The sequence below is a fragment of the Acidobacteriota bacterium genome (assembly GCA_016716715.1).
Taxonomy (GTDB): domain Bacteria; phylum Acidobacteriota; class Thermoanaerobaculia; order UBA5066; family UBA5066; genus Fen-183.
In genome coordinates this window covers 458,027-573,369 of sequence record JADJVE010000001.1, presented here as the reverse complement: position 1 = coordinate 573,369, position 115,343 = coordinate 458,027, and the positions used below count along the sequence as shown (strand labels likewise).

92 protein-coding genes, 4 tRNA genes, 1 other RNA gene and 1 pseudogene (2 of these 98 running past the window's edge) are annotated in these 115,343 nt (G+C 70.9%); 41 read left to right on the top strand and 57 right to left on the bottom strand.

Annotation, left to right across the window (positions count from 1 at the left end):
• The 3 genes in view from IPL89_02535 to IPL89_02525 are tightly spaced (at most 44 nt apart) and all read left to right on the top strand, a layout consistent with a single transcriptional unit that may run on beyond the window.
• Window positions 1–298, top strand: partial view of a L,D-transpeptidase family protein gene (locus IPL89_02535; protein ID MBK9062064.1) — the 3' end only. 416 nt of this gene lie to the left of the window's left edge; the window shows 298 of its 714 coding nt (coding positions 417–714); its start codon lies off the left edge, out of view; it ends in the stop codon at window positions 296–298.
• Window positions 299–342: 44 nt separating this feature from the next.
• Window positions 343–645 carry a type II toxin-antitoxin system prevent-host-death family antitoxin gene (locus IPL89_02530; protein MBK9062063.1) on the top strand — a complete coding sequence of 101 codons (303 nt, stop codon included), beginning with the start codon at window positions 343–345 and terminating at the stop codon, window positions 643–645.
• Complete coding sequence (locus IPL89_02525) at window positions 642–911, top strand: Txe/YoeB family addiction module toxin (protein MBK9062062.1); 270 nt, start codon at window positions 642–644, stop codon at window positions 909–911. The genes IPL89_02530 and IPL89_02525 overlap by 4 nt, the downstream gene beginning before the upstream one ends.
• On the opposite strand, the gene IPL89_02520 is transcribed toward IPL89_02525, so the two are convergent.
• From IPL89_02520 to ffs, 6 genes are all read right to left on the bottom strand, one after another.
• Entirely contained in the window at window positions 905–2,812 is a 1,908-nt protein-coding gene (locus IPL89_02520; protein MBK9062061.1) for a hypothetical protein, read from the bottom strand. The genes IPL89_02525 and IPL89_02520 overlap by 7 nt on opposite strands.
• Before the next feature lie 101 nt (window positions 2,813–2,913).
• On the bottom strand, window positions 2,914–3,498 hold the full coding sequence (locus IPL89_02515; GenBank protein MBK9062060.1) for a GTPase domain-containing protein: 585 nt from the start codon (window positions 3,496–3,498) through the stop codon (window positions 2,914–2,916).
• Between the two features lie 9 nt (window positions 3,499–3,507).
• A complete protein-coding gene (locus IPL89_02510; GenBank protein MBK9062059.1) occupies window positions 3,508–4,002 on the bottom strand; it encodes a roadblock/LC7 domain-containing protein in 495 nt (164 codons plus the stop codon).
• Between the two features lie 23 nt (window positions 4,003–4,025).
• Window positions 4,026–4,634 (bottom strand): recombination protein RecR, encoded by a 609-nt coding sequence (recR, locus tag IPL89_02505; protein MBK9062058.1) that lies wholly within the window; start codon window positions 4,632–4,634, stop codon window positions 4,026–4,028.
• On the bottom strand, window positions 4,635–6,512 hold the full coding sequence (gene dnaX, locus IPL89_02500) for a DNA polymerase III subunit gamma/tau (GenBank protein MBK9062057.1): 1,878 nt from the start codon (window positions 6,510–6,512) through the stop codon (window positions 4,635–4,637).
• A 43-nt stretch (window positions 6,513–6,555) separates the two neighbouring features.
• An RNA gene (gene ffs, locus IPL89_02495) (signal recognition particle sRNA small type) lies at window positions 6,556–6,654 on the bottom strand.
• An 85-nt stretch (window positions 6,655–6,739) separates the two neighbouring features.
• Between ffs and IPL89_02490 the strand changes: the two genes are divergently transcribed.
• The 5 genes from IPL89_02490 to IPL89_02470 all read left to right on the top strand — a co-directional run bounded on the left by IPL89_02490 (window position 6,740) and on the right by IPL89_02470 (window position 12,305).
• Window positions 6,740–7,192 carry a hypothetical protein gene (locus IPL89_02490; GenBank protein ID MBK9062056.1) on the top strand — a complete coding sequence of 151 codons (453 nt, stop codon included), beginning with the start codon at window positions 6,740–6,742 and terminating at the stop codon, window positions 7,190–7,192.
• A 98-nt stretch (window positions 7,193–7,290) separates the two neighbouring features.
• Window positions 7,291–8,910, top strand: coding sequence for a hypothetical protein (locus tag IPL89_02485; GenBank protein MBK9062055.1), 1,620 nt, complete (start codon window positions 7,291–7,293; stop codon window positions 8,908–8,910).
• Between the two features lie 25 nt (window positions 8,911–8,935).
• Window positions 8,936–9,817 (top strand): class II glutamine amidotransferase, encoded by an 882-nt coding sequence (locus IPL89_02480; GenBank protein MBK9062054.1) that lies wholly within the window; start codon window positions 8,936–8,938, stop codon window positions 9,815–9,817.
• A 43-nt stretch (window positions 9,818–9,860) separates the two neighbouring features.
• A complete protein-coding gene (locus tag IPL89_02475) occupies window positions 9,861–11,456 on the top strand; it encodes a DUF1957 domain-containing protein (protein ID MBK9062053.1) in 1,596 nt (531 codons plus the stop codon).
• A gap of 15 nt (window positions 11,457–11,471) precedes the next feature.
• A complete protein-coding gene (locus IPL89_02470) occupies window positions 11,472–12,305 on the top strand; it encodes a lysophospholipid acyltransferase family protein (GenBank protein ID MBK9062052.1) in 834 nt (277 codons plus the stop codon).
• A 5-nt stretch (window positions 12,306–12,310) separates the two neighbouring features.
• Here IPL89_02470 and IPL89_02465 read toward each other — a convergent pair.
• The 5 genes from IPL89_02465 to IPL89_02445 form a co-directional block, all read right to left on the bottom strand.
• Window positions 12,311–12,400, bottom strand: a tRNA-Ser gene (locus tag IPL89_02465).
• Window positions 12,401–12,453: 53 nt separating this feature from the next.
• The gene (locus IPL89_02460; protein MBK9062051.1) at window positions 12,454–12,912 is read right to left on the bottom strand and encodes a hypothetical protein; all 459 of its coding nucleotides are present in this window, start codon (window positions 12,910–12,912) and stop codon (window positions 12,454–12,456) included.
• Between the two features lie 94 nt (window positions 12,913–13,006).
• Window positions 13,007–13,096 (bottom strand) — tRNA-Ser (locus IPL89_02455).
• Between the two features lie 40 nt (window positions 13,097–13,136).
• The gene (locus IPL89_02450) at window positions 13,137–13,898 is read right to left on the bottom strand and encodes a zinc ribbon domain-containing protein (protein ID MBK9062050.1); all 762 of its coding nucleotides are present in this window, start codon (window positions 13,896–13,898) and stop codon (window positions 13,137–13,139) included.
• The gene (locus IPL89_02445; GenBank protein ID MBK9062049.1) at window positions 13,864–14,313 is read right to left on the bottom strand and encodes a nucleoside deaminase; all 450 of its coding nucleotides are present in this window, start codon (window positions 14,311–14,313) and stop codon (window positions 13,864–13,866) included. The genes IPL89_02450 and IPL89_02445 overlap by 35 nt, the downstream gene beginning before the upstream one ends.
• Window positions 14,314–14,411: 98 nt before the next feature.
• Here IPL89_02445 and IPL89_02440 point away from each other — a divergent pair, with 98 nt between their 5' ends.
• Window positions 14,412–14,879, top strand: coding sequence for a hypothetical protein (locus IPL89_02440; GenBank protein ID MBK9062048.1), 468 nt, complete (start codon window positions 14,412–14,414; stop codon window positions 14,877–14,879).
• 26 nt (window positions 14,880–14,905) lie between these two features.
• On the opposite strand, the gene IPL89_02435 is transcribed toward IPL89_02440, so the two are convergent.
• Both IPL89_02435 and IPL89_02430 read right to left on the bottom strand, forming a co-directional pair.
• Window positions 14,906–15,475 (bottom strand): hypothetical protein, encoded by a 570-nt coding sequence (locus tag IPL89_02435; GenBank protein MBK9062047.1) that lies wholly within the window; start codon window positions 15,473–15,475, stop codon window positions 14,906–14,908.
• Between the two features lie 35 nt (window positions 15,476–15,510).
• A tRNA-Arg gene (locus IPL89_02430) sits at window positions 15,511–15,588 on the bottom strand.
• A gap of 157 nt (window positions 15,589–15,745) precedes the next feature.
• On the opposite strand from IPL89_02430, the gene IPL89_02425 reads away from it, so the two are divergent.
• The gene (locus tag IPL89_02425) at window positions 15,746–16,531 is read left to right on the top strand and encodes an ATP-binding cassette domain-containing protein (protein MBK9062046.1); all 786 of its coding nucleotides are present in this window, start codon (window positions 15,746–15,748) and stop codon (window positions 16,529–16,531) included.
• Window positions 16,532–16,533: 2 nt separating this feature from the next.
• On the top strand, window positions 16,534–17,910 hold the full coding sequence (locus IPL89_02420) for an ABC transporter permease (GenBank protein ID MBK9062045.1): 1,377 nt from the start codon (window positions 16,534–16,536) through the stop codon (window positions 17,908–17,910).
• A 9-nt stretch (window positions 17,911–17,919) separates the two neighbouring features.
• Here the strand turns inward: IPL89_02420 and IPL89_02415 are convergent, their stop codons facing one another.
• Window positions 17,920–19,251 carry an amidohydrolase gene (locus tag IPL89_02415; GenBank protein MBK9062044.1) on the bottom strand — a complete coding sequence of 444 codons (1,332 nt, stop codon included), beginning with the start codon at window positions 19,249–19,251 and terminating at the stop codon, window positions 17,920–17,922.
• 45 nt (window positions 19,252–19,296) lie between these two features.
• The gene (gene ychF / locus IPL89_02410) at window positions 19,297–20,373 is read right to left on the bottom strand and encodes a redox-regulated ATPase YchF (GenBank protein ID MBK9062043.1); all 1,077 of its coding nucleotides are present in this window, start codon (window positions 20,371–20,373) and stop codon (window positions 19,297–19,299) included.
• A gap of 105 nt (window positions 20,374–20,478) precedes the next feature.
• Between ychF and IPL89_02405 the strand changes: the two genes are divergently transcribed.
• From IPL89_02405 to IPL89_02380, 6 genes are all read left to right on the top strand, one after another.
• Window positions 20,479–20,554 (top strand) — tRNA-Glu (locus IPL89_02405).
• Window positions 20,555–20,597: 43 nt separating this feature from the next.
• Entirely contained in the window at window positions 20,598–21,341 is a 744-nt protein-coding gene (locus IPL89_02400; protein ID MBK9062042.1) for a metallophosphoesterase family protein, read from the top strand.
• 82 nt (window positions 21,342–21,423) lie between these two features.
• Complete coding sequence (locus tag IPL89_02395; GenBank protein ID MBK9062041.1) at window positions 21,424–22,782, top strand: universal stress protein; 1,359 nt, start codon at window positions 21,424–21,426, stop codon at window positions 22,780–22,782.
• A 26-nt stretch (window positions 22,783–22,808) separates the two neighbouring features.
• The gene (locus tag IPL89_02390; GenBank protein MBK9062040.1) at window positions 22,809–24,470 is read left to right on the top strand and encodes a mechanosensitive ion channel family protein; all 1,662 of its coding nucleotides are present in this window, start codon (window positions 22,809–22,811) and stop codon (window positions 24,468–24,470) included.
• A complete protein-coding gene (locus IPL89_02385; protein MBK9062039.1) occupies window positions 24,467–26,383 on the top strand; it encodes a SpoIIE family protein phosphatase in 1,917 nt (638 codons plus the stop codon). The genes IPL89_02390 and IPL89_02385 overlap by 4 nt, the downstream gene beginning before the upstream one ends.
• Window positions 26,384–26,431: 48 nt before the next feature.
• Window positions 26,432–27,784: an amidohydrolase family protein gene (locus tag IPL89_02380; GenBank protein MBK9062038.1), complete on the top strand. Its 1,353-nt coding sequence runs from the start codon at window positions 26,432–26,434 to the stop codon at window positions 27,782–27,784.
• 15 nt (window positions 27,785–27,799) lie between these two features.
• Here the strand turns inward: IPL89_02380 and IPL89_02375 are convergent, their stop codons facing one another.
• Both IPL89_02375 and IPL89_02370 read right to left on the bottom strand, forming a co-directional pair.
• On the bottom strand, window positions 27,800–28,435 hold the full coding sequence (locus IPL89_02375) for a hypothetical protein (GenBank protein ID MBK9062037.1): 636 nt from the start codon (window positions 28,433–28,435) through the stop codon (window positions 27,800–27,802).
• An 80-nt stretch (window positions 28,436–28,515) separates the two neighbouring features.
• Window positions 28,516–30,000 (bottom strand): Hsp70 family protein, encoded by a 1,485-nt coding sequence (locus tag IPL89_02370; protein MBK9062036.1) that lies wholly within the window; start codon window positions 29,998–30,000, stop codon window positions 28,516–28,518.
• A gap of 26 nt (window positions 30,001–30,026) precedes the next feature.
• Here IPL89_02370 and IPL89_02365 point away from each other — a divergent pair, with 26 nt between their 5' ends.
• Window positions 30,027–32,135, top strand: a complete 2,109-nt coding sequence (locus tag IPL89_02365; protein MBK9062035.1) for a TonB-dependent receptor — start codon at window positions 30,027–30,029, stop codon at window positions 32,133–32,135.
• A gap of 12 nt (window positions 32,136–32,147) precedes the next feature.
• Here the strand turns inward: IPL89_02365 and IPL89_02360 are convergent, their stop codons facing one another.
• The 3 genes from IPL89_02360 to IPL89_02350 are packed head-to-tail and all read right to left on the bottom strand — an operon-like array spanning window position 32,148 to window position 35,677.
• Entirely contained in the window at window positions 32,148–34,370 is a 2,223-nt protein-coding gene (locus tag IPL89_02360; GenBank protein ID MBK9062034.1) for a protein kinase, read from the bottom strand.
• A 53-nt stretch (window positions 34,371–34,423) separates the two neighbouring features.
• Window positions 34,424–35,215, bottom strand: coding sequence for a DUF1206 domain-containing protein (locus IPL89_02355; GenBank protein ID MBK9062033.1), 792 nt, complete (start codon window positions 35,213–35,215; stop codon window positions 34,424–34,426).
• A gap of 6 nt (window positions 35,216–35,221) precedes the next feature.
• Window positions 35,222–35,677, bottom strand: a complete 456-nt coding sequence (locus tag IPL89_02350; protein MBK9062032.1) for a DUF4920 domain-containing protein — start codon at window positions 35,675–35,677, stop codon at window positions 35,222–35,224.
• Window positions 35,678–35,734: 57 nt separating this feature from the next.
• Between IPL89_02350 and IPL89_02345 the strand changes: the two genes are divergently transcribed.
• Genes IPL89_02345 through IPL89_02325 form a run of 5 tightly spaced genes read left to right on the top strand, consistent with a single transcriptional unit; the run spans window position 35,735 to window position 38,596 of the window.
• Window positions 35,735–36,457 (top strand): Bax inhibitor-1/YccA family protein, encoded by a 723-nt coding sequence (locus IPL89_02345; protein ID MBK9062031.1) that lies wholly within the window; start codon window positions 35,735–35,737, stop codon window positions 36,455–36,457.
• Window positions 36,458–36,503: 46 nt separating this feature from the next.
• Window positions 36,504–36,740 (top strand): hypothetical protein, encoded by a 237-nt coding sequence (locus IPL89_02340; GenBank protein ID MBK9062030.1) that lies wholly within the window; start codon window positions 36,504–36,506, stop codon window positions 36,738–36,740.
• Window positions 36,737–37,468 (top strand): RNA pseudouridine synthase, encoded by a 732-nt coding sequence (locus IPL89_02335; GenBank protein MBK9062029.1) that lies wholly within the window; start codon window positions 36,737–36,739, stop codon window positions 37,466–37,468. Before IPL89_02340 ends, IPL89_02335 begins: the two co-directional genes overlap by 4 nt.
• 7 nt (window positions 37,469–37,475) lie before the next feature.
• Window positions 37,476–38,294, top strand: coding sequence for a 3'-5' exonuclease (locus IPL89_02330; protein MBK9062028.1), 819 nt, complete (start codon window positions 37,476–37,478; stop codon window positions 38,292–38,294).
• On the top strand, window positions 38,291–38,596 hold the full coding sequence (locus IPL89_02325; protein ID MBK9062027.1) for a hypothetical protein: 306 nt from the start codon (window positions 38,291–38,293) through the stop codon (window positions 38,594–38,596). Before IPL89_02330 ends, IPL89_02325 begins: the two co-directional genes overlap by 4 nt.
• On the opposite strand, the gene IPL89_02320 is transcribed toward IPL89_02325, so the two are convergent.
• Genes IPL89_02320 through IPL89_02255 form a run of 14 tightly spaced genes read right to left on the bottom strand, consistent with a single transcriptional unit; the run spans window position 38,532 to window position 55,336 of the window.
• Window positions 38,532–40,478 carry a sulfatase-like hydrolase/transferase gene (locus IPL89_02320; protein MBK9062026.1) on the bottom strand — a complete coding sequence of 649 codons (1,947 nt, stop codon included), beginning with the start codon at window positions 40,476–40,478 and terminating at the stop codon, window positions 38,532–38,534. The two genes, IPL89_02325 and IPL89_02320, sit on opposite strands and share 65 nt — an antisense overlap.
• Window positions 40,479–40,494: 16 nt before the next feature.
• On the bottom strand, window positions 40,495–41,709 hold the full coding sequence (gene ftsZ, locus IPL89_02315; protein MBK9062025.1) for a cell division protein FtsZ: 1,215 nt from the start codon (window positions 41,707–41,709) through the stop codon (window positions 40,495–40,497).
• Between the two features lie 19 nt (window positions 41,710–41,728).
• Entirely contained in the window at window positions 41,729–42,976 is a 1,248-nt protein-coding gene (gene ftsA, locus IPL89_02310; GenBank protein ID MBK9062024.1) for a cell division protein FtsA, read from the bottom strand.
• Window positions 42,977–42,986: 10 nt separating this feature from the next.
• On the bottom strand, window positions 42,987–43,760 hold the full coding sequence (locus tag IPL89_02305; GenBank protein ID MBK9062023.1) for a hypothetical protein: 774 nt from the start codon (window positions 43,758–43,760) through the stop codon (window positions 42,987–42,989).
• 32 nt (window positions 43,761–43,792) lie between these two features.
• Window positions 43,793–45,172 (bottom strand): UDP-N-acetylmuramate--L-alanine ligase, encoded by a 1,380-nt coding sequence (locus IPL89_02300; protein MBK9062022.1) that lies wholly within the window; start codon window positions 45,170–45,172, stop codon window positions 43,793–43,795.
• Window positions 45,169–46,287: an undecaprenyldiphospho-muramoylpentapeptide beta-N-acetylglucosaminyltransferase gene (gene murG / locus IPL89_02295; protein MBK9062021.1), complete on the bottom strand. Its 1,119-nt coding sequence runs from the start codon at window positions 46,285–46,287 to the stop codon at window positions 45,169–45,171. Before murG ends, IPL89_02300 begins: the two co-directional genes overlap by 4 nt.
• On the bottom strand, window positions 46,284–47,387 hold the full coding sequence (gene ftsW / locus IPL89_02290; protein MBK9062020.1) for a putative lipid II flippase FtsW: 1,104 nt from the start codon (window positions 47,385–47,387) through the stop codon (window positions 46,284–46,286). Before ftsW ends, murG begins: the two co-directional genes overlap by 4 nt.
• Entirely contained in the window at window positions 47,388–48,794 is a 1,407-nt protein-coding gene (gene murD, locus IPL89_02285; protein MBK9062019.1) for a UDP-N-acetylmuramoyl-L-alanine--D-glutamate ligase, read from the bottom strand. It abuts the gene before it with no gap.
• Complete coding sequence (locus IPL89_02280; GenBank protein MBK9062018.1) at window positions 48,791–49,876, bottom strand: phospho-N-acetylmuramoyl-pentapeptide-transferase; 1,086 nt, start codon at window positions 49,874–49,876, stop codon at window positions 48,791–48,793. Before IPL89_02280 ends, murD begins: the two co-directional genes overlap by 4 nt.
• A complete protein-coding gene (locus IPL89_02275) occupies window positions 49,873–51,453 on the bottom strand; it encodes a UDP-N-acetylmuramoyl-L-alanyl-D-glutamate--2,6-diaminopimelate ligase (protein MBK9062017.1) in 1,581 nt (526 codons plus the stop codon). The genes IPL89_02280 and IPL89_02275 overlap by 4 nt, the downstream gene beginning before the upstream one ends.
• The gene (locus IPL89_02270; GenBank protein ID MBK9062016.1) at window positions 51,450–53,456 is read right to left on the bottom strand and encodes a transpeptidase family protein; all 2,007 of its coding nucleotides are present in this window, start codon (window positions 53,454–53,456) and stop codon (window positions 51,450–51,452) included. The genes IPL89_02275 and IPL89_02270 overlap by 4 nt, the downstream gene beginning before the upstream one ends.
• A 53-nt stretch (window positions 53,457–53,509) precedes the next feature.
• Window positions 53,510–53,902 carry a cell division protein FtsL gene (locus IPL89_02265; GenBank protein MBK9062015.1) on the bottom strand — a complete coding sequence of 131 codons (393 nt, stop codon included), beginning with the start codon at window positions 53,900–53,902 and terminating at the stop codon, window positions 53,510–53,512.
• A 9-nt stretch (window positions 53,903–53,911) separates the two neighbouring features.
• Window positions 53,912–54,880, bottom strand: coding sequence for a 16S rRNA (cytosine(1402)-N(4))-methyltransferase RsmH (rsmH, locus tag IPL89_02260; GenBank protein MBK9062014.1), 969 nt, complete (start codon window positions 54,878–54,880; stop codon window positions 53,912–53,914).
• 9 nt (window positions 54,881–54,889) lie between these two features.
• Window positions 54,890–55,336: a division/cell wall cluster transcriptional repressor MraZ gene (locus IPL89_02255; protein MBK9062013.1), complete on the bottom strand. Its 447-nt coding sequence runs from the start codon at window positions 55,334–55,336 to the stop codon at window positions 54,890–54,892.
• 189 nt (window positions 55,337–55,525) lie between these two features.
• Between IPL89_02255 and IPL89_02250 the strand changes: the two genes are divergently transcribed.
• Entirely contained in the window at window positions 55,526–56,683 is a 1,158-nt protein-coding gene (locus IPL89_02250) for an HRDC domain-containing protein (protein MBK9062012.1), read from the top strand.
• Window positions 56,684–56,707: 24 nt separating this feature from the next.
• Here the strand turns inward: IPL89_02250 and IPL89_02245 are convergent, their stop codons facing one another.
• The 4 genes from IPL89_02245 to mfd all read right to left on the bottom strand — a co-directional run bounded on the left by IPL89_02245 (window position 56,708) and on the right by mfd (window position 64,183).
• On the bottom strand, window positions 56,708–58,378 hold the full coding sequence (locus IPL89_02245) for a peptidylprolyl isomerase (protein ID MBK9062011.1): 1,671 nt from the start codon (window positions 58,376–58,378) through the stop codon (window positions 56,708–56,710).
• Window positions 58,379–58,408: 30 nt separating this feature from the next.
• A complete protein-coding gene (locus IPL89_02240; protein ID MBK9062010.1) occupies window positions 58,409–59,143 on the bottom strand; it encodes a peptidyl-prolyl cis-trans isomerase in 735 nt (244 codons plus the stop codon).
• A 121-nt stretch (window positions 59,144–59,264) separates the two neighbouring features.
• Window positions 59,265–60,665, bottom strand: a complete 1,401-nt coding sequence (locus IPL89_02235; GenBank protein ID MBK9062009.1) for a CHRD domain-containing protein — start codon at window positions 60,663–60,665, stop codon at window positions 59,265–59,267.
• A 20-nt stretch (window positions 60,666–60,685) separates the two neighbouring features.
• Window positions 60,686–64,183, bottom strand: a complete 3,498-nt coding sequence (gene mfd / locus IPL89_02230; GenBank protein MBK9062008.1) for a transcription-repair coupling factor — start codon at window positions 64,181–64,183, stop codon at window positions 60,686–60,688.
• A gap of 91 nt (window positions 64,184–64,274) precedes the next feature.
• Between mfd and IPL89_02225 the strand changes: the two genes are divergently transcribed.
• The 5 genes and pseudogenes from IPL89_02225 (at window position 64,275) to IPL89_02205 (ending at window position 69,273) form a co-directional block, all read left to right on the top strand.
• Entirely contained in the window at window positions 64,275–65,324 is a 1,050-nt protein-coding gene (locus IPL89_02225; protein ID MBK9062007.1) for a cytochrome c3 family protein, read from the top strand.
• Entirely contained in the window at window positions 65,321–66,061 is a 741-nt protein-coding gene (locus tag IPL89_02220) for a cytochrome b/b6 domain-containing protein (GenBank protein MBK9062006.1), read from the top strand. The genes IPL89_02225 and IPL89_02220 overlap by 4 nt, the downstream gene beginning before the upstream one ends.
• Complete coding sequence (locus IPL89_02215) at window positions 66,054–67,529, top strand: HAMP domain-containing protein (protein MBK9062005.1); 1,476 nt, start codon at window positions 66,054–66,056, stop codon at window positions 67,527–67,529. Before IPL89_02220 ends, IPL89_02215 begins: the two co-directional genes overlap by 8 nt.
• Window positions 67,516–68,167, top strand: a pseudogene (locus IPL89_02210) (response regulator transcription factor). The gene IPL89_02215 and the pseudogene IPL89_02210 overlap by 14 nt, the downstream one beginning before the upstream one ends.
• Window positions 68,168–68,322: 155 nt before the next feature.
• Window positions 68,323–69,273, top strand: coding sequence for a hypothetical protein (locus tag IPL89_02205; protein MBK9062004.1), 951 nt, complete (start codon window positions 68,323–68,325; stop codon window positions 69,271–69,273).
• Window positions 69,274–69,313: 40 nt separating this feature from the next.
• Here the strand turns inward: IPL89_02205 and IPL89_02200 are convergent, their stop codons facing one another.
• Window positions 69,314–70,651 (bottom strand): hypothetical protein, encoded by a 1,338-nt coding sequence (locus IPL89_02200; protein ID MBK9062003.1) that lies wholly within the window; start codon window positions 70,649–70,651, stop codon window positions 69,314–69,316.
• A gap of 42 nt (window positions 70,652–70,693) precedes the next feature.
• Entirely contained in the window at window positions 70,694–75,004 is a 4,311-nt protein-coding gene (locus tag IPL89_02195; GenBank protein MBK9062002.1) for a carboxypeptidase regulatory-like domain-containing protein, read from the bottom strand.
• 178 nt (window positions 75,005–75,182) lie between these two features.
• Between IPL89_02195 and IPL89_02190 the strand changes: the two genes are divergently transcribed.
• Together IPL89_02190 and IPL89_02185 are read left to right on the top strand one after the other, a co-directional pair.
• Window positions 75,183–78,494, top strand: coding sequence for a hypothetical protein (locus IPL89_02190; GenBank protein ID MBK9062001.1), 3,312 nt, complete (start codon window positions 75,183–75,185; stop codon window positions 78,492–78,494).
• Window positions 78,495–78,571: 77 nt separating this feature from the next.
• Window positions 78,572–81,385: a hypothetical protein gene (locus IPL89_02185; GenBank protein ID MBK9062000.1), complete on the top strand. Its 2,814-nt coding sequence runs from the start codon at window positions 78,572–78,574 to the stop codon at window positions 81,383–81,385.
• A gap of 15 nt (window positions 81,386–81,400) precedes the next feature.
• Here IPL89_02185 and IPL89_02180 read toward each other — a convergent pair whose 3' ends face one another.
• Genes IPL89_02180 through IPL89_02165 form a run of 4 tightly spaced genes read right to left on the bottom strand, consistent with a single transcriptional unit; the run spans window position 81,401 to window position 85,797 of the window.
• On the bottom strand, window positions 81,401–83,953 hold the full coding sequence (locus IPL89_02180; protein ID MBK9061999.1) for a DUF2339 domain-containing protein: 2,553 nt from the start codon (window positions 83,951–83,953) through the stop codon (window positions 81,401–81,403).
• Between the two features lie 16 nt (window positions 83,954–83,969).
• Window positions 83,970–85,223, bottom strand: a complete 1,254-nt coding sequence (locus IPL89_02175; GenBank protein MBK9061998.1) for an MFS transporter — start codon at window positions 85,221–85,223, stop codon at window positions 83,970–83,972.
• A gap of 10 nt (window positions 85,224–85,233) precedes the next feature.
• Entirely contained in the window at window positions 85,234–85,488 is a 255-nt protein-coding gene (locus IPL89_02170) for a 4Fe-4S binding protein (GenBank protein MBK9061997.1), read from the bottom strand.
• Between the two features lie 45 nt (window positions 85,489–85,533).
• A complete protein-coding gene (locus tag IPL89_02165; GenBank protein ID MBK9061996.1) occupies window positions 85,534–85,797 on the bottom strand; it encodes a hypothetical protein in 264 nt (87 codons plus the stop codon).
• Between the two features lie 65 nt (window positions 85,798–85,862).
• Between IPL89_02165 and IPL89_02160 the strand changes: the two genes are divergently transcribed.
• The 3 genes from IPL89_02160 to IPL89_02150 are packed head-to-tail and all read left to right on the top strand — an operon-like array spanning window position 85,863 to window position 88,805.
• A complete protein-coding gene (locus IPL89_02160) occupies window positions 85,863–87,215 on the top strand; it encodes a DUF4147 domain-containing protein (GenBank protein ID MBK9061995.1) in 1,353 nt (450 codons plus the stop codon).
• Window positions 87,216–87,243: 28 nt separating this feature from the next.
• Window positions 87,244–87,720, top strand: a complete 477-nt coding sequence (locus IPL89_02155; protein MBK9061994.1) for an FHA domain-containing protein — start codon at window positions 87,244–87,246, stop codon at window positions 87,718–87,720.
• Complete coding sequence (locus IPL89_02150; GenBank protein MBK9061993.1) at window positions 87,717–88,805, top strand: aldo/keto reductase; 1,089 nt, start codon at window positions 87,717–87,719, stop codon at window positions 88,803–88,805. The genes IPL89_02155 and IPL89_02150 overlap by 4 nt, the downstream gene beginning before the upstream one ends.
• On the opposite strand, the gene IPL89_02145 is transcribed toward IPL89_02150, so the two are convergent.
• The gene (locus IPL89_02145) at window positions 88,802–90,241 is read right to left on the bottom strand and encodes a peptidase M14 (GenBank protein ID MBK9061992.1); all 1,440 of its coding nucleotides are present in this window, start codon (window positions 90,239–90,241) and stop codon (window positions 88,802–88,804) included. The two genes, IPL89_02150 and IPL89_02145, sit on opposite strands and share 4 nt — an antisense overlap.
• 33 nt (window positions 90,242–90,274) lie before the next feature.
• On the opposite strand from IPL89_02145, the gene IPL89_02140 reads away from it, so the two are divergent.
• Entirely contained in the window at window positions 90,275–92,905 is a 2,631-nt protein-coding gene (locus tag IPL89_02140; protein ID MBK9061991.1) for a protein kinase, read from the top strand.
• Window positions 92,906–93,374: 469 nt separating this feature from the next.
• On the opposite strand, the gene IPL89_02135 is transcribed toward IPL89_02140, so the two are convergent.
• From IPL89_02135 to IPL89_02125, 3 genes are all read right to left on the bottom strand, one after another.
• On the bottom strand, window positions 93,375–94,898 hold the full coding sequence (locus tag IPL89_02135; protein ID MBK9061990.1) for a serine/threonine protein kinase: 1,524 nt from the start codon (window positions 94,896–94,898) through the stop codon (window positions 93,375–93,377).
• Window positions 94,895–95,770 (bottom strand): DUF3365 domain-containing protein, encoded by an 876-nt coding sequence (locus IPL89_02130; protein MBK9061989.1) that lies wholly within the window; start codon window positions 95,768–95,770, stop codon window positions 94,895–94,897. Before IPL89_02130 ends, IPL89_02135 begins: the two co-directional genes overlap by 4 nt.
• A 99-nt stretch (window positions 95,771–95,869) precedes the next feature.
• Window positions 95,870–96,289 carry a hemerythrin family protein gene (locus IPL89_02125; GenBank protein MBK9061988.1) on the bottom strand — a complete coding sequence of 140 codons (420 nt, stop codon included), beginning with the start codon at window positions 96,287–96,289 and terminating at the stop codon, window positions 95,870–95,872.
• Between the two features lie 71 nt (window positions 96,290–96,360).
• Here IPL89_02125 and cax point away from each other — a divergent pair, with 71 nt between their 5' ends.
• Window positions 96,361–97,449 carry a calcium/proton exchanger gene (cax, locus tag IPL89_02120; GenBank protein ID MBK9061987.1) on the top strand — a complete coding sequence of 363 codons (1,089 nt, stop codon included), beginning with the start codon at window positions 96,361–96,363 and terminating at the stop codon, window positions 97,447–97,449.
• Window positions 97,440–98,150, top strand: a complete 711-nt coding sequence (locus tag IPL89_02115) for a class D sortase (protein ID MBK9061986.1) — start codon at window positions 97,440–97,442, stop codon at window positions 98,148–98,150. The genes cax and IPL89_02115 overlap by 10 nt, the downstream gene beginning before the upstream one ends.
• On the opposite strand, the gene IPL89_02110 is transcribed toward IPL89_02115, so the two are convergent.
• Complete coding sequence (locus IPL89_02110; protein ID MBK9061985.1) at window positions 98,110–98,790, bottom strand: hypothetical protein; 681 nt, start codon at window positions 98,788–98,790, stop codon at window positions 98,110–98,112. The genes IPL89_02115 and IPL89_02110 overlap by 41 nt on opposite strands.
• A gap of 212 nt (window positions 98,791–99,002) precedes the next feature.
• On the opposite strand from IPL89_02110, the gene IPL89_02105 reads away from it, so the two are divergent.
• The 3 genes from IPL89_02105 (at window position 99,003) to IPL89_02095 (ending at window position 103,949) form a co-directional block, all read left to right on the top strand.
• Window positions 99,003–101,756, top strand: a complete 2,754-nt coding sequence (locus IPL89_02105; GenBank protein MBK9061984.1) for a TonB-dependent receptor — start codon at window positions 99,003–99,005, stop codon at window positions 101,754–101,756.
• 64 nt (window positions 101,757–101,820) lie between these two features.
• Entirely contained in the window at window positions 101,821–102,702 is an 882-nt protein-coding gene (locus IPL89_02100; GenBank protein ID MBK9061983.1) for a cyanophycinase, read from the top strand.
• Window positions 102,699–103,949 carry a CapA family protein gene (locus IPL89_02095; GenBank protein MBK9061982.1) on the top strand — a complete coding sequence of 417 codons (1,251 nt, stop codon included), beginning with the start codon at window positions 102,699–102,701 and terminating at the stop codon, window positions 103,947–103,949. The genes IPL89_02100 and IPL89_02095 overlap by 4 nt, the downstream gene beginning before the upstream one ends.
• A 3-nt stretch (window positions 103,950–103,952) precedes the next feature.
• Here the strand turns inward: IPL89_02095 and IPL89_02090 are convergent, their stop codons facing one another.
• The 7 genes from IPL89_02090 to IPL89_02060 form a co-directional block, all read right to left on the bottom strand.
• Complete coding sequence (locus IPL89_02090; protein MBK9061981.1) at window positions 103,953–105,611, bottom strand: M20/M25/M40 family metallo-hydrolase; 1,659 nt, start codon at window positions 105,609–105,611, stop codon at window positions 103,953–103,955.
• A 41-nt stretch (window positions 105,612–105,652) separates the two neighbouring features.
• Complete coding sequence (gene menC / locus IPL89_02085; protein MBK9061980.1) at window positions 105,653–106,747, bottom strand: o-succinylbenzoate synthase; 1,095 nt, start codon at window positions 106,745–106,747, stop codon at window positions 105,653–105,655.
• A 50-nt stretch (window positions 106,748–106,797) separates the two neighbouring features.
• The gene (locus IPL89_02080; GenBank protein ID MBK9061979.1) at window positions 106,798–108,291 is read right to left on the bottom strand and encodes a succinylglutamate desuccinylase/aspartoacylase family protein; all 1,494 of its coding nucleotides are present in this window, start codon (window positions 108,289–108,291) and stop codon (window positions 106,798–106,800) included.
• Window positions 108,292–109,710, bottom strand: a complete 1,419-nt coding sequence (gene yfcC, locus IPL89_02075; protein MBK9061978.1) for a putative basic amino acid antiporter YfcC — start codon at window positions 109,708–109,710, stop codon at window positions 108,292–108,294.
• A gap of 64 nt (window positions 109,711–109,774) precedes the next feature.
• Window positions 109,775–110,602 carry an OmpA family protein gene (locus IPL89_02070; protein ID MBK9061977.1) on the bottom strand — a complete coding sequence of 276 codons (828 nt, stop codon included), beginning with the start codon at window positions 110,600–110,602 and terminating at the stop codon, window positions 109,775–109,777.
• A 34-nt stretch (window positions 110,603–110,636) separates the two neighbouring features.
• Window positions 110,637–111,836: a CoA transferase gene (locus IPL89_02065; GenBank protein MBK9061976.1), complete on the bottom strand. Its 1,200-nt coding sequence runs from the start codon at window positions 111,834–111,836 to the stop codon at window positions 110,637–110,639.
• Complete coding sequence (locus IPL89_02060) at window positions 111,833–112,765, bottom strand: hydroxymethylglutaryl-CoA lyase (protein MBK9061975.1); 933 nt, start codon at window positions 112,763–112,765, stop codon at window positions 111,833–111,835. The genes IPL89_02065 and IPL89_02060 overlap by 4 nt, the downstream gene beginning before the upstream one ends.
• Window positions 112,766–113,022: 257 nt before the next feature.
• Between IPL89_02060 and IPL89_02055 the strand changes: the two genes are divergently transcribed.
• Window positions 113,023–114,606, top strand: coding sequence for a hypothetical protein (locus IPL89_02055; GenBank protein ID MBK9061974.1), 1,584 nt, complete (start codon window positions 113,023–113,025; stop codon window positions 114,604–114,606).
• Here the strand turns inward: IPL89_02055 and IPL89_02050 are convergent.
• Window positions 114,570–115,343: the 3' portion of a hypothetical protein gene (locus IPL89_02050; GenBank protein ID MBK9061973.1), read on the bottom strand. The gene runs 714 nt beyond the window's last position; the window shows 774 of its 1,488 coding nt (coding positions 715–1,488); its start codon lies off the right edge, out of view — the gene reads right to left on this strand; it ends in the stop codon at window positions 114,570–114,572. The genes IPL89_02055 and IPL89_02050 overlap by 37 nt on opposite strands.

Here is a 115,343-nt window from a genome sequence, read left to right as displayed (position 1 = left end):
GAAGTCGCTCTTTTCACGCGACCGGCGCGACTTCTCGCACGGCTGCGTGCGCGTCTCGGACCCGCCGGCCCTCGCGGAGTTCCTGCTGAGGGGCACGCCCGGCTGGGGCACCCCCGCGATCGCCGCGGCGATGGAGGCGGAGCGACCGAAGGTCGTCCTGCTGAAGCCGCGCGTCCCCGTCTGGCTCATCTACACGACGGCCCTCGCGAGCACGGACGGAACGCTCGCGTTCTGGGAGGACGTCTACAGGAAGGGCTCGCCCGCGGGCGGGCCCGCGGCACCGCCCGCGTTGCGTTGAATTCGTGCCCGCGATCCTGTACCGTACTCCTGTACAGGTGACCCATGACGATCGAAGCGACATACACCCATGCGCGCGCTCACTTCGCCTCTCTTTGTGAGGCCGTCGTCCAAGACCGCTACTCGGTGATCATCCGCCGCCGCGGAGCCGAGGACGTTGCACTCGTTTCGGCCGCCGAGCTCCGAAGCCTCGAGGAGACCGCGCACCTTCTCCGGTCGCCCAGGAACGCCTCCCGGCTTCTCGCGGCCCTCAACCGCGCGACCACGAGGAAGCTGAAGGGGTCGTCGCCGGACGCTCTTCGGAAGAAGCTCGGGCTCGTCCCGGCGCGCCCGAAGCGCGCTCGGTGAACACCCGACCAAGGGTCGCCATCTTTCACAAGGAGTTCCTGGAGGATCTCCGTTTCTGGGTGGATACCAACAGGAAGACCGCACTGCGGGCGCTCGATCTGGTCGAGGCGGTCCTCCGCGACCCCTTCAAAGGAATCGGAAAGCCCGAGCCGCTCCGCCATCTTCACAAAGGCGCCTGGTCGCGACGGCTGACCGAAGAACATCGCCTCGTCTATCTCGTCCGCGACGACAGCGTCGACTTCCTGCAGGCGCGCTACCACTACTGACCCGGAGGAGCCTCCTTCGGAGACGCCTCGTCCGGCGCCGCCTTCGGCGGCAGGACGAACGAGAGCGGGTTCTTCCGGAAGTGCGTGAAGACGTGCTTGAGGACGCCCCAGAGGTCCTGGTTCGTCATCTCGAAGGCGCGGGCCGCGTTGACGAGGGAGAGCGTGAAGGCGACCGTCAGGTTCAGGACGAACATGACGGCGATGCCGCCGAGCGCGCGGTAGAACCACCCGCCGAGGAGCCACCTCTCCCCGAGGCCCGCGGCCGAGAGCGCGAGCGTGCCCGTCGAGAGCGTCACGTGCCGGACGTCGAACGGGATGCCGAAGAACCGACCGACGGCCGGCGCGAAGCCGAGCAGGAACCCGAGCGCGACGTTCGTGCCCCAGCCCGACGCGTTTCGACTCAGCGAGGCGCCGATGCGCTGGAGGCGCTCCCTCGAGAAGAGTCCGCCCGGCTTCTTCTCCGCGAGCGCCTCGGGCAGGCGGTGCACGGTGACCCAGTTCTCGAACCAGCCGCCCGCGACGCTTCCCATCCAGAGGAGGACTCCCGTGAGGGCGGCGAAGAAGACCGTCCCGCTGTCGAGCGGGCTGAGCGTCTCGAACGTGTGCGCCGCGACCTCCGGATCGAGGTACGCGTGGCCCGACGCGAGGCGCCAGAGCCCGTCGAACAGCGTCGCGCCGGCGGCGACGGCGAGGACGTTCGCGGCCGCCGCCGCGATCTGCGAGCTCGTGAGACGCGAGAAGAACGTCGCGACGCGCTCGAGCCGGTCCTCGCCCTCGCTCGACTGGATGATCTTCGCGAGCGTCGCGGCCGTCATCGCGGGCTGCTTCGTCGCGAGGATGAGGCCGAACGCCTGGAGGGCGAGGAAGCTCACGGCGTAGTTGAGGCCGTAGAGAAAGCTCTCCGGAAACGGCGCCAGGTGGAGCTCGTGCACGACCATCTTGATCGCGGCGGTCAGGACCGTCAGCGCGCCGCCGCCCGCAGCCGCCGTCCAGATGTGCCGGTAGTCCTTCTTGTCCGTCGCGACGTAGTGCTCGCCCGTCTCGCCGGAGCGCTCGACGATCTTGCGGTCGAGGAGGTGAAGGTTCCACTTCACGAGGTGCCGGACGGAGCGGTCCTGCTGCGCGAGCGTCGCGAGGCGCACGAGGAGGCGGTGGGCCGCGCGCGAGGTCTCGCCCCCGGGCGCCGCGTCGATCACGTCGGCCATGAGGGCCATGCGCGTGAGGCAACGGTCCACGACCTCGAGGTCGAAGACGCTCTGGACGCTGACGCCCGCGTCCTCGAGGCCCTGCTGGACGGCCCGCGCCTCCTTGCGGCATTCGCCCGAATTCTTTCGGAACGCGGCGGACGCCGCGCGCACGTCGCCGCCCGCGGCCCACGCCTCGAGAAGCGCGTCGGCGGAGCTCTTCAGTCGATAGAAGGGCGACTCGGCCACCCGCATTCCGGTGCCGCGCGCGCGCAGGTCGCGCGAGAGCCCGTGCGCGAGGACGCGCGCGGCGAGCAGCCGGAAGCCGTCCGCGAAGCCCTGCCGCAGGGGCGCCCAGGCCCCGGCCCCCGCGCCCGCGAAGAGCTCGACGAGGCCGTGAATGACGCGCGGGTCGCGCTCCTTCAGGGCGTCGACGTCCGACGCGCTCTTGAAGAGGCGCCTCACGACGCGCGAGAGGTCACGGTCGTCGCGCGGCTCGGGCAGGAAGCGGCTCGAGATGCGGTTGGACAACTCGGCGAGAAAGCCGCGCTCGGACGGGATGCCCGTCTCGCCGAAGAGCGCCGTGGAATCGGTCTCCGAGAGGAGCGCCGCGAACGCGGCGTGGAAGCGCGCCTTCCACGCGGCGTCGGCATTCAGGGCGTCGACGAGCGGGATGGCCTCGGACGGACGGGCGGCGATGATGCGCGCCGACCGCACGAGCCGGACGAACGCGTCCGGACCGGTCGCCCACGCCCTCGGCGGAGAGGAACGCGTCGAGACGCTCGCCCATGTCCCGGAGCGCGAGCGGGTCCACGGGCCTACTTCTTCCGGAGCTCCATGAGGACTTGCTTCGCCACGGCCTTGAGCGTGTCGAAGACGCCCTGGCCGGTCGGAGCGATCGCCTCGAACGTCGGCTCGCCCTTGAAGTTCAGCTGGCGGTAGAGCTCCTCGGCGGGCATCGCCGTCGGGAGGTCGCGCTTGTTGAGCTGGAGGACGTACGGGATGACCTGGAGGTCGAACCCGTGCTCGGCGAGGTTCTTGTCCAGGTTCTGGAGCGACTCGATGTTCGCGTCCATGCGCGCTTCCTGCGAGTCGGCCACGAAGACGACGCCGTCGACACCCTTGAGGATGAGCTTGCGGCTCGCGTCGTAGAAGACCTGGCCGGGGACCGTGTAGAGGTGGAACCGCGTCTTGAAGCCCCGCACCGTCCCGAGGTCGAGCGGGAGAAAGTCGAAGAACAGCGTGCGGTCCGTCTCCGTCGCGAGGGAGATGAGCTTTCCCTTCGCCGCGGGATTCGTGCGGTCGTAGATGTACTGCAGATTCGTGGTCTTGCCGCAGAGGCCGGGACCGTAGAAGACGATCTTGCAGTTGATCTCGCGGGCCGCGTAGTTGATGAACGTCATCGAGCTGCGCTACTCCCGGAAGAGGCTGTCGATGTCTTCGTCGGTGATCTCGGCGAAGGGTGAGTCGTAGCCTTCCTGCCTGCGGACCTTCTCGGACTCCACTTTCTTCTGAATGGTCTCGAAGATGCGTTCGAGCTCGGCGTTCGCCTTGCGGACGCGGAGCCTCACGAGCCCGAGCGAGGAGCGCTCGTCGAAGATGACGACGAGGATGACGCGCTGGCCGACGATGGAGATGTAGACGTTGTCGCGCTCGCCCTCGTGGAAGAGGACCGGAAATTCCTTTTCGCCGATCAGGCGCGCGAGGCCGTCCGTCGCGGCGACGTTGCCGGCCGTGAGCGAGGCGAGCGACGTCGTGTCGAGAGACTCCATGTCGCCCATGGCGGCGATCTGTTGCCCGTTCTTGTCGACGATGAAGACGACCTTCGCCTGGGCGTCCACCTTCAGACGTCCGATGACGTCCTTGATCTGATGGAACTCCTCGTCGAAGAGAACGAAATCGGACATGCGTTTCGGGACAGTTTACCCGATCACATCTCCCGGCGGCCCGCGAGGGACCGGGAAAGCGTCACGTCGTCGGCGAATTCGAGCGCCGCGCCCACCGGGAGGCCCAGCGCGAGGCGGGTCACCCGCACCCCGAGCGGCTTCAGGCGGCGGGCCAGATAGAGGGCCGTGGCCTCCCCCTCGACGTTCGGGTTCGTGGCGATCAGGACTTCCTCGATGCGCGTCTCGGGAGCGGCCTTCTCGACCCGGAGGACGAGGTCGGCCACGCTCAGATCGTCGGGGCCGATGCCCCGGAGCGGCGCGAGCGCGCCGCCGAGGACGTGGTAGCGCCCCCGGAACTCGTGCGTGCGCTCGAGGACGTCCACGTCGAACGCCTCCTCGACCACCGCGAGGACGCGCCCGTCCCGAGCCGGGTCGGCGCAGACCGAGCAGGGGTCGTCTTCCGTGAGGGCGTGGCAGACGCCGCAATCGCGCGTCTTCGCCCGGGCCTCCGTCACGGCGGACGTCAGCATCGCCGCGTCGAACTCCGGCGCCGCGAGCAGGAAATGCGCGATGCGCCGGGCGCTCTTCGGGCCGATGCCGGGCAGCTTCTCGAGGGCCGCCACGAGGCGGTCGAGGGCCGGGAGGGACGCCATTCAGCGGCCCTTGGGCCGGCCGGAGCCGTCGTCGCGCTTGACGTCCGCGATCTCGCCGCCGAAGAGATCCATCATCTTCTTCACGCGCTCGTCGGACGCGACCTTGTGCCGGAGGTGCTCCTTCTCGAGAGCCGCGGGGTCCGCGGCGGCGGCGGCGGCCGTGAGGTCGCCGCCCGGAGGCGAGGCGTTCTCGACGACGACCTTCGCGCCGCGGCCGACGACCTTGAGCGCGGCTTCTTCGAGGACGCGCGCGACGGCCGGCTCGGCGAGCCGCTTCTCGACGATCGTGCTCGGCGGGTCGAGGAGGATTCGCACGACCTTGCCCTCGAGCGTGATCGACGTGTCCTCGAGAACCGCGCCGAGCTGCGAGTTCTTCTTCTCGACGGCCGCGCGGAACGCGCCCGCGGGGTCGGGGGTCGCGAGGGGCTCGGGGATGATCTCGAGAGGCGTCAGGCCGACGAAACGGGGCACCTCTTCGGAAGAGGAAGAAGAATTTTCTGCTTCGGACGGCATCGGGACGCGACCGTGCGCCTCGTGCTTTGGCGTAGCAACCGCCACCGCAGCAGAAGATTTCTTAGAAGGTGAATATTCGGACGCGGCCGGCTCGCTGGTCGCGCGCGAGGCGGGCCCCGCCGCCCCTCCGCCGCTCGCGCGGGCCTCGCCCCCTTCACCTTTCGAAGAAAATCCCCCTCCCCCCGTCCGACCAGAAAGAAACTCTTCTATTCCGACGAGCTTCGGAAGCTCCGCGAGCCGCAGCAGGAGCACTTCGAACGCGAGCGCGGGCACGTCGGACCTTCTGAGCGTGCCGTCGGACTCGGAGAGGAGCGTCAGGAGGCGCAGGAGCGTCTGGTAGGGCGTCACGCGCGCGAATCCGGCGAGGCGCGCGGCGCCGTCCTCGGAGAGCCCGGGAGGCGGCAGCGCGGCCGGGTCGGCCGCGAGGCGCACGGCGCCGCGGACGAGGGCGGTCAGGTCGTGGAGCGTCGAGCGCGGGTCCGCGCCGGCCGCGTCCAGCTCGGCGCAGCCCTTGAGGACGCCGGCGCGGTCGCCCGACAGCACCGACGCGAGGAGCGCGACGAGCGCGGTGCGGTCGGGCGCGCCGAGGAGCGCCGCGACGTCGGCGGCGGTCACGCTGCCGCCCGAGCGCGCGGCGGCCTGGTCGAACAGGGAAAGCCCGTCGCGGAGGCTGCCCGTCGCCGCGGCCGCGAGCGCGCCGAGCGCGGGGCGCTCGACGAAAGGCGACCCCTTCTTCGCGGCCGAGGCGGACTCGACGACGGCAAAGCCCTCGCGCCCCGCCACGTCCGCGAGCCGGTCGGCGACTTCGTCGTCCGTGAGACGGCGGAAGTCGAAGCGCTGGCAGCGCGAGAGGATCGTGGCCGGAATCTTGTGGCGCTCGGTCGTCGCGAGAATGAAGACGGCGTGCGAGGGCGGCTCCTCGAGCGTCTTGAGGAGGGCCTGGAACGCGGCCGACGAGATCGCGTGGACCTCGTCGATGATGAAGACCTTGCGGCGGTCGCGCGAGGGCGCGTACGAGACGACCTCGATGAGATCGCGCGCCTGGTCGACCTTGCCGTGCGTGGCGCCGTCGATCTCGAGCGCGTCGATCGAGCGCCCCTCGAGGACCTCCGTGCACGAGGCGCACGTCCCGCAGGGCGTCGCCGTGGGACGGTCGGACGTGTTGCAGTTGATGGCTGCCGCGAGGAGGCGCGCCGTCGTCGTCTTGCCGACGCCGCGCGGGCCCGAGAACAGGTACGCGTGGGCGAGCCGGTCGGCCGTCACGGCGTTCGTGAGGGCCCGGACGATCTCCTCCTGGCCGACCACGTCCGCGAACGTGCGCGGGCGCCATTTGCGGGCGAGGGGGACCCAGTTCGCGTCGCTCACGGGGGGTGACTGTACTCGAAAAAAAGACCCCCGAGCCCCCCGATGAGTCCGGGCGATCCGCGGCGCCCGGGCCTTACTCCTGAGTGCTGCTTCCTTCCGGACCTGACACGGTTCGGAGGGGACCGTCGCGCGGGACCCGAACTCATCCGGGGGCCCGGGGGACGCGCATTCTAGCAGCCGCGGCCTCCCTTGTGCCGCCCGCCGCGGTTCTGTAAAACGGGACCGCTTTGGCCTCGCCGCCTCTCCGCGTCTTCTTCCTCTGGCACTTCCACCAGCCGTGGTACGTGACGTTCGACGGCCAGCCGGCGCAGCTGCCCTGGGTGCGCCTCCACGCCCTCAAGGACTACGCCTCGCTGCCCGCCCTCTTCTCGGCGCACCCGCGCGTGCCGCACGCCGCGAACCTCGTGCCGGGGCTCCTCGACCAGATCGAGATGCTCACGAAGGGCGGGTCGGACGCGTTCCTCGAGATCGCGAGGACGCCCGTGTCGCAGTGGGACTCGGGCGCGGCGCGCTTCGTCCTCGAGAACTTCTTCTCCGTGAACGACCGCGTCCTCGCGCGCTTCCCGCGGTACGCCAACCTCAAGATGCGCGCCGAGGCGGGCGAGGCCGCTTCTCCGAGGCCGACTTCCGCGACCTCGTCGTCCTCTTTCACCTCGCGTGGTCGAGCCCCGCGCTCCTGAAGGACCCGCTCCTCGTCCACCTGAGGAAGCGGGGGCACGCGTTCACGGAGGAGGACAAGACATCCCTCCTCGACCGGCAGGCCGCGGCGCTCGGCGAGGTGCTGCCCGCGTGGAAGGCGGCGTTCGCGAGCGGAAACGTCGAGGCGGCGACGAGCCCGTACCACCACCCGATCCTCCCGCTGCTCGCGGACTCGAGCGTCGCGCGCCAGTCGCTGCCCGACGCGCCGCTCCCCTCGCCGCGCTTCTCGCACCCCGACGACGCGCGCTCCCAGCTCACGCTCGGCCTCTCGACGTTCGAGCGGCACTTCGGCTTCCGCCCCAAGGGGATGTGGCCGCCCGAGGGCGCGCTCTCGGAGGCCGCGCTCGCGCTCCTCGGAGAGACAGGCGTCTCGTGGGTCGCCTCCGACGAGGCGCTCCTCTTCCACTCCCCGCCCGTCTCCCGCCGGTCGTTCGGCGAGGGGGACCGCGCGCGCCTGCTCTTCCGCCCGTGGAAACTCACGGGCGTCGTGTCGCCGGCGGTCTTCTTCCGCGACCGCGTCCTCTCGGACCGCATCGGCTTTTCATACGCGACGTGGGAGCCCGCCGACGCCGCGGCCGACTTCGTCGCGCGCCTCGTCTCGATCCGCAACGCGGCGCCCGAGGCCGAGCTCGTCGTGCCCGTCATCCTCGACGGCGAGAACGCGTGGGAGACGTATCCCGAAAACGGCGAGCCGTTCCTGAACGCGCTCGCGGCGGCCCTCGAGACCCGCGACGACATCCGCGTCGTGACGCCGTCGCAGGCGCTCGCCGAGATCCCGCCCACCCCGCTCGAGGGCCTCGTCGCAGGCTCGTGGGTGAACGGCACGCTCGCGACGTGGATCGGCTCGCCCGCGAAAAACCGCGCGTGGAAGCTTCTCGCGAGCGCGCGCGACGCGCTCGCGGGGTTCGTCGCGGCGACGCCCGTCGTCCCGCCGCCGGAGGTCCTCGCGGGCCGCGCGGATGCGGCGGCGACGGCGAAGGCCGCGCTCTTCGCCGCCGAAGCCTCGGACTGGTTCTGGTGGTTCGGGGACGACCACACGTCGGCGCACGACGCCGTCTTCGACGAGCTCTTCCGGCGCCACCTCGCGGCGGCGTACCGCGCAGCCGGGCGGCCCGTGCCCGCCGAGCTCCTCGAGCCGGTGGACCCGGCGCGCGCGCCGGCGTTCGAGGCTCCGCTCCTGCCGCTCTGGCCCGCGATCGACGGCACGGACGACGGGGCCGAGACGGGCTGGGAGGGCGCCGGGCGCGCGGCGGCGCGCCCCCAGGGAACGATGCACCGCGGCGCGGGCCTCGTGAAGGAAATGCTCTTCGGCGCGGCCGCCTCCGGGGATCCGCTCTTCCTGCGGCTCGAGCCCGGCGAATCGGGCGCGTCCGCCCTCGCCGGCCTCACGCTGCGCGTGGAGTTCATCGTCGCGGGCGCGCCCGAGCCCGCCGCCTTCGAGGCCGTCGTCGCGCCCGGCGTCACGGACGTGAACGGCGCGCGGATCGCGCTCGGCACGGGGCCCGGCGGGGTTCTCGAGGCGCGCCTCCCGCTCGGCGTCCCGCACACGGGCCCGCTCGTCTTCCGGGTGAAGGTCCTCGACGCGAACGGCCGAGTCGCCGAGGCGATCCCAACGGACGGCTGGCTGCGTTTCACGCCGCCGGGCCCGGCATCCTCGGCGGTCAGCCTCCTCCGGTCGAAGGCCAGGCCGGCGGTCTGAGCGCGCGGCGGCGTACGATTCCCGCATGTGCCGCTTCGCCCTCTACGTCGGGCCGCCGATCACGGTCGACTCGCTGACGACGCGCCCCGAGCACTCGATCCTCAAGCAGAGCCTGCACGCCGAGGAGCGCGAGGACCCCACGAACGGCGACGGCTTCGGAGTCGGCTGGTACGTCCCCGAGATCGGGCCCGAGCCGGCGCTCTACCGCTCGCCCGTCCCGTCGTGGAACGACCCGAACCTCCTCCACATCTCACGCGTCTCGAAGAGCCCCTGCATCCTCGCCCACGTGCGAGCGGCGTCGCCGGGCACGGCCGTCTCCGTCTCGAACTGCCATCCCTTTGCGTACGGCCCGTTCGCCTTCATGCACAACGGCGCGATCAGCGGATTTTCCCGCATCCGCAGGCGCCTCGAGGCGGGCCTCTCCGAGGAGGCCTTCGCCGCGATCCAGGGCACGACGGACTCCGAGCTCGCGTTCGCGCTCTTCCTCGACGCGTACGCGAACGTGAAGGCCGAGGACGCGACGGAGCGCATGGTCGGCGCCCTCACGGAAGTCGTCGCGAAGATCGAGTGGACCGCCGACGACGCGGGCGTCAACGAGGCGTCGTACCTCAATTTCGCCGTCACGGACGGGCGGCGCGCGGTCGTCATGCGCTACGCGACACCGCCCCGGGTGCCCGCGAGTCTCTGGGGAAGCCACGGCCGCCACTTCACCTGCGAGGGCGGCGTCTGCCGCATGACCGACCCGGGCAAGGAGGGCGCCGCGACGCTCGTGTGCTCCGAGCCGCTCTCCGCCGACGGCGACTGGCAGAAGATTCCCTCACAGAACATGGTCGTGATCCGCGGCGGCGGGCACGCGGAGCTGCTCCCGATCCCGTTCAACGACCTCACGCGCAGCGTCGCCGGCTGAGAGCGGATCGCGATTGCGCGCGGCGTAGAATCGCCGCCCCTTCATGCGACCGCCGAACACGCTCGTCCTCGTCCTGCACGGCCATATCCCCGACGTCCTCGGGCACGGGACGTGGCCGCACGGCGCGAACTGGCTCTACGAGGCCGCCGCCGAGACGTACCTCCCGTTCCTGCGCGTGGCCGAGCGCCTCCTCGACCGCGGCGTGCCGCTCAAGGCGACCGTCGGAATGACGCCCGTCCTCTGCGAGCAGCTCGCGGACGCGCGCTTCGGCCCGGGATTCGACGCCTACCTCGCGCAGCGCGCCGGCGCGGCGCGAAAGGACCTCGAGAATCTCGGGGCCCTCGGCGACGCGGGAGCGGTCGCCGTGGCGACGTTCTGGGCGAAGTTCTACGAGGAGGCGCGCGCGGACTTCGCGGCGCGGCCCGGAGGCCTCCTCCCGGCCTTCCGGAAGCTCGCCGAGCGCGGCGCGCTCGAGATGATCGCCTCGGCCGCGACGCACGGCTTCCTTCCGCTCCTCCCGAACGACCGCGCGATCGAGCGCCAGCTGGACGTCGGCCTCGCCTCCCACGCGCGGCACTTCGGCCGCCCGGCGCGCGGGATCTGGCTGCCCGAGTGCGCGTACCGGCCCGCGGGCGCGTGGGTCTCCCCCGCGGACGGCCACATCGAGGAGCGCCGCGGCCTCGAGGACTTCCTCTCGCCGCGCGGCGTCGGCTTCTTCTTCGTCGAGACGCACCTCGTGAAGGGCGGGCGGCACGAGCCCGCGTACGGCGGCGTCGTCGAGACGCCCGAGGGCGGCTCGACGCCGTACCGGCTCCACGCCGTCCGGACGTCGGACGGCGGGCGCGTCGGCGTCCTCGCGCGCGACCCGCTCTCCTCGCAGCAGGTCTGGTCGGGGAAGGTCGGCTACCCGGGCGACGGCCGCTACCTCGAGTTCCACAAGAAGCGCGCCCCGAGCGGCCACCGCTACTGGCGCGTCACGGACTCGCGCCTCGACCTCGGCGACAAGCTCCCATACGAGCCTGCCTCGATCCCGGCCGCGCTCGACGCGCACGCGACGCACTTCGTCCACCTCCTCGAGAGCGCGCCCACGCTGCCGGGCGGCGAGGGCGCGACCGTCGTCGCGATGTTCGACTTCGAGCTCTTCGGGCACTGGTGGTTCGAGGGCGTCGAGTTCCTCGCGGCCGTCTTCGAGAAGCTCGCGGGGCGCTCCGGCGTCGTACCGCGCACGGCGAGCGAGGCTCTCGCCGCGACGCGGCCCGAGGGCATCAGGATGCCGGCCGGCACCTGGGGCCGCGGCGGCGACTTCCAGGTGTGGTGGAACGAGCACACGGTCCCCTACTGGCGCGAGGTCGCCGCAACGGAGCTCGCGATCGAAAGGTTCGAGGCGGCGCGCGACACGATCCCGCCGCGCCTCTTCGCCGCGCTCGAGCGCCAGGCCCTGCTCCTGCAGTCGAGCGACTGGCCGTTCCTCATCGACAACGAGGTCTCGCGCGACTACGCCGACGCGCGCATCGTCGGGCACGTCCGCGACTTCTGGCGGCTCGCGCGGATGGCCGACGACGGGACGGCGGACGACGCGTTCCTCGACGAGCTCGACGACCGCGACCGCCTGTTCGCGCCGGAGCTGGAAGGGCGCTGACCGGGGCGCGGGCGCATGCTGTTCGTCGCGTGGATCATGGCCCGCACGCCGCTCGCCGTGGCGGCGGGGTTCTCGGGGGCCGCCGCGTGGCTCTGGTGGCTCTTCATCCCGATCCGGCGGGGCCTCGCCGTCCGCAACTTCCGGAGCGCGTTCCCGGGCGTCCCGCCGGGCGCCCCGCTCCGCCAGATGATGGTCGAGCTCATCCTCGGGTACTTCGAGCTCCTGCACGACGAGCGTGTCCGCGGGAGCGTCGTTCTCTCGCTGGAGGGCATGGAGCCGATCGCCGAGAAGCAGGCCGCGGGCCAGGGGGCGCTCCTCTACTCGGGCCACCTCGGCTCGTGGGACCTCGTCGGGGCCCTCATCGCGCGCGAGACGGGGCTCAAGGCGTCGCTCGTCGTGAAGATCCCGAGCTCGAAATCCGCCGCCGCGCTCATCGAACGCGTCCGCATCGCCTACGGGCTCGGCCTCCTGCCGAACGAGCGCGGGACGATGCGGCGGGCGCTCGAGCTTCTTGGAAAGGGAGAGATCGTCGTCTTCATCATCGACCAGAGGTTTTCGCGCGGCGTCGCCGTGCCGTTCTTCGGCCGCCCCGCCCTGACCTCGCCGTCGATCGCCGTCGCGGCGGCGAAAGCCGGCTGCCCGGTCCACTTCGTCGAGTACTGGCGGGAGGGCACCGCCCGCCACCGGGCGGTCGTCTCCGCGCCTCTCCCGGTGACGGGGAACGAGGTGGAAGACGTCGCGGCCTTCACTTTGAAGATCGAGGAGGCCGTGCGGCGCCGGCCGCACAACTGGCTCTGGCTTCACAACCGCTGGAAGGGAGCCCCGGGGGACGACCGGGGTCCGGCCTGATCAGCTGGCGGTGAGGGTGGGATTCGAACCCACGTTACCCTTTCGGGTAAAACGGTTTTCGAGACCGTCCTGATCAACCACTCCAGCACCTCACCGCACGGTCCGGCCGATCGGAGCCGCGGATCATAGGGGAAAGAGCGGGATCGCGCTACTTCAGGAAGCTGGCCGTCACACGGAGCTTCTTCGCCTCCGGCCAGTCGACGGTCTTGATCTTCATCGCGAAGCTGATCGTGTCGTTCTTCTGGCCCTTGTCCATCGTCGCCGTATGGCTCGCGTCGCCGACGACGTTGCCCTCGGCGTTCAGGAGGACGGCAGTCAGGCGCACCCGGTGGTCGACCCAGTCGGCGTTCGCGTAGCGGAAGCGCAGGAGGAGGAACGTGAGGTCCTTGGGATCATTCGCCTTCGCGGACTGCACCATCTTCTCGTCCGGCGCGTTGTGCGACTCGACGTCGATCAGCGTGCACTTCTCCCACGCGAGGCCGACTTCGATCCGCGTCGCGCGCGGGACGTCGACGTCCTTTTCGAGGAGGGGACCGGCGGCATAGGCCGGGGCTGCGAGGACCGAGGCGAACACGGCGAGGAGGGCGGCGGCGGGCGATCTCTTCATCGAAGAGGTCTCCTTTCGGAGGTGCCGGAACGGACGGACCCCCGCACGGGAGTGCACATCGCGTGCCGGAGCTGACCTCGAAGGGCGAAAAAACTGGCGGACAGGGTGGGATTCGAACCCACGGTAACCTTTCAGCTACACACGGCTTCCAACCGTGCTCCTTAAACCACTCGGACACCTGTCCGCAGCGCGGCAGACCGCGGAGGTTACCCGATCGGGCCGGGTCAGAGGAAGAGGCGACCCAGAAACGCGAGAACGTCCCCGAGGTGTCCTTCGTCGCCCGAAGGGAACGGCGCCGGGGTCGGGCCCAGCTCCGACGCCCCCCTCTTTCTACTTTCTAAAGCAGATATCTCTTCTTCCATTCTTTGTTTTTCTCTCTTCTTGACCCTCTCCCAGCCGCCCTTCTCGACGAAGTCCACGATGCGCGTGAGCTCGCCGCGGTCGAGGAAGGCGCCGTGGTGCCCGCAGACGTCCACGATGACGCCCGAGCCGGCGCCGAAGTTCGACCGATTCATGAACTTCCGGCAGACGGGGCACGCGCGGTAGCGGAAGCCGCGTTCCGGGGCGACCCGCTCCGGGCGGGCGTCAAGAGCGCGCGCCAGTTCGCGCGTCGCGGCATCCTTGACGACCGCGTCGAACGACGCCCGAACCAGGAAGAGCCCGCCGCAGCGCGGGCACTCGGAGAAGCCCGCGACTCCCGCCTGCCGCGCCACGAAGCCCGCCTTGCAGTCCGGACACGTCCCTGGGACGGCGTTCAGCGCCTCGGCGGGCAGAAGCGCGCCGCAGCGCACGCACTTCTCGGCGTCGCGCGGGGAGAGCGCGAAGCACGCGATGCAGCGCCGCGTCGCGAGGAGCGACCCGCAATGCGAGCACGCGCGGTCGCCCTCGCGCACGGCGGCCCCGCAGGACGGACAGCGCAGCGCGGGCGCCTCGGGGGCCTCGAATCCGTTCTCAGCGGGCGGCGCGGGCGGTCCGGCGTTTTTCACGGAAGAATTCCACGAGGATTCTCCCGCACTCCTCCGCGAGGACGCCGGCGGTGACGGCCGGCCGGTGGTTGAGGCGCGGATCGCGGCAGAGGTCGCCGAGCGAGCCCACGAACCCCGCCTTCGGGTCGGAGGCGCCGTAGACGAGGCGCGGGAGCCGGGAGAGGACGATCGCCCCGGCGCACATCGCGCAGGGCTCGAGCGTGACGTAGAGCGTGCAGCCGTCGAGCCGCCACGAGCCGAGCTTCCTGGCGGCCTTGCGGATCGCGAGGACCTCGGCGTGCGCGGTCGGGTCGGCGCCCTTCTCGCGCGCGTTCCACGCGCGCGAGATCACGGCGCCGTCCTTCACGACGACCGCGCCGACGGGCACGTCGGCGTGGAGAGGCGCGCGTCGCGCCGCGGCGAGCGCCTGCTGCATGAAACGGACGTCGGACGCGTGCTCCACGCCCCGGAGATTACGGGATGCCGGCGCCCTCCGCGTGCGATAGTCGCGGAAAGCTGCCACGGAGGTGCGAGATGTTCAAGTGGGCCCGATCCGTGTCCGTCGTCATGGCGCTCGCGGGCGCCGCCTCCGGTCGGGCGGCGGCAGAAGTCCCCGCCCCGCCCAAGGCTTCGGCGGGCGGCGCTCAGGCGGCCGAGCGGTACATCAGCGAGACCGGCGCCGATCTCGCCTCCCTCGACAGCCACTTTCAGAAATATCGCGAGGCCGCCGAGAAGCTCTCCACGCTCTACGCGAAGCTTTCGGCGAAGGCTGCGGAGATTGGAAAGATCGGGTCAGCCATCGGCGCCGCGGCGGGAGGAAGCTCGCAGAACCAGCTCCTTCAGGCGACGAAACAGATGCAGGAGACGCAGATGAGCTTCAACCTGCAGTACCTCCAGCTCCAGAGGCAGATGCAGGACGAGAATCGTTCCTACACGGCCGTTTCGAAGATCATGAAAACGAAGCACGACACGGTCAAGAACTCGATCAGCAACGTTCGCTGAGGAGCGGAGAGCCGAGCCTCCCCGGATCAGCGGCGCGGCGCGGGCGGATCCGCGATCGTCTCCGGGCCGCCGCTCAGGACCACGTCGACGGCCTTCCCGTCGGCGGAAATGACGACGGGGCTGAGGTTCCACATCCCGACCCACTCGTGTTCCCCGTCAGGCTTGATCCACGACACGTACGACGAGACGAAGTACGAGCCGGCCGGCACGTCCGTGAACGTGAACCTGCCCTCGGCGTCCGCCTGAACGATCCGCCGGCACTTGAGCATGGCGGGGTCGGGCACGACCGTCCCGCTTTCCTTCTCGGCCTTGAAGAAGCTCTTCTTGTTCTGATGCTCGACGATCGCCCGAAAGACCGCGGCCGAGTAGCGGGTGGCGGGATCGAGGTAAACCGGCCGGCTCGCTCCCGAAACCAGCTTTCCGTTCCTCTGCCGGGAGAAGGAGTTTCCGGTCAGCCGCCCGCCGGGGCCCGAGGGGCACGCCGCGTCGGCGCGGGCTTCGGGGACGGCCTTGACCTCGACCGGCCCTGACGAGCAGCCGGGCGCGAGCAGCAAGGCGGAGGAGAGCAGAAGAGTCGAACGCAGCGATCCGTTCACGAGCCACCTCACGCCTATATTGCCGTGAAATCGAGTGGTGCGCCCAGGAGGACTCGAACCCCCAACCTTTTGATCCGTAGTCAAACGCTCTGGTCCAGTTGAGCTATGGGCGCACGCGGGGATCGCGGGCAGCGGACCATAGCGAACTCCGGGGCGCGGCGCAAGTCCCTGCCGGAAAGGGCGTTTAGCGGCGCCGTCTCCCGCGGACCTAAACTTCACCCTCGCCCGCCCGTATATCTCTCCGGCTTCTCGCAGGAGGAAAAGAATTCCATGACCGCCGCGATCTCGCTCCACGGTGTCGTGAAGCGCTTCGGCAAGTTCACGGCCGTGAACAAGCTCGACCTCGAGATCCCCCACGGCGTGACGTTCGGCCTCCTCGGCCCGAACGGCGCCGGCAAGACGACGACGATCCGCATGATCATGAACATCACGAAGCCGGACGAGGGCGAGATCCGCGTCCTCGGCGAGGTGATGAACGAGAAGCTCCAGGAGCGGATCGGCTATCTGCCCGAGGAGCGCGGCCTCTATCGGAAGATGAAGGTCATCGACCAGCTGCTGTTCTTCGCCGCGATCAAGAGCGTCGACAAGGCGACCGCGATGAAACGCCTTTCGCCGTGGATCGACTCGATGGACCTGCGCCCGTGGCTCCAGAAGAAGACCGAGGAGCTCAGCAAGGGCATGCAGCAGAAGGTCCAGTTCCTCGGGACGATCGTCCACGACCCGGAGATCCTCATCCTCGACGAGCCGTTCAGCGGCCTCGATCCGATCAACGTCGTCCTCGTGAAGGACTTCCTGACCGCGTTCAAGAAGCAGGGCAAGACGGTGGTCTTCTCGACGCACGTCCTCGAGCAGGCCGAGCGCCTCTGCGAGAGGATCGCGCTCCTCTACCGCGCGCAGAAGCTCCTGGACGGCACGGTCAAGGAGATCAAGATCTCCTACCGGGGCCGCGTCCCGCTGCCGCCGCCCGTCGAGCCCGAGCCCGAGCTCGAGAACATCTTCATCAAGTGCGTCCAGGAGTCGGGTCTTCAGGCGCCGACCGCCGAGGAGCTGAAGTAGCCATGGATTCCAAGCTTGTCGCCGTCATCAAGCGCGAGTACCTCCAGCAGGTGCGCGGGAAGGCATTCTGGGTCGCGACATTCCTGATCCCGACGCTCGGCCTCGGCATGATCTTCATCCAGGTCGCGCTGACCAGGACGCTCGTCGCGAAGGGCCGGATCGCCGTCGTCGACCTTTCCGGCCGCCTCTACGAGCCGCTCGTCGCCGAGTACAAGGCGCGGCCGTCGGACGGGGACGCCGAGAAGCCGAATAAGGAAGAGAAGGCGACGACGACGAAGGTCGACGAGAAGTCCGTCACCGAGAAGATGAACGAGAGCCGCAGCCAGAAGATCGCGACGCAGCTCGACCTCTTCAAGGTGGACGCGACGCCCGAGACGCTGCCCGACGTCCGCACGCGGCTCAACAAGGACGTCCAGTCCGAGAAGATCAAGGCCTACATCGTCCTGACGCCGAAGACGCTCGAGACGGGCCACGCCGAGTGGCGCGCCCAGAGCGTGAAGGCGGAGGTCGTCATGCGCGAGCAGATCGCGAGCCTCCTGTCGCGGGCCGCGACGAAGGAGCGCCTCAAGGACAAGGGCGTCGACCCGAAGGTCTACGAGGCCGCGCGCCTGCGCGTCGACCTCGAGCCGCACGAGGCGAAGGAGGTCGAGAGCGGCGAGAGCGGCAAAAACGTCGGAATGAACCTCGCGATCTCGGCGACGTTCTTCTTCCTGATCTACATCTCGATCTTCGTGTACGGCGCCTACATCATGCGCGGCGTCCTCGAGGAGAAGAACAACCGCATCGTCGAGGTCATCGTCTCGTCGATCCGGCCGACGACGCTCATGCTCGGAAAGATCCTCGGGATCGGGCTCGTCGGCCTCACGCAATACACCGTGTGGGCCACCCTCGCGATCGCGATCACGCTGCCGGGCGTCGCCGCGCTCGCCGGCATGGGCGAGGGGCTCCCCCACATCCCGGTCGCGACGATCGGCGCGTTCGTCCTCTTCTTCGTGCTCGGCTACTTCCTGTACGCGTCTCTCTACGCCGCGCTCTCGGCCCCGTTCAACACGGAGCAGGAGGCGCAGCAGTTCGTGATGATCCCCGGCATGATGCTCATCCTCACGTCGACGACGTGGTTCTTCGCGTTCAACCAGCCGAACGGCCGCCTCGCGACGGTGCTCTCGTTCTTCCCGTTCACGGCGCCGCTCATGATGTTCATGCGCATCAGCGTGCAGACGCCACCGCTCTGGCAGATCGGCGTCTCCGTCACGATCCTCGTCCTGACGATCTGGGCCGTCGCGTGGTTCGCGGGACGGGTCTACCGCGTGGGCATCCTCATGTACGGCAAGAAGCCGACGCTGCCCGAGATCTTCCGCTGGGCGTTCCAGAAGGACTGACGGGAGCGCCTAGAGTTTCGCCGCCGGGGCGCAGAGCTCCAGCACGGAGAGCGTCAGCGCGGTGACGCCGCCGCGAATCGTGGGCTCCTTGTCCGGCTTGAATCCGCCGTTGTGCGGTCCGGGCGGCAGCTTCCCTTCGGCCTTCGCCTTCGCGTACACGGCCGCCTCGGGTGCGCCCACGCGGAGCTGAACGGACGGGACGCCCGCGACGCGGCCGTAGACGCCGATGTCCTCCGAGGACGGCGTCGGGTCGATCGGGACCACGACGTCGCTGCCGAGCGACCGGCGCAGGGACGCGCCGAGCCGCGCCGTCAGCGCGGGGTCGTTGACGACCACCTCGGACGCCTCCTTCGGGTCCAGCGTCACCGCGGGCGCACGCGGCGCGCCGGCGGCCGCCGCTTCCGCCTTCGCGATGCGCTCGATCGCCTCGAGGAGGTGTTTCTGGACCTCGGCCTTGTAGGACCGGACCGTCAGCTCGAGCTTCGCCTCGTCGGGGATGACGTTGCGCTTCGTCCCGGCGTGGAACGTCCCGACCGTCACGACGGCGGGGTCGAACGGATTCACCTCGCGGGCGACGATCGTCTGAAGCGTGACGACGGCGCGCGCCGCCATCACGACCGGGTCGATCGTGCGATGCGGCATCGCTCCGTGCCCGCCCCGCCCGTAGAACGTGATGTCCACGGCGTTCGAGGCCGCGGATGCCGGACCCGCGACGATCCCGATCTGGCCCGCGGGGATGAAATTCGAGCCGTGCAGGCCGAGCACGAAGTCCGGCTTCGGGAAGCGCGTCAAGAGGCCGTCCTTCACCATGGCCTCGGCGCCCTGGAGCATCTCCTCGGCGGGCTGGGCGACGAAAACGAGCGTGCCGCTCCAGCGGTTCTTCGCGCGCGAGAGAAGAGTGGCGGCTCCGATCCACGAGGTCATGTGGATGTCGTGGCTGCAGGCGTGCATGACGGGCACGGTCTCCCCCGCGTCGTTCTTCGCCGTCACCGTGCTCGCGTACGAGAGGCCCGTCTGCTCCTTGATGGGGAGCGCGTCCATGTCCGTCCGCACGAGGACGGTCGGCCCCTTCCCGTTCCGGAGGACGCCCACGACGCCCCACCCCCCGACGCGCTCGGTCACCTCGAAGCCGAGGGCCCTGAGCCGGGCCGCCATCTTCGCGGCGGTCTTCTCCTCGTGGAGTGAGAGCTCCGGCGTCCGGTGAAGGTCGACGTAGAGCGCGTCGAGGTCCGGGTACAGCGCGTCCAGCGGAGCGAGGACGGGCGGCCTGGCTCCCGGCGCAGCGGGCTGGGCGGAAAGCGGAAACGCGAGCAGAAGCGCCGCGAGAACGAGCCGTCTCATGGATCCTCCGATTTGAGACGAATTCTAGGCCGGGCGGCTCCCGCGCTACGCGCTCACCCGGAAGTTGATGACGTCGCCGTCCTTCACGACGTAGTCGCGGCCCTCGACGCGCAGGGTGCCATGCGTCTTGCACTGGGCGAGCGAGCCCCCGGCCTCGACGAGCGTCTCGAACGGCACGACCTCGGCCCTGATGAAGTGCTTCTCGAAGTCCGTGTGGATCGCGGCCGCGGCCTTCGCCGCGTGCGTCCCCTTCGGGATCGACCACGCGCGGCACTCGTCCTCGCCCGCCGTGAGGAACGACATGAGGCCGAGGAGGTCGTAGGCGGCGCGCAGCAGCCGGTCGAGCGCGCGGTCCGGGAGGCCGAGGCCCTTGAGTAACTCGGCCTGGTCCTCCGGCGCCATCGCGGCGATCTCCTGCTCGATCGGCGCCGAGACGGCGCTGAACGCGACGTGCGGCTTGCCCTTCCATGCGTCGAGCTTCGCCTTCGCGAGCGCGCCCGCGAGGTCGCCGGCGTCGCCCTCGCCCGCGTTCAGGATCACGAGCATGGGCTTTCGCGTCAGGAGGCCGAACCCCTTGACGTACTTCTCCTCCTCGACGTGGACGTCGAAGCCGCGCAGCGGCTCGCCCTTGTCGAGCGCGGCCTTGAAGCGCACGAGGAGGTCCTTTTCGGTCTGGAGCTCGGGCGTCTTCTTCTTCGCCATGTCCTTCTCGACGCGCTCGAGGCGGTTCGTGACGACGGAGAGGTCCGCGAGGAGCATCTCGGTCTCGAGGAGCTCGAGGTCGCGCGCCGGGTCCACGGACCCCTCGGGGTGCGGGATCGCGTCGGAGGCGAACGCGCGCACGACGACGGCGAGGCCGTCCATCTGGCGCAGCTCGGGGAGGTTCAGGCTCTGGGCTCCGCCCTTCGCCACGCCGGGGACGTCCACGAACTTGACGGTCGCCGGCGTGTGCTTCTTCGGCTTGAACATCGCCGTGAGCCGGTCCAGCCGCGCGTCGGGGACGTGCGCGATCCCGACGTGGGCCTCGCGTTTGTGCGGCGTCGCCGCTGTCTGGTGGCCGGTGAGGAGGGAGAAGATCGTCGTCTTGCCCGAGAGCTCGAGGCCGAGAATTCCGAATTCCATGGGGGGATTCTCCTCCTCCCCGCGCGATTTGTGGCCGCGCCGCCGCCCGTGCTAAATTCCGCGTCCCCGCGCACGTGGGGACGCCTCTTCGTGGTGGGAAAACGTGCCGCGTTCGTCTAGCGGTTAGGACGCCGCCCTCTCAAGGCGGAGATCACGAGTTCAAATCTCGTACGCGGTACCACCTCCCTCTCCCGGGCCGATCCCCGTCGCGATACGCTCCGACGATGCGGCTTGCGCTCATGGCGGACATCCACGCCAACCGGGAGGCGTTCGAGGCCTGCCTCGCCGACGCCGCCGCGCGTCACGCCGAGCGGCTCGTCTTCCTGGGCGACTACGTGAACTACGGGGCCGACCCCGACTGGGTCGTGTCGACGATCATGGACCGCGTCGCGAAAGGCGTCGGCATCGCGCTGCAGGGCAACCACGACGCCGCGGTGGGCGGGAGGACCCCGACGATGGACTCCTCCGTCGAGTCCGGGCTCGAGTGGACGCGCAACCAGCTCGGGCCCGAGCAGCGCGCGTTCCTCGCCGCGCTTCCCCTGACGCTCGAGGAGGGCGACTGCCTGTTCGTCCATGCGGACGCCGCGGCGCCGGCGCGCTGGACGTACGTGACGGACGCCGCGGACGCGGCGCGCAGCCTCAAGGCGACGCGCCGGCGCGTCACGTTCTGCGGCCACGTGCACCGGCCAACCGTCTACAACATGTCCGAGACGCTCAAGCTCATCCCGTTCCGGCCCGTGCCGGGCATCGCGATCCCCCTTCTGCCGCAGCGGCGCTGGCTCGCCGTGATGGGCTCCGTCGGGCAGCCGCGCGACGGGAACCCGGCCGCGTGCTGGGCGCTCGTCGACACGGCTCGCGCCGAAATCACGTACCACCGCGTCCCGTACGAGGTCGAAGAGGCCGCGAAGAAGATCCGGCGCGCCGCCCTGCCCGACATGTACGCCGAGCGCCTCACGTGGGGCCAGTGAGCACGTGAACGTCCGCATCCGCGTCCAGAAGGGCGCCGTGATCGACGGGTTCGTCGTGGGGGACCTCCTCCACACCGGGGGGATGGCGACGCTGCGGCGCGTGGAGCGCCCCGGGATCTCGATGGATCTCCTCATGAAGGTCCCCGCGCTCCTCGAGGGCGAGGACCCGGCCGCGATCGTCGGCTTCGAGATGGAGCAGATGATCCTGCCGCGCCTGTCGGGCATCCACGTGCCGAAGTTCGTCGCCTCGGGCGACTTCGCCGTGCAGCCCTACATCGTGATGGAGCGCATCGACGGGAAAACGCTCCTCACGAGGCTCGACGAGCTCCCGCTCCCCTACGCCGAGGTCGCGAGGATCGGGATCAAGGTCGCCGCCGCCCTGCTCGACCTCCACCACCAGAACGTCGTCCACCTCGACATCAAGCCCTCGAACATCATCATGCGCGAGAGCGGCGAGGCCGCGCTCGTGGACTTCGGCCTCGCGCACCACGACCAGCTTCCGGACCTCATGGGCGAGGAGTTCCGGGTGCCGTACGGCACGGCGCCCTACATGGCGCCCGAGCAGATCCTCGGCAACCGCACCGACCCGCGAAGCGACATCTTCGCGCTCGGCGTCCTCCTCTACTTCTTCTCCACGGGCGTTCGCCCGTTCGGCGACCCGAAGGGCGCCCGCGCCCTGAAGAAACGGCTCTGGTGGGATCCCGTGCCGCCCCGACGCCTGAAGGCGGACTACCCGCCGTGGCTCCAGGAGGTCGTCCTGCGCTGCCTCGAGGTCGACCCGCTGCGCCGCTACCCGACGGCCGCGTATCTCGCGTTCGACCTCGCCCACCCGGACCAGGTCAAGCTCACCGCGCGCTCCGAGAAGCTCGAGCGCGACTCGTGGAGCGCCCGGATCCGCCGCCGGTTCAACCCCGAGGTGCGTCCCATCGCGCTCCGCGAGATCGCGCCTCCGAAGGCCGACACCCCCATCGTGATGGCCGCCGTGGACCTCGACGGCGACGAGGAGCTCCTCGAGGCGCTGCGCGTGACGATCCGGCGCCTCATCGAGATCGTCCCGGGCGCGCGCTTCGCGATCCTGAACGTCCTCAAGCAGCGCCGCATCGGGATCGACACGACGCTGGACGAAGCGGGCCGCAACAAGCACGTGGAGCGCCTCGTCGAGCTCAAGCACTGGGCCCGGCCTCTCGCGATCGGCGAGACGCGCCTCACGTTCCACGTCCTCGAGGCGAGGGACCCCGCCGAGGCCATCCTCGAGTACGTCGAGGCGAACCACGTCGACCACGTCGTGATCGGCGCCCGGACGGACTCCGTGCGCCGCTCGATTCTCGGGAGCGTCTCCGCCGAGGTGGCCTCGAAGGCCGACTGCTCCGTCACGGTCGTCCGCCCGCCGCGCCGCCCGGAGCCGCCCGCGAGCGCGATGGACGGGCCGGACCCCTTCTGACGTCGTTGCGGTAGGCTGGAAAACCGATGACGCTCCCGATCCGACGCTTCTTTGCCGCCAGCGCTCTTGCCGCCGTCCTCGGCGCCGCCTTTCTCGCTGCCGGGCCGCTCGCGGCGCAGATCCCCGGGCTCTCCCCGACGCCGGCGCCGGCGCCGTCCGCCGAGACGCCTGGCGACCCCTACAAGCGCGAGACGCCGTACGGCGCGTTCCTCGGCTTCATGCGCGCCGCCGCGAGGGAGAACTGGACGGCGGCCGCCGAGTACCTCCAGTGGCCGAAAGGCGCGAAGCTGTCGCGGGAGCAGATCGCCCGGGAGCTGAAGGCCGTCGTCGACGAGCGGTTCACGGGCGACCTCGAGAAGCTCAGCCGGACCCCGCTCAGCAACGTGGACGACGGGCTCGGGCCCGACTACGAGCGCGCGGGATCGGTCGACCACGGGGACGAGTCCTTCGACGTGCTCCTTGCCCGGACGCGGCCGGCCGAGGGCCCCGCGATCTGGCTCGTTTCGTCGCAGACGCTCCGCGAGGTCCCGGCCGCCTTCAAAGACCTCTCCGTCCCGGAGCTGGACCGGATCATGCCGTCGCCTCTCCGCAGGCAGTTCGGGGGTTCGTTCCGCCTCTGGCAGATCCTCGCGTTTCTCGCGCTGCTGCCCGCCGCCTGGCTCGTCGCGCGGCTCCTCGTGTACGGCGCGGCCCGCCTCGTCGACCGGACGGCGAGCCGCCGCACGGCGTTTGCCGACTTCCGGAACGGCCTCGCGTCCTTCCGCGCGCCGCTCGCCCTCCTCGTCGCGATTCCCCTCCACGCCTTCTGCGTCGACCGCATCGGTCTCCCGCTCCTCGGCCGGTACGCCTACGCCCGCGGCGTGCGCCTCGCGCTCGTCTTCGCCGTCGGCTGGCTCCTCGTCCAGCTCGTCGGCTTTCTGACGTCGCGGGCGACGATGCGCCTCCTCGCCTCGGGGCAGGCCGCCACGTCCTCGCTCACGATCGGCCGCCGCGTCCTGCAGGGAATCGTCGTCCTCGGGACCGCCATCGCGGCTCTCGGCGTCCTCGGCGTGAACCTCACCGCGACGCTCGCGGGCCTCGGGATCGGCGGCATCGCGGTCGCCTTCGCGGCCCAGAAGAGCCTCGAGAACCTGTTCGGAGGCGTCGTCGTCCTCACGGACAAGATCCTGCGCGTGGGCGACGTCGTGAAGGTCGGGACCGTGCAGGGCGAGGTCGAGGACGTGACGCTCTACGCGACGAGGATCCGCACGTTCGAGCGGACCGTCGTCTCGATCCCGAACGGGATGATGATGACCTCGCAGATCGAGAACCTGAGCCGACGCGACAAGTTCCTGTTCCGGCACACGCTCGGCCTCACCTTCGAGACCACGGCCGCGCAGATGCAGGCCGTCCTCGACGGCTGCCGCGCGCGGCTCGCCGCCGACCCCCGCGTCGAGCCCGCGACCGCGCGCGTGCGCTTCCTGAAGCTGAGCGCCTACACGCTCGACGTGGAGGTGTACGCGTACGTCCTCGCGCCCGACTGGGCGACGTTCCTCGGCGTGCAGGAGGAGCTTCTCCTCTCGCTCATGCACGCCGTCGAGAAAGCCGGCAGCGGCTTCGCGTTTCCGACGCAGACGACGTACCTCGCGGCGGAGGCGAAGGCCCTCGAGCCCGCCGCGCCGCCCGCGGACCCGCGCGTGCCCCGATGAGGCTCTCGCGCACGTTCAAGGTCAGCGGCCTGCTCACGGCCGCGGGTGTCCTCGTCGTGACGCTTGCGCGCGACGAGACGCCGTGGGCGGGACTCGGGGCCGTCCTCCTCATCTTCGGCGGCGCCGTCTTCTGCGTGACCGCCATCCGCGCGCTCCTGCGCGGCCTCCTGTGGCGGGTCGGGAGCCGGCTCGTCGTCTCGTACCTTCTCCTGATGTCCGCCGTCGTCTTCGCGGCGTTCTTCGTCTACGCGGGCCTCCTCGTCGTCGCGGGCCAGCTCGGGACGCGCCGCGTCGAGGCCGCGCTCGCGAGGCGGAACGCGGGCCTCCTCAGCCGCGCGCGGGATCTCGCGCTCCGCGGCCCGGCCGCGCCGGCCGCGGTCGCCCCGCGCCCCTGGATGAAGGAACGCGGCGTGTACCTCGTCAAGCAGGGGTCCGAGATCTACGAGGTCGCCGTCGTGCCCCGGCCGGACGGGCCGTTCCTCCTGACGGAGCGGCTCGACTCCGGCCTCCGCCGCGATCTCGAGAAGGAGACCGGCAACGTGATCCGCCTCCTCGGGGCCGTGAAGGTCAAGGAAGAGACCGTCGACGTGCCCAAGGGCGGCGTGCGCTTCTCGCTCGACACGGGCGGCAGGCAGAAGGGCGTCAGCCTCTCGCGGGAAGCCGATTCGGGGGGCGAGGGCGAGACCGGCGGCGAAACGGCCGCGCCCCCGGCGGGCTCGGGGCCGTGGAGCGGACGCTGGAGCGCGTTTCCCCTGTTCCTGCGCGAGAGCGTCCACGACGCGGAAACCGGCCGGCCTCTCGAAAAGCAGCCGGTCCTCTTTCTCGTCCGCACGTCCCTCGCACGGGAAGCGTCGGAGCTGTTCCGCGACGTGACGGTCGCGGGGTCGGAGCACGTCCCGATGAGCCGCGTCGTCCTCGCGGTCGTGGGCGGCCTCGGGATCGCGACGCTCGTCGTCTTCTTTCTCGCGTCCCTCGTCGCCGGCCTGCTCGTCTACCGGATCGCGCGCGCCACGCGGAGGCTGTCCACGGGATTCGGCGAGATCGAGAAGGGCAACTTCGGCCACCGCGCCCTCCTCAAGGGGCACGACCAGCTCGCGGCGCTCGTCGGGAGCTTCAACCACATGGCCGAGCGCCTCGCGGCGAGCGTCGCGGCGCGGGCCGAGAAGGAGGCGCTCGAGCGCGAGCTCGAGGTCGCGCGCGACCTGCAGCGGCGGCTCCTTCCGCCGGCGGGCTTCTCCTTCCCCGGCGTCTCGATCGCCGTCGACTTCCGGCCGGCGGCCGCGATCGGCGGCGACTTCTACGACCTCTCGGGCGACGCGAAGACGCTGACCGTCGTCGTGGCGGACGTCTCCGGCCACGGGCTTCCGACGGGCATCGTGATGGCGGCCTCGAAAGCGGCGCTCTCGGCCCTCGCGAAGACCGGGGCCTCCGGGACGCGGCTCATGGAGCTTCTCGACGTCGAGGTCGTCCGCTCGACGGACCCGCGGACGTTCGTGACGCTCGCCTACCTCGCCTTCGACTTCGGCACGGCGACGGTGTCGTTCACGAACGCCGGCCACCCGTACCCGTACCGCGTGCGGCCCGACGGGACCGTCGAGGCGCTCGTGAACGCGGCGCGCCCGCTCGGCGTCGCGCTGCCGCCCGGCTGGCAGACCGTGACGGCCCCGCTTCTTCCCGGCGACCTCTGGGTCGTCTACTCGGACGGCCTCGTCGAGGCCGCGAAGGGTGAGGAAGGCGGAGAGCCCTGGGGCTTCGTGAGGCTCGAACAGTGCCTCCGCGAGGGCGCCGGCGGCTCGGCCGCAGCGCTGCGGGACCGCATTCTCGCCTCGCAGCGCGCGCACACCGGGCACGACGAGACCGACGACGACCGCACGCTGCTCGTCCTCAGGATCGAGGAGCGAACGGCGCCCTAGAGCCAAACCCCGGGAGCCCTGACGGGCGTAGGGACAGCAGGAGACCTCATGAAATTCCGCCCCCAGGATGCCCTCTCGATCCTCGCCCTTTTCGGCTGCGTCGCGGCGCAACCCGCCCCTGCACAGGCCCCTCCGCCGTCCGCCGTCCTCTTCGAGAACGTCCGCATCTTCGACGGCACGTCGGCCCGCCTCTCGGCGCCGTCGAACGTTCTCGTCGTCGGAAACGTGATCAAGTCGATCTCGACGGCTCCCGTCGCCGCTCCCGCCGGCTCGGCCGTGACCCGGATCGCGGGCGGCGGCCGGACGCTGATGCCGGGGCTGATCGACGCCCACACGCACCTGATGTTCGCGACGATCCCGCAGGCCGCGATCCTCATGAGCGACATCGGCTTCGTGAACGTCGCCGCGGTCAAGGCCGCGAACGACATGCTCCTGCGCGGCTTCACGAGCGTCCGCGACCTCGGCGGCCCGATCTTCGGCCTCAAGAGCGGCATCGACGCCGGCCTCGCGGCCGGTCCGCGGATCTGGCCCTCCGGCGCGTTCATCTCGCAGACGGGCGGCCACGGCGACTTCCGCCTTCCGAACGACCTGCCGGCGCGGCCCGGCGACTACACGTACAGCGAGCGCGTCGGCGCCGCCGCCATCGCGGACGACGCCGCGACGGTGCGCCTGCGCGCGCGCGAGCAGCTCGCGCTCGGCGCCTCGCAGATCAAGCTGATGGCCGGCGGCGGCGTCTCGTCCAGCTACGATCCGCTCGACGTCACGCAGTACACCGTCGGCGAGCTGCGCGCCGCCGTCGAGGCGGCCGAGAACTGGGGCACGTACGTCACCGTTCACGCCTACACGCCGCGCGCCGTGAAGCAGGCGATCGAGGCAGGCGTCAAGTGCATCGACCACGGACAGCTCCTCGACGACGCGACCGCGAAGCTGATGGCCGAAAAGGGAATCTGGTGGAGCCTCCAGCCGTTCCTCGACGACCGCCCGTCGGCGTTCCCGGAGGGCTCGCCGAACCGCGCCAAGCAGCTCGAGATGTTCAAGGGCACCGACACGGCCTACGCCCTCGCGAAGAAATTCAGGATCAAGACGGCATGGGGGACCGATACGCTGTTCGACGCGGCCGTCGCCGCGACACAGGGGGACCAGCTCGCGAAGATGGTCCGCTGGTACACGCCGGCCGAGATCCTGCGGATGGCGACGGCGGACAACGCGGAGATGCTCGCGCTCTCCGGCCTGCGCAGCCCGTATCCCGGCAGGCTCGGCGTCGTCGCGGAGGGCGCCCTGGCCGACCTGCTCCTCGTGGACGGCGACCCGATCGCCAACCTGAAGCTGATTGCCGATCCCGCGAAGAACTTCCTCGTGATCGTCAAGGACGGGAAGATCTACAAGAACGCCGTGCGCTGAACGCCGGCCGCGTCCTCACCTCGGAATCGAGTACGTCTTTATGGGCGTCGGCGTCGGGACGAAGACTTTCGCCTTCCGCGAGGTCGCGGAGACGGAGGCCGGCAGCGGCGTCGGGGTCGGGAGAGGGAGTGCCTTCTTCTGCGCGAGCGCCGCGGCCCCTGACGACGGGACGGCGTGGACAACCTGCGCCTGTGCCAGGCCCGCGATCACGGTCACGGTCGGCGCTCCGAAGCCGGCCTCCCACGCCTTGAACTGCCCGAGCGGGCACGCCTGGCCGTTCACGGTGCCGCGCAGGATCTTCACGGTGAACTTGCCCGTCCTCTTGTATACGTGCTCCACCTGCCCCCCGAAGTAGGCGCTGCCAAATTTCTGGCCAAACGCTTTCGGGGGCGACGTTTCGACGGAGCCGTCGCCCCAGTCCACGGTCGCCGACACGGAGATGGTCTGCCCGAAGTACCGGCTGTCCGGATGCGACAGCGTGAGCCAGAACGGGTATTTCTCTCCCACCACGGCCTTCGCATTCTGGTCGACCTGCATGAAGCTGTTGAACTCGCAGATCGGCGGCGTCGCGGCTGCCGCAGGACCGGCCGCGAGAGCGACGGCGAGACAGAAACCACACGCGGCAGGGAAAACCCGTCGGAATCGCTTCACGGTTTGTCCTCTTTTCAAGGGGATCTTCTCACGCCGGAGGCCCGAAATGCGACCCGATCTCCGCCGCGCCAGCGTCCGGATCAGCGCGTCAGCCGGAACGTCCGCGCAAAGCCGTCCTTCGCGTCGGTCACCGTGACCGTGATCGCGCCCTCGCTCCCGAGCGCGTAGGTCTCGGCGACCTCGGGGCCGTCCTCCCTCCGCCGCACTTCCGCCACGGCGAGGTCCGCGGCGCGCAGCGCCGGATCGAACGGGAAGTACCCCTCGTCCCACGGCGTCACGTCGCCGTCCGGGCGTCCGTCCGTGAGGCGCGAGCACTCGAGAAACCGGAAGTGGCCGACGTCGTGCGCGGCGCGGTACCGGCGCGTCACGACGGCGGGCGGCTCGCCGGGCGCGGGCAGCGGCGTCCCTTTCTCGAAGATCGTGTCGAAGACGACGTCCTCGCCCGCCCCGCTCTCGCGGAAGACGCCGAAGTGCCGTGACAGCCGGTCCTCGAGCGCGTAGCCGCCCTCGCGGTCCAGCCAAACGGCGAGGCCCATCGCCGTCGCCGCGAACGGGTGCGGCGAGCGCCGCACGCGCTTGTCACCGAAGCGCTCCTTCAGGAGGCGCGGCACGAGCGGCAGGAGGCCGCCGCCGCCCACGACGTAGAGCGACGCGACGTCCGCCCACGAAACGTCCCCTCCGTCCTCGACGAGCGCGCCGACGGCCTCGAGCGTGCGCGCGACGAGCGGCACGCAGACCTCCCAGACCTCGTCGACGGGAAAGACGAGAGGCTCCTTCCCCAGAGCGGACAGGTCCACGAGGAACCGGCGCGAGTTCGGGGAGAGGGACTCCTTGGCCCGCACGCATTCCTCGAGGACGAGCGCTCGCTCGACATCGGAGACGTCGTGCGCGTGGGCCTTCTCGAGCACGAGCGCGAGGATCGCCTCGTCGAAGTCGTCCCCGCCGAGGCGCTGGACGCCGTGCGTCGCCACGACCTCGTTCGTCTTCCCCGTCATGCGAAGCAGCGACGCGTCGAACGTGCCGCCGCCGAGGTCGTACACGACGAGGTGCTCGCGCCGTCCGTCGCGCCGGTTGCGGTGCGCGTACTCGAAGCCCGCGGCGGACGGCTCGTTCAGGAGCGCCTCCACGGCGAAGCCGCCGCCCTTGAACGCCTCGAGCGTCAGGAAGCGCTGCGCCGTCGACGCGTTCGCCGGAACCGACACCGCTGCCGTGATGGAGTCGTTCGCCGCGATGCCGGCGTTCGAGCGCTCGACGAGCTCGCGGTGGAGCGCCGAGAAGAAGCCCTCGAGAAGGGCGGAGATCGGGAGGCGCCTCCGCCCCACCGCGACCTCCGTCGACGGCCCGGCGTCGCTCAGGAGGCGTTTGACGGAGGGGAGAACCGTCCAGCCCGGCTCGTGCCTCACGGCGGCCGCGTCCCATCCCCAGCGCAGCGTGCCCGACGCATCGTGCGCCGCGACGAGCGACGGCACGAAGTCGCCCCCCTCGAAAGACACCACGGGGTAGTTCCCGCGGTCCACGAGAGCGACGACCGTGTGCGTCGTGCCGAAGTCGATTCCGATCCTCATGGGCGGAGTTTAGTTAACATCGTCCGGTGAAACCCTATTTCGCTCTCGCCCTCGCCGCCGCCGCCTCCCTCGCCCCGGTCGCGGACGCCCAGGCTCAGCGCGTCCCCACGCCGGCGGCTTCCGCCCAGATGGTCGTATCGGGCTCGAAGACGCCCGAGGACACGATGGACGTGACGGGCTCCGTTGAAGTCGTGACGGGCGAGGAGCTGCGCCGGACCGGCGCGCGGACGCTGCAGGACGCCCTCCAGAACGTCGTGGGCGTCGAGGCCGGCGGGGGCTCGGACGGCGGGTCGCGTTTTCCGAACCTCGGGATGTGGGGTCTGAAGGAGTTCGACGCGCTCCTCGTGACGGTCGACGGCGTCCCCGCCGGCGGGCCGTTCAACCCGTCGCTCGCGCAGATCCCCATCGAGGACATCGACCGCATCGAGATCGCAAAGGGGCCGCAGGGCACTCTCTACGGCGTCTCGGCGTTCGCGGGCATGGTGCAGGTCTTCACGCGGCGGGGGAAGAACACGAGCGTGACCCTCGGGCTCGGATCCTGGAACGACAAGCACGCATCCCTCGCCTGGGAGAAGCACGACGGGAACTCGATCACGCACGTCGCCGGCTCGATGTTCCGCGACAACGGATTCCAGGACAACACCGATTCATCGGTCGACCGGCTCGCGATGGGCTTCGGGGGAAAGACGCGCGAGGGCTCGTGGGATCTCACGCTCGCCGTCCTCCGGGACACGGCCTACTGGGGCTCGCCGCTCCCGATCGCGGGCGGCGAGTTCGTGCCCGGCTTCGAGGTGGACCGGAACTACGCCGTCGGCGGCGCGCGCATGGACCACCGCGTCTACTCCCTGACGTCCACGATCGCGCGGAGGCTCTCCCCGCAGGTGCAGATGGAGAACACGCTCGGCCTCACGCGCGACGAGCAGATCGCCGTGCGTTCCTTCATCGACGGTGTCGACGGGAGCACGGCCACGGCGCACGGGACGTCGCTGCTCCCCCTCCAGACGACCTTCTTCGAGGATGCGCGCGTCGTGACCACGGCCGGCAGGCACCGCCTCGTCACGGGGATCGCGCTCACGTCCGGCAAGACCACCGTCGAAGGGACGGGCTTCGACCTCACGCTCACGACCGGCTCGAACCCCGTGGTGCCCTCCGTCGACTCGCTCCCGGTGGGCGACACTCGCTCCGCGGAGGACCAGCGGACGTTCTGGGGCTTCTACGCGAACGACACGTGGACGCCGTGGAAGTGGCTCGCCCTCACGTTCGGCGCGCGGTACGACCGGACGTCCGAAACGCTCTCGGCCGTCGTGAACGAGGTCGGCGGGCCCGGCCCCGAGGCGGGCTCGAGCGAGCGCACCGACGGTGACTGGTCGGGCGGCGTCTCGGCACTCATCCGGATCGTCGACGGCAAGGCGAAGGGCTTCCTGAACGTCCTCCACCTCTACGTCGCGGCCAAGAGCAACTTCAAGCCGGCCGCCCCGAACATCCTCGAGGCCGAAGCCACGAACATCCTCGAGCCGGAGCGCTCGCGCTCGGGCGAGGCCGGCCTCAAGTCGCGCCTCTTCGGCGGCAACGTCTCGCTCGACATGTCTCTCTTCCACATGACGCTCGAGAACGTCGTCGTCTCGACGCTCGGACCCGACGGCCGGCCCGCCCTCACGAACGCGGGCGAGGAGCGCTTCCAGGGCTTCGAGGGCCAGGTCACGTGGGCGCCGCCCGCGTGGAAGGGCTTCGCGCTCGGCGCCGGCTACGCGCACCACGACGCGACGTACGTGAGCTTCTCCTTCGTGACGCCGGACGGCGAGCTCGTCGTCGTGGACGGCAAGCGCGTCGAGCTCGTGCCGCGCGACCTCTGGAACGTCCGCCTCGCGTGGGCCCCGAAGTCGGGCCTCGGCTTCTGGGGCGCCGTGCGGCACCAGGGCATCCGCCCGTACACGCGCCGCAACACGGCGTATGCGCCGGCGTTCTACGAGTGGGACGCGGGCGTCTCGTGGGAGAACGAATGGGTGCGTTTCTCCTTCACCGGCCGCAACCTCGGCGACGACCGCCACGTCGTGACCGAGAGCGAGCTCGGCGACGCGCAGTTCTACCTGGCGCCTAAGAGGCGCTACGTCGGGGAGATGACGCTGAGGTTCTGAGCGCCGGAGGTTTCAGGCGCCCGCGGGCTTTTCGGGGTAGAGCCGCAGGAACTCGGGGTCGTCGTGCACGAGGGCGAGGTCCGGGTCGCGGCGCGCCCAGCCCGAGTCCTTGAAGCCCGCGTGCCACGCCTTGCGGAGCGCGTCGAGAGCCTGCGCCTTGTCTTTCAGGCCGCAGAACACGCACGCCGCGTTGTAGAGGACCGTGGCCTCGTCGGGGCGCAGCACGACCGCAAGGTTCGCCTCGCGGATCGCGTCCTCCCGGCGGCCGGTTTCCGCGTAGTCGCTCGCGAGGAGGACGCGCGCGCGCGCGTCCTCCGGCACCGACCGCAGGTGTGTCTCGAGCGCCTGCATCGAGCGCTGGCGGACGTTCCGGACCATCTCGTCCTTCCCGAGCGCACCGAGCGCGTTCTGGATCGGGATGTAGATGTTGTAGTCCTGACCGCTCGCCTCCATGGCCGCGTCCACGACGCTCGCGATCTCCTGGTACTGCCCGGACGCGAAGAGCGAGCGGCCGAGGAGGTAGTACGCGCCCTCGCAGTCGCTCTTGCGCTCGATGGCGACTCGCGCGCAGCGGGCGGCCGCGCCGTACTGCCCGTCGGCATAGAGAATCCAGGCCTGCGCGACGAGCGGCTCGGGGAGCTCGGGCCGGAGGGCCACGGCCCGCGCGGACGCCGCCTTGGCCTTCTCGAGCCAGACGGGGTCGCGCCCGTAGTTGTAGTGCGTCTGCGCGCAGACGTTCGCGATCGCGGCGTGGGCGAGCGCGAAGTCCGGATCCAGCGCGACCGCGTTCTCGAACATCTGGAGAGCGAACTCGAAGTCCCGCCGCGTGAGACGGCGCGCGTAGCTCTTCCCGCGGAGGTAGAGGTCGTACGCCTGCAGGTTCTCGGTCGGCTTGGCGGCGAGCGCCTCCTCCTCCTGGGGCGTCAGCGTCACCCGGAGCGCCTCGGCGATCTTCCGGGCGATCTCGTCCTGCAGCTCGAAGACGTCCTCCATCTGGCGGTCGTAGCGCTCGGACCAGAGGGGAAAGTCCGTGTGCGTGTCGACGAGCTGCGCGTTGATCCGCAGCCGGTTGCCGGAACGGCGGAGGCTGCCCGCGAGGACGTACGCCGCGTTGAGCTGCTGGCCGATCTGCGCGGGCGTGACCGGCTTGTCGCGGTACGCGAGGACCGTCGGGCGCGAAAAAATGTTCAGGCCCTTGATCTTCGAGAGCTCCGTGATGATGTCCTCGGTGATGCCGTCGCGGAAGTACTCGTCTTCCTTCACGCCCGAGAGGTTCTCGAAGTAGAGGACGGCGATGGACTTCTCGACCTGCTTCGTCCCGCCGCCGCGCGAGTCGGCCTTCTCGGCCGCGCGCTTCTTGCCGGAGTCCATGTCGCGCTTCAACCGCGAGAGGTCCGTCTTCAGGTCGGTCGCGGTCTGGTAGCGGAGGTTGCGGTCCTTCTCGAGGGCCTTGTCGAGGATGCGGCCGAGATCGGGCGGCAGCGCGGGGTTCACCACGGCGGCCGGCAGCGGATCCCGGTTCAGGATCGCGTCGAAGACGACGGCCGACGTCTCCCCCGGGAACGGCAGCGCGCCCGTCGCCATCTCGTAGAGGACCGTTCCGAGCGAGAAGAGGTCCGTGCGCGCGTCGGCGAGCTGGCCGCGCGCCTGCTCCGGGGACATGTACGACACCGTGCCCATCGCCGTGCCGGGCGTGGTGAGGTCGCCGACCGTCTCGAGGCGGGAGACGTCGCCACCCGCCCCGCGCCGCGCCCCTTCGATCCGGGCGAGGCCGAAGTCGAGGATCTTCACCTGCCCGCGGGCGTTCACGAAGACGTTCGCGGGTTTGACGTCGCGGTGCACGATGCCGCGCGCGTGAGCCGACTCGAGCGCGTCCGCGATCTGGACGCCGATCGCGAGCACGCCCTCGAGATCGAACGCCGGGCGCGCCGTCATCGCCTGGGCGAGCGTCTGCCCTTCGAGGCACTCCATCACGATGAAGTGCTGCCCTTCGTGCTCCTCGATGGCGAAGACCGTGCAGATGCCCGGGTGGTTCAGCGCCGACGCGGCGCGCGCCTCGCGCTGGAAGCGCTCGAGGGACGCGCCGTCGCGGGCGAGCTCGGGCGGAAGGAACTTCAGCGCGACGTGCCGCCCGAGCTTCGAGTCCTCGGCCTCGTACACGACCCCCATCCCGCCGCTCCCGAGCCGGCGGACGACGGAGTAATGGGACACACTTTTTCCGATCAGCGGATCCACGGGATCGGTCACGTGCGCCAGAGATTACCCCAGGTCATGAGGCTCTCGAGGCGTCAGTGCGAGGCCCGGCGCCGGTGGGCGGCCAGGACGACCAGCGAGAGGCCGTATGCGATCAGGCCGGCAGCGACGAGCGCGAAGAGGACCGGCCCGCCCCCGCCTGTCTGGACCGTGCGGAGCGCGCCGCTGGTCCCGCCGAGCTCGCGCGGATTCGCATGGAGACCCGTCCGAAAGACGGAATATCCGACGACGGCGACGACGACCCCGTGCGCGAAGACGCCCACGCGCGCGAGCGCCGGCGCCCATCGGCGTGGCGCGCGGGGCAGGATCGCGGCGGTGAAGTCGGCCGGCAGCTTGCCGAGGAGCGCCCGGATGGCCTGAACTCCCCCGGCGACCGCGGCGATCGCGCCCCCGAGCCCGAGGGCGGCGCGCCCCCCGGCGTGAGCGAGGACGCGAGCGCCCAGGTCGTGGAGCCCCGCCTCGCCGCCGCCTCCGCGGAAATGGAGGAGGACGCGAACGGCGGTGATCGCGAGAACGAGTCCGCCGACCGCACTTCCGACGTAGCCCGCGAGCAGGAGCGGCCGGCGCGTGCGCACGCACTGCGTGACGCGGAAGAGCACGAACGCAAAGAGGCCTGCCGCCACCAACCAGAGGACGAGCCGCCCGCCCGGTCCGGTGAGGATCTTCGCGAGCGCGCCGGCCGGTCCCGTCGCGCGGCCGCGCTGGAGAATCGCGACCCGCGCGGCGATGCCGCCGATCAGGAGATAGACGATCCCGCGCGTGAGGAAGCCGAACGCGGCGAGCCGCTCCGGGATGACGCCTTCGGCGCTCCTCGCTTCAGGGGACACGCGCGATCAGCGCGCGGGCTTCGCCAGCTCGACGCCCGAGGCGAGGAAGGAGAGCTCCTTCTGGTCGCCCTTGATGGCGTCGGGCTTTCCGCCCGGGGTCTCCTCCGCGTAGTGCTTCGCGGTGGCCTCGGGGACCGTCTTCACGGTGAAGACGCCCTCCATCACGGCCGTGGCGCCTGCGGAGTCCATCGGGACGAAGAAGCCGTAATCCTTGAACCTCACGCGGACGGACTGATCGCCGGACTTGAGGACCATCCAGCAGCCCTTGTCCTGGCAGACGGCCGAGACGACGCCTTCGGTCTTCACGGTCTTGCCGGAGAACGCGGCGGGATCCTTCACAAGGTCGGCGAGCGCGACCTTCGGCGAGCTCCCGAGCGGCGCGCCGAACTTGCCGGCGGCGGCGAGGAGCGTGAGCGGGAGGAGCAGAAGGACGGCGAGGAGGGCGGATGAGGTGCGTTTCATAGGGAATGAATCTTAGCCGAGGCGCGTTAGGATGGGCGTTCGAGAGGAGATCTCAAGATGCCCACCGAGCTCCCGCCGCGCCCGTTCGATTCCCCTCAGCCGATCAGCCCCTCGGCGTCGGTGGCGATTCCCTCGTTCCTCGCGCGCGTCTACGCATGGATGGCGGCCGGGCTCCTGACGACGGCTCTCGCCGCCTTCGTGGTCCTGTCCAGCCCGACGATCTTCCAGGCGATCTACGGAAACCGGATCGTGCTTTACGGGCTCATGTTCGCAGAGCTCGGACTCGTCGTCTGGCTCTCGGGGATCATCGGCCGCCTCTCGTCCGGCGCTGCGGCTTCGGTCTTCCTCCTCTACTCGACGCTGAACGGCCTCACGATGGCCGGGATCTTCCTCGTCTACACGTCGTCGTCGATCGTGTCGACCTTCGTCGTCACGGCCGGGATGTTCGGCGCGATGAGCGTCTACGGCCTCGTCACGAAGCGCTCGCTCGACGGCCTCGGCTCGTTCGCGTTCATGGGGCTCATCGGCGTCTTCCTTGCGATGCTCCTGAACCTCTGGCTGAACAACAACGCGCTCGGGTTCGTCATCTCCTGCGTCGGCGTCATCGTGTTCACGGCGCTCACGGCGTACGACACGAAGAAGCTCAAGATGATGGCGGCCACGCTGGACGGCCGCTCCGAGGAGGGAAAGCGCGGCGCGATCTCGGGCGCCCTCGCCCTCTACCTCGACTTCATCAACCTCTTCCTCATGCTGCTCCGCCTCTTCGGGAACCGGCGGTAGGCCCATCGACGCTCCCACGGGCTTCGACGCGTTCCTCGCGTGGGCCGTGTCGGTGGTCGGCATCGCCACCGGCGTGGCCTACGTGCCGCAGGCCCTGCGCATCTGGAGGAGGAAGAGCTCCGAGGACGTCTCGATCACGACGTACCTCCTCTTTCTCGGAGGCCAGCTCGTCTACCTCCTCTACGGGATCCGCTTCCACCAGACGCCGATCGTGATCGGCATGGCCGCGAACATCGCCGGAAGCCTCGCCGTCATCGGGTCGGCCCTGAAATTCCGGAAGTGAGACCCCTTCCGTCGCCGCGCGGCGCGGAGGCCTACCTCGCGATCGACAAGCCCGCCGGCGTCGCGGTCCACGGGCCGCACGGCCTCATCGGGCCGCTGCGCAAGGAGTTCGGCGACAACCTCGCCCTCGTCCACCGCCTCGACAAGGAGACGTCCGGCGTCCTCCTCCTCGCGCGCACGCCCGAGGCGCTGCGTGCCGCGCTGGAAGCGTGGCCCGCATCCGTCACGAAGACGTACCGCGCGGTGACGCGCGGCGTGCCGTCGCCGCCCGAAGGGATGGTGACGGAAAAGCTCCTCGAGCACCGCACGGGCAAGCCCGAACTCCTGAAGCGCGCGCTCAAGGCGGCCTACGGGCCCTCGCGCGCGGGACACCTTCTCTCGGGCAGGCGCGTCCTCGCGATCCCGGCGATCCCGCCCCCGGGCCGGACCATCGTGCACCCCGCCGGCCGCGAGGCGCGGACGGCGTACCGCGTCCTCGAGGACCGCGGGACGACGGCGCTCGTCGAGCTGACGCCGGAGACCGGCCGGATGCACCAGCTGCGCGTCCACCTCGCCCACCTCGGGACGCCGCTCCTCGGCGACCCCCTGTACGACACCGCCCGCACTCCCGATACGCCCGCGCCCGTCCTCCACGCCGCGCGCCTCGCCTGGGCCGATCCGCCGGGCGCCCCCGGCGCCGTCTGGGCGTGGGAGGCGCCGCCCCCCGCGGCCACGCGAGTTGGGCCATGATCCCGGCGTGACCGACTCCGCACTCCCCCTCGACGCCCTCGGCCCCGTCTTCGAGCTCTCGGCCGAGCGCCCGCTCGCGGTGTTCGACCTCGAGACGACGGGCACGGACCGCCTCTCGGACCGCATCGTCGAGGTCGCGGTCGTGCGTTTCGGCAAGGGCGGCGACGTCGCGACGCTGGACCGGCGCGTGAACCCGGGCGTGAAGATCCCGCGCGAGTCCACGCGCGTGCACGGCATCTCGGACGCGGACGTCGCGGAGTGCCCCACGTTCGCGGCTCTTGCGCCGGAACTCGCGCTCTTCCTCGACGGCTGCGACCTCGCGGGCTACAACGTCCGCCAGTTCGACATCCCGGTTCTTCTCCGCGAATTCGAGCTCGCGAAGGTCCCGTTCTCGATGGACGGGCGGCGCGTCGTCGACATGCAGACGATCTACTTCCGGCGCGAGCCGCGCGACCTCGGCGCGGCCGTGCGCTTCTTCGCGGGGCGCGAGCACGCCCTCGCCCACGCGGCCCTCGCGGACGCGGTCGCCTCGGCCGAAGTCCTCGCCGGGCAGCTCCGGCGCTACGCGGACCTCCCGCGCGACGTCGCGGCCCTCCACGAGCTCTCGCGGCCGCCCGAGGGCCGCTACGTCGACCCCGACAAGCGCTTTCTCTGGCGCGACGGCGAGGTCGTGTTCGCGTTCGGCCAGCACCGCGGGACGCGGCTCGCGGAGGTCGCCGAGAAGAACCCGTCGTACCTCGACTGGATCGTCGACGGGAACTTCCCCGACGAAGCCAAGCGCATCGCGCGCGACGCGCAGCGCGGCGTCATCCCGCGCCGGGATTGAGCGAGCCCGTCTCCCCGCGCGGCCTCGTGCGGCGCCGGAGCCGGCCCGCGCGCCTCGCGCTCCTGGCGCTCGGGTGGGTGCTCCTCGGCCTCGGCGTCCTCGGCGGCCTTCTGCCCGTGCTCCAGGGCTGGCCGTTCGGCGTCGCCGGGCTGGCGATCCTCTACATCGAGAGCCGCTGGGTGCAGCGGAAGGTCCGCCGCTTCCGCCAGCGGAACCCGAAGTTCGAGCGGACGTGGCTCAAGGCGCGGGCGTGGCTGCGCGAGCGGCGCCGCCGGAAGGCCGGTTCATCCCCGGCGGCATGACGCGGTTGCCGTCGAGGACGGCGCCCCAAGCGCGCGCCATCGTCTTGAGCTCGTCGATCCGCACGCGGTCGGCCGCGGTCATCTCCTGCGGCGTGCCGTGGTGGTATCCGCCGTTCTCCTCGTCCGGCGCGGTCTCGTAGTCTTCCCAGCGCCACTTCTGGACGAACGACGGGTCGTCGAGCCGCGTCTGCAGGAGGAACGGCCCCTCGAACGCCGCGAGGCCGCGCAGGCGCAGCGCGAGGACGCCCTGCGGCGCCGGCGCGGGCTTCTCGAAGAGGTCCCGCCCGAAGAAGTGGTTCGAGAGGTCGAGGCCGAGGAGGCCGAGCAGCGTCGGCCCGACGTCGAGCTGCGAGGAGAGGTCCTCGCGCACGGTGCCCGCCGGCAGACCCGGCGCCGCGACGACGAGCGTCGTCCAGTTCTCGCCCGCGTTCGGCGTCCCGAGGCGCGGCAGGCGGATCGACTGCCAGAGGTTCGTCGTGGAGTGGTCGCCGACGACGACGACGATCGTGTCCCGCCCCCGCGGCGTCCGCCGCAGGCTCTCGAAGATCCGGCCGAGCATGCGGTCGGTGTAGCCGAGCGCCGCCAGGTACGACTCGCGCGGCGTCTTCGGGTCCGAGCCGGGCGGCCGGTAGACGGGCGGGTGCGTCGCGATCGTGAAGAGCGTGAGGAAGAGCGGCGCCTCGCGCCGGGATTCGAGACGCTCGATCGTCCGCCGCGCCAGGTCCTCGTCCGTCGTGTCCGCCGCGTCGTAGCGCACGGCGTCGAACCAGCGCGCGTACCAGTACTCCATCCTCTCGAACGCGGGGCTCGTCGCGGCCACGAGCTCGCGTGCGTAACCGGCCTTCGCGAGGAGCTCTCCGATCGAGAGGACGTTGAGCTCGCGCGCGTTGTAGAGAAGGATGCCGGACGGGTGGCCCGCGACCCCGAGCAGGATGCCGCCGCGGCCCTCCACCGACGGATAGCCCGAGGCGATGCAGACCGGGAACGCGACGCCGCGCTCCTTCCAGAGCCGGTGAATCTCCGGAATGCGCGATTCCACCCCGGGCCGCCGCACGTCGGTCTCCCAGCCGCGCGCGGACTCGAGGACCACGAGGAGGACGTCCGGCCTCTTCTCGAGCGGCCGCGCACGGAACGCCGCGACGGACGCCGCCTCGGCCGGCGCGGGGTGCCAGACCGGGTAGCCCGCGTCGGGGAACCACCGCGGCGGCCGGTTCAGGAAGCGGTGCAGCGACGCGATCCCCGCGCGGACCTCCCGCGGCGAGGGCGCGTCCCCCAGGGCCGCGACGGATTCGGAGACGAGCCCGACGAGGACGGGCCGGGCGCGCCGCAGGGCGAGCCTCGTGGGCGCGAGGGCGCTCTCAAACGTGAGCGCGCCGCACGAGAGCGCCGCGAGGAACGCGACCGCGAGAGGCGCGGCGCGCTCGGGCCCCCGCCTCCGGGCGAGCGCGAGGATGACCCCGGCCGGAAGCGCGACGAGGAGGACGGCCGCGCCGAGCGCGAGCGTATCGCCGAAGACGACGTCCACGAGGAGCCGCCGGTGCGCGAGGAGGTTGTACGCGCCGATCCACTGGGGGTTGAGGTGCTCGCCCGTCCAGCGCACGAGCTCGAGGTCGAGCTGCGAGAGGAAGAGGAGGAAGACGCCGCCGCCGGCGAGGAACAGCAGACCCGCCCGCGTGGAGAGCCACGACACGACGCCGGCGAGCGCGCCGAGCGCCGCGAGCGTCCCGATCTCGCCCGCGAGCGCGGCCGGGAGGAGCTGGAGCGGGTGCTCGGCGACGCGCGCGCCGGAGGGCGCGGCGAGGACGAAGTGGAGGACGAGCGACGCGGCCCGCGCGAAGAAGAGGGTCAGCAGGATGCCGGTGAAGGCCCCTCGGCTCCTCATCGCGCGGGAAGACCGATCAGTCCATTTGACGTCGGAGGAACGTCGGGATGTCGAAGATGTCCTCGCGCGGGTCCCGCATGTTGATGAGGTTCACGCCGTAGCCCTGGTCCTCGGGAGTCGGAGGCATCGCGGGCTCGGCGCCCGGCCGCGGCCGTTCCGGCGCGGCGCCGCGGGCCCCGGACGGACTGACGGGCAGCGAGGCCTCGCGGCGCGAGGCGAGCGCGGCGGGCGCGTCGAAGCCCGTCGCGATCACGCTGATCTTGACCTCGTCCTTCATGTCCTTGTCCTGCACGAGGCCGAAGATGACGTTCGCCTCCTCGTCGGCGGCCTGCTGAATGATCGCGCAGGCCTCGTTGACCTCGGCGAGCGTGAGGTCCTCGCCGCCGGTCACGTTGATGAGGATCGCGCGGGCCCCCTGGATGGACTGTTCCTCGAGGAGCGGGTTCGAGATCGCGCGCTGCGCGGCCTCGACGGCGCGGTGTTCGCCCGAGGCCGTGCCCGTGCCCATGAGCGCCATGCCCATGTTCTCCATGACGGTCTTCACGTCGGCGAAGTCGAGGTTCACGATGCCGGGCACCGTGATGAGGTCGCTGATCCCCTGGACGGCCTGCCTGAGGACGTCGTCCGCGATGCGGAAGGCCTCCCAGGTCGTGACGTTTCGGTCGACGAACGAGTAGAGGCGCTCGTTCGGGATCGTGATGAGCGTGTCGACGTACTCGCGCAGCTCGGCGATGCCGTCCTCGGCGTAGCGGAGCTTGCGGCGCCCCTCGAACGCGAAGGGCTTCGAGACGATGGCGACGACGAGCGCCCCGGCCTCCGAGGCGAGCCGCGCGACGACCGGCGCGGCGCCCGTCCCCGTCCCGCCGCCCATTCCGGCGGTCACGAAGACCATGTCCGAACCCGCGAGGACCTCCGTGATCCTCTCGGCGTCCTCGAGGGCCGCGTTGCGGCCGACGTCCGGATTCGAGCCGGCGCCCATGCCGCGGGACGTCGTGATCCCGAGCTGGAGCTTCGTCGCCGCCCGGTTCACCTTCAGGACCTGCAGGTCCGTGTTCGCGGCGACGAACTCGATCCCCTTGATCCCCGCCTGGATCATCCGGTTGACGGCGTTGCCGCCGCCGCCGCCCACGCCGACGACCTTGATGCGGGCGGGAGGAGCGTTGTCCTCGCTGAACGTGATCGTCCGCGACGTGCGCTTGGAGCCGGCGTCGTCGTCGTCGAATAGGATCATCTTCTTTCCTCCATCGATATCACAGAGCGGTGGATGAGGGGAACAGGTTTCGGAAGCTGCCTTTGATCTTGTCGAGGAATCCGGGCGACGCGCCGCGGTTGCGCCGCCGGGCCGTGGCCGCGGCGCCGCGCCCGTAGAGCAGGAGCCCCGCGGCGCAGGCCCACTCGGGCGACGCGACGATGTCCGTCAGGCCGCCGAGCCCGCGCGGGACGCCCCGGCGGACCGCGATCCCGAGAACCTGCTCGGCGACCTCGAGGAGGCCGTCGAGCTCCGAGCCGCCGCCGGTCAGGACGAGCCCGGCGCGCAGCTCGCCGGCGGGCACCTCGCGGACGGACTCCTCCCACAGGAGCGTGAGGAGCTCCTCGGCGCGCGGCTGCAGGATCTCGGCGATCTCGCGGCGCTTGACCGGGTGGACGCCCCGGCCGCCCGTGAGCGGCACGTCGATCGAGTCGGATTCGTTCACGAGCGCCGCAAGGGCGGCGCCGTGCTTCCTCTTGAGGCGCTCGGCGTCGGGCACGGGCGTCTTGAGGACGACCGCGAGGTCGTTCGTGAAGTGGTCTCCCCCGACGGGCAGGACGGACGTGTGCGCGAGAGTCCCGTGGCGCCAGACGGCGATCTCCGTCGTGCCGCCGCCGATGTCGGCGAGGACGACGCCGAGCTCGCGCTCGTCGGCCGTGAGGACGGCCTCGCTTGCCGCGAGAGGCTCGAGGACCATCTCGATGACCTCGACGCCCGCGCGGTTGACGCAGTTCAGGAGATTCTGCGTCGTGGCGACGGGGACCGTCACGACGTGGACGTCGGCCTCCAGCCGGCTCCCGACCATGCCGAGCGGGTCGGCCACGCCGTCCTGGCCGTCGACGACGAACTCGCGCGGGAGGACGTGGAGGATCTCGAACTCCGAGGGAATCGGCACGGACCGGGCCGCGTCGAGCGAGCGCTGGATGTCCTCGCGCGAGATCTCGCGGTTCTTGGCGGCGACCGCGACGACCTGCCGGCTGTTGAACGACTTGACCTGCGGGCCCGCGACGCCCACGACGGCGCGCTCGATCTGCGCGCCCGCCATGATCTCGGCCTCCTCCGTCGCGCGCTTGATCGCGTCCACGGTGGCCGGCACGTCGATGATCGCGCCCTTGCGCGCGCCCTTGTGGGCGGCGGTGCCCTTCCCGATGATGTCGATCTTTCCGGCCGCATCCGACTCGGCGATGAGGGCGCACACCTTCGTCGATCCGATGTCGAGGCTGACGAGGTACGGCGTGGTCTTTGGCATCCGTAAACCCTTAGGTCTTTCCGCGTCCGGTGTCGCCGGGCGCCTTCAGGACGATGCGGCCCGCGAAGCGCAGGTCCGCGTCGGAAGTCGGGAATGCGTTGCGCTCGAGCTCCGGGAGGAGCGCGAGGTACGCCCGCCAGATGGAAGCCGCGCGCCCCGGCGTCGCCGCGTCGGGCCCGAAGAGGAGCCGGCACGATGCGACGCGGTCCGTGACGGCGAAGCCCTCCGGGACGACGGCGACCTCGGACGCGCGGCCGAGGAGGTCGGGGTCCTCTGTCCGGAGGAGGTCGAGGAATTCGGCGCCCCGCGTGCGAGCCGTCTCGTCGCCCGCGCCCGAAAGCACGACGAAGTCGTCCTCGCGGCCGAGGGCGCGCCCGCCGTAGGGCCCGATGAAGCTGCCCGTGCGGTCCACCGTCCAGAGCTCGCCGCCCTTGTCTTCCCGGACGGCGATGGCGACGGGGGGCCGCGCGACGACGACGACCGCGATCGTGCCCGGCACGACGCGCCTCGCGGAGGCGGACGCCACCCACGAGCGCTTCGAGAGCTCCGCGACGGGGGCCTGGAGGTCGACGAACAGCGCCGGGCGGCCGATCCAGCCGTCCGTGAGCTCCTCGGCCTCGGCGCGCCGCGCTTCGGGCACGCCCTCGAGGACGACGCGCGTCACCGCGAAGCGCGGATGCGTGCGGAGCACCACCAAGCCCGAGAGCCCGAGCGCAGCGAGGAAAAGGACCGTGAGCGCCGGGGCGATGAGACGCCTCCCCGACCTGCGCCGGGTGGGGCGCACGGTGCGGGACGAAGGCGGCCGGTAGAACGAGCTCAGCTTTGTTCCTCTTTCACTCGAAGAAAGTCTTCTCCGAAATGCAACACGTCGCCGGCGCCCATCGTGATGAGGAGGTCTCCCTCCTTCATCTCTTCCTCCAGCGCCTTCGCGATGTCCTTGCGGTCCGCGATGAAGCGTGCGGCGCGGTGGCCGCGCGCCGTCGCCGCGTCGGCGACGAGCGCGCCCGTGACGCCCTCGCGCGGGGCTTCCCGCGAGCCGTAGACCGGCGTCACGAGGAGGACGTCCGCGTTCAGGAACGCGGCGCCGAACAGGTGCGCCATGTCCTTCGTCCGCGAGTACAGGTGCGGCTGGAAGAGCGCGACGATCCGCCGGTCGGGATAGGACTGTCGGGCCGCAGCGAGCGTGGCCGCGACCTCGGTCGGGTGGTGCGCGTAGTCGTCGATCACGATCACGCCCGCGTGCTCGCCCTTCTTCTCGAAGCGCCGGATGACGCCCTTGAATTCGGCGAGAGCGCGCGCGGCCGTCGCGAACGGGATCGAGAGCTCCCGCGCGATGGCGAGGGACCCGAGCGCGTTCTTGATGTTGTGGAGGCCGGCGATCTGGAGCGACACTTTTCCCGTGAACTCGCGGTCCGCGAACGCGACGAAGCGCGAGCCCGTGCGCTCGAGGACGACGTCGCGCGCCGTGAGGTCCGCCTGGGGCGTCAGCCCGTAGGTCACGACGCGGCGCGAGACGAGCGGGCGGATCTCCTGCACGTGCGGGTCGTCCAGGCCGAGGATCGCGGCCCCGAAGAACGGGACGTTCCGCGCGAAGCGCGCGAACGTCTCCTGCAGGTCCTGCATGTCGCGGTACGTGTCGAGGTGCTCGAGGTCGATGTTGTTGATGAGGGCGAGCATCGGCGAGAGCGCGAGGAACGAGCGGTCGAATTCGTCCGCTTCGGCCACGAGGTACTCGCCGCGCCCGAGGCGCGCCGTCCCGACCTCGCGCATCCGCCCGCCGACGATGATCGTCGGGTCGAGCCCGGCCTCCATGAGGATCGCGCCCGTCATCGAGGTCGTCGTCGTCTTGCCGTGCGTTCCCGCGATCGCGATCCCGCGCTTGACGCGCATGACCTCCGCGAGCATCTCGGCGCGCTTGATGACGGGGATGCCCATGCTGCGCGCGGTCGCGACCTCGGGGTTCGAGTCGTGGACGGCGCTCGAGTAGACGACGACGTCCGCGCCCTGCACGTTCTCCGCGTGGTGCCCGAGGAAGACCGGGATGCCGAGCGTGCGCAGCCGGAGCACCTGCTCGCCCTCGGAGAGGTCCGAGCCCGTCACCTCGAGGCCCACGCTCTTGAGAAGCTCGGCGAGGCCCGACATGCCGATGCCGCCGATCCCGACGAAATGGAGACGTTTGACCCTGAGGAAATTCATCGCTGACTCGCTTCCGCTTCGAACACGATTTCGCACAGCCGCGCCGCGGCGTCCGGCTTCGCGGCCCTGCGCGCGGCTTCCCCCATCGCGAGGAGCCGCGCGGGATCCCCGAGAAGCGCCGCCACGGCGTCGCCCACGCTCTGCTCCGTCGCCTGCGCCTCCGTGAGAACGACGGCCGCGCCCTGCGCCTCGAGAGCGCGCGCGTTCGCCTCCTGGTGGCCGTGCGTCGCGCCCGCGAACGGCACGAGGACGGCCGGGCGGCCGGCGGCCGCGATCTCGGCGACCGTCATCGCGCCGGCGCGGGCCACGATCAGATCCGCGTCCGCGTACGCCTTCGCCATGTCATCCACGAATTCGACGGGCGAAACGGCCGAGACGGAGAACGCGTGCCTGCCGTACGCGGCGGCGACGTCCGCCGCGCGGCCTTTTCCGGTCTGGTGAATCGCCGCGAACCGCACGCCGGCTCCGTCCACGCGCGCGAGCGCGCCCGGGACGAGGCGGTTCAGGATCGCGGCCCCCTGGCTGCCCCCCACCACGAGCAGACGCATCCGGCGCGGCGTCTCGCGCGCCCCGAGAGAGGGAGCCTCGAAGAATTCCCCTCTCACCGGATTCCCAACCGCCACGCCGCCCAGGCGCGCGGCGCCGGCGTCCGTGCCGGCCGTGATGCGCGTCGCGATGCGCGAGAGAAGCCGGTTCGTCAGTCCGGGCACCGCGTTCTGCTCGTGGATGACGGTCGGGATGCGCCGCGCCCACGCGGTCGCGACGAGCGGTCCCGAGGCGTAGCCGCCGACGCCGACCACGGTCCGCGGCGCGTGGCGCCCGAGGATGCCGATCGAGTCGGCGAGCGCGAGCGGGAGCGCAAGGAGGCCCTCGAGCCGCGCCCTCGCGCCCTTGCCGACGAGGCCCTTCGCGCGGACGAACTCGAGCGGCCAGCCCGCGCGCGGGACGAGGTCCGTCTCGAGGCCGCGGCGCGTGCCGACGAATACGATCGGCGCGTCGGGCCGCCGCCGCCGGATCTCGCCCGCGAGGGCGAGCGCGGGAAACACGTGCCCGCCCGTGCCGCCGCCCGCGATCAGGAAGCCGCCCGTGGCCGGGGAGTGCGCGGCGTTCGTCATGACGCGTGCTGCGAGAGGTTGAGGAGGATCCCGACGGCGAGGAGGTCGGCCCAGAGCGCCGACCCGCCGTACGAGAGGAACGGCAGCGGGATTCCCTTGGTGGGCAGGAGGGAGAGGACGACGGAGATGTTGATGAGCGCCTGCGCGACGATCATCACCGAGAGGCCGATGCCGAGAAGGCGTCCGAACGAGTCGGGCGCGTTCACCGCGGCGCGCACGCCGCGCGCGAAGACGAGGCCGAAGAGCGCGAGCACGGCGACGCACCCGATGAGGCCGAGCTCCTCGCCGACGATCGCGAAGATGAAGTCCGTGTAGGGGTACGGCAGGAAGAACAGCTTCTGCTTGCCCTCGCCGAGGCCGAGGCCCGTGACGCCGCCCGTCCCGACCGCGATGAGGGACTGGATCGCGTGGAAGCCCTTGCCGAGCGGGTCCAGCTCCGGGTGCAGGAAGGCGGTGAGTCGGTCGCGGCGGTACTGCGCGGAGAGGACCCACGCCGAGAGCGTCGGGACGAGGAGGAGCGCCGAGCCGAAGAACCACCGGAACGGGAGGCCCGCGAAGAACAGCATCGCGCCCGCGACGATGAAGTACGTGAACGCGGTTCCGAAGTCCGGCTCGAGAAGGACGAGGCCCGCCGGGGCGACGACGAGACCGAGCACGGGCAGCAGGGTCCGCGTCGGCAGGTGCATCTCGCCCTCGCGACGCGAGAGGAGGGCCGCGAGCGCGATCACGAGGCCGACCTTCATGAACTCCGACGGCTGCACCGACATGAAGCCGAGCGCGAGCCAGCGGCGCGCGCCGTTCACCGGCGCGCGGAACAGCACCGCCACGAGGGCGACCGCGAGGACCGCGAGGAGGACGGCGATGAGACGCGGGTCGTTGAGGCGACGGTAGTCGATGGACATCGCCGCGAACGCGAGAACCGCTCCGACCGCGACGGCGACCGTCTGCTTGAGGACGAAGAAATACGGGCCCGCCGGGGCGGACGCCGACGCGAGGGTGGCCTGCAGCGACGACGCGCTGTAGATCATGAGAAGGCCCGTCCCCACGAGCAGGAGGACCGACCCGAAGAGGAGGCGGTCGGAGGCCAGCTTCTTGGCCATCTACCGCTCCCTCCCCGCGAGCTCGGGCAGCGCGCGGACGAGCTCCTCGAACACGTCGCCGCGGTGCTCGAAGTTCCGGAACTGGTCGAAGGACGCGCACGCGGGCGAGAGGAGCACGGCGTCCCCGGCGCCGGCGCGGCGCGCGGCCTCCTCGACGGCCTTCTCGAGCGTGCCGGCGAGGACGACGTCGACGCCCGGCACCGCCGCGAGCGCCTTGGCGACCGCGGGGCCGGCCTTGCCGATCGCGAGGATCGTCCGCGCTTTCTTCGCCGCGAGAGGCGCGAGCCGGCCGAAGTCGTCGCCCTTGTCCTTGCCACCCAGGATGAGGTGCACGCGCGCGTCGTCGAAGCCCTCGAGGCTCTTGAGCGTCGCGTCGACGTTCGTGCCCTTCGAGTCGTTCCACCACGTGACGCCGCCGAGCGTCCGCACGAGAGCCGTGCGGTGCGGAAGGCCGCGGAAGCCGCGGAACGTCTCGACGGCCGACTCGGGCGTGACGCCGAGCGGCAGCGTCGCCGCAAGCGCCGCGAGGGCGTTCTCGACGTTGTGCGCGCCCGGAAGGGCGAGGTCCGAGCGCTTCGCGATCACGCGCGGCCCCTTGCCGTTGACGTCCCCGACGAAGAGGTCGTCCTTGAGCCACGCCCCGAGCGCCGGCTGCGCGGCCCGCGAGAACTCGAAGCGCCGGGCCCGCGGCCGGATCCGCGCGACGAGCGGATCGTCGGCGTTCAGGACGGCGACCTGCGCCTCGCGCTGGTTCTCGAAGATCCGCGCCTTCGCGGCGCCGTAGTCGTCCATCGAACGGTACCGGTCGAGGTGGTCCGGCGTGAGGTTCAGGTGGACGGCCACGTCGGGCGCGAAGCGCCGGATGCCCTCCAGCTGGAAGGACGACAGCTCGACGACCCACGTCTTCGGGGCCGACCCGTTGCCGTTCGCGCCCGCCTTCGTCGCGAACGAGATCCAGGGTGTCCCGTAGTTTCCACACGCGATCGCCGCGTGGCCCGCGGCCCTCAGGAGAGCCGCCGTGAGCGCGGTCGTCGTGGACTTGCCGTTCGTGCCCGTGATCCCGACGACGACCCCCGGAAGGAGGCGCGAGGCGAGCTCGACCTCGGAGACGACGGGAATCGCCCGTGCGCGCGCGGCGTCGAAGACCGGCAGCGTGAGCGGGATCCCGGGCGAGACCACGACGAGGTCGACGCCGTCGAGGAGCGAGAGGGGGTGAGAGCCGAGCTCCCAGCGCACGCCGTCGAGCGCGGGAAGGTCGCCCAGCCCGGCCGCGTCCTTCGTGTCCGTGCCGATGACGGCGACGCCGCGCTCGGCGAGCGCCGTGACCGCGGCCCGGCCGGAGCGCGCGAGGCCGAAGACGGCCGCGGTGCGGATCTCGGGCAGGTCGGGACCGACGTCGACGCTCATCGCAGCTTCAGCGATCCGAGCGCGACGAGCGCGAAGAGGATCGCGACGATCCAGAAACGGATGATGACCTTCGACTCCGCCCAGCCGAGCAGCTCGAAGTGGTGGTGGAGCGGCGCCATCCGGAAGATGCGCTTGCCCGTGAGCTTGAAGGAGCCCACCTGCAGGATGACGGACACCGCCTCGACGACGAAGAGCCCGCCGACGAGGACGAGCAGGACCTCCTGCTTGATGAGGACGGCGACGGTCCCGAGCGCGGCGCCGAGGGCGAGCGAGCCCGTGTCGCCCATGAAGACCTCGGCGGGGTGCGCGTTGAACCAGAGAAAGCCCAGCGAGGCGCCGACGATCGCGGCGCAGAAGACCGCGAGCTCGCCCGTGCCGGGCACGTACGGGACGAGGAGGTACGTCGCGGCGCGCGCGTTGCCCGCGATGTACGCGAGGATCGCGAACGTCCCGGAAGCGACCAGGGTCGCGCCGATCGCGAGGCCGTCGAGGCCGTCCGTGAGGTTCACGGCGTTCGAGGACCCGACGACGACGACGGCGGCGAAGAGCACGTAGAAAGCGCCGAGGTCCGGGTGGACGTTCTTGAGGAACGGGAACGCCACGTGCGTCGCGTCGACGCGGCCTTCGAAGGCATTCACGGCCGCCCAGCCGACCGCGAGGCCGATCACGGCCTGCAGGACGAGTTTCTGGCGCCCCGTGAGGCCGCGGTTCTGCTTGCGCGACACCTTGCGCCAGTCGTCTCCGACGCCGATCGCCATCGCGAGAACGGTCGCGCCGAGCGCGACCCAGACGTAGCGGTTCGTCAGGTCCGCGAAGAGAAACGTCGGGACGACGATCGCGAGGACGATGAGGACGCCGCCCATCGTCGGCGTGCCCGCCTTGGCCTGATGAGCCTTCGGGCCCTCCTCGCGGATGGACTGGCCGATCTGCCGCGAGCGCAGCCACCGGATGAGACCGGGGCCGAGGAACACGGAGAGGAGAAGCGCCATGAGCGCCGCGTTCGCCGCGCGGAACGTGATGTACCGGAAGACGCCGAGAACCGGCACCTTTCCGAAGAACGGGTGGAGCAGCCACGGGATCATCGGCCCGCCTCCCCCGCCAGCAGCGTGCGCAGCGCGGCGCGGTCGTCGAACGGGTGAGCGACTCCTCCGATGACCTGCTCGGTCTCGTGGCCCTTGCCCGCGACGAGGACGACGTCGCCCGGTCGCGCGCGACGGAGGGCCTCGGCGATCGCGGCCCGGCGGTCGGCGACGGCCGCAACGTCGGTGCCGGCCGGGATGCCGCCCAGGATTTCCGCGATGATCGTGTCGGGGTTCTCCGATCGCGGGTTGTCCGACGTGACGACGACGTCGTCGGCGAGCTGGGCGGCGATGCGGCCCATGACGGGCCGCTTGGCCTTGTCGCGGTCGCCGCCGCAGCCGAAGACGACGTGGACGCGCCCGCCGCCGGCCGCGGCGAGCGGGCGGACGGTCTTCAGCACGCCCTCGAGGGCGGCCGGCTTGTGCGCGTAGTCGACGAGAACGGTCAGCTCGCGCGAGTTTTCGATGCGCTCGAGACGGCCGGGGACGACGGAGACCGACGAGAGCGAGGACGCGATCTCCGCGGGCGTGAAGCCCAGCGCGATCCCCGCCGCCGCCGCGGCGAGGAGGTTCTCGGCATTCGGTCTTCCGAGAAGAGGGGAATTGATGCTGAAGAGAAGATTTTCCTTGAAGGTGAATGGGGCATTCACCTCGACGTCGAGGTGCGTCCCGGTCAACCCGAGCGTCGGGCGCCCGACAACCGTCGCGAGGAGACCGGTCTCGCCCGCCGCCGCGGCAGCCAGCGCGACCGCACCCGCGAGCGCCGCCGGCCGCGTCTGCTCCGTCCCCTCTTCACCTTCTAAGAGAAATCCGACGGTTCGATTCGCAACAAGCCGACTCGCGAGCCGTCTTCCATATTGGTCTCCGAGATTCACGACGGCGCATCCTTCGGGCTTCAGGAGCCCGAAGAGCCGCGCCTTCGCCTCGAAGTAGTCGTCCATGTTCGCGTGGAAGTCGAGGTGTTCGTGCGAGAGGTTCAGGAAGAGCGCGACGTCGAACGCACAGCCGGCGAGGCGCTCGAGGACGAGGGCGTGCGACGAGCATTCCAGCGTCGCGGCCGTGCCGCCGCCCGCCACGAGCGCGCCGAGCATGGGCTGGAGCTCCGTGGCCTCCGGCGTCGTGTGCGCCGACGGGACCGCCGCCGCGTCGCCGCCGGCGCCGCGGTACGCGATCGTCCCGAAGAGGCCGCGCCGCGCGTGGCGCGCCCCGAGGAGGCGGTCCACGAGAAACGCCGTCGTCGTCTTCCCGCTCGTGCCGGTGACGCCCGCCGTCACGAGACGCGCCGCCGGCCGGCCCGCGAGGAGCGCGGCCATGAGGCCCGCCGCCCGCCGCGGGTTCTCGACGGCGAGATACGGCACGGCGAGGCTCTCCGGCGCGGGCGCGAGTCCGAGCGCCGCAACGGCGCCGCGCGCGACGGCGTCGGCGACGAACCGGCGGCCGTCCACCTTCAGGCCCGGGAACGCGGCGAAGAGCGTCCCCGGCTGCGCGGCGCGCGAGTCGTGCGTGATGGACGTGACGTCCGGGTCCCCGGCGCCCCCGGCCGTGTGCGGGACCTCGGCGGCGAGCGCGGAGAGCCTCACGGCATCCCTCCCTCGGCCGCCCGGCTCCCGGCCGGCGCGAGGACGAGCGCGCACGTCGTGCCGCGGGAGATCGGGGCGCCCGCCGGAGGGTCCTGCGAGACGACGAAGCCCGAGCCCTGGAGCCGCGCCGCGACGCCGCGCAGGGCGAGCGCACGCACCGCGTCGCGTGCGCTCTTGCCCGAGAGATCCGGCACGGCGTCCTCGTCAATGTCGTGCCCGCTGCGGTTCGCGGCGGGGACGACGCCCGCGGCCGCGAGCTGCGCGCCCATGGAGGCGTTCGCGGCGCCGGCCGAGAGATCCGCGGTGAGGATGGGCGAGCGAGCGCCGTCCGGACGCTGCGGCGCCACCCTGAGGACGCGCATGACCTCGGCGCCGATCTGCGAGAAGACGGGCGCCGCGACGTCGCCGCCGTACGTCTTCCCGCGCGGCTCGTCCACGACGACCGCGATGACGACGCGCGGCGCGTCCGCCGGCACGAAGCCGATGAACGACGCGACGTACTTTTCCTTCGAGTAGCCCGCGCCGGGGATCGCCTTCTGGGCGGTTCCCGTCTTGCCGGCGGCGGCGTAACCTGGAATGGCGGCTGCTTTTCCCGTTCCCATCTCGACGACCCTCGCGAGGAGCCGTCGCATCTGGCGTGCCGTGGCCTCGCTGAGAATGCGGGGCGGCTCGGGGCGCGGAATGCTCCGGAACTCCGCGGATCCGCTCCGTTTCACGCCGTCGACGACGTGCAGCGTCGGCAGGACGCCGCCGTTCGCGATCGCGGCGTACGCGCGGGACATCTGGAGGACGGTGACGCCGATCTCCTGCCCGAACGCCATCGTCGGAAGGGAGAGCGCGCTCCACTGCGCCGTCTCCTTGAGGAGGCCCGCCGTTTCGCCCTCGAGCTCGATGCCCGTCTTCTGGCCGAACCCGAAGCTGCGCATCGCCTTGTAGAACGGCCCGCGCCCGAGGCCGAGCGCCACGTGCGCGATCCCGATGTTCGAGGAGTGCGCGAGGATGTCGCCGATCGTGAGCGCGCTCCAGCCCTTGCCGCCGTGCTCGTGAATGGTCGTCGAGCCGATCGTGAGCGTCCCGCCGCCGCAGTCGACCGGGTCGTCGAGGCCGATGGTCCCGCCGTCGAGCGCCGCGCCCGCCGCGACGATCTTGAACGTCGACCCGGGCTCGTACGCGTCCGTGAGCGGGCGGCACTTGCGCGCCTCGGCGTCGGAGTCCCCGAACCGGTTCGGGTCGAACGGCGGCCACGACGCGAGCGCGAGAACGGCGCCCGTCGCGGGGTCGAGGACGATCGCGGAGGCGCTCTTCGGATGGAGCTCGGCCGCGACGCGCGCGAGCTCGCGCTCGGCTGCGTGCTGGATCGCGGAGCGCAGCGTGAGGCGGAGGGACGCTCCCTCGATGCCTTCGGCGGGAGCCTCGCCGCCGGCGCGCGTGCGCGCCGCATAGGAACGCCGCGCCGCGTCCTTCAGGAGCGTCACCGTGACGGGCCGGCCGCGCACCTCCGAGTCGTACCGGAACTCGAGGCCGCCGAGGCCGTGGTCCTCCGTCCCGACGTAGCCGAGGACGGCCGCGGCGAGCGGCCCCTCGGGGTAACGGCGCACCGACTCGGGGACGAGCGAGACGCCCGGCAGCCGCTTTTCGGCCACGAGCTTGCGCACGCGGTCCGCGTCGACGTTCGACGCGCGCCGCCAGACCCACACGAACTCCTTGTCCGAGGCGAGCTTCCTCTCGAGGTCCTTCGCCAGCGGCGGCGTCAGCTTGAAGATCGAGGCGAGGAGCGCGGCCTCGGCCACCGGGTCCTCGACGTCCGACGGGGTCGCGAAGACCGAGTCCGCGCGGGCGTTCACGGCGAGGGGCTTGCCGTCCGCGTCCTCGATCGTGCCGCGGCGCGGCGCGAGCTCGGTGACGCGCTCCTGCTGCTTCTTCGCCCGGCGGGCGAACTCGTGCTGGCGCACGACCTGCAGGTCCACGAGGCGCACGAGGAGTCCGAGGATCCACAGCCCCACGAATCCGAGGAGGACCCAGGCGCGGCGCGAGGGATCGTGGCGGCGCGGGGCGTTCAGGGCGCCTCCCGGCGCGCGGCGGGCGGCCGCGCGGGCGGAGGCGCCGGAGCGAGCGCCGCGTCCTTCACGAGCACGACCTGGTCGAGCGTCGGGGGCACGAGTCCGAGCGTCCGCCTGGAGACGTCCTCGACCCGCGAGAGCGCGGCCGCCTGGGCGCGGTCCATCTCGAGCTTGCGCTTCGTCTCGAGAAGCGCCTCCCGTCTCTTGGCGACCTTGGCGATCTGGTAGCCGAGCTCGACCGTCTTGACGTTCGCCCAGATCGCGACGAACAGCACGATGACGGGCGGCACGGCGGCGAGCGCGAATCCGAAGAGCTCGCGCGACCGGTGGCGGTCGCGCTCCCGGACCAGGTAGACGTTTTCGACGGGGCGACGGACCGCGTAGGCCATGGGAAATCCCTAACGCGGCGGCGTCAGAGGACCGGTCTCCTCGGCGACGCGCTCGAGGACGCGGAGGCGCGCCGAGCGGGCGCGCGGGTTCTCACCGAGCTCGGCGAGCGTGGGGCGGATGGCCTTCTTCGTGACGAGCGCCATCACGCGGCGGCGCGAACAGACGCACACGGGGAACGACGGCGGGCACGTGCAGCCGGCCGTGTGGCGCTGGAAGGCGTGCTTGACGATGCGGTCCTCGAGCGAGTGGTACGACAGGACCGAGAGCCGCGCGCCGAGCGCGAGGCGCGCGATCGCGTCGTCGAGGAAGCGCTCGAGCTCGACGAGCTCGCGGTTCGTGGCGATGCGGAGGGCCTGGAAGACGCGCGTCGCGGGGTCCTTGTGCTTTTCCCGGCGCGGGCCGAGCGCCCGGAGGACGAGGCCCCGCATCTCGCCGGTGGTCCGGATGGGAGCCTTCTCCCGCGCTTCCACGACCCGTCGCGCGATCGGTCCGGCCATGCGCTCTTCCCCCCATTCGCGGAAAATCCGCGTCAGTTCGTCTTTCGAGGCGGTCGCGACGAGGTCCGCGGCCGTCGGGCCGTCCGGTCCCATTCGCATGTCGAGCGGTCCGTCCTTCATGAACGAGAACCCCCGCTCGGCGCGGTCGATCTGCATCGACGACACGCCGAGGTCCGCGAGGACGCCGGCCACCCGGTCGATCCCGAGCGCGTCGAGATGCGCGGCGACGTCCTCGTGCCGGCCCTGGACGGTGACGAGGCGGTCCCCGAAGCGCGCGAGGCGCTCTTTCGCGATGGCGAGCGCCTCGGGATCGCGGTCGATCCCCACGATCCGCACGAGGGGCGACGCCTCGAGCAGGCCCTCCGCGTGTCCGCCCAGGCCGAGTGTCGCGTCGACGAACACGCCGCCGCCCTCCGGCCGGAGAGCGTCGACGACCTCACGGAGGAGGACGGGGACGTGACCCGCGCGTTCTCCTTCCATGTCGGACCGTCAGACGAGATGGCGTGCGAGTTCGTCGTAGTCCTCATCAGTGATCGTGGCCGTCTTGAGCGTCTTGAGATGGCGGGCGCGGTCGACGAGGCGGAGATGGTCGGTCTGCCCCAGGACGAGCGCGTCGCCCGAGAGGCCCGATACCTCGCGCAGGAGCGACGGCACGAGGAGGCGGCCCTGCGTGTCCATCCTCACCGTCTGTCCGAACGTGTTGAAGCGTTCCTGGAATTTCGCCTTCGCGCGGTGGATCGCCGGCATCGCGGCCAGCTTTTCCTCGAGCGCATTCCAGACCGGCATCGGGAAGATCAGGACGTCGGCGCCCGAGATCGACGTCAGGAAGAACTCCGGGCCGAACGTGTCCTCGACCGGCTCGCGGAAGACGGCCGGGACCTTGAAGCGGCCCTTCTCGTCCACGGTCGTCTCGGCGCTGCCCCGGAGGCGGTCCATAATCCCTCTCGTGAAAAGCGACGGCGGAGGCGGTGGCAGGCCCCAAGGGCCCACCATTCACCACCACTGACCACTTTTTTCCACCAGCGAGTATCCGGCGGTCCCGCCGGGGGCGTCAAGGGAAATCCCGTCGCCCAAGCAGGTTGCGTCCCGGCGTTCGACCGCACGGCGGTGGTACCCTCGCCGCCCGTGACGGCGCCGACCCCCGATCCCCTCCCGCCTCCCGCTCCCGCGCCGCTCTTCGTCGCGTCCGAGGCGCCTCTCGCCGGGCTCCTCGCCCGCCTCGACGCGGCTCCCGGCGCGCCCGTCGCGCTCGATACGGAGGCCGATTCCTTCCACCACTACTACGAGAAGGTGTGCCTCGTGCAGGTCGGCCTCGGCGTGGACGCGTTCCTCGCGGACCCGCTCGCCGGCGTCGACCTCGCGCCGCTCTTCGCGCGGCTCGCGGCGCGCCCGCTCCTCCTGCACGGGGCCGACTACGACCTCCGCCTCCTCTTCCGCGGCTACGGCTTCCGCGCGTCGTCGCTGTTCGACACGATGATCGCGGCGCAGCTCGTCGGCGAGAAGGAGATCGGCCTCGCCGCGCTCCTCGCCGCGCGCGTCGGTGTCTCGCTCGACAAGGCGCACCAGCGCGCGGACTGGAGCGAGCGGCCGCTCTCGCCGTCGATGGCCGCGTACGCGGCGGCCGACGTCGTCCACCTGCCCGCGCTCGTCGCCTCGCTCACGGCCGACCTCGAGGCGAAGGGCCGCCTCGCGTGGCACGCGGAGGAGTGCAAGCGCCTCGCCGAGACCGCGTTCCCCGAAGGGCGCGCCGCCGACACGGAGAACGACTGGCGGATCAAGGGCTCGAACGGCGTGTCGGACAAGGAGCGCGCCTTCGTACGCGCGTTCTGGGAGGTCCGCGAGGCGCGCGCCCGCGCCCTCGACCGGCCGCCCTTCCGCGTCCTCACGAACGAGAGGCTCCTCGCGGCCGCTGCGCTCGCGGCCAAGGGCGAGCGCGATCTCGCGCGGCTCTTCCCCGGGCAACGTCCCCTCCCCGGACCGTTCGCCGGGGCGTTGAAGGGCGCGATCGAGGCCGCCGCCGCCGTGGCTCCCGCCGACTGGCCGAAACCCCGGCGCGGCGAGCGGGCCGAGACCGACCCCGCGCTCGAGCGGGAGGTGGACGCTCTCAAGAAGGCCCGCGACGCGAAGGCCGTGGCGCTCGGCCTCGACCCCGGCGTCCTCGGGTCGCGCGCGGCGCTCACCGCGGCGGCGCGTGTCAAGCGCGCGCACGGGCGGCTCACGCCGGAGCTTCTCCAGGCGGAAGCCGGCCTCTCGCGCTGGCGCTCCGAGATCCTCGCGGGCTGACCGGGCGCCGGGAGCGCCCGGGGCTCAGAACCTCACGATGAGGCCGCCGTAGGCGTCGCCCTGGTTCAGGTAGTTCGTGCCGTACCAGGCGTAGCAGCCGTAGATGGGATCGCAGTACCCGCCGCCGCTGGCGGACGAGTTGATGTAGACGGGCATCCACCGCGCTCCGGCGCGCAGCCCGAAGTGGTCGGCGAAGTAGTACTTGATGCCGCCGCCGACGCTCGCCGAGAACCGCCAGATCGTGTTGAACTCGGGCGACGGCGTGAGCACCGTGGCGCCGAAGAGAATGTCGAAGTAGAGGCGGGCCTTGTTGCTCGCGTCGCCCGACATCCACATGCCGCCGATCTGGAACGTGTCGACGTTCAGGTGGGAGAGCTTGTCGTCGTACCCGACGGTGCCCGCGGCGAACTGCGCCGTGAGCGTCGTGTTCTGGTGGCTCCAGAGCGCCTCGAGAGAGCCCCACGGCGTGATCACGTACTCGAACGTCAGGCCCCAGCTCAGCGAGTTCGGGACGCCGATCTTCTCGATGTAGGACGTCACGGACTCCGACGTCGTGCCGCCCCAGCGCCAGCCGACCGTCGGCGTGATCTCGATGACGGGGTCGTGCGACGCCTTCGTGACCGGGCCCGTGCCGACGCCGGCCACGCCGGCGGCCTGGTCGAAGATGGTGGGGCCGGCGGCCTGCGAGAAGCCCGGGGGCGGAGGTGGAGGCGTGAAGTAAGCCTGCGCCTCGGGGTTCACGCGAATGACGGCGTCCCGCTTGAGCTTGTCGAGGTACTCCGCGAGCTTTTTCTGGAACTGGGTGTCCTGCTCGCGCTTGAGGAGGTCGGCTTTCACCTCGCCGAACGCCTTGTACGACACGGGCGCCTTCTCGATGACCTTCACGAGATGCCAGCCGAACTTCGTCTGGATCGGGTCGGACACGGCGCCGACGGGGAGCGAGAAGACGGCCTTGTCGATGTCGGCCGCGAGCTCGCCCTTCGCGACGACTCCCAGGTCGCCGCCCTTGCTCTTCGTGCCGCCGTCGGAAAATTCCTTCACGACGGCCTCGAACTTCGCGCCGCCCTTCAGCAGGTCCGACGCCTCCTTGGCCCGGCGGGCCGCGGCCGCGGGGTCGTCGCCCTTCGAGATCAGGATCTCGGCGAGGTGCGCCTTCTCCGGAACCCGCCACGTCTCCTTCTCGCGCTCGTAGATGAGCCGAAGCGCGTCGTCCGAGAGGTCGACCTTCGCCTGCACCTCGCGCCCGACGACGCGCTGGAGCGTCTGCGAGCGGCGGAGCTGGTCGCGCAGGCGGTCGATCGTCAGGCCCGACGCCGCGAGGCTCTTGGTGAACTCCTCGTCGGTCTTGACGTTGTTCTGCTCCTTGAGCCGCTTGATCTGATCCTCGATCTCCTGGTCCGTCGTGATGAGGTCGAGCTCCTTGGCCCGGTCCTCGAGGAGCGCCTCGTTGACGAGCTCCTCCATGACGCTCTTCTTGAGGGTCTCGCGCTGCGCCGGGGTCGGGGGGGCGGCGCTCTCGCGGATGCTCTGGTCCATCCGGGCGTCGAACTGGCTCTGCGTGATGATCCGCGAGTTCACGTGGATGAGGATCCGGTTCACGACCTCGCTGGCGGAGAGGGGAAATGCCTGCGCAAGGGCGGCAAGCGCGAGGGCCGCCGCGCCGAGCGGTCTGAAAAAGGGCCGATTTGACGTCACAGGGCCGGAGTCTAGCGAAATCCGGGCCGCCTACCGGGCCGCGGCCGCTTTCGGGTTCGTCCCGACGTACGGGAACGGCAGGTGGTCCTCGAGGACGGTCACCGGAAACGCCTTGCGGGCCTCGGCGATCGCGTCCTCGACGGCCTTCGCGCTGAGCTCCTCCGCGAGCGAGATGCGGAGGCCCGGGCGGGCTTCCTCGAACGTGATGTCCCGGGCGTCGAGGCGCTCCTCCACGCGGAAAATGTGGAAGCCGTGCGGCGCCGCGAGGATGCCCGTCGTGCCGCCCGAGGGCAGCCCCCAGATCGCCTTTTCGAACTCCTGCGGCAGGTCGGACCGGCCGAGGAGGCCGAGGGCGCCTCCGGACGCCGCGTTCGGCGCCGCGCTCGAGCCGCGCGAGACGTCCATCCACGCCGCGCCGTCCTTGAGCTTCTTCAGCGCCGCGTCCGCGGCCTCGCGCGTCGGAAAGAAGAGCTGCGAGACCCGCACGAGCGCGGGACGCCTGTAACGGTCCGGGTGCTCGCCGTAGTCCTTGCGGAGCTCCGCGTCGCCGAGCGCGTCGAGCCCGGCCCGGCGCGCGAGGTACGCGCGGCGCCGCTCCGTCGGCGTCGCACCCGTCACGGGAGGCCGCGCGGAGGCGACGGCGCGCTCGAGAAGGATCTCGTCGAGGTACTGGTCGAGGAGGCTCGAGAGGACGCGCGGCGAGACGTTCTTCGGATCCTCGCCGGCCGCGTTGCGCGCCGACGTGAAGAACTCGTCGAGGGACACGTGGCGGTCCCCCACCGTCGCGACGACGGACGGCCCGGGGGCGCCGGGCCGTCCGCTGCGCGAGCAGCCCGCGGCGACCGCTACGGCGGCCAGGACGAGGGCTGCCGGCGCCCGCGCCCGGTCAGCGCGCGTTGTACGACGCGACGGGGAAGTCGCCCTTCAGGCCCCAGAGCGTCGCGGTGGCGGTACTGGACAGGCTCCTGAAGACCCAGAACGTGCCGTTGGCGCCCACGGTTGCGCCGGCACGGTACAGGGCGACGTCCGTGCGGCCATCGCCGTCGTAGTCACCCTGCACGACGAGATCCGAAGAGATGCCGAACGTCTGGACGCGTACCGCGCCGTTTGAGGACTGGAGGATCCACCAGGTCATAGGCGACGCGGCCAATGCGCCCGTCCGCACCGCGACGAAGTCCGTCTTGCCGTCACCGTCGAAGTCGCCCGGCGCGATGAAGTCCGTCTGGAAATTGCCCCAGGGCTGCGTCTGAACGCCGCCGTCGGAGCTGCGCTGGATCAGGAAGGTGTTGTTCGGCGACAGCCCCCCGTACCGGTACACGGCGAGGTCCGCCTTTCCGTCGCCGTCCCAGTCCTCGGGGACCGGGGTGTCGCCGCTGGTTCCACTGACGCCGGTGGTTCCCCAATGCGCGGCGCGAACCGCGCCGTTCGAACTCTGCATGATCCACCAGGTCGCGGGCGCGCCGGGCGACGCGCCCGGGCGAAATATGGCGACGTCGGTCTTCCCGTCGCCGTCATAGTCACGGCACACCGCAATGTCGCCGCCTACACCCCATGGCAACTGGTGGACGGAGTTGTCGCTGCTGTACCGGATCCAGAAGGTGCTCTGCGCGCCGGCCGTCGCGCCGGCCCGGTAGACCGCGAGGTCGTCCTTCCCGTCACCGTCGTAGTCCCCGGGCGCCGGGAAGTCGGTGGACGCGTCGCCCCACAGGGCGGCCTGGAACCCCGAGGTCGTGTTCTGGTTGAAGTACGTGATCGGTGCGGGCGAGCCGCCAGGGAAACGCAGCACGCTGAGGTCGGTCGCGCCGTCGCCGTCGTAGTCCACGCTCCGGCGGGGCGCGAGCTGGCCCCGGATCTCGCCGTTGGGAAAGTTCACCGAATGCACGTTGACGTACATCAGATGCGACCGCATCTGCGCGATCTGAGTCGGCGTGATCGGCGACGAGCCCGAGATCGTGCCCGAAGTCCCGCCCACGACTCCGAAGTTGATCGCGACGCCCACGTTCGCGCCGATCGCCGCGGGTCCGTGGATGTGCGACCCGTTCTGGGCGCTCGACAGGCCGGTAAAGACGATCGTCCAGTCGATCGTCAGCGCCGCTTCGTTGAGTTTCACCCGGGCGTAGCCCGTCGCGGTCGACGCGTTGGTGGGCACTTCCTGAGCGCTGTTGAGGAAGGCGCTGTAAGCCTCCGCCATGACGACGACGGACTGCTGGACTTCATCGGCGGCCTTCGCCGTGAATCCGAGCACCGCAAAGGCGCACACCGCCACGGTCCGCAATATCCTGCTCATGAATTGGCCTCCCTGGCGCCCTAGGCTATCCCGAGACGCGGACCGAGTCCACGGTCACGCGCGAGGGAGACGAGGACGTCGCGGGCGCGCGAGGCGAGCGCGTCGGGCTCCGCGCCGAGGAACGCCTTCGGGAGGCGGAACGCGTCCGGCCCGGCCGCGACGAGCGCGCCGGCCTTCAGGAGGTCGACGACCTTCGCGGGGTCGAGGGCGTGGTCCTTCTCGAGCGTCGCCGCGAGCTCGTCGCCGCGGCGCTGGAGCGCCCTCACGCCGAGAGCGCGCGCGAGGAGCCGCAGCCGCGCGAGCTCGAGCAGCGCCCGGAACGCGGGCGGCGCCGTTCCGTAGCGGTCCTCGGCCGCGGACGCCTCGCGTTGGAGCGTCGCCTCGTCGGCGGCGCCCGCGATCTTCTTGTAAAGCGCCATCCGCAGGTTTTCCTCCGGAATCCACGCGGCCGGAAGGGCGAGCGGCACGCCGAGCTGGAGCGTCACGTCGCGCGTCTCTCTCACCGGCTCGCCCTTCATCTCGGCCATCGCCTCCTCGAGGAGGTTCACGTACGTCTCGAAGCCGACCGACTCGATGTGCCCGGACTGCTCGCCGCCGAGGACGTTCCCCGCGCCGCGGATCTCGAGGTCCTTCGCCGCGATCCGGAAGCCCGCTCCGAGGTCCGAGAACTCCTGGATCGCGCGCAGGCGACGTCGCGCGTCGTCCGAGAGCGGCATCCCGGGCGGGACGAGGAGCCAGCAGCTCGCGGCCTTGTCGCTGCGGCCCACGCGGCCGCGCAGCTGGTAGAGCTGCGAGAGGCCGTAGAGGTCGGCGCGGTCGATGATCATCGTGTTGGCCGAGGGGATGTCGAGCCCATTCTCGACGATCGTCGTCGCGAGGAGAAGGTCCGCCGCGCGGGTCACGAACGCGCGCATCGCCCGCTCGAGCTCGCCCTCGGACATCTGGCCGTGGGCGCTCACGACCTTCACGTCCGGGACGAGCGCCTGGAGCCGCTCGCGCCACATTCCGAGCGATTCGATCCGGTTGTGGACGACGTAGACCTGCCCGCCGCGGTCCACCTCGGCGCGGATCGCCTCGCGGATCACGGCGTCGTCCACGGCGACGACGTGCGTGTCGATCGCGAGGCGGTCCTTCGGCGGGGTCTCGATGACGGACAGGTCGCGGATGCCCGCGAGCGAGAGGTGCAGCGACCGGGGGATCGGCGTCGCGGACATCGCGAGGACGTCGACGGAGGCGCGCCACTCCTTGATCCGCTCCTTCTGCGCGACGCCGAAGCGCTGCTCCTCGTCCACGACGAGGAGGCCCAGGTCCTTGAACGCCACGTCCTTCGAGAGGATCCGATGCGTCCCGACGACGACGTCGAGCGTCCCCTCGGCGAGGCGCCTCAGGACCTCCTTCTGCTCGTCCTTCGTCCGGAAGCGCGAGAGGAGGTCGAGCGTGACGGGGAACGCGGCGAAGCGTCGCTTCAGCGTCCGGAAGTGCTGGTCCGCGAGGATCGTCGTCGGCGCGAGGAACGCCGCCTGCTTGCCGTCGAGGACGCACTTGAAGATCGCGCGCATCCCGACCTCGGTCTTTCCGTAGCCGACGTCGCCGCAGAGGAGCCGGTCCATCGGCTTGTCCGACTCCATGTCGCGCTTCACGTCGCGGATCGCCGCCGCCTGGTCCGGCGTCTCGACGTACTCGAACGCGTCCTCGAACTCCTTCTGCCACGGCGAGTCCTTCGAGAACGAGTGCCCCGGCGCGGCCGCGCGCCGCGCGTAGAGCTTCAGGAGCTGGTCCGCGATGTCCTTGACGGCCTTTCGGACGGATGACTTCCGCTTCTCCCAGCCGGCCCCGCCGAGCCGGTCGAGCGCGGGCGAGGGCCCGTCGCCCGCGGAGGCGTACTTCTGGATGAGGTCGAGCCGCTCGACCGGGACGAGAAGTTTCGCGTCGCCCGCGTACCGCAGGTCGACCATCTCGCGCACGGCGCCGGCGTCGTCGATGCGCGCGAGGCCCGCGAAGAGCCCGAGCCCGTAGTCGCGGTGAACGACGACGTCGCCGACGTTGAGGTCGCGCAGGTCCGAGAGGAACGCCTCCGACGCCGACTTGCGCCGCACGGCCGCGGTCCGCGGCTCGCCGAAGAGGTCCGAAGCCGTGAGGAGGAGAACGCCCGCGGAACGGAACAGGAAGCCCGTGCGCGGGCCGCCGGAGACGACGCGGCACGCGCCCGGCGCGAGCGGCGAGGTCGGGTCGGAGTCGGCGCCCTGGTGGTCGACCTCGTACTCGGCGAGAAGGCGCTCGACGTGCTCGCGCTCGCCCTTCGACGCCGCCGAGAGCACGACCGCGAGGCCGCCCTCGCGCGCGCGGGCGATTTCCTTCGGCGCGTCCGGCAGGCGGTCCTCGAAGGAGAGGACCGACTCGGCGCCGATCGCGACGGTCTCGCCCGCGGGCACGGCGGGCGCCAGCGCGAGAACGGTTCGCCGCGCGACGTCCCCGGCGAGGCGGTCCGCGTCCCCCGCGAGGCGCGCGGGATCGGGCGCGACGCGGCCGGCGGCCCGCGCCTTCTCGTAGTCGAGGGAGAGGACGTCCGCCGCGCGGCCCAGCTCGGCGGCGACGGCGTCGGGATCGTCGACGGCCACGACGTGCGACGGCGCGTGGTCGAGGACGTGCGCGGCGTCGCGCCCGTCGAGAAGCGGCAGGATCTCCTCGAGGCCGTCGTTCTTCCGCGCGAGCGAGAGGTCCCGCGGGACGGGCGGATCGTCGTCGGCCGTCCGGCACGCCGCGAGAACGCGCTGCGCGGCCTCGCGCGTCGCGCGCGTATCCGGTGTGAGCGCCATCGGCGGCAACGCGACGGCGGCGAGCGCGCCCGTGGAGCGCTGCGTGTCCGGGTCGAACGAGCGCAGCGAGGCGACGGCGTTCAGGTCGAACTCGATCCGCACGGGCTCGTCGCGGTCGGGCGGGAACACGTCGACGAGTCCGCCGCGCACGGCGACGTCGCCGGTCTCCGTGACGAGGTCCACGCGCGAGTAGCCCTCGGCGAGAAGCCCCTCGACGAGGCGCGCGGGCGACACGTCGTCGCCCGCCGCGACGCGGCGCGTGCGTTTCGCGAGGTCCGCCGGCGGCGGGAGCGCGCGCAGGAGGGCGCGCGCCGGAACGACGAGGACGGACACCTCTCCCGAGGCGAGGCGCTGGAGGGTCCCGAACTCGTCGCGGCGGACCTTGAGCGAGGGGGCGATCCCCTGGTACGGCGAGAGCGCGGGGGCCGGGAAGAGGGCGACGCGCGGGGCGCCGAGGACGGCCGCCGCGTCCCGGGCGAACGCGGCCGCGTCCCGCTCGTGGGCGAACACGACGGCCCATTTGAGGCCGAGGGGGCCGCCGACGGCCTCGAGAAGGAATGGAAAGAGGCCCGGAGGAGCCCCCGTCAGGGACACCCCTCCCGTCGACGTCCCGAGGACCCCCGCCTCGATCCGCCCGGCGAGACGCGCCACCGCGGGTGCGGCGGCGACCGTCTGGATGAGCGGACCTCCCCGCCCCGGCACGGGCGGAGATTATCCGGATTCCGCGCTAGTCACTTTGCTTCATTGACCCCCCCTCCCCCGCCGGGCACCGTGCGAAGCGGAGGCTCGTGTGATCACCGGCCGTAAAGGTCTCATTTCCGGCGTCTTGTTCGTCTTCCTCTTCGCCGCGCCGCTGGCCGCGGGCCCGAAGGAAAAGGAAGAGATCGAGAACTGCCTGTCCTGCCACGGCGACAAGTCCGCGTCGTTCAAGCTCGCCGACGGCTCCGAGCAGTCCGTCTTCGTCGACAAGGCCGTCTTCGAGAAATCCGTCCACGGGACGAAGATCTCCTGCACGGGCTGCCACCCCGCCCAGAGCGAGCTCCCGCACCCCGAGGTGAAGGCGAAGACGAAGGCCGAGTTCTCGGCCTCGTTCAAGGACCTCTGCAAGTCCTGCCACTTCGAGAACTACACGAAGGCGCTCGACGGCGTGCACTACGCGGTCATCCAGAAGGGCGGCGCCGCCCCCTTCTGCACGGACTGCCACGGCGCGCACGACATCACGAAGCCCGACGCGCCGAAGACGCGCGTCTCGGACACCTGCGGCGCCTGTCACTCGGACATCGCCGAGGTCTTCGGCAAGAGCGTCCACGGCCTCGCGCTCGCGCAGGGAAACCAGGACGTCCCGGTCTGCGTGGACTGCCACAAGGCGCACGACATCGCAGACCCCACGACGACCGCCTGGAAGCTCAAGCTCGTCGACGCGTGCGCGAAGTGCCACACGAACAAGGCCGTCATGAAGAAGTACGGCCTCTCGACGGACGTCGTGCAGACGTACCTGAACGACTTCCACGGCATGAGCGCCTCGCTCGCGAGCTCAGGCAAGACCCCGCGCGTCATCACGGCGCTCTGCATCGACTGCCACGGGACGCACAACATCACGAAGGCGAAGGACGGGAACTCGCAGGTCCTGCAGGCGAACCTGCAGAAAACCTGCGCGAAGTGCCACCCGGGCGCCCCGAAGAACTTCACGGACTCCTGGCTCTCGCACTACCAGCCGAGCCCGAAGCGCGCGCCGCTCGTCTGGGCGGTCGGCGTCTTCTACAAGGTGTTCATCCCCTTCCTGATCGGCGGGCTGGTCCTGCAGATCCTCCTGCACCTCTGGCGCGTCATGGTGAATCGATGACCGACTACGCCGTCCGTTTCTCGAAAAAGCAGCGCATCGAGCACTTCGTCGTCATGACGACGTTCGTGCTCCTCGCCCTCACCGGCTTCCCGCAGAAGTTCTACGAGGCGGGCGCGGCGCGCTTCCTCGTGAAGATCTTCGGCGGGCTCGACGGCGCACGTCTCGTGCACCGCGTCTCCGGCTTCCTCTTCGCGGCCCTCACGTTCTTCCACCTCTCGGCCGCGATCCTCTCGACGCTGCAGCACAAGATGAAGATGACGCTCGTGCCGGACCGGCAGGACTTCAAGGACGCCGTCCAGCAGCTGCGCTACTACCTCGGGCTCGCGGACGAAGAGGCGAAGTTCGACCGCTTCGACTACCGCCAGAAGTTCGAGTACTGGGGCCTCGTCCTCGGCGGCCTCGTCATGATCGCGACGGGCTTCATCCTTTACTACCCGATGGTCGTCGCGCGCTTCCTCCCCGGCGAGCTGATCCCGATGGCGAAGGTCGCGCACAGCAACGAGGGGCTCATGGCGTTCCTCGTCGTCATCACGTGGCACATCTACAACGCCCACCTGGCGCCCGGCATCTTCCCGTTCGACCCGGCCATCTTCACCGGGAAGATCCCCGTCGAGCGCCTCAAGCACGAGCACCGGCGCGAGTACGACCGCCTCTACGGTTCGGACGTCAAGACCGCCGAAGCCGCCAAGGCCACTCAGGAACCCGCACCGGAGAAACCCGCTCCGGCGGATGGCTGACGCCGCGTCCCCCCTGCCGCGCCGCAGCTGGGACCGCGGCGGCCTGCAGCGCCGCGCGGTCCTTCTCGCGATCGTCGGGCTGCTCGTCCCGGCCGCGGTCCTCGCCGAGCTCGTCCGGCGGGGCTTCGAGGACACCAGCCGCCGCCTTCTGAAGGAGCGCGAGACTCTCGCGCGCTCCGTGGCCGTCGCCGTCGAGATGACCGTGTCGGACCCGGCGTTCCAGGCGCCGGGCCTCAAGGAGGCGCGCGCCGGCCTCGTCCTCAGGACGTTTCGCAACGACCACACGCTCGCCGTCGAGCTCCTGGACGCGGACGGCCGCGTGTTCGCGGCCAGCGCCGCGGTCCCCGAGGCGCCGGACGACGTCGCCGCATCCGCTCCCGTCGCGTCCACCGCGTGGCGGGTGCGCGTGCGCCAGCCGCGCCCCGACGCCTTCGCCGAGGAGGTCGCGCTCAAAGGCTGGTTCGCGTTCCTGACGCCCCTCTTCCTCGTCGTCGCGGGCCTCTTCGCATGGGGCGCGGCCCGGAGCGTGCGGCGTCCGCTGCGCGTACTCACGGATTCGGCCGAGCGCCTCGCGGCCGGCGACCTGTCGCAGCCTGTCCCTCTCCCGCCCGAGGACGCGGGGCACGACGACGAGACCGGCCGCCTCGCGCGCGCGTTCGAGACGATGCGCGTCGCTCTCGCGGCCTCCATGGACGAGGTCACGCAGGCGAACGCGACCCTGGAGCGCCGCGTCGCGGCACGAACCGCGGAGCTCCAGAAGCTCTACGCCGAGCTCAAGGACCGCGACGCCCGCCGTGCGGATCTCGTCCGGAAACTCCTTTCCGCGCAGGAGGACGAGCGGCGGCGAATCGCCCGCGAGCTGCACGACGAGACGTGCCAGACCGTCGCGGCGCTGGCCGTCGGGCTCGACACCGTCCGCCGCGCCTCCACTCCGGAGGAGGCGAGCGCGAAGCTCGAGGACGCGCGCGCCCTCGCCTCTCGCACGCTCGACGGCCTCCACCGCGTGATCTTCGACCTGCGCCCGTCCGTTCTCGACGACCTCGGCCTCGTGTCGGCCGTGCGCTGGTGGGTCGCCCGGCATCTGACGCCGGCCGGGATCACGGCGCGCCTCGAGATCGAGGATCTCGACGACCGGCTCCCAGCCACGGTCGAGATCCCCGTCTTCCGCGCCGTCCAGGAGGCGCTCACGAACATCGCGCGCCACTCGGGCGCGAAGACGGTCCTCATCCAGATGTCGTTCGAAAACGGCGCTCTCTCCGTGGACGTCGAGGACGACGGCCGCGGGTTCACGCCGGCCGACGTCGCGACGCCCTCGGAGACCGGGCAGGGCCTGGGCCTCCTCGGCATGCGCGAGCGGATCGAGATCCTGGGGGGTACTCTCACGCTGGATTCGGCGCCCGGCGAAGGAACGCACGTCGCGTTCACCGTCCCGGTCCCGAAGGAGGAGCCTGCCCGTGCCGCGCATTAGGGTCGTGATCGCCGACGACCACGCGCTGTTGCGCGAGGGGCTCCGCGCGCTCCTGAAGACCGCGGACGACATCGAGGTCGTCGGCGAGGCGGCCGACGGACTCGAGGCGATCGAGGCCTGCCGGAAGCTCGGCCCGGACGTCGTCCTCATGGACATCGCGATGCCGGGCCTCGGCGGGCTCGAGGCGGCGCTCGAGGTCCGCAAGGTGAGCCCGCACACGCGCGTTCTCGTCCTGACGCAGTACGACGACCGCGAGTACGTGTCGCGCTTCCTCAAGGCCGGCGCCGCGGGGTACATCCTCAAGAAGGCCGCGGGCACCGAGCTCGTGTCGGCGATCCGCGGCGTGGCGCGCGGCGGCCTCGTGCTGGACCCCGCGATCGCGCGCGACGCGATGGTGGGTGACGCCCCCGCCGGGCTCCGGCGCCGGCGAGGACCCGTACGACCTGCTCACGGACCGCGAGAAGCAGGTCCTGAAGCTCGTCGCGGAGGGCAAGGCGAACAAGGAAGTCGCGGCGCTCCTCGACATCGCCGTGAAGACCGCGATGTCGCACCGCGAGCACGTCATGGAGAAGCTCGGCGTCCACGGGCGCACGGAGCTGATCCGCTTCGCGCTCCGCCGCGGAATCATCCAGGGCTGAAGAGTTCGGATTCCTGCGAAGGTGATTCGGGTCACCGAGCCGGCCCTGCGGGGGCCGCATGGCGCGCCCGGACCTCCGTTCTTCGCGCCGGGACCATCCTTCCCCCTCGACAGAGGCCCGTTCCGGGCGCACGTTGTGTCTCAGAAAGGGAGAACATGAGACACCACCGCGTTCCCGCGTTCCTCGTCCTCGCCCTCGCCCTGTCGGCGGCCCCCGCGTTCGCCGCCGACTCGGTGACGATCCTCAGCATGACCCCCGCGTCCCCGGCGGGGCTCGCCGGCGTCCCGCCCGCGACCCCGATGGGCCCCGGCAACTCGATCGAGGTCGTCTTCGCGTACAGCCTCGAGACGCAGGCCACCGGCCGCATCGGCTTCTACACGGCCGGCGAGCCCGGCAACCCCGCGCACACGGGCCTCGAGGTTCCGTTCATGATCGCGAAGAAAGGAAAGGGCGAAGGAAGGACCCGCTTCTCGGTCCAGTGCGCCCAGGGCTTCGCGGGCTGCACGATCAAGAGCGTGCGGTTCAACCTGTTCTTCGACGGTCCGGGGGGCCTCGTGAAGCTCTTCGAGGGCCACAAGGCCGTCGACTACACGTTCAAGTGCGCGCCCGTCGGCGTCCCGCCCGGCGGCGGCTCGAACGACAGGAAGCCGAACATCACGTCGGCGCGTCCGGGCCTCTACGTCTGGGGCAGCGATCCGGCGAAGAAGCACTGGGTCGACTGGAACGGCTCGGTCAAGCTGACGGCGGCCGAGTCGATCAACCCGCACCCGACGCCGAGCAACGGACAGTGCGCCTTCAACGTCGAGTACTACGAGAAGGAGACGAACGGCGTCGCGACGGGCAACTTCAAGAACAAGCTCTACTCCGACGCGAACGAGCGCGCGATCAACGGGCCGTTCGCGCTCGCCGCGAGTGAAGCGAAGAGCCTCGTGACACAGCCTTACCTCGACTCGGGCGCGCATGGCCTCAAGCTCGTCCTCGACGCCGAGGGCAACGTCGCCGAGACGAACGAGGGCGACAACGCCTTCTCGATCCGCTACCACCTCGACGGGCGCTGCGACAGCAAGCCCTCCACGTCGCCGGCCGCCGCCGCGACGAAGCACTGACCCGCGTCCGCGGGGGGGCGCCCGCCCCCCCGCGGCGTTCTCAGAACGCCGCGCGCAGCGTCACGAGCCACTCGTCGGGGTGGACGAATCCGCGCCGCGTCGTGGCGTCGTGACGGGCGTACTCCACGGTGAGGTCGAGTCCGCGGACGATCCCGACGCGGACGCCGTAGTCGACCTTTCGCCAGTTCCAGCCGACCGACGGCGCGACGAAGCCCGCCGGGTTCTCCCAGAGGTTGTCGATGTACGAGATCCGGACCTCGGGCTCGACCCAGTTCACGACGCTCTGGTCGCCCGAGGCGAAGAGGCCGGGTAGCGGGATGCGCCACGAGAGCTCCGCCTCGTAGCCCTGCCGCCAGAGGCCCGCGATCTCCTGCTTGATCGCCTGCCCGAAGAAGTGGACCGGCCCGAAGCGTGCCTCGACGTTCACGCCCCACTCGATCTTCTCGTTGCCCTCGATCGGGAGCGAGACGCCGACGCCCTGGAGGAGCCGGAGGTCCGCGCCGTAGAACGTCCCGTGGAGGCCGACCCGGTCCGCGAGCTCGCGCCGGAAAATCCACGCGAGGACGTCGATGCCGCTGCGCCGGGTCTCACCCCAGTTCCAGCGGAAGCCCGCGCCGCCGCCGAGCTGGACCTGACCCGAGCCGCCGACGTCCGGCGCGAGCGTGTCGTAGAGGATCGGGAAGCCGGAGTTGTAGACGACGGGCGTCGTGGACCCAACCGTGCGCTCCGGCGTCCCGTTGTCGCCCGCGAGGGCGTTCGGGTCGCGGAAGAAAAGAGGCGTGCCGCCCGTGACGCTCGCGCGCCAGTAGACGTGCGGACCGAACGAGCCGCCAGCCTCGGCGCCGGTCTCCTCGAAGCGCCCCACCGCCGTCCCCCAGAGGCCATAGCTCTCGAGACGGCGCACGATCTGCTTGGAGAAGCGCGGGAACTTCCCGAGCTCGAGGTAGACGCTCGTGCCGTCGGCGACGCGCAGCGTCTCGACCTTCTTCCCGAACCGCACGAACGCCTCGCGGAGCAGAACCTTGTCGGCGCTCGAGGTCGGGTTGCGGTTGTAGAGGTCGAGGACGTTCACCACCGCGCGCGCGAAGATGTCCGGCGTGATGTCGGCCTCGAGCGTGAGGCCGAGGTTCGGGGCCTCGACGTGCGCGCCGGGGTCCACGGTCTGCATGACGATCGGGAACGGCGTCCCCGTGTTCGGCACGGTGATCGCGAGATCCCGCGAGTCCCGGAACGCGGCCTTGATCTCGACCTTGAGGCGCAGCTTCCCGGAGTCGGAGACGAACGGGCTCGCGCCGGCGAGCATCGAGTCCTGCGCCGCGGCCGAAGCCGCGACGCCGGCCGCGAGGACGCAGGCGAGGAACGCGCTTCGGAGTCTCATTCCGCCCCGCCATTCTACGGGGCGGCCGCGGGGCCCGGGACCCTACGGGAGCTGGACCGGCGTGATCCCCCCTTCGTTGACCGTGAACGTCGTCCCGCCGCCGCCGTCGAGGGCGAGGACGTAGCTGCCCGGCGCGAGGTTCGTGAGGCGCCGGAAGCCCGTCTGCCCGGTCGCGTCGGCCGTGATCGCGAGCCGCCCGTCCGTATTGAAGAGCGTGTACGGATAGGGCATCCCGGCCGCGGTCCGAAGCGTGCCGCGCAGGATCCCGTTCACGAACGACTTCGGCCCGACGGAGATGTCCGCGGACCCGCCCGGCGTGAGCGTGACGGGCAGCGCCCGTGACGGAACGGAGACGCTCGCGATGTAGACGGTCGCGTAGCCGCTCGCGTTCACGAACAGGGAGTAGCCGCCCGGCTTGAGCGACGTGATCTCGCCCGCGCCGTTCGAGTCGAGCGAGATCGTTCCGGCGTAGACCGCCGCCCTCGACCCGTCGAGGACGCGCACGGACACGCTGCGCATCGGGACGCCCGCGAGCCCGTCGCGCGCCTGGATCTCGATCCCCTGCCCGCGCGCGAGCTCGACGGCGAGGTTCTCGCTCGAGCCGTCGTCGGCGGCCGTGATCGCGCGCTTGTCGTACTGGTAGTCCGGCTTCGAGCAGTTGAGCGTGTAGGCCTGCGGCGCGATGTCCGAGAACTGGAACCGGCCCGTCGAGTCCGTCTGCGTCATCCGCTGGACGCCGCCGGAGCCGTTCGCCGCCGGCGGCGCGGAGAGAGAGACCGTCACGTCGGCGAGCGGCTGCTTCGTGTCCGAGTCCGTGACGAGTCCCGCGACCTTCGCCGTCGGGAAGTTCAGGTCGAGGCTCTGGTCGCCCGTGAGCGACACCGTCTGGCGCACCATCGACGCCCCGCCTCCCGTGAGCGGGTCCGCCGACGCGGTGACCGCGTACGAGCCCTCCTGCAGACCCTGGAGCGCGTAGGCGCCCGACTCGTCCGTACGCGCGGTCGCCTGACGGCCGCCGCCGCCCTGCAGGTTCGCGACGACCATCGCGTTCGCAAGGGGCTGGCTCGCGCGGGTCACGCGGCCCGAGAGCGTGAACCCGATGTCGAAGACGATCTCCGTCTGGAGGAGCGGCACGTCGTCGGCCGCGGTGACCTGCTTCGTCGCGCTGCGCGACGTCCCCATGCCGTCGCCCGCTTGCGCGCGCAGCGTCACGGGCCCGGCGGGGACGCCTTCGACCCGGAACGATCCGTCCGCGCCGACCTTCGTCGTCGCGAAGAACGACTCGACGCCGCTCGCGATCACCGTCGTCTGGCTCTTCCAGCCGTCCGGGAGGCCGCTCACGATTCCCTGGATCGTCGAGCCGGCCGAGAGCGAGAGGACGAGGTCGTTGCGCGTGTCGCCCGACTGGAGGACGACCTCCCCGAGGTTGCTCGACTTGCCATTCAGGCCCGCCGACGCGCTGTACCGGCCCGCGACGAGGTGGTCGAAGACGAACCTGCCGGTCGCATCGCTCGTCGTCGTCTGTCCGCCGCCAAGGATGCGGCCGAACCCGGCCTCGCCCGCGCCCGCGAGCGAGACGGTCGCGCCAGGCACGGGCTGGTTGCCCGAGACCACGACGCCTCCCACCGAGCCGCCCGAGGCGAGCTTGATCTCGACGGTGCCGCCGGTCTCCTTGACGTCCGCGACCTCGCTTCCGTCCGCGTAGTCGGGGCTCTTCGCCGTGACCTTCAAGCGTCCGGCCGCGATCCCCTCGACGGTGAAAGCGCCCTCGGCGTCCGTCGTCGTCTCGTCGCCGCCGTCGAGGCCCAGCGGGCCGCCGCGGCCGAACATCCCGCCCGGGCCGCCTCCGCCGGCGCCCGCCGGCTCCCAGGTCACGGTCGCGTTCGCGACCGGGCGCCCGGTCTTTCCGTCCGACACGCGCCCCTTGAGGACCGTGCCCGGCGTCGCACGCACCTCGACGCCGTCCTTCGTCCCGCCCTCGTCCACGGCGAGACTCGCGACGCGCGCCGTCTGGTAACCCTTCGCGTCGAGAACGACGGTCCACGTCCCCGCGGGCACGTCCTCGAGCGTGAAGGCTCCGTCCTCCGTCTGGAAGTCGCGTTTCTGCCCGATGCCGGTCTGTGCGCCGGCCCCGCGCGCGACCATGCGGATGACCATCCCGCCGCCACGGTCGGGCTCGTAGGAGACCGAGAAATTCCGGAGCGGCTGGCCCGACTTTGCGTCCCGCGCGAAGCCCGCGATGCGCCCCGTGCCCGAGACGACGATGTCCGCGCCGGCCGCAGGCGCCACGACTCCGCGTTTCTGCGGCCCCATTCCCCCGCCGCCGAACGCGGAGAGGTCGTAAGCCTGCCCCGCTTTGAGGCCGTCGATGAAGAACCCTCCGTCCGCGCCGGTCGCGCCGTCGGCCGCGATCGCGTTCAGGAGGCCGGCTCCGGGGCCGCCGCCGGGCCCGCCGCCGCCCCCGCGCCCGCCGCGGCCGCCGCCGGCCGCCGCGCCCGCGCGCACGAGGAATCCCTCCACGCCCTCGCCGTTCTTGCGGCGCACCGCGCCCGAGATGCTCGCACCGGGCCCGAGCGCGACGAGGACGGGCTCGGCGCCCTGTTCGGTGACCTTGACGGGGTCGACGCGCTCGGTCGCGAAGCCGGGCTTCTTGAGGACGAGCGCGTACTCGCCGACCGAGATGCCCTTGATCGCGAACGCGCCGTCCGCGCCGGTCTTCGTCTTCGGGCGCGCGCTCGGCCCGCCGAGCCGCACGAAGTTCATCATGACGCCGCCGCCGCCGCTCCGGATGTTCATCGACGGATCGACCTGGACTTCCACGTCCGCGAGGGGCTGGTCGCTTGCGTCCTTCACGAGGCCGGTGATCGTCGCGCCGCGTTTGAGGACGACGGTGACGCCGCCCTTCGTCCCGCCAGCCGGGAGGGACAGGCCCGCCAGCGTCGCGCGCTCGAACTCCGCGTGGCTCACGAAGAGGCGCTGGTTGTCGCCGGGCGCGAGCCGCGAGGCCGTGAACGTCCCGTCGGGCCGCGTCCGGAACGCCGCGATCTCGGCGCCCGAGCGGATCATCTGCCGCAGGCCCGCCATCGCGCTCTCGCCTCCGCGCGTGAGCGTGCCGCGCGCCGCGGCCACGGGGACGCCGTTCTCGTCGACGACCTTGCCCGCGAGGGACGCCCCGAGCGTGAGCGCGACGTCGAGCTTCCTCGCCTCGCCGGGCGCGAGGGCGAGCGCGGCCTGGACCCACGGCACGTGGCGCGCCTCGTCCACGGAGAGGCGGTACGACTCGGGCGGCACGCCCTTCAGCGCGTAGGTGCCGTCGGGCGCCGTACGCACGAGCCGCGCGAACGCGTTCCCCTTGAGGAGGATCTTCGCGCGCGGGACGGGCCGGCCCGTCTTTTCCTCGACGACCTTGCCCGTGAGCGCCGACGGCGCGGCAAGCGTGACGGTCAGCGTGCGGCCCTCGGGGAGCGGGAGCTTGACGTCCGGCTTCGCGGCCCACCCGGAGTCCCCGGCGTCCACGACGAGGGACCCGCGGCCGTCCGGCGCATTCCGGATCGCAAACCCGCCCTCGGCGTCCGTCAGGATCCAGCGCGTCGTCGCCTTCACGCCTTCGAAGCGCACGAGCGCGCCCGCGACTGGCCGCTTGGCGGCGTCGCGGACGACGCCCGCGATCGGGAACCCGGTTGCGAGCGCGATCGGCTTCGCGAGGCCGCCGGCGCGCAGGCCCGACGCGCGCGCGGGTGCGAGCCCGTCCTTCGTCACCGTGATGCGGTTGCCCGTGGCGCCCGCCTCCTCGAAGCGGAAGACACCGTCCGCGCCCGTCACGACGCTCCGCGCGAGAGTCCGGAACGACGGGTCGCCTGGGCCGCCGCCGCCCGGCTCGAGGACGACGTCGGCGCCCGCGAGCGGCGCGCCGGAGGCGTCCACCGCGGTGCCGGAGATCTTCTCGGCGCGCGACAGAAGGTGCTCGCCGAGGTCGTCCGTCTCGGATGCGTCGTAGACGTCCTCGAAGAGGATCGGCACCACGCCCGCGCCCTCGGCCTGGACGCGGAAGAGCTTCTCCTTGCCGGCCTCGGCAGCGACGGTGAGCGCGAAGGAGCCGTCGGCCCCCGTCGTCGCCGTCGCGAAGGGCTTCGGGGCGGACGGGGCCGGACCGGCCTTCGCCTCGCGCTTCGCCTCTTCGCCCGGCGTCTCCCACGCGACGGCGGAAACGGTCACGCCCGCCGCGGGGCGGTCGCCCCGGTCCGAGACCAGGAGCCGGCCGCGGATCTCGCCCGCGGAAGCGGAAAGCGCGAGGCAGAAGGGAAGCAGGAGGATGAGACGGCCGGGCCGAAGCGCTTTCAGGGGCGTTTTCACGGAGCGAACCTCCACGTCGATTTGACCCTACAGGGGCCGGACGCCGACTGACGAGCAACCCCGCTGCCAGCGCAACACGCCGCTCCAGGAGTCCCGCGCGTGCAACCTGGTCAGACGCGCGGGAGCGTCGAAAGGTTACGCACCCTGCGGCCGAGCGAATACCGCTATTCTGTCCGAAGTGACAGACACACGCCGCCCGCCCGCCCGCCGTATCGCGTCCCGCGCCGTCGCGCTCGCCTGCCTCGCCGTCCTCGGCGCGGCGTCGCCCGCGCGCGCGGGGCTCAGGTTCCAGCAGGTTCCGACGCTCCAGGGGGCGACCGCGACCGCGCTCGCCTCGGACGGCACGAACGTCTGGGCCGGAACGCCGTGGGGCGTCTGGAAGCTGGCCTCGGGCGCGTGGACGCCCGGCGGACTTGCGGGACAGAACGTTCTCTCCCTCGTGTCGGGCAGCTCCGTCTGGGCGGCCGACGGCGCGCAGGTGTGGCAGCGGCAGGTGGCCTGTGCACCGACTCCCGGCGGACCGTGCGTGGATTCCTGGCTCGCGGAAGCGGTCCCCGTCTCCGTGACGCAGCCCTCCGCGCTCGCAACGGACGGGACGAGCGTCTGGGCCGGGGGCCTCGGAGTCGCGAAGAAGACCGGCAACACGTGGGCCGTCCTCGCGAGCCCGGGCGGCAAGGTCGTTTCGGCCGCCGTCTGGAACGGCGACCTCGTCGCGGGCGTCCGTGGCACCGTCGCGCGTTACACCGGCGCCGCAGTCACGTTCCTCTCGACGGGAATGCCCGTCACGGCGACCGTGCAGGCGCTCGCGTCCGTGAACGGCGTCCTGTGGGCCGGCACGGACCAGACGCTCTACTCGTGGAACGGCGCGGCCTGGGTCGCGGAGCCCGGTTTCGGTTTCCACGACGTTCGCGCGATCACGTTCGGCGGCGGCGTCCTGCGCGCCGCGACGGCGGACGCGGGCATCCTGAAGAAATCCGGCTCCTGGGCGCCCGACAACTTCACGATCCTCGCCCCCGGCGCGCTCAGTTTCACGGCCGCGGGGACGGACCTCTACGCGGGAACCGCAGGAGCGCCCGTTTACCAACTGTCCGGTTCGTCGTGGGTGGAGGCGGGAACGGGGCTCTGGGCCTCCACGATCTCCGACGTCGCGACGATCGCGGGGACCACGCTCGCCTCCGCGCGCGGCGCGGGCCTGGCGCCCGTGTCGTCCGTACTGGGCAGCGCCTCCGCGAACGGTTGCGGCGACGTGACGTCCCTCGCCGGCGTCGGGAGCGCGGGCGCCGAGGCGCCGGCCGCGTCCGGGCTGTTCCTCGCGGCGTCGAACTGCGACGTCTCGGCTTACACCCTCGTCAACGCGTCCATCACGTCGACGGCGCCCGCGGTCGCCGGGCTCCCCGCCGGCGTCGTGCCGTCCGCGCTCGTGCGCGTCGCGGCCGACGGCAGCGTGGCGGGCGGCACGCCGAGCGCCGGGATGTGGCGCTGGGTGGTCTCCTCGTGGTCGGCGGACAACGGCGGCCTCTCGGGAACGGAGTCGATCCTCGCGGCGCGCGAGGTCGACGGAACCCTCTACGCGTCGACGGGCACGGCCCTCTTCGCGCGCAAGCAGACGTGGCAGGGCGCGCCGGGCGCACCGTCGCTCGTGCAGGCCATCGGCGGCGACGCGGCGACGCTCTTTGCGGCGCCGGCGACGGGCATCGCCGCGGCGACACTCGGCGGCTCGATCCCCGGATCGTGGCGGAGCGACGACTTCGGCGCGAACACCGCCTTCGTTTCGTCGCTCGACACGGGCAACGGGATGGCCCTTGCGGCCGGCGGCGCCGCGGGCGTCCTCCGCAAGAAGGACGGCGGCTGGCAGCCCGAGAGCGCGGGCGTCGAGTTCGGCGTCGACGCGCGCGTCGTGCGCGTCCTCGGGACGACGCTCTGGGCGGGCACCGCGGGCCGCGGCCTCTTCGCCGCCGACACGTCCTCCTCCGCGAAGCTCGTGCCCGTCGTCCTCGACGTGCCCGGGGCCTCTGGCGCGCGGTTCCGGTCCGACCTCACGCTCGGCAACCGGTCCGACGCGGACCTCGACGCCGTCGTCGCGTTCACGGCCGCGCCCGACTTCGCCGGCTCCGGGAGCGGCAGCGCCACGGTGGCGCTCGCGCCCCACACCGAGATCCGCGCAGCGGACGCGCTCCAGTTCCTGCGCGACCGCGGCGTCGCGATCGGCCCGCCGCCGGTCGCGGGCTCTCTCACGGTGTCCATCGACCCGGCCAGGCTTCCGAACGCCGGGACGGACGCGCTCTACGCCTTCTCGCGGACGTACGCGACCGACGCCGCGGGAAGCTACGGCGTCTTTCTCGACGCCCCGTCCGACCTCGACGCCGCCGAGGAAGCCGGCGCCATCTACGGTCTTCGCAGCGTGAGCGGCGTCTCTCGTTCGAACCTCGCGTTCGCGCACGTTCCGGGGCGCGGCGCGGACCCGATCACGCTCTCCGTCCAGGTCTACGACCAGTCGGGTGCGACCGCCGGGGCGTCGATCCTCGTCACGCTTGCTCCCGGCGAATGGAAGCAGCTCAACGGCGTCCTGCTCCAGGCCGGGATGACGGAGCCCGCGCACGGGTACGTGAAGATCGCGCGCTCGTCCGGCATCGGCGCGTGGACGGCGTACGGCGTCGTCAACGACGCGAAGACCTCCGACGGCTCGATCCTCCCGCTCTACCGCCCGGGCGGCCTCTCCGCGGCGCGGCGGCTCGTGGTCCCGGTCGTCCTCGACGTGTTCGGCGCCGCCGGCTCTCACTACACGACGGAGCTCACGCTCGCGAACGACGGCGCGTTCCCGACTCCGGTCGATCTCTTCTACAAGCCCTCTCTCGGATCCTCGACCGGCGTGCCCTTCGTGACGCTCACCCTCGCCGCCGGGCAGCAGACGACGATCCCGGACATCATCGGGTACCTGAGGAGCAAGGGCCTCGTCGTGCCCGACGCCTCGACGGGTGCGCAGGCCGGGACGCTCGCCGTCGAGTTCCGCAATCTCTTCAGCCTCGACGCGCCGCGCACCGTCGCGATCGCCCGCACGACCACGCCGAACCCGAACGCGGCGACGGGCGGCGCTTTCGGCGTCGCGTACCCGGCGGCCGCGAAGGGCGGCGGGGCGCGAGCCTCCGCGCTCGTCCCGGGCCTCACGCGTGACGCGTCGATTCGCTCGAATCTCGCGGTCGTGCACCTCGGGGGCGCGTCGGAGTCGACCCTTTCTCTCTCCGTCCAGCTCTGGGACGCCGCCAACGGGCAGCCCGTCGGCAGCGCGGTCTCGGTCTCCCTCGCCCCCGGCGACTGGACGCAGTGGTCCGGCATCTTCGACGTGGCGGGAGTTCCCGCCTCGGTCACGAAGGCCTACGCCGTCGTCCGGCGGGTTTCCGGCGACGACACGTGGCTCGCGTACGGCGTCCTGAACGACGCGCAGACCTCCGACGGCAGCTTCATCCGGATGATCCCGGCGACGGAGTACTGAGAAGAACGGGGCGTGAGCCCGCGGTTCGTCGCCGCACTTCCGGTTGAGCCCGGAACGTCCGAAGCCCAGGAGTCGCCATGAAACGCGTCCGTCCGGCCCTCGCCGCCGCCGCCCTCCTCCTCGGGCTGTCCGCCGAGGCCCGTGTCGTCTCGTACGCGCCGATCACGAGCCGCCAGTCGATCCCGGCCGTCCAGAAACGCACCAATCGGCACGCGCTCCTGATCGAGCAGGTGTCCGTGATGTCCCCGCCCGGACCAAGCTGCATCTCCTGCTTCACGCCGCAGGCGCGCCTCGTCGTCTACGACACGCAGGGCGTCGAGGAGCCGCGCGACGTCACGCCCGGCGGGGCGCCCGCCGTCCTCTACTCCGCGGCTGCCTTCGAGGCGGAGGACGGAGTCCTGACCCTCTTCGCGACCGGATGGGCGAGCCTCGCTCCGGGCGACAACCCGACCGGCCTCAGGGCGTTCTTCAGCCGGGACGGCGGCACGACGTGGTCCACGCTGGCGCTGCCTGCTCTTCCCGGGGTGACCCGGTCCGTGGACACGGGCGGACCGGTCGTGAACGAGATTGGATCCGGCATCCGGATCGGCACACGTGAGAATCCCTTTCTTCTCGCGTTCAACGAATTCGACTCCGGTTGGTATCTGGGGCTCTGGGACATCTCGGCCGCCGGGGTCGCGCGGCGACGCGTGCTCGCCTCGTACGAAAGCCGTCTCGTCGGCATGGACCGCGAAGGGCGACGTGCGCTGCTCTCGGGCACCCCGTTGCAGCCCTCGGGACAAGGGGGCTCGGGGACCGGCCCGGGCCTCTACATCGTCGACCCCGACGGCAGCGTCCATTGGCTCAGCAACGAACCCGGGAATGACTGGCGCCAGGGCTGGATAACACCCGATGGTCAGGCCTATGTCGTGGGATTCGTTTTCCCGCCCTGGCACCGTTCCGTCACGAGGGTTGGGGCCGGGACGCGAACGGAGATTGCAACCGACTCCCCATCGGAGGACTCCACCCTGCTCTTCGCCGTGCCGACGGCCGATTTCTCCGGCGCGTGGATGATCCAACGCGGCACGGGCCCCACGGTTCTCTCGTCGCACACGCCCGCCGGCGGCCTCGTCGAGGCCTGGCGCGACGTCACGCGGCCCGAGGTCGAGGCGCTTCACGCCGGGAGCTCCGGCACGCGCCTCCTCGTCCAGGTCCACCGCCCGCGCCCGCAGGTCGACCAGCGCATCTTCAAGGACCCCGCGCTCGCGATCTGGGAGGTCGGATCGCCCGCGCCAACGGCCTACGACGAGCTCTTCCTGCAGGAGACGGACTACAAGGGCTTCGTCCACCTCGACGTGGACGCGGCCGCGACGGGCGCGCCGTTTCTCTTCGATTCCGGCGCGTCGTATTCCGCGTTCTTCCCGCCCGTGGCCGGGCCGTCCGGCGGAGGCGGAGGCGGAGACGTCGTCCAGGAGTGGGGCGTCGTGCGCGGCTCGCTGCGCCAGCGCCTCGTGATCCCCGCGGCGGCGCACGCGTCCGGGATGTTCGGCGCCGCGTGGCGCACGAATCTCGTCCTGCGCAACCCCGATGCCGAGGCCGTGCGCGTCACGGTCGGCTTCCTTCCGAACGCCGACGCGGCGGCCTCCGCGCCGGATGCGACGGTCGTGCTGCCGGCCTCGTCCGTCCTCACCGTGCCCGACGTCCTCTCGACTCTCTTCGGCCTCCCCGCCGGAGCGGGCGCGCTCCTCCTCTCTCCGGAAGGCGCGCGGTCGATCGAGGCGACGAGCCGTACGTACACACCCGCTGCCGGCGGCGGGACCTACGGGATGAGCGTCGCGGCCGTCGACGTCTTCGCCGCGCTCGGCACGAACTTCCCCGTCAGCTTCTCGGCCGCCCTCCTCGGCGACGGGTTCCGCTCGAACCTCGTGACGACGGACGTGAGCGGCCGCGGCTCGAGCGCCGGCCTGCTCGTCAGCGGGGACTCCGGCGCGCCGGGCCCGCTCGAGGGCGCGATCGCGACGCCCGCGGCGTCCCAGCGCCAGGTCTCCGACCTCGCGGCCGCGCTCGGGGCGCCCGCGTGGAGAGCGGGCTCGCTTCTCTTCACGCCGCGCGGCGGGGAGACCATCGCCGGACTGATCGTGATCGACAATGCGACGAACGACCCGACGTGGTTCCCTCCGGACGTCCCTTCGCTCGTCGCCCGGACGATCCCGGCGGTCGTCCACGCCGACGGCGCAAAGGGCGCGAAGTTCCGGACGGATCTGTTCCTCTACAACCCGTCCGAGCGGATGCAGTCGGTCACGCTCGCGATCAAGCTCTGGAGCGAGAACACGACCGAGCGGCTGCTCACGCTGCCGCTCCTTCCCCGCGAGTCCAAGACGATCCGCGACGTTCTCTTCGCGGCCTTCGGGCTCTCGGGCGTCGCGCGCCTGAGATTCCAGACGTTCGGCGCGCTCGACGACTCCGGCGGCATCCGCGTCACGTCGCGCACGTACACCGTCACGCCCTCCGGCGGAACGTACGGACTCCTCCTGCCCGCGTTGAACGGCTTCCAGTCCGCGGGGGGCGGCGAGTCGCTCGAGATCCTGCTCCCGGCGGGAGGCGCGGGCTTCCGGACGAATCTCGCGCTCGTGGACCTGTCCTCCGCGCCCGGCTCCGGCTCCGTGGCCGTCAAAGTGGAGATCTTCGACGAGGCCGGGATCAGGCGCGACGTCTTCGAGACGCCTGTCCCGCTCGCGGGAGGCGTCCAGATCGACGACCTCTTCCACGGCCGCGGCCTCGGAGACGGTCCCCTCTCCGGCGTGCTGCGCATCTCGCCGGCGGGTGGCCTCGTGGCCGCCTACGCGAGCGTCATCGACAACGTCACGAACGACCCGCTCTACGCGCCCCCGGTGCTCGCCGCGAAGCCGTGACCGACGGTCACGCCGTCAGGATTCGGAACGCCGCAGCACGAACCGCTGCAGGAGCAGCGCCACGAGCGCGAGGCACACCGCGAGGCCGACGAACGACCCGACGCGGTAGAGGCCGCCGAGCTGTGCGAGGTCGAAGAGGAAGCATTTGAGGATCGTGACGACGAGGAGGACGAGCGCGGCGGCACGCGCGCCGCGGCTCTTCTTCGCGATCCCCGTGACGAGCAGCGCGATCGCGAAGAGCGCCCAGCCGAGAGTGTAGGCGAGCCCCTCGGCGAGCGTCGTCGAGAACGGGTTCACGACGATCCGCCGCCCCTCCGCGAAGAAGTCCGCGATCTCGAGGTTCAGGAGCGCAAAAAGGATGGCGACCCCGCCCGCGGGCAGGAGGGCGACGCCGACCGGCCACGCCGCGGCGCCCGGGCCCCGGAGGAGGACCGCTCCGGCGAAGAACGCCGCCGCCGCCGCCGCGTAGACCCAGAGATACCAGTTGAAGACCGGCGCCGCCGCGCGCGCGTGATACGTGAGGACGGCGGGATTGAGCGCCAGCCTCACGAACGCCGCCGCGAAGAGCGCGAGCGACCAGACGACGAGGCCGCGGTGCGCGATCCGCCCGAAGAGCCACGCGAGCGCGGCGCCGAGGAACGCCCAGCCGAGCGTGAGCCACTCCTTCTCGAACTGCAGCGGGATCGCCACCGTCACGAACGCGAGCGCCGCGCCCGCCACGAGCGCGAGGCGCGAGCGGTCTTCCTCGGGAGGGATGCCGAGCGTGAGTAGGCGGCCCAGGAGGGCGGACATCCCGAGCGCCATCGCGAGCGGAAGAAATCCGATCACCGGGCGGTAACCGCCCTCCTCGAGCGCGACGCGCAGGATCGGGAAGAAGCCCGCGCTCGCGAGCACCGCCGCGAGGTACGGCGCGCGCGCGCGGCCCGCGCGCCGCCCGAGCACCAGCGGATGGAGCACGAAGAGCGCCCAGAGGACGCCCGCGAAGAGGGCGACCTCCTGCCACGGCGCACCGTCCCGGCGCCAGAACCCCCATGCGAGGGGCGCGAGGATCGCGGGGCCCGCGGCAAGGACGGAGAGGCGCGGCTCGGGAGCCCCCGCGGCCACCGCGAAGAGCGCGACGAGGAAGAGGGCGTGGGCCGCGAGAACGGCGCGGAGCGGCGGCGAGCCCGGCACGAGAGACACCGCGATCGCCACGGCCTGCGCCCCGACGAGCGCGACGGCGGCGGCGCGGCCGAAGGCGATCGTCCCGTCGAAGACCCACGCCGCCACGCTCCAGAGGGCGAGGGCGGCCGCCACCGCGAGGGCGGCCAGCGGCCACGGCGTGCGGCTCGCGGTGAACGTGAAGCGCGCGACGGCGAGGACGGCCAGGGCGAGCCCCGCCGCGTTCACCCACGCGGCCCCCGCGCGGCGCGCCGCGAGCGTCGCCGCCGCGGTGAGGATGAAGAGCGCGAGCGCCTCGGGAACGGCCGGCGGGACGACGAGCGACCTCTCCGCGGCGACGAAGAGGAGGAGCACGTGGCCCAGAAGCCCGAGGCCCGCCGCCCCGGCGGGCAGCGGGTCCGGCGGCGCGAGACGCGCGCCGAGCGCCGGCGCGAAAAGGTAGAAGAGCGAGAGGCCGACCGCGGCCGTCAGGGCTGGCACGAGGAGGTCGGGCGTCAGCGACTGCACGCACCAGGAACCGAGCACCGCCAGCGTCGCGAGGCCCGCGAGCGTGTGGAGGAGAGGCGCCTTCCGGAGAACGGCGAAGGCGAAGAGGCCGACGGCGAGGAGGCCGAGAAACGGGAAAAGGACGGGCCACGACGTCCCGAGGAGGACCGGCGTCGCGAAGCCGCCGAGGAGACCGAGCAGAGCGATGAACGTCGAGTCGTGACGGACCGCGAGGATCACGGCAAGAGCCGCGACGGCGGCGAGCGCGACGAACGTTGCGCCGGAGCCGAGGATCCCCCAGCGCGCGTGCGCCGCGAACAGCGTCGAGAACAGGATCACGAGGCCCGCGGCGTCGAGCGCGTTCGCGGTGACGGCGTACCGTCGCGCGGCCCGGAGCTCGCACAGGACGAGGAGCCCCGATCCGGCGGCGATCCCGATCGCCATCTGGATCGGCTCGGTGAGCCAGCCGCGGTCGATCGAGTAGCGCAGGAACAGGATCGCGCCGATGGTCAGGAAGATCCCGGCGATCCACGAGAAGAGCTTGATCCCGACGAAGCTCTCCCAGTCGACCGGAGAGGATGTCTTTGCTCCCTCTCGAAACACTTCGCCGAAGCCAGCAGGCGCGACTGAAGCAGCCGCATCGGCGCTTTGCTTAGAAGGTGTAGAGGGCGGTGGGGCGAATGCCACCGGCGGCGCGGGGAATGCGATCGGCGGTGCGGAAGCATCCGTCGCGCGGGCCGGTGCGGCCGCGTGCTCCGCCTCCGTATTCACCTTCAAAGAAATTCTTTCTTCTCTTCCCTCTCCCTCCCCCGGCGCGCGCAGCGCGGCGACCTCGTGTTCCAGCCGCACGACGCGCTCGCGCAGCCACGCCGCGAGCCCGAGGGCAGCGAAGGCGACGAGAAGAGCGAAGAAGGTAAACAAGGCGCGCGCTCCGCCCTCAGGCAGCGGCTTTCTTCGGCGCGATGAAGCGGTCGTAGAGGAGCATCGCGACCGTCGATCCGAAGCCGATCGCGGAGAGCAGGATCCACATTCCGCCGGGATTCGGGCCCTTGAGGTAGTGCTCGATGAGGTAGCCCGAGAGGCGCCCCGCGACGAACGCGCCGATCGCGACGGGCAGGAACGCGAAGCCCATGTAAGTGCCCGTCTGCCCTTCCGGCGCGAGGTCCGCGACGTACTCGTAGAAGCGCGGCGCCTGCATGGACTCGCCGAGCGCAAAGAAGAGCATCGCGACGACGACGCCCTGCCAGCTCTGCGTGAGCGTGATCACGAGCCAGGACGCGCTCGCGACCGCAAAGCCGCCCGCCATCGCGCGGATCGGCCGCACCTTCTTCATGAGCGCCGTCGCCGGCACCGAGAGAAAGATGATCCCGAGCGCGTCCACGGTCTCGAGAAGCTCGAAACGCTCGATTTTCAGGATGTCCGTCACGTAAAACGGCAGCGCGTAGAAGACCTGCCAGAACATGATCCAGAAGCCCGAGAAGATCACGAGGAAGAGAAGGAAGCGCACGTTCCGGAGCACGGTCGCGGCGTCCGAGATGACCTTCGCGAACGTGCGTCCCTCGCGCGGCCCCTCGGGCTCCCGGTAGAACGCGAGCGTCCCGAGCACGAGCGCCGCCGAGACGGCCGCCGACATGAGGAGGACCGACGCGATCCCGAAGCGCGTCCGCACCTCGCCGGCGAGGATCGGCCCGAAGAACCCGCCGAAGTTCACGAGGGAGTAGTAGATCGAGTAGCCGAGGGACTTCGTCTCCTCGGTCGTCGTCCGCGCGACGGTTCCGACGATGCAGGGCTTGATGAGCGAGCCCCCGATCGCCGTGACGACGAGGGCGAGGACCACGTAGCCCTTCTTCCCGAGCGCATCCACGAACGGCTGGCCCGCCGGCATGCCCGCGAGCCCGATGAGCGTGTACCCGACGCAGAAGATCGAGAAGCACGCGAGGAGGCTCCGCTTGAAGCCGAAGCGGTCGACGACGACGCCCGCGAAAATCGGGAGGCCGAAAACGAGGAGGCCGTAAACCCCGACGAGGTCGTTGCCCGTCGTGCCGAGCCCGACCGTGCGGTTCAGGTAGACGGCGAGGACCGCCTTGGAGCCGTAGAACGCGAAGCGCTCGAACAGCTCGAGGACGTTCGCGACCCAGAACGTGCGCGTGAAACCCGTGCGCAGGACGCCGATCCGTTGCGAGAGCTGCACGCGGATCCGATCAGGCGTAGTGGTCGGCGTTGATCTGCTGGTAATGCTTCCACTTCTCGGGGATCGTCTCCTCCGTGAAGATGGCCTTCGGCGGACACACCGGCTCGCAGTTTCCGCACTGAATGCACGTGTTCGGGTCGATGTAGAGCTGCGTGGCCTCGGCGTGGCCGGCTTCGTCCTTCTTCGGGTGGATGCAGTCCACGGGGCAGACCTCGACGCACGCGGTGTCCTTCACGCCGATGCAGGGCTCCGCGATGATGTACATGCCCATGGGCGCGCTCCCTCCCCGGGGGCAGATTAGCAGGGGCCTCTAGTCGTCGTCGCGGGCGACGAGGTACCCGATCAGGACCCCGACGGCGAGCGCGCCAAACGCCATCACGAAGGCGTTGTCGCGTCCGATGCGGTCCACGTGCCTCCAGCGGCGAGCGAGCTCCTTGCGGACGCGCTTGCCCTGGGCGCCCGCCTCGTCGAGCACGTCCTCGACGCGCGCGGCGACCTGCGAGGCGATCTCCTGGCCGCGGTCCCCGGCGTCCTTGACCGATCCGAGAATGTCGTCCATCCGTGAGCGTGCCATGGCGGTTCTCCTGCAGACGAGTTTACCCCTCCGGCACCCGGCGGTTTCGCTAGACTCCGTGCGCTTTGGACGACCGCGAGATCCTGACGCGGCTCTACCGCGCCGCCGTCGGCGCCGTGGACCCGGCCGCGCTCGTCTCCGAGGCCCTCGGGCGGCGGGGCGACGCGGTCGTCGTCCGCTCCGTGTCGTCGACCGCGCGCCGCGAGTTCGTCTTCGCGCCCGAGCGCGTCACGGTCCTCGCCGTCGGCAAGGCCGCCGTGCCCATGACGGTCGCGGCCGCGGCCAGCCTCGGCCGCCGGCTGGACGAGGCGCTCGTGGTCGCGCCCGCCGGTTCGGCGACCGACGGCCTGCCGCCCGGCGCCGCCGTCATCCACGCGCGCCACCCGCACCCGGACGAGAACAGCCTCGCCGCCGGCGAGGCCGCCCTCGCGCTCGCCCGGCGGCAGCGCAAGGGCGATCTCCTCCTCGTCCTCCTCTCCGGAGGCGGCTCCAGCCTGCTCGCGGTGCCGGCCGAGGGTCTCTCTCTCGAGGACAAGTCCCGCACGGCGTCGCTCCTCATGGCCGCGGGAGCGCCGATCGCCGACCTCAACGTCGTGCGCGGTGCGCTCTCGCGCGTCAAGGGCGGCCGTCTCGCGGCCGCCGCCGGCGCTGCCGACGTCATGACGCTCGTCCTCTCCGACCTCGGAGACGACGGCTGGCACCTGGTCGCGTCCGGGCCGACGCTCGGCGTCCCGCCGCGTCCCGCCGAGGCCCGCGCGATCCTCGAGCGGTACCGGCTCGGACCGCTCGTGCCGCAGGCCGTCCGCGCTCACCTCGACCTCCCTGCCGCCCCGGGCGGCGAGGGCGTCGGCCCGCGCTGGAGCGTCCTCCTCGCGGACGTCCGGACCGCTCTCGACGGGGCGCGCGTCGAGGCGAGCCGCCTCGGCCTCGAGACGCGCGTCGTGCCCGACCTCCTCGCGGGCGAGGCGCGCGCGGCCGGCCGGCGCCTCGCGCTCGCCGGCGCGACCGCCGGCAACCTGCGCAGGCGCAGCGTCGCGGCTCGGCGTCTCCTCACGATCTTCGGAGGCGAGACGACCGTCACCGTCCGCGGCGCGGGGCGCGGCGGACGAAACCGCGAGCTCGCCCTCGCCGCGGCGTACGCGATCGCGGGAATTTCCGGCGCGACCATCCTCTGCGCCGGAACGGACGGCGTCGACTACGAGGCCTCCGCGGCGGGCGCGTTCGCGGACGGGACGACGCTCGCGCGCGCGGAGGCGCTCGGCCTCGACCCCGGCCATGCGCTCCACGACAACGACGCCGGACCGTTCTTCGAGGCGCTCGGCGACGCGTTCTGTCCGGGGCCGACGGGGACGAACGTCGGCGACGTGGCCTTCGTCCTCGCGCCGCAGCCTGGAACGCCGGAGACGCAGACGACATAAGATTCCGGGCGGGCGAGGAGGAAGAAGGATGCCGGGCGTCCTGACCGTGCGAGAGGCGGGCAACGAACGGCGAATCGTCTTCGAGGCGCGCGCCGTCGTGGGCCGCGATCCCGACTGCGACGTCGTCCTCCAGAGCCGCTCCGTCTCGCGCAAGCACGCGATCGTGGAGCGAATCGGCGACGGCTGGGTCGCCCGCGACCTCGGCAGCGCCAACGGAATCTTCGTCGAAGGGAAGCGCGTCTCCGAGGCGCCGCTTTCCTCCGGTGCGTCGGTGCGCTTCGGGGACGTCGAAGCGTCCTTCGAGGCCGGCGGAGCGCACCGCACGACGAGCGCCGAGCGCCTCGCGCAGTCCCTCTCGGTGGCGCCGTCCCGCAAGGCGCGGCCCGTCGCCCTCGTCGTCGTCGTGACGCTCTCGATCGCCGCACTCGTCTCAGCCACGATCTGGACGCGTTACTGCGATCACACCCCCGCCAAGGCCGCCGCGCCCGCGGCGGCGCCGCGTTGACGATCCCGCGGCTCGGGAACGACGCGTACGCGCCCCTCGGCCGCGTGCATCCACGCGTCTCACGCGCCGGGTTCGGGTGCTACCGCGTGGACGACCGCGAAGGCGTCCATCGGCGCGCGCTGGCCGGCGCGCTCGACGCGGGCGTCACGCTGATCGACACGTCGACGAACTACGCCGACGGCCACAGCGAGACGCTCGTGGGCGAGGTCCTCGCGGACGCCGTTCTCCGCGGCGCCGTCCGGCGCGAGGACGTCGTCGTCGTCACGAAGATCGGATACCTGCAGGGCGGGAACCTCGACGAGGCGCGCCGGCGCGTTCGCGCGGGCCGGCCGTGGACCGAGGTCGTCGAATACGGGCCCGACCTCTGGCACGCGATCTCGCCCGACTTCCTCGAGGACCAGCTCACGGCCTCGCTCGCGCGCCTCGCGATGCCGCGCGTGGACCTCCTGCTCCTCCACAACCCGGAGTACTTCCTGACGCACGCCGTCCACGCGGGCATTCCCCGGGAGGAAGCGCGGGCCGAGTTCTACGACCGGACCGCGCGCGCGTTCCGCCGCCTGGAATCCGAGATCGCCGCCGGGCGCATCGGGGCGTACGGCGTCTCGTCGAACACGCTCGTCGTCGCGCGGGAGCGCGCGGATGCGGTCTCGCTCGAGCGGCTCCTCGCGGGCGCGGGTCCGGGCTTCGCAGCGGTGCAGCTCCCGTTCAACCCGATCGAGACGGGCGCCCGCGAGCCGATCCACACGGAGGACGGCCGGAGCGTCCTCGACGTCGCGCGCGCCTCCGGCCTCGGCGTCCTCGTGAACCGGCCGTTCAACGCGTTCTCCGGCCGCGGGCTCGTCCGCTTCGCGAACCTCCCGCCGGACGCGCTCGCGGGACTCGGGCGCGACGCGGCGTGGGAAAGCGCGCGCGTCCGCGAGCTGCAGGCGTGGGTCACGTCGGCGTTCGCGGGCGCGGCGCCCGCCGCGGGCTCACTCGCCCAGCGCACGCTCCGCGCCCTCCTCGCGACGCCGGGCGTCGACGTCGTCCTCGCCGGCATGCGCCGGCCGGAGTACGTCGAGGACGTCGTCCGCGCGTTCGACTAGGGACTCGCGACCGAGAGCCGCCGCTCCACGCGGAACCGGCCGTCCCCGGACGGCGCGATCAGCAGGAAGTCGCCGCCGTAACCCGGCGCGAGCGTGGCCGCGCCCTCGCTCCACGCCTTCGCCTCCTGCGAGAGCGCGTCGAGCGTGAGCGTGAGCGTCCCGTCGGGCGTCGCGAGACCCTTCGCCTTCAGCGCCTCGAGCGCCTTCGCCCAGCCCTCGGCGCCGCCCTTCGGCGCAACGGCGAGGACGCGGTTCGTCGCGTCGATCTCGGCCTTGCCCTTGTACGAGTCGAGGTCGCCCACCTCGAGAACCGCGCCGCCCCGCCCGCGCCCCACGGCGGAGCCGGTGAATCCCGGCCGCGTGGCGGGGACGTTCCAGCCGACGTCGGCGAAGTAAGGCGGCAGGCCGCCGCCGCCGACCACGAGGGCGTTGCGGACGACGACATCCATGAGCCTGTCGCGCACGTTCAGCGGGATCGCGTCGTACGCCGCCGCGTCCACCTTCGCGACGGTGCCGTCCGCGAGGGCCGAGAGCGTCGCGAGGAGCGCGACGAAGTTCAGGCGCACGAGCGCCGCGGCCTCGTCGGGCCCGGCGGCCGCGAACCCGCCCGATTCGATCAGGAGCGTCGGCGTCCCCCAGCGTGTCATCGAGTCGCCGAACGCCCGCGCCGTGTACTCCATGTCGTAACGGGAGACGCGGCCCGGCGCCCACGGCTGCAGCAGGTCGCGGATGAGGACCGCGAGCCGCTTCGTCGTGCGCCGCCCGTCGTTCTCCGTGAACGCCTCGTCGAACGGCACGGCGAGAAGCGAGATCGCGGCCTGGGCGCCGGCCGAGCCGGCGAGCTGGTTCGGGCCCTGGTTGTGAAGGTTGTAGCCGACCGCCGGATTCAGCCGGTCACGCACGGACTTGAGGAACCGCCCCTCGGGCGTCTGGAGGCGGCCCGCGTCGCGGTTGATGTCGATGCCCTGCGCGTTCGTCCGGCGCGTGCGCTCGGTGCCGTCGGGGTTGAGCATCGGGATCACGGCCAGCGTGAGCCTCGAGAGGAGCGCCTTCGTCGCGGGCGCGGCGCGCGTGGCGCCGATGTGGTTCAGGACGTCGAGAAGCGCCGACGTGGCCGTCGGCTCGTCGCCGTGCATCTGCGACCAGAGAAGGACCGTCGTCGGCCCGTCGCCGACGAGGAGGAGAGGAATCGGGCGGCCCTCGGACGAGACGCCTTCCTCGGCGACGCGGACGACGCCCGGATAGCGCTCGACGAGGCGCGCGATCTCCGCGCGCAGCATCGCCGACTTGAGAGCGAAGGGATCGCCCATGTAAACGCGCGCGGCCGGCCACGCGTTCCAGAGGCCTGCCGCGGGCGATTCGGCGGGGGCACCCGGCCCGGCGGCGAGGAGGGCGAGGAGGGCGGCGGCGGGCGCGGACGCACCGTGTAACAACATAAGGCCGGGATTGTAGATAATCGTCACGACACCATGCCTCTCGAACCCGGTTCCCGTCTCGGGCCGTTCGAGGTTCTGTCGCGCCTCGGCGCGGGAGGGATGGGCGAAGTGTGGAGGGCCCGCGACACGCGCCTGCAGCGCGACGTCGCGATCAAGGTCCTTCCCGAGGCCTTCGCCCAGGACACCGACCGGCTCCTGCGCTTCACGCGCGAGGCCCACGTCCTCGCCAGCCTGAACCACCCGAACATCGCGGCGATTTACAGCTTCGAGGAGATCGACGGCGTCCGCTTCCTCGTCCTCGAGCTCGTGTCCGGCGAGACGCTCAAGCAGCGCATCGTGCGCGCGCCCGTCTCCGCCAGCGAGGCGATCCGCTTCGCGCTCCAGATCGCCGACGCCCTCGAGGCCGCGCACGCCAAGGGCGTCCTCCACCGCGACCTCAAGCCCGCGAACGTCAACGTGACGCCGGAAGGCAAGGTCAAGCTCCTGGACTTCGGCCTCGCGAAGGCGTTCGCCCTCGGTGCGGCCTCACCCGAGATCTCCCACTCGCCGACTCTCGCGGCCGACCCGACGCACCAGGGTGTCGTCCTCGGGACGGCCAGCTACATGAGCCCCGAGCAGGCGCGCGGCCGGGCGCTCGACGCGCGCTCGGACCTCTGGTCCTTCGGCTGCGTCCTCTACGAGATGCTCGCGGGAAGGAAGGCGTTCGACGGCGAGAGCGTGTCGGACATCCTCGTCGCGATCCTCGACCGCGAGCCGGATTGGGCGGCGCTGCCCGCGGCGACGCCGGCGCCGCTGCGCGACCTCATGAAGCGGCTGCTCCGGAAGGACCCCGCCGGCCGTCCCGCGACCATCGGCGACACCCGCGGCTTCCTCGAGGCCGCCGCGGGCTCGCGCACGACGGCCATCTTCCCCGTCTCGGGGCGATCGGCGTCCGCCGCGCGCCGCGGGGGCGGCCGCGCGCTCCTCGTGGCCGGGTCCATCCTGCTCGTCGTCGGCGCGGCGCTCTTCTGGGTGGCCATGCGCGAGCGCGCAGGCTCGGCCCTGCCCGCGTCGAAGCTGCTCGCGATCCTCCCCGCCACCGACCTCACCGGGCGCCCGGACGGACGCCAGCTGTGCGACGGCGTGTCGATCAGCCTGGGCGTGAAGCTCCAGGGCGTCCCGAATCTCGCGATCATGCCGCCGTCGGGCCCCGCGATGCTCAAGGAGACGGACCCCGCAAAGTGGGCGCGCGACACCGGCGCCAACCTCCTCGTCCAGCCCGCGGTGCGCCAGATGGGAGAGGAGCGCCAGCTCTCCTTCTCGCTCTCGCTCGCGGGCTCCCCCGTCCAGATCGCGGCCGGCGAAGTGACGGGGCCGTCCGCGGAGCATTTCAGGCTCGAGGAGGAGCTCGCCCGGAAGCTCGTCGCCGCGCTGCGGCTGCAACTCTCACCGGGGGCCGCGACGCCGCAGCCGGCCTCCGTGCCCGCGGGCGCGCCGCAGACGGACTACGTCGTCGCGCTCGGGTACCTCGAGCGCTACGACGACCGGGCCTCCGTCGACAAGGCGATCGCGCTCCTCAGCCGGATTCCCGGGGCCGAGGGTTCCGCGCTCGTGCAGGCCGCGCTCGGCCGCGCGTACCTGCGGGCCTACGCCCTCACGAAAGACGCCGCGACCGCGGGCCTCGCGCAGCAGGCGACCCAGCGCGCGAACGCGCTCGATCCGGACCTCCCCGAGGCGCAGGTGACGCTGGGCGAAATCCTCACCGCGACCGGGCGGAGCGGCGACGCGATTGCGGTCCTGAAAAAAGCCGTCGACCGCGACCCGAGCTCCGTGACGGCGATCCTCGCCCTCGCCTCGGCTCTCCAGAAGAGCAAGGACACCGCGGGCGCCGAGCGCACGCTCCTCCGGCTCGTCGAGCTGCGGCCCACGTCGTGGAGCGGATTCAACCGGCTCGGCACTCTCTATTTCCTGAGCAGCCGGTACGAGAAGGCGGTCGAGACCTACCGGCGCGCGATCGCCCTGAACCCCGACGTCGCCCGCATGCACTTCAACCTCGGGGCGGCCCTCCTGCGCCTCGGCCGGTTCGAGGAGGCGCGGGCCGCCCTCGACGATTCGATCCGGATCAGCCCCGTGCCGCAGGCGTTCTCGAACCTCGGCGTCGCGCACTATCTCCTGGGCCGCTTCCCCGAGGCGACCGTTTCGTTCCAGCGCGCCGTCGACCTCGCGCCGAAGAACTACCGCTGGCACGTCTACCTCGGCGACGCGCTCTCGCAGATTCCGAACGAGTCCGCGCGCGCCCGCGCGGCCTACGAGACGGCGCTCCCGCTCGTCACCGCCGAGCTGGCCGTGAATCCGGCCGACGCCGTGAGCGTCGTCCTTCTCGGCCGGTGCCTGGCCATGACGGGAGCCCCCGAACGCGCGTGGTCCGAGATCCGGCGCGGCGTCGCGCTCGCCCCCGAGGACTCCGAGGTTCTCGAAACGGCGGCCGCGGCCGCGATGGTCCTCGGGAAGAAGGCCGAAGCGCTGACGTGGCTCCAGAAGGCCGTCGCCAAGGGCTACGGCCTCGTCGAGATCCAGCACGACCCGGTTTTCGCCCCGCTCCGCGGCGAACCGGCGTTCCAGACGCTCGCGTCGCTCGCACCTTCCCCCACGGCTCCGTCCCCCTCAACAGGAGATAAGAGATGAAGACTTCGAAAAGGTTCCCTCCCCTCCTCGCGGCCGTTCTCCTCCTCGGTACCGCAGTCGTGACACTGGCGGGCTGCAGGCTCCTCCTCCTCAGGCGACCGTCGCGATCGCGACGTCAGCAACCCGGCTGGTTCCCGCCATCAAAACCGTCGTAACGGTCTACATCCAGGAAACGAAACAGGGCGAATTCCACGGCGCCCTGGACAAGCTGATCTAGATCAGCGAGAAGTCAGGACTACGTGGAGTGGGTCTCCTGCGATGGCCAGCTCCAGTTTCCCAAGGATCGCCGTTTGCCACCGATTCGTGGACGAACGGAAGGCCTTCAAGTCCCAAGAAGTCCCCTAAGTAGGGCAAGGGCGGGGATGGGGTTCCGCCAAGCACGGTTTCGAGCTCGAGTCATGTTCGAGGCGGGGCAAACACGATCCTCAGCGTCGACCCCCGAATCGAGGTCATGGAGTAGCCCCGGCGGTCAGCGCAGCTTCTTGACCGCCGCGCGGAAGGCGCGGCGGGCGTCGTCCGAGTCGATCTCGAGCTCGAGCTTCGTGATCACGTGCGACATGTTGCCCGATCCCTTCACGGCCTTCTTCACGAGGACGCGAGCCAGCGGGCCGACGTGCTTCGCGAGCTCGGCCTCGAGGGCGTGCAGGCCCTCGTCCGTCATGTACAGCGTGTTTCCCGGCACGCCGGACGCGGCGCCGGGCGTCGAGTGCGAGGGCGCCGGCGTCGCCCTCTTCTCGAGCGGCGGCGGCGTCGTGCGCGGCACCGTGGAGCCTTGCGGGGGCGGAGGCGTCCGGGGCGGCGCGGGCGCGGGCGGCGGAGTCGCGGCGCGGCCGGCGAGGAGGCACTTCGACCGGAACGCCTCGCGCGCGGATCCGGCCTCGACCTGCTCGGCCAGTTCCCCGCAGAGCGCCTCGAGCGACGGCGCGGTCTTCGCCGCGCGCCGCACGAGGACGCGCGCCATCGGGCCGACGTCCGCGGCGAGGAGTTCCTCGACGCGGTTCAGGACGCCGGAGTCGAACGCCGGATGCGGCGCCGGAGTGTGCGTCGGCGTATGCGCCGGCGACGGGCCGGAGCGGGGCCGCCCGGGCGCCGCCCGCACGTCGTCGCGGATGATCGTCTCGACCGCCGTGTCTCCGGGCTCGGCCCCCTCGGGCACCTCTCCCGTCTGCAGACGGTAGAGGTCGCGGTCGAGCGTGTCGACGTCGGCGTAGCGCTCGCCGCGGTCCTTCGCCATCATCTTCCGGATCACGCGGCACAGCCCCTCCGAGAGGCCCGCCACGTACGTGCGCGGGTCGGCGAGGGGCTGGGCGAGGTGCATGGACATCACGAGCGCTCCGGACGTCCCGCGGAATGGCGTGTGTCCCGTCACGAGGTGGTAGAGCGTCGCGCCGAGGGAGTAGATGTCCGCGCGGGCGTCCACGTCGCGCGTGCCGCGGATCTGCTCCGGCGAGATGTAGTGCGGCGTGCCGACGGCCTGGCCCGTCTGCGTCAAGGACTGGTCCTCGTCCACGCGCTTGGCGATCCCGAGGTCCACGAGCTTGACCTCGCCCTTGCTCGTGAGCATGAGGTTGTCGGGCTTGATGTCGCGGTGGACGAGCCCCTCGGCGTGCGCGACGGCGAGCGCGCGGCAGGCGTGGCGGATCACGAGGATCGCGTCGCGCTCGCTGAAGTGCCCGCGGCGGAGGTACGCGCCGAGCGAATGGCCGTCCACGTACTCCATCGCGAGGTAGTACGTCTCGCCGACCTGACCGAAGTCGTAGATCTGGACGATGTTCGGGTGGTTCAGGCGCGCCGCCGCGCGGGCTTCCTTCAGGAACCGCTGGACGAAACCGGTGTCGGATCCGAACTGGGGCGCGAGCGTCTTGAGCGCGACCGAGCGCTCGAGCGTGAGGTCCTTCGCGCGGTAGACGCGTCCCATCCCGCCCGCTCCGAGTTCGGCGAGGATCTCGTAGTCCCCGAAACGCGTTCCCGGCGCGAGGTGGCCGTCCGTCATTCGTCCTCGAGCATCTTGAGCGCCTTCGAGAGGCTGATCCTCATCCGGTTGAAGGAGCCGGCGAGCACGGCCACCTCGTCGGTGCCGCGCACGCGGACCTCGGGCACGTCGAGATTTCCGGTCGAGATGCGGTCCGCCATCGAGGAGAGAGTCCGGATCGGCCGGATGACGACGAACCACAGGAGAATGTTCAGGAACACGAGAATGAAGACGAAGACTCCCACGAGCGTCGCGAGGAGCGTGTGGAACGCCTTCGTCGCCATCGCGAAGGGCACGGACATGGGGACGGTGACGATCTGCGCACCCACCGTCTCGTTCAGCTTCCAGCCGTAGCCGTTGCTCGTCCCGTACGCCCTCACGACCGAGGCGGGCGCGAGCTCGGGCGTCGTGTGGCAGCTGAGACAGCCGGCGTCCGTGATCTTGATCGGGCGCGCGAGGTGCAGCGACCGGCCGAGCGGCCCTTCGCGTTCGCCGATGACCTCCGTGAGCTTCGGGTCCGCGCGGAACGCGTTCACGACGTCCGCCTCCCAGTCGACCGTCCGGTCGCGGGGGTTCGTCGGGTTCAGGGTCGCTTCCTTGTAGGTGTACTCGGGGTTGCTCTCCCGGAGGTTGTTGAAGATCTCCGTCGCCGAGTACGCCGGGACGGACTGCGGGAGGAACTCCTCCGCGAGGCGCGGCGCGAGGAGCGGCTTGATCTGCTTGTTCGTGTAGCCGCGCGTCGCGAGCGCGGTCTGCATCATGATCCGCGCGTTCTGGACGATCTGCGTGCGGGCGTTCGTCTGGAGCAGCTGGTTCGAGAGGTAGGCCGCCGGCACGAGCGCCACGGCGAAAACGAGAACCAGGATCAAGTTGAACTTGACGAACAGTGACATCTTGCGCCTCTTGTGCGACTGATTCTAACCCTCAGGAGGGGCGGCCGCCTCTCGGGGTCGCGACGGGTCGCCCTTCATCGGGCGGCCCCTTTTCGCGGGTCAGCCGCGGCCGGCGATGAAGCGGGCCGTGACGAGGTCCATCGTCTGGATGTGGTTCACGAACCACTGCGGGACGTCGCCGAGGACCCATGCCCTGAGGCGCGCGGCGTCGCCCGTCTCCCGGAAGCGGCGGATCTCGTCGTCCAGCTCGGTGAGGACCCGCACGTGCTCGGCATGGTGGACCGGGAACGCCGGAAAGCCGGTGCGCCGCATCGCGTCGTCCTCGCGGCCGAAGTGGGCGGCCGTGTGATCGCGCAGCGCCGCGAGGCTCGCGAGCGCCGCGGCCGCGTCGCCCAACCCCGCCTCGAGCGCGCCCACCGAGTCGGCCACGGCGTTCAGGAGTCGCCCTTCCTCGCGATGGTCCGCGTTCACGAAGTCGAGGGGCACCTGGGGAATCGTATCGAGATCGACGAGCGGCATGGGCGTCTCCCGCCTCCGTTTTAGCCGTCCCGGGGCGTCCTGTCCATCCGTCACCCGTAGAATCCGGCGGCGTGAAGATCCTCCGCCTTTTCCTCGCGTTCGTCCCGCTCGCGCTCGCCGCCGAGTGGCTGTTTCACTCGCCCGCGCTCGTTTTCGTGTTCGCGTGCCTCGGCCTCCTCCCGCTCGCGGGCGCCATGGGCGAGGCGACGGAGCAGCTCGCGCACCGCACGGGCGAGCGCGTGGGCGGCCTTCTGAACGCGACGCTCGGGAACGCCGCCGAGCTCATCATCACGGTCGTCGCGCTCAGGGCCGGGAAGGTCGAGCTCGTCAAGGCCTCGATCGTCGGCTCGATCCTCGGGAACCTCCTCCTCATCCTCGGCCTGTCGCTCCTCGTCGGCGGGCTCAAGAACGGGCTCCAGCGCTTCGACCCGCGCGCGGCGGGCACGGCCTCCACGATGATGCTGCTCTCGGTGATCGGGCTCCTGATCCCGACGCTCTTCGAGGTCGTCCACAAGGTGCAGCGCCACCTGCCGCTCCTCTCCGAGTCGCCGGACCCGCTCCTCGACAGGCTCTCCCTCGGCGTCGCGGGCGTCCTGATGCTCGTTTACGTGCTCTCGCTCGTCTTCTCGCTCACGACGCCGTCGCGCGGGATCGCGCCCGAGGTCGGCGTGACCTACGACGAAGCGTCCGCTCCCGAGGGCGCGTGGAGCCTCGGAAAGGCGGTGGGCGTCCTCGTCGGTGCGACCCTCGCGACGGTCGTCCTCTCGGAGCTCCTCGTCGGCGCCATCGAGCCCGTCGTGCGGCGCACGGGCGTCTCGGAGGTCTTCCTCGGCATCGTCCTCATCCCGCTCGTCGGCAACGTCGCCGAGCACCTCGTCTCGGTCTCGGCCGCTGCGAAGAACCGGATGGAGCTGTCTCTCGCGATCTCGCTCGGCTCGAGTCAGCAGATCGCCCTCTTCGTCGCGCCGCTCCTCGTCTTCGTCTCGCTTCTCTTCGGGAAAGAGATGACGCTCTTCTTCAACCCGTTCGAAGTCGCGGTCCTCGGCGTCTCCGTCCTCATCGCGGGCCAGATCGCGGCGGACGGCGAGTCGAACTGGCTCGAGGGCGCCCAGCTCCTCGTCGTCTACGCGATCGTTGCGATGGCATTCCTGTGGCTGTGAAGCGCCTCGGGACCGTCCTCATCGCCGTAGGCGTCGTTCTCCTCGGCATCTGGGCCGCGGCTCGGCTGCACACGATCCTCGGGTCGCGGCGGGACCGGGCGCGGTTCGAGGAGCAGCGCACCGCCGAGCGGGCCCTCGCTCCAACCGCGACACCCGCGAGCCCCGTTCCCGCCTCGGACGCCGCGCCCCTTCCCCGGCTCGCGGAGGGGCCGGTGGACGTTTCGCTCTGGTCGGACAAGCGCGTCAAGGAATGGAAGGAAAGCCTCGAGGCCGACCGCCGCGCGCCGCTCGCCCTCCTGCGGATGCCGCGCCTGAAGATCGACGTCCCGGTCCTCGAGGGCACGGACGACCTGACGCTCAACCGCGGCGCCGGCTGGATCGAGGGCACGGCGCGCCCCGGCGAGCCCGGCAACGTCGCCCTTTCGGCGCACCGCGATGGCTTCTTCCGCGCTCTCAAGGACGTCGCCGTCGGCGACGAGATCGTCCTCGAGACGCCGCGAGAGACGACGCGGTACGCCGTGGCATGGACGAAGATCGTCGACCCGGACGACGTGTCCGTGCTCGACGAAACCGACGGCCCCGCGGTCACGCTCGTGACGTGCTACCCGTTCTACTTCGTCGGGTCGGCGCCCCATCGGTTGATCGTCCGCGCGACGCCGCTCATCGCGGCTCCAGCCCGCACGCCCGGCCCGCGATCCTGATCAGGGCTCCGCAGACGAGGTAGGTCCCGACGACGGCCGGGACGACGAGCCACGCCCGGGCGCCCGCGGGCCGCCCCGGCTCCAGCCCGTCGCGGACCGCGAGGAACGGGAGCACGTTGACGGCGTGGTAATTCGTCATCGGGTACGGGAGGAAGACGAGCATCGCAGGCGCGTTGGCGAAGAAGAAGAGGCCGCCGTCGCCGATCGCCTGCGCGAACCCCATCACGACGACGTACGTCCACGTCCCGTACCGGTACCGGGAGACGAAGAGCCAGATCACCGTGAAGATCACGAGGTAGGCCGGCACTGTGAAGAGGAGGTCCAGCGCATAGAACCTCGATCCTTGCGCGAAAGAAGTCCCCGGGCCGACGCGCAGCGAGAGGAACACGGGCGTCGAGATCATGTGGAAGCCCTCGACCACGGCGGCGAGGAGCGTGCCCAGCGCGACGAACCGGGCTCCCGGCGCGAGAGCCGGCAGCGCCGCCACGAGGTGCTCGCGAAAGGCGAGCTGGACGCCGAGGAACCCGAGCACGAGAAGGCGCGTCACGCTCTCGGCGGTGAGCCCGGCCAGCGCGATCGAGCCGCCGACCGCGAGGATCGTCCACGCGCAGTAAAGCCTCGGTCCGATCCCGTTCCCCATGTCCCAGCAACGGACGCCGGAGCCTGCCGGTTCCGCGTTCGGCCCTGCGCCCCCCCGTGAGCCGCCTGCATCATGGCGAGGCCCGGAGCACGGCTCCAAGAATGAGCCACGCGGAAGCTTGCAAAACCGCCCGCCCTGGCAGATTGTCCACAGAACTCGATTCGCGGGTCTGGCGATCCGTATCTTTTCATCTCCGAGAAGGAGGAAGCGTGATGACACGGAAGATCTCCATCGCGGCCGGACTGCTCCTGGTCCTGCTGCTCGGCTTCGGGGGACCGGCCCTCGCCCAGGGCTCCCTCACCGGCAGCCTGCAGGGCGTCGTCCGGGATGACCAGGGTCTCGCCGTTCCCGGCGTCATGGTGTCGGTGTCTTCGGACGCGCTCGTGCGCGGGAAGGCGACGACGACGACCGACTCCAGCGGCGTCTACCGCTTCCCCTCGCTGCCGCCGGGAACCTATCTTCTCGAGGCGACGCTGACGGGCTTCAAAAAGACCCAGCAGGCTGGCGTCCGCGTCGGGCTGGGCCAGGCGCTCGCCGTCGACCTGAAGCTCAGGCTCGACTCGGTCAAGACGGAGGTCACGGTCACCGCCGAGGCGCCGATCGTCAGCGTCGTGTCCAACGCGGTCTCCAACAACTTCGGCCAGGACTTCATCGAGAAGCAGCCCCTGCCGCGCAACTACTACAGCATCATCAAGACCGCGCCCGGAGTGAACGCGGACGTGACGGGCAACGGAAGCGCCATCCTCGCGTACGGCGGCACGCAGTCCCGCCAGAACGCCTACACGATCGACGGCGTGAACGTCGCCGACTCCGGCGGCGGCGGCTACTGGCTGCTGCCGAGCATCCAGTGGATGGACGAGATCCAGGTGAGCGGGCTCGGCGCGAACGCCGAGTACGGCGCCTACACGGGCGGCATCATCAACGGCGTCACGAAGTCGGGTGGCAACACGTTCCACGGCGGGGTCGAGTTCTACTACCAGCCCGAAGCGTGGACCTCGAACAACGCTCCGGAAGGCTTCGACAACGGGGGCACGTTCAAGTTCCAGGACCTGGCCGTCAGCATCGGCGGGCCGATCGCGAAGGACAAGCTCTGGTTCTTCGCTTCCGGTGAGTACTGGCAGCAGGTCACGACGCCCGTGGGTGCGCTCGACAACACGGATCGCACGATCCCCCGCTTCCTCGGGAAGCTGACGTATCAGCCGACCGAGAAACTCCGCCTGTCGGCCATGGGCGAATACGATGCCGTGACCCAGGAGCGGCGGGGCGTCAGCGCGTACACGCTGCCCGAGGCGTCCAGCAAGCAGGACGGCCCGAACGCGACGTTCGCCCTGAATTCCGAGTACCTCGCCAACTCCAGCAACTTCCTGGCCCTCAAGCTCACGGGTTACGACGGCCGGGACGACTACCTTCCTTACGGCGGGACGAGCAAGCCGGGCCGCATCGACGAGGACTCGGGCTACGCCTGGGTCAACCAGGACATCCACCAGTTCGACCATCGCCACAACGTGATGCTCGACGGTTCCTGGAGCCTCTACAAAGACGGCCTCTTCGGCAAGAAAGACTCGCACGCCTTCAAGTTCGGCGGCAGCTACGAGACGGCGACCGCGTCGGACGAGTGGCTGCGCAACGGCGGCTTCACGTACTACGACTATTCGGGGGATTGCGCCGGAGGGCTCAGCGAGTACTTCAAGAACCCGGCGTGCGGTCCCTACTACGTCGAGCGCGGCTGGGGCGAGTACAACCTCCACGGCCAGCAGACCGGCATCGTCTTCTACGCGCAGGACTCGATGCGGCTCGACCGCGTCACGATCAACGCCGGAATCCGGTACACCCACTACGACGCAGGGTTCCAGTCCGGCTACGGAAACACCTCCGTCTACAAGGTGGACAACTGGGACCCGCGCATCGGCATCGTCTGGGACGTCTTCGGCAACGCCCGCACGGCGGTCAAGGCGCACTGGGGCCGGTACCACTCCGGCATGTTCACGTACATGTACGATCGCGAGGTCTCGGGCAACGTGGCGATTCCCGACCAGGACTGCTACTGGGATTCGAGCACGAACGGGTACACGGACTGCGACCCGAAGACGTCCATCTCGGCGACCATGGGCACGATCAACCACCCGTACGTCGACGAGGCGATCTTCACGCTCGAGCACCAGATGAGCAAGGACGTCGTGCTCGGGTTCGACTTCATCGACCGCCGGTTCCGCAGCATGATGGCCATGGTCGACACGACGAACGACTACACGACGGTCATTGCCAAGAACAACCCGCTGACGGGCGGCGACCTCCCGATCTACATCCTGAACTCCCCGACGCAGTTCGTCCTGACCACGGACAACGGAAGCTACCGCGACTACGATTCGCTCGTCCTCCGGTTCGAGAAGCGCTATGCAAACTGCTGGTCGCTGCGCTCCTCGATCGTCTGGACGGACCTGAACGGGAACATCGCGAGCAACAGCGGCTACGCGAACGAGTACCGCGACAAGAACGGTTTCACGAATTACGACGGCCGGATCGCCCTGTCCTACAGCGAATGGGAGTTCAAGCTCTCCGGCGCCGTGGACCTGCCGCTCGGGTTCGTCGCGAGCGGCCAGTACACCTACCTCTCCGGCCAGTACTGGACGCCGTACGTGCGCGTCAGCCGCGGCCTGAACTACAACTCCAGCGTCGGGCGCGACATCACGCTCGTCTCGCGCGGCTCCGAGCAGTTCGACGACCGGAATCTTCTCGACCTGCGCCTCGCCTGGGGCATGAATTTTTCCGGCGTCGGCAGGCTGGAGCTCTCGCTCGAGTGTTTCAACGTCCTGAACAAGGGCACGGTCCTCGACAACTACAACCGCTGGGGCACGTACGACGCACGGTCGTCGAGGCAGACCTGGACGAAGGCGAGCAACTACGGAGACCCCTACACGATCGAGCAGCCGCGGCAGGTCCGGGCCGGCGCGCGGTTCACCTTCTAGTTCTTCCAGCCGATCGGATCGCGGGGGCGGCCGAAAGCCGCCCCCGTTTTGTTTCGGAGGTCTCGTGAAGGCACGTCTCCCGCTGACGATTCTCCTCGCGTCCCTCTGCGCCTCGCTGGCCTGCGCCCAGGCCCCCGCCCCCGCGGCGGCTCCTCCCCCGGCGCGAACCGGAAACCTCGTGCTGATCGGCGGCGGCGAAAAGCCGGACGACGCGATGAAGAAGTTCGTCGAGCTCGCCGGCGGGCCGGACGCGCCGATCGTCGCGATCCCGACGGCCTCGTCGGAGGAGGACGCGGCCGACTACTACGAGAAGCTGTTCAGGGAGAAGTACGGCTGCACGAAGATGGTTTCGCTCCGGATCAAGACGCGCGAGGACGCCGTGCGCACCGACTATGCCGAGCTCGCCGGCAAGGCGCGCGGCATCTTCTTCGGAGGCGGCGACCAGGTCCGCATCACGAAGGCGCTCCTCGACACGCCGGTCGGCAAGGCGATCGCGGACGCCTACGTGGGCGGGGCCGTCGTCGGCGGCACCTCGGCCGGGACCGCCTGCCAGAGCAAGCTCATGATCACGGGCGAAGGCGACTTCACCGGTATCCGGGCGAAGAGCGTCGAGATCCTCGAGGGGCTCGGCTTTTTCCCCGGCGTCGTCGTCGACCAGCACTTCGTCAAGCGCCAGCGAGAGAACCGCCTCTTCTCCGTGATCCTCGAGCACCCCGAGCTCCTCGGCGTCGGCGTGGACGAGACGTCGGCGATCTGGGTGCGTCCGGACCGCACGTTCCAGGTGATGGGCAAGAGCTCCGTGATGGTCTTCGACGCCGCGGGCGCGGTCGTCGCCCGTCAGCCGGACGCGGCCGGGAAAGACCTGCTCGGCGTCCACGGGCTGAAGGTCCACGTCCTCCTGCCGGGAGAAGTCTTCGACCTGAACTCGCGGAGCGTGCGCAAGTGAGAGCCGCGCTCCTCGCGGTTCTCCTCGCCGGATCGGCAGCGGCCTTCGCACAGGCGCCCGAGGCCGCCCCGTGGGACGACCGGGTCACCCGGCTCCTCCGGGAAGAGCCGGGCGACGTCATCGTGACGGCCGTCGGCGACATGATCTTCAACGAGAAGATCAGCGGCCTGCCCGAGCCCGATCACCGGAACCTCCTCCGGCTCCTGCACGAGGCGGACGTCGCGTACGGAAACCTCGAGTTCTCGATCAACGAGCACCCCGAGCTGCAGAAGCCGTTCTACAACTTCCGCGTGGGCCGGGAGTTCGCCTGGGAAGTGGCCGCGACGGGGATCAACCTCGTGAGCCTTGCCAACAATCACGCGCTCGATTTCGGCACGCCGGGTCTCCTGGACTCCATGAAGGCCCTCGAGCAGTCGGGGATCACGTTCGCCGGCGCCGGGCGCACGCTCGCCGAGGCGCGCGCGCCCGCGCGGAAGAAGATCCAGGGCCAGAAGACGCGTCTCGCGCTCCTCTCGTACATGCGTTACTGGACCGACCGCTACCGCTGCGCCGACCCCGCGGGGCCCTGCCTTGCCACGATCAACCCGGCCGTGATTCTCGTGGCGAAAGAGGACGGGAAGGTCGAGGCGGTCGAGGGCCCGATCGAGGACGACGTGAAGGCGATGGAGGACGACGTCGTCCTCGCGAAGAGGCACAACGACGTCGTCCTGGTCTCGCTGCACGTTCACGACGTCAGCCACTCCCGGGCTTTCGGCATCCAGGACACGACGCCGAAGAACGAGGAAATCACGTTCCGCCGGGCCGTCGACGCCGGAGCGGATCTCGTCCTCGGAACCGGCCCCCACGTCCTCCGGGGCATCGAGATCTACAAGGGCAAGCCCATCTTCTACAGCCTCGGGGATTTCATCTACCAGTACAGGACCCCGAAGAGGATCCCCGCCGACATCGTCCACCAGCGGGACTCCGAGATCGAGCGCCCGACGAACGTCTCGTTCAAGGACCGCCGGGACCCCCGCCAGGTCATGGAGAGCGTCGTGGTCCGGCTCACGATGAACAAGGAGAAGCTGCGGCGAATCGAGCTCGTGCCCGTGACGATCGACGACGAGGGGCCCCTGTACGGCGTCCCGCGCCTGGCGAACGCGAAGAGAGGTAAGGAGATCATCGAGCTCCTCCAGCGGCTCTCCGCGCCCTACGGGACGAAGATCGTCTCGAAGGGCTGGTACGGCGAGGTGGAGCTCGGTCCCTAGCCCTCAGCGGTCCGCGAGCAGCCAGGCCGTCGCGAGGGCGAGCCGCGCCGTCTTCTCGACCTCGCGCGCGTCGACCTCCGCGGGCGTGTCGAGGGGCTCGTGGTAGCCCTTGAAGAAGTTCCCGAAGAAACGCAGGAACGGGACGCGCGCGCGCGCGAAGTCGCGGTAGTCGCTCCCGCCGTGGACTCCCGGCGTCCGGTCGAGGTGCAGGGACACGCCGATCCCCCGCGCGGCCTGCGCGAGAACGGGCCCGAGGTCGGGCGCGAAGTCGGCGACTCCGGGCTCGGCGAAGTCCGCGGGCTTCAGGCCCTCGAGAAAGCGCCCGCCGTCCGCGAGCCCCGCGTCGGCCACGAGCTTCTGCATCTCGTCGGGCGTCCACGGGTGCCCGATCATGTCGAGGTTCATGTAGACCGCCGTCTTCGCGAGCGGCCAGAGCGGGTGGCGGACCCAGTGGGCCGAGCCGAACTTCCCCTCCTCTTCTCCGGTCCAGAAGACGAAGACGAGCGTGCGCTTCGGCCGCTCGCGCGAGGCGGCGAAGGCCCGCGCGATCTCGAGGAGCGCGGCGACGCCGGAGGCGTTGTCGTCGGCGCCCGGATGAATCGTGCCGTCCACGATGCCGAGGTGGTCGAGGTGCGCGCCGAGGACGATGGCCTCGCCCGCGAGCTTCGGGTCCGAGCCCGCGAGGACTCCGGCGACGTTCCGGGCGACGAGCGTCCGCTCTTTCCCGCTCGTCCGGAGCGTCACCGTCACGCCCGGCAGCGCGCGCGGCGCCCCTGCGGCGGGTCCGCCGAGCAGCGCCGCGCCCACGGCCGGCGAGACCCGGGCGAGGAGGATCCCGTCGGCGTCGAGCCCGTCGTCCGCGAGGCGCCAGAACGTCTTCTCGTCGGGCTTGTTCTTCGGCAGGATCTTCGTGGCCCAGTCGTCGCCCTCGACCGCGAGGACCGCGAGCGCGCCGAGTCGCTGCGCGAGCTCCCGCTTGGCCGTGTACCGGTCGTCGGCCTTCTCCGCGGCCCAGCGCTCCACGAGCGCCGGCGTCCGCCAGGCGGCGCCTTCGGGCGCGCCGCCGAGGAGGACGACGATCTTTCCCTTCACGTCGAGGCCGCGGTAGTCGTCGCGTTCCGGCGCCGTCTCGCGGATGCCGTAGCCTGCGAAGACGACGGTTCCCGTGAAGCTCCGCGCCGGGATTTGCGGGATCAGCGCGTCCACGCCAGACAGGAAGGCACGGCGGTCGACGTCGTCCCCGCGCCGCCGCTCGACCTCGATCGCGCCGGTCCCGGCCGTGATCTCGCGCAGCGGCACCGGCTGGAAGTACGTCTTCTCCGAAAGCGGCGGAATCCCGGCGAGCGCGAGGTGGGCCGCAGCGTATTCGGCGGCGGCGTCGAGACCGCGCGCCGCGAGGCCGCGGCCCTCGAGTGCGGGCGACGCGAGGAACCCGACGTGCGCGGCGAGCGCCGGAGCGCGAAGCGCCGCAACGGCCGCCGCGATCGGAGGCGGCAGCGGCTCGACCGTCGAGACGCGGATGAAGTCGGCGGAAGGGGACGAAGAGGAAGAGCTCTTAGAAGGTGAAGACAGCGGTGCCTGCGCCGCGGCCGAAACGGCGAAGCAGCCGCAAAGCGCGGCGACGGCCGCAAGGGACGGACGTCGCCAGCGTCCGGCGCTCATCCCTCTCTTCACCTTCAAAGAATCTTCTCTTCCTCTTACTTTCAAAGAATTCTCTCTTCCGACAGCTTCAAATGTGCGAGCCGTTCCTCGACGACGCGCGCGCCGAAGCCCGGCCCTTCCGGCACGTCGATGAACCCTTCGGCGTCGAGGACGACGCCTGGCTCGACGAGGTCCTCGTGGAAATAGCGGCTCGTCTCGGAGGTGTCCCCCGGCAGCGTGAAGCCGTCCAGCGTCTGCAGGTGGATGTTGACCGCGCGCCCGATGCCCGTCTCGTCCATCCCTCCCGACCAGACCGGGACCTCGCGCGCCGCCGCGTGCTCGAGGATGCGCATCGACTCGAGGATTCCGCCGACCCGGCCCTGCTTGAGGTTGAGGATCCGGCAGCCGCCGAGCGCGATCGCGGCCGCGGCGTCGTCGAGAGAGTGGATCGACTCGTCGAGGCAGAGCGGAGTCTTGAGGGACTTCTGCAACAGCGCATGCTGATAGATGTCGCTGTACGACAGCGGCTGCTCGATCATCGTGAGGCCGAACGCGTCGAGCCCGGCGAGGTGCGCCGCGTCGTCGAGCCGGTAGTCGCCGTTCGCGTCCACCATGAGCGGAAGGCTCGGAAACCTCTCTCGCACCGCGCGCACGTAGTCGAGGTCCTTGCCTTTCTGGATCTTCATCTTGACGCGGTGGTACTTCTTCGCGACCGCGTCCGCAACGGCCGCGACGAGCGCGGCGGGCGATTCCTGAAGGCCGATGCTGATGCCGGACATGATCTTCTTCCGCGGCGCACCGAGCAGCGCGTGGAGCGGGACGCCCTTTGCCTTCGCAATGAGGTCGAGGACGGCATTCTCCAGCGTGGCGCGCGCCATCGCGTTCCCGCGCACGTGGCGCATCCGTCGCTCGAGCTCGCCGAGCGTGATTCCGGGCGCGACGAGCGGCAGGAGGAAGTCCTTGAGGATGTGCCGCGCGGTCGTCGTCGTCTCGGCCGCGTAGAACGGGTCGGGATCGGCGACGCACTCGCCCCATCCCGTGACGCCGCCGGACTCGAGCCGGAGCAGCAGCGCGTCCTTCGTCGTCCAGACGGCCGTCGAGATCGCGAACGGGCTGACGAACGGCAGCCTCACGAGGACGAGGTCGACGCGGTCGATCGAGGGAACCTCTTCCAGGAGCAGGGCGTCGAGCGCCGCCGAGCTGCGCGTCACGGGATCGTGGCCTCGGGACGGACGACGCGCAGGACCGGGAGCGTCCCGTCCTTCCCGGCGAGAGCGCGGAACTGCGGATATTCGTAGAGGCCGTAGAGCGCAGCCGGCTCGAGGACGAGCGCGGCCCGCACGGCGGCCTCGCCCTCGAGCGGGATCCAGAGACTTCCCGCCCCGAGTTCGGCCGTCCGCGCCTCGCCGCGGCGGACGATCTGGCGCCCCGCGTACCGGCTGTAGACCTCGTCGAACGTGTCCTCGACGCGGAGCAGCGTCGAGGTCTCAGCGCTCACCGTGCGCGACGCGGCGAGAGTCTCGAACGGAATCCCGTGCCTCTCGAGCACGGGCTTGAACACCTCGGCGGCCCCGGGGACGACCGCGTAGCCCAGCGGCGTCGGAACCGTCGTCTTGACCGCCATCTCCGTCATCAGGTTCGCGGTCGGGACCTTGAGGACGCGGCCCGTCGACGCCTCGACGACGGGGAACTCCGTCACCTTCGCGCCCGGGTTCACCCAGAGATAGTTCGTCGGAAGGAACGCGGGAAGAGGCCTCGTCCGCGCGCGCGTGATCGCGGCGAGGTCCTCCGCGCGGCGGCTGCCGCCCGACAGGAAGCGGCGGTAGAGGACGAGGTACGCGTCCACGCGATTTCCGAGGTCTCCGGCGGGCGCGCCGCTCTCGAACGCGGCCGCCTCGATGATGAAGGAGAGGCCGCCGTACATTCCGACGGCGTTCAGGCCGCTGTCGACGTCGGGCGCCGAGTGGCGCTGCTCGCCGTCCGGCGGCGGCTCGCCCACCCAGTAGCGCAGGAAGGGGTGGCCCGCGTCCGCTTCGGCGGCGGCCGCCTCGTCGACCCAGCGTTTTGCCGCCGCGACGATGCTGCGATCGAAGAGCGGGTTGTTCAGCCCGTCCATCGTGATGTCGGGCCACTTCCGCCAGCCCTTCGCCCGCCACGCCTTCGGGTCGCGGCCGAACTCGTGGGAGTCCACCGCAACGTGGGGCCGCACGCGGCGGACGACGCGGTGGAGGGCCTGTGTCTCCGGTTGCTCGAGCGCGATGTGGTCGCGGTTGAGGTCCGCGCCGGCGGCGTTGCGGCGCGTCCCGGCCTCCGCGCCGTCGGGATTCATCATCGGCAGGATCCAGAGGTCCACGTCCGGCGGCAGGAGCGACGGCTTCCGCGCGATCTCCCGGATGAGATAGAGAAGCGCGTCCTTGCCGGAGATCTCGTCGCCGTGCTGCTGCGCGTAGAAGAGGACCTTCCATGCGGGCGCCGCGCCCGGCGGCGCGGTCGACAGGTGAACGAGATACACGGCGCGTCCCTGCGCGGTGCGGCCCTCCACCGATACGCGAACCGGGCCCTTGCCGTCGACGGAGCCGAGGAACGCCTCCATCTGCGCGTAGGAGACCGTCTTCTCGAGCTTGTGGTGGTTCTCGGGAAGGACGCCGGGCTCCCCGGCGGACAGGGCGGCGGCGAGGAGAAGCCGAGCGAAAGACACCATCTAGAACGGCCCCCAATGCATCAGGACCGGCGGAACCAGCAGGAGAAACGAGAGGGCGCACAGCGTCAGCATCAGCGGCAGGAACCAGCGCGCCCACGTCTCCCACGGGATCTTCGCCATCCCGAGGACGCCCATCGTGACGGCGGACGTCGGCAGGATCGGGTTGATGAGCTCGCAGAGCTGGTACGCGTACACCGTCGTCTGGCGCGTGAGCCCGACGAGGTCGGCGAGCGGCGCCATGATGGGCATCGTGAGGGCGGCCTGCGCCGTCCCGGAATGGATGAAGAAGTTGATGACCGCCTGGACGACGAACATCACCTGCGCGGCCACGACCGTCGGCAGCATGGAGATGACGCCCGAGCTGGCGTAGAGGATCGTGTCGAGCACCCTCGCCTCGCGCGCGATGATGAGGAGCGCACGCCCGCACGCGATGATCAGCGTGACGTTGACCATGTCCTTCGCGCCCGCGACGAAGCTCGTCGCGATCTCGTCGGGCTTGAGGCCCGCGACGGCGCCCATCAGGAGGCCCATCGCAAGAAACAGCGCGCCGATCTCCTCGATGAACCACTGCGCCTGCAGGATTCCCCACACGAGCGCGACCATGCCCGCAAGGAAGAGGACGACCACGAGGATCCGCCGGAAGGTCCAGGGCTCGGGCGGCGCGCTCGCGTCGAACGCGCTCCGGTCGCGAGCCTGGTCCAGCGCGTACACGGGGCTGGACTCCGGCCGGCGCTTGACGCGCGCGGCGTAGACCATCACCCACCCGACGATCACACCCGTGCAGACGAACCACGTGATCACCCGGTAGCCGAGACCGGAGTAGAGCGGCAGCCCGACCAGCCCCTGCGCGAGGCCGACCGTGAACGGGTTGAAGAAGGCCGCGCCGAACCCCGCCGCCGCGCCGAGGAAGGGAATCGAGACGCCGACGATCGAGTCGTACCCGAGCGAGAGGGCGAGCGGGACGCAGATGAGGATGAACGGGATGACCTCCTCGGACATGCCGAAGACGGATCCCGCGAGCGAGAAAATCGTCATGAGCACCGGGACCATCAGCTTCTCGAGGCGCGGCCTCGACGCGAGCGCCGCCGTGATCCTGCGGATGCCGAGCTCGACGATGCCCGTCGTCTGGATGACGTTGAACGCGCCGCCGATCAGGATGAGGAAGGCGATGATGAGCGAGCCGTCGAGGAAGCCGCGGATCGGCGCGATGACGAGCCACTGCGGGCCGAGGACGACCTTCGCGACGCGCTGGTAAGTGCCGGGGATCGTCACCTGCCGGCCCGCCTTCTCCATCGTCTGGTAGGTGCCCGAGGGCACGAGCCAGGACAGGACGAGGACGAAGACGATGAGGCTCCCCACGATCACGAGGGTGTGGGGCATGCGGATGCGGCGCTCGGGCGCCTGGGTTGCGTCGCTCATCACGCTTCGGTCACTTGAGTGTAGCGCGCGCTTGCCGCGCCGCTCGCGCGCCCTGCGCGGCGCCCTACTGCCGGACGAGCTCCACGCGGCGGTTCTTCGCGCGCCCCTCCTCGTTGTCGTTCGTGGCGATCGGGGCGAGCGGCCCGACGCCGTAGCCCTTCAGCCGCGCAGCCGCGACTCCGTGCACGGTCGTCAGCGCCGCGACGACGGCCTCGGCCCGCGCCTGCGAGAGCTTCATGTTGCCGTCGACCGCCCCGATCGCGTCCGTGTGCCCGACGACCCAGAGCTTCAGCGCCGGATCGGCCGCCAGGAGCTTCGCGACTTCCTTCAGGGCCGGAGTCGACTCCGGCTTGAGAACCGACTTGGCCGTGTCGAAGTAGATTCCCTCGACGGCGACGTGCCCCGCCGCCTTGAGGTCGTTCCCGAAGGACGCCGCGTCCGCGACGACGTGCTGCTCCATGGACTGCTTCTCGACGATGCGAAGCCAGATCGCCGAGTTCCCTTTCTCGGCCTCGGCCCAGACTTCCTTTCCGTCGACGACCGCCGAAAGGGTGACCCATCGCTGGGAGTCGGTTCCCTGCACCGTGCCCCCGATCTTCTTCAGCGCGTTCTCGTAGTTGCGGACGACGGCGAGCCCGGACTGGTCGTCCTTGCGGTCGTCGACCACATACGTGATGAACGTGAACTTCCCCTCGACCCTCTGCTTCTTCCCGCCGGTGACGCGGAACGTGTACGCGTCGAACTCCTTCACCTCGCACGACCCGATGCGGTAGTTCGGCATCCGCGTCGGGAAGAGCGCGTGATCGGTGCATCCCGCCCTGTCGGGCTTTGCCGCGAGTGCGACTCCGGAGCCGAGAAGGACCACGAGAATCGCGAGCCCGGTCTTCGTCATCGAACCCTCCTGCATTGTCACCGTTCGAGAGGCGTCAGATGACGCCGTTTCGCCTGAGTTCTGTGAGAGCGTCGTCGGAGTAGCCGAGCCGGCCGAGGATCTCGGCCGTGTGCGCTCCGAGGCGCGGCGGCGGCGCCTCGACGGCGGCCGGCGTCGCGCCGAAGAGCGCCGGGAGGTTGAAGAGCGGAATCGGCCCAATGCCGGGCGCGTCGACCGTCTGCAGCGTCCCTCGGTGAACGACCTGCGGCTGGTGGAGCGCCTCGTCGAGCCCGAGGATCTCGCCCGACGGGACGTCCCTCGCGTTCAGGATCGCGACCCAGTCCTTCGTCGTCTTTCCCGCGAGCTTCGCCTCGAGGAGTGGCGTCAGCTCCCTGCGGTTCTTCTTGCGCGTGTCGCGCTCGGCGAACCTCTCGTCCGTCTTCAGTTCAGAAACGCCGAGAGCGTCGCAGACCGACTCCCATTGCTCCTGCTTGTTCGCCGCGATGTTGATGAACCCGTCGCCCGTCCGGAACACGCCGCTCGGCGCGGCGGTGAAGTTGTCGTTCCCCATGAGGACCGGCTGCTGCCCGCCGATCAGGAGGTTCGCCGCGACCCAGCCCATGAGCGGCATGACCGCGTCGAGGAGCGCGACGTCGATCATCTGCCCCTCGCCCGTTCGCTCGCGGTGGTAGAGGGCCGTCATGATCGCGAACGCCGCCGTGAGCCCGCCGACCGTGTCGCAGACGGGGAAGCCGCAGCGGAGCGGGTTGAGGCGCTCGTCGCCGTTCACGGACATGGTGCCGGAGAGGCCCTGGATGATCTGGTCGTACGCGGGCTTGTCCGCGTCGGGCCCGTCCTGCCCGAAGCCCGAGATCGCGCAGTAGACGAGGCGCGGGTTTACGGCGCGCATCGCGTCCCAGCCCACGCCGAGACGCGTCATGACGCCGGGGCGGAAGTTCTCGACGACGGCGTCGGCCCCCGCGACGAGCTTGAGGAAGATCTCCTTCGCTTCCTTCTTCTTCAGGTTCAGCGTGATCGACTTCTTGTTCGCGTTCTGCGCGAGGAAGCTCGTCCCCATCAGCTCCTTGTTGAGCTTCGGGACGTTGCCGAGCTTTCGCGCGAGGTCGCCGTCCGCCGGGTTCTCGATCTTGATCACCTCGGCGCCGAGGAGCGAAAGGTGCAGCGTCGCGTACGGGCCGGACAGGACGTTCGTCAGGTCCAGGACGCGGACTCCCTCGAGCGCTCTCTTCGTCACGCCGGGACCTCCGCGTTCTTCGGACCCGTCGGCACGGGCCCCGTCCTGTGGACGCGCCCGGGCATCTCCCGATCGAAGAACGCCGAGACCGAACGGGCGACCTCGATCAGCGCGCCGAGGTTCACGTCGGGACGGAGGCCCGACCGCTGCCAGCCGGCGACGAGGTCCTCGGTCGCGACGTTCCCCGCCGCGACCTTCGTGAACGGGCAGCCCCCGAGCCCGGCGAACGAGGACTCGAACGACACGGCGCCCGAGCGCATCGCGGCCCAGACGTTCGCCATGCCGAGCCCGTACGTGTCGTGGAAGTGGCAGGCGGGCTCGGCGTCGGGCGCCAGCGCGGCGATCGCCCCGTAGAGCCTCTCGACCTGCTCGGGGTACGCGTGCCCGGCCGTGTCCGCGAGGGAGATGCGCCGGAAGCCAGCCGCGAGGTATTCCTTCACGATCGCAAGGACTCTCTCTTCGGGCACGGCACCCTCGAAGCCGCAGCCGAACGCGGACTGGACGGACACCTGCACGGCGCGGCCCGCCTCGACGGCCTTCTTCGCGGTCGCGACGATCCGGCGCGTCGCCTCCTCCGTTCCCATCCCGGTGTTCTTGCGGCTGTGCGTGTCGCTCGCGGAAACACCGAGGCAGACGAGCGGGACGCCGCAGAGGAGCGCGCGGTCGAGGCCCTTTTCGTTCAGGACGAGGCCCGAGAGCACGCCCTTCCCCGCCGGCCGCGCGGCAAGCTGGCGGAACAGCTCGTCCGTGTCCGCCATCTGCGGGACTCTCTCCGGGTTGACGAACGATCCGGCCTGCACGACGTCGACGCCCGAGTCGAGGAGCCTCTCGATCCACGCACGCTTCGTCGCCGTGGGAACCGTCCGCTTCTCGACCTGGAGGCCGTCGCGCGGCCCGACTTCGTGAAGGACGAACCGGCGTTTCGTCATCGAACTCCCTCAAACGATTCTGACGGTGGGCTCCCGCGCCTCAACTGAGTCAGCTGCATCAACGGACGGCGCCGGTCGGGCCGGAGACGAGTCACATCTGGCCGCGTCGCGGTTAGGTCCGGAACCGCCGTACGGCCATGGTGCCGATGCATCAGGAGGTTTCGTTCATCGCGGCAGTAGATTCCGTGCACACGCCGAGATCGAGGTCGCGCCGGTGCGCCCGGGTGCCTCGTGAGGTGTGTCGGCAGGAGGCGCTCGTGAGCTCAGGCGCGAGAACCCGGACGTCACGGTCATCGTCCCTTCTGAAGTCCGCCGGCGCCGCGCTCGTCGCGGCCGGCCTGCTTCTCTTTCTCGTCGAACGCACGGACCAGGCGCGCGCGCAGAGCGGGTCTTTCCGAGCCCCCTCCGCTGCCGGCAGCCGGGAGGTCTCTCGCCGTGTCGTCCAGGTCCGGTCGAGGGTGCCGAACGCGCAGACACCGCCGGGTTGCAACGAAACGGCCGTCAAGCTCATCGTGATCCAGAACCCGACCGGCTTCGTCGTGAACGGCTCGACCGAGACGTACACGATCACGGTGTCCAACGTCAGCAGCAATCCGCCGACGACCCTCGCCTGCGACGCGGACACGATCAACATCGACTTCTTCTGCCCGAATGCGAGCGGACAGCCGGACCTCCCGAACACCATCCACGTTGCGACCGGGTTCTCGTCCCCGTCGGAAACGTCCCACACGTTCACGTCGATCGGCTGCCCGATCAACGTGACCGGCGGCATTCTCACGGCCACGGCCCGCGTCGATTACTCCGGAATCGTGCACACCGCGCCGCTCTTCGACGACGCGGTCTCGGGAAGCAAGACGATCACCGTCGCGATCCTCGCCCCGACGCCGACTCCCCACCGACACGCCGACCTTCACGCCGACGTTCACCGCGACTCAGACGTTCACGGCGTCGAATACGCCGACCGACACGCCGACGCCAACGCCCACGAACACGCCCACCAGCACGTCCACGCCGACGATTACGCCGACGGTCACCCCCACGAACACGCCGACCAACACGCCCACCAACACGCCGACGCCCACGCCGATTCCGACGCCGACGAGGACCCCGACGGTCACGCCCACGAACACGCCTACCGACACGCCCACGCCGACACCCACACCGACGATTACTCCCACGGTCACGCCCACGAACACGCCGACAAATACGCCAACGCCGACGCCGACGCCGACGACTACCCCGACCGTCACCCCCACGAACACACCAACCGACACGCCCACGTCGACGAACACGCCGACGGTCACCCCCACGAACACGCCGACCAATACGCCCACGCCGACGCCCACGCCGACGATTACCCCGACCGTCACCCCCACGATCACGGGCAGCGCGACTCAGACGTCGACGCCCACTCCCACGCCCACAAATACCCCGACCGTCACCCCCACGGTCACGCCCACCGCTACGCCCACACCGACGAATACGCCGACGAACACGCCGCCGGTCAGCCCCACGATCACGAACACGCCCACGGCGACGGCGACACAGACGACGACTCAGACGCCAACGAGCACCGCGACGTCCACGCTGCCGTCGACTCCGACGATCACCGCGACCTTCACCGCGACGAGCACCGCAACCGCGACGAGCACCGCAACGGCGACGCCGACCGGCACGCCGGGCGGCGGCGGCGGCGACCGGCCCGACGTTCCGGCGTTGTCACCCGCGATGCTCGTCCTGCTCGGCCTGGCCCTGACGGCAGCCGGCTTCCTCGGCTCGCGGAAGGGCTGACGCCCCTAGCGCCTCAGTTCGTCGCCTTGAACTTCACCGCCGGCGTGTAAGGGGCCCAGTTCGTCTCCGGGGCGAACGGCCCCGACGGCTTGCCTGTGGACCGCCACACGGCATCGGCGTCGACGTCCGTGCCGACCGCGATGGGAGGCGTGCTGTTGAGGCCGACGTTCAGAGACTCGTACGGGCCGGCGGCGCCGATCGGGACGTAGCCCCACGTGTTCGTGTTGTACGCGACGCCGTAGACGAACGTGTTGGGGAGCGTGATCCCGCTGAGAGTGAACACGATCGGGAACGCGTAGCCGCTGTAGCAGGTCCCGTTGCTCGCCTTCCACTTCGAGGGGTCCGCGCACGTCGGATCGGCCGGCGGCCGCCACGGGACGAGCACATTCTGCGTGACGCTCCCGAGGTCGGGCGTGTGGGCCGCCGCGTGGCTCGCGTCCGAGTAGAGGTTCAGCGTGATCGGGTGCGTGTAGCCCGCGGCGCTCATGCCGGGGTAGCTCGAGAGGAGGGACCAGCTCGACATGAGCACCGTCGCGGAGACGGCCTTGCGCGCCGTGCCCGCGAGCGTGATCTGGTCGCCGACCTCGGAGTTCTGGCAGCACTGGAAGCCTTCACTCGGCACGTTCGGCGGCGTCGGCGAGGGGATGCTGTCGAAGATGGTCGCGGCCGCGAGAAGACAATCCCTCAGCGCCGCATAGTCCGTCGCCGAGACCACGCACGACGTGTCGAAGGTGCCGGTGGCGCCGGTCGGGCCCTGCGGGCCCGTCGGTCCGGTCAATCCCTGCGG

Coding starts and splice junctions, on each gene's coding strand:
- IPL89_02130 (MBK9061989.1), bottom strand. CDS start 95,770: ATGTCACTGTTCGTCAAGTTCAACTTGATCCTGGTTCTCGTTTTCGCC.
- IPL89_02320 (MBK9062026.1), bottom strand. CDS start 40,478: ATGAGGAGCCGAGGGGCCTTCACCGGCATCCTGCTGACCCTCTTCTTC.
- IPL89_02480 (MBK9062054.1), top strand. CDS start 8,936: ATGTGCCGCTTCGCCCTCTACGTCGGGCCGCCGATCACGGTCGACTCG.
- murD (MBK9062019.1), bottom strand. CDS start 48,794: ATGAGCGTCGACGTCGGTCCCGACCTGCCCGAGATCCGCACCGCGGCC.
- IPL89_02140 (MBK9061991.1), top strand. CDS start 90,275: ATGCCTCTCGAACCCGGTTCCCGTCTCGGGCCGTTCGAGGTTCTGTCG.
- murG (MBK9062021.1), bottom strand. CDS start 46,287: ATGACGAACGCCGCGCACTCCCCGGCCACGGGCGGCTTCCTGATCGCG.
- IPL89_02170 (MBK9061997.1), bottom strand. CDS start 85,488: ATGTACATCATCGCGGAGCCCTGCATCGGCGTGAAGGACACCGCGTGC.
- IPL89_02530 (MBK9062063.1), top strand. CDS start 343: ATGACGATCGAAGCGACATACACCCATGCGCGCGCTCACTTCGCCTCT.
- IPL89_02185 (MBK9062000.1), top strand. CDS start 78,572: ATGAAACGCGTCCGTCCGGCCCTCGCCGCCGCCGCCCTCCTCCTCGGG.
- IPL89_02060 (MBK9061975.1), bottom strand. CDS start 112,765: ATGACGAAACGCCGGTTCGTCCTTCACGAAGTCGGGCCGCGCGACGGC.
- ftsZ (MBK9062025.1), bottom strand. CDS start 41,709: ATGATCCTATTCGACGACGACGACGCCGGCTCCAAGCGCACGTCGCGG.
- IPL89_02280 (MBK9062018.1), bottom strand. CDS start 49,876: ATGATCCCGTGGCTGCTCCACCCGTTCTTCGGAAAGGTGCCGGTTCTC.
- IPL89_02385 (MBK9062039.1), top strand. CDS start 24,467: ATGAGGCTCTCGCGCACGTTCAAGGTCAGCGGCCTGCTCACGGCCGCG.
- IPL89_02105 (MBK9061984.1), top strand. CDS start 99,003: ATGACACGGAAGATCTCCATCGCGGCCGGACTGCTCCTGGTCCTGCTG.
- IPL89_02125 (MBK9061988.1), bottom strand. CDS start 96,289: ATGCCGCTCGTCGATCTCGATACGATTCCCCAGGTGCCCCTCGACTTC.
- IPL89_02395 (MBK9062041.1), top strand. CDS start 21,424: ATGGCGACGCTGCGGCGCGTGGAGCGCCCCGGGATCTCGATGGATCTC.
- IPL89_02345 (MBK9062031.1), top strand. CDS start 35,735: ATGCCCACCGAGCTCCCGCCGCGCCCGTTCGATTCCCCTCAGCCGATC.
- IPL89_02400 (MBK9062042.1), top strand. CDS start 20,598: ATGCGGCTTGCGCTCATGGCGGACATCCACGCCAACCGGGAGGCGTTC.
- IPL89_02515 (MBK9062060.1), bottom strand. CDS start 3,498: ATGACGTTCATCAACTACGCGGCCCGCGAGATCAACTGCAAGATCGTC.
- IPL89_02070 (MBK9061977.1), bottom strand. CDS start 110,602: ATGACGAAGACCGGGCTCGCGATTCTCGTGGTCCTTCTCGGCTCCGGA.
- IPL89_02370 (MBK9062036.1), bottom strand. CDS start 30,000: ATGAGGATCGGAATCGACTTCGGCACGACGCACACGGTCGTCGCTCTC.
- IPL89_02470 (MBK9062052.1), top strand. CDS start 11,472: ATGCTGTTCGTCGCGTGGATCATGGCCCGCACGCCGCTCGCCGTGGCG.
- ychF (MBK9062043.1), bottom strand. CDS start 20,373: ATGGAATTCGGAATTCTCGGCCTCGAGCTCTCGGGCAAGACGACGATC.
- IPL89_02440 (MBK9062048.1), top strand. CDS start 14,412: ATGTTCAAGTGGGCCCGATCCGTGTCCGTCGTCATGGCGCTCGCGGGC.
- IPL89_02300 (MBK9062022.1), bottom strand. CDS start 45,172: ATGAATTTCCTCAGGGTCAAACGTCTCCATTTCGTCGGGATCGGCGGC.
- IPL89_02200 (MBK9062003.1), bottom strand. CDS start 70,651: ATGAGACTCCGAAGCGCGTTCCTCGCCTGCGTCCTCGCGGCCGGCGTC.
- IPL89_02145 (MBK9061992.1), bottom strand. CDS start 90,241: ATGTTGTTACACGGTGCGTCCGCGCCCGCCGCCGCCCTCCTCGCCCTC.
- IPL89_02255 (MBK9062013.1), bottom strand. CDS start 55,336: ATGGACCGCCTCCGGGGCAGCGCCGAGACGACCGTGGACGAGAAGGGC.
- IPL89_02420 (MBK9062045.1), top strand. CDS start 16,534: ATGGATTCCAAGCTTGTCGCCGTCATCAAGCGCGAGTACCTCCAGCAG.
- IPL89_02155 (MBK9061994.1), top strand. CDS start 87,244: ATGCCGGGCGTCCTGACCGTGCGAGAGGCGGGCAACGAACGGCGAATC.
- IPL89_02475 (MBK9062053.1), top strand. CDS start 9,861: ATGCGACCGCCGAACACGCTCGTCCTCGTCCTGCACGGCCATATCCCC.
- ftsW (MBK9062020.1), bottom strand. CDS start 47,387: ATGGCCAAGAAGCTGGCCTCCGACCGCCTCCTCTTCGGGTCGGTCCTC.
- IPL89_02205 (MBK9062004.1), top strand. CDS start 68,323: ATGAGACACCACCGCGTTCCCGCGTTCCTCGTCCTCGCCCTCGCCCTG.
- IPL89_02380 (MBK9062038.1), top strand. CDS start 26,432: ATGAAATTCCGCCCCCAGGATGCCCTCTCGATCCTCGCCCTTTTCGGC.
- IPL89_02425 (MBK9062046.1), top strand. CDS start 15,746: ATGACCGCCGCGATCTCGCTCCACGGTGTCGTGAAGCGCTTCGGCAAG.
- IPL89_02415 (MBK9062044.1), bottom strand. CDS start 19,251: ATGAGACGGCTCGTTCTCGCGGCGCTTCTGCTCGCGTTTCCGCTTTCC.
- IPL89_02235 (MBK9062009.1), bottom strand. CDS start 60,665: ATGAGCAGGATATTGCGGACCGTGGCGGTGTGCGCCTTTGCGGTGCTC.
- IPL89_02350 (MBK9062032.1), bottom strand. CDS start 35,677: ATGAAACGCACCTCATCCGCCCTCCTCGCCGTCCTTCTGCTCCTCCCG.
- IPL89_02215 (MBK9062005.1), top strand. CDS start 66,054: ATGGCTGACGCCGCGTCCCCCCTGCCGCGCCGCAGCTGGGACCGCGGC.
- IPL89_02265 (MBK9062015.1), bottom strand. CDS start 53,902: ATGGCCTACGCGGTCCGTCGCCCCGTCGAAAACGTCTACCTGGTCCGG.
- IPL89_02135 (MBK9061990.1), bottom strand. CDS start 94,898: ATGACGGACGGCCACCTCGCGCCGGGAACGCGTTTCGGGGACTACGAG.
- IPL89_02080 (MBK9061979.1), bottom strand. CDS start 108,291: ATGGTGTCTTTCGCTCGGCTTCTCCTCGCCGCCGCCCTGTCCGCCGGG.
- yfcC (MBK9061978.1), bottom strand. CDS start 109,710: ATGAGCGACGCAACCCAGGCGCCCGAGCGCCGCATCCGCATGCCCCAC.
- recR (MBK9062058.1), bottom strand. CDS start 4,634: ATGGCGTCCCTCCCGGCCCTCGACCGCCTCGTGGCGGCCCTCGAGAAG.
- IPL89_02220 (MBK9062006.1), top strand. CDS start 65,321: ATGACCGACTACGCCGTCCGTTTCTCGAAAAAGCAGCGCATCGAGCAC.
- rsmH (MBK9062014.1), bottom strand. CDS start 54,880: ATGGAAGGAGAACGCGCGGGTCACGTCCCCGTCCTCCTCCGTGAGGTC.
- IPL89_02090 (MBK9061981.1), bottom strand. CDS start 105,611: ATGAGCGCCGGACGCTGGCGACGTCCGTCCCTTGCGGCCGTCGCCGCG.
- IPL89_02460 (MBK9062051.1), bottom strand. CDS start 12,912: ATGAAGAGATCGCCCGCCGCCGCCCTCCTCGCCGTGTTCGCCTCGGTC.
- IPL89_02110 (MBK9061985.1), bottom strand. CDS start 98,790: ATGGGGAACGGGATCGGACCGAGGCTTTACTGCGCGTGGACGATCCTC.
- IPL89_02445 (MBK9062049.1), bottom strand. CDS start 14,313: ATGCAGCAGGCGCTCGCCGCGGCGCGACGCGCGCCTCTCCACGCCGAC.
- IPL89_02165 (MBK9061996.1), bottom strand. CDS start 85,797: ATGGCACGCTCACGGATGGACGACATTCTCGGATCGGTCAAGGACGCC.
- ftsA (MBK9062024.1), bottom strand. CDS start 42,976: ATGCCAAAGACCACGCCGTACCTCGTCAGCCTCGACATCGGATCGACG.
- IPL89_02510 (MBK9062059.1), bottom strand. CDS start 4,002: ATGTCCGATTTCGTTCTCTTCGACGAGGAGTTCCATCAGATCAAGGAC.
- IPL89_02390 (MBK9062040.1), top strand. CDS start 22,809: ATGACGCTCCCGATCCGACGCTTCTTTGCCGCCAGCGCTCTTGCCGCC.